A 113,791-nucleotide genomic window follows, 5' to 3' on the forward strand; every position below is an offset into this window, starting at 1 on the left:
CCAGGCCTCCTCCTGGCTGAGGCCGGCCGGCGGGCGGGACACGCTGCCCAGCGGCGAGGTCTCGGTCATGCCCCAGGCGTGGATGATGGTCACGCCCAGCTCGTCGAACGCCTTCATCAGCGACGGCGGGCAGGCCGAGCCGCCGACGACCGCGCGGTTCAGCGGCGCCAGGTCCTGCGGGTGCTCGTGCAGGTGCGCGAGCAGGCCCTGCCAGATCGTCGGCACCGCGCCGGCCATCGTGGGCTTCTCCGCGGCGATCATCGCGGCCAGCGGCTCCGGCTGCAGGAACCGGTCGGGCATGACCAGCGACGAGCCGACCATCCACGCGGCGTACGGCAGGCCCCAGGACATCGCGTGGAACTGCGGCACGATCACCAGCGCCCGGTCGGACTGGGCCAGCGCCATCGAGTCGGTCATGCACACCTGCATCGAGTGCAGCCAGATCGACCGGTGGCTGTAGACGACGCCCTTCGGGTCGCCGGTGGTGCCGGACGTATAGCACATCGCGGCCGCGGAGTTCTCGTCCACGACCGGCCAGTCGAACTCGTCCGGCTGGCCGTCGAGCAGGTCGGCGTAGGAGTGCACGGTCACCCCGTCCGGGGCCTGGAGCGAGGCCGGGTCGCCGTTGACCACCACGACGTGCCGGACGGTCTCGAACGTGGGCAGCACCTTCGCCAGCAGCGGCACCAGCGTGCCGTCGACCAGGACCACGTGGTCCTCGGCGTGGTTGGCGACGTAGGTGAGCTGCTCGGGGAACAGGCGGATGTTGAGCGTGTGCAGCACCGCGCCCATCGCGGGGACCGCGAGGTAGGCCACCAGGTGCTCGGTGTTGTTCCACATGAACGTGGCGACCCGCTGGTCGCCGGTGACGCCGAGGCCGCGCAGCGCGTGCGCGAGGCGGGCGCCCTCGCGGGCGACGTCGGCGTAGGTGTGGCGGCGCGACTCGGCCCCGGTCCAGGTCACGACCTCGGCGGAGGCGTGGATCCGGCTACCGTGCCGTATCAGGTTGGCGATGGACAGCTGCCCGTCCTGCATGGTGCCCAACATCGCTGTTCAGCTCCCTGTGACTCGTGCCCGACTCGTGCGGTGGTGCTACCGAACAGTAGTGCCGAAATGGTGATCCTGGACATGGTCTCGTCGGGGTGAACAACCCCCGGAACGTGGGTCACCTGCGGTTTCGCCGGGAAGAATGCGCGTGTCGCGCGTATGTTCTCAAGGGACGGTGTGTTTACTGGGTCGCGGCACCGCGGGGGAACGCCCAGGTCAGAAAGGCCAGACGGGCGCGGGCCCGGTCGCGGACCAGCCAGATGTCGAGTTAGGAAGGATCACCACGGTGGCTCTGCCCACGTTGACTCCAGAGCAGCGCGCTGAGGCGCTGGCCAAGGCGGCGGAGGCGCGCAAGGCGCGGTCCGAGCTGTTGGCGTCGATCAAGTCCGGCGAGCGGACCATCGCGTCGGTGCTCGGTAAGGCGAAGGAAGACAAGACCATCGGCAAGACGAAGGTCGCCGCCCTGCTCAAGGCCGTGCCCGGACTGGGCGCGGTGAAGGTCGCCGCCCTGCTCGAGCAGGCCGGCATCGACCCGGACCGGCGTGCCGCCGGCCTCGGCGACCGCCAGCGCTCCGCGCTGATCGACGCGCTGAACTGACGCGTTCCAGGGCCCGCCGGGACTAGTTCCGGCGGGCCCTGAACGTGTTCAAAATCCTACCCCCGGGGGAGTTTGTCCGGCCCGATCGATGGGCATGATGGGTGGCGTGACCCTTGGGCTCATCGCGGACTACCGGCCAGGCTCGTTCCTCCTCACCTCGCCGCGGCGCTCGCTGCTGGCCACCGGCACCCAGGCCGTGGTCAGCGAACCCGACCCGGACGAGCTCGCCGCGCGGGTCACCAAGGCCCTCGTCGACTCCGACGCCCCGCTCGCCGTGGGCGCCCTCCCCTTCGACCGCGCCGCCGCCCCGCACATCGTGCTCCCCACCTCGGCCCGCTGGGAACGCACTGAAGGTGACCTTCGGGGCGTCCAGCGTCCCGGAGGTCACCTTCAGGGCATCCCCGAGGCCGTCCCGGTGCCCGCGCCGGAGGAGTACGAGCGGATGGTGGCGCGTGCCGTGCGGCGGCTGCGGGCCGGGGAGCTGGACAAGGTCGTGCTGGCCAGGCAGCTGCGCCTGCGGCTGCCCGAGCCGGTCGAGGTCCGGGCGCTGCTGGCCAACCTGGCCGCCGACAACGCCACCGGCCACACCTACGCCGTCGACCTGCCCGGCGGCCGCACGCTCGTCGGCGCGACGCCGGAGATGCTGCTCACCCGCACCGGGCTGACCGTCGACGCCAACCCGCTGGCCGGCTCGATCGCCCGGCACCCCGACCCGGTGCAGGACCGCCTCGCCGCCGAGGAACTGCTCGCGTCGGCCAAGGACCACGACGAGCACCAGGTGGTGGTGTCCGATGTGGTGGAGGCGCTGCGCCCGTTCTGCCGCTCGCTGACCGTGCCGGAGCGTCCGTCGCTGGTCGGCACGAGCGCGGTCTGGCACCTGTCGACCAGGATCACCGGCGAGCTGGCCGATCCGGAGGTCACGTCGTTGCGCCTGGCCAGCGCCCTGCACCCGACCTCGGCCGTGTGCGGAACCCCGTTCACCGCCGCCCGGGACACGATCGCCGAGCTGGAACCCTTCGACCGCGGCTTCTACGCCGGCGCCATCGGCTGGTGCGACGCCCGCGGCGACGGCCAGTGGGTGGTCGGCATCCGCTGCGCCGAGATCGCCGGCGCCGAGATGACCCTGTACTCGGGCGCCGGCATCATGCCCGCCTCCCGCCCCGATCTGGAACTCGCCGAGACCTCGGCGAAGTTCACCACCCTGCTCCGCGCGATGGGGATGTTGACGCCCGCCTGACGCGGATAGTCACCTGGAGTGAGAATTAGGTCACGTCTCACTCTGGGGTGTCGGGCGCGATGGCGCTCCAGGACGCCCGGATGGCCGGTCTGTCTTCGCAGGGACTGGATACGCGACTGTCCAGCACTGACGCGGCCGAGGAGGCGTACCGGCCGCTGGAGCAGTCGAAGAAGCCGCACACCGCGCAGGCGGACGGGGCGCGGGTCGACCGCGACCTGGACCAGGCCCGGCGCGAGACGGGTGCTAACCGAGGTCGGCGACGAGCTGGTCCGCCGACCGCTCGGTGACCTGGGGTGTCTCGGTGCCGAACACGGCCAGGCTCGCCCGGTAGTCGGGGCCGGGGTCCAGGTCGGCCATCCGCGTGGTCGCCGGGTCGACCTCGGGGGTCTCCGAGGCCAGCACGGCGGGCGGGGCGTCGTGCGCGGACAGGGTGAAGGTGCTCATCGGCACCGACATGCCCTTGCCGGTGGCCTTGACCACGGCCTCCTTGCGGGCCCAGTAGGTGAAGAACGCCGCCCGCAGGCCCGCCTCCGGCACCCGGCCGAACGCCGCCCGCTCCTCGGCGGTGAACGTGATCCTGGCCAGCTCGTCGACCTCGGCGTCCCGGATCTCCTCGACGTCGACGCCCACCGGCACGCCGTCGACCATGGCGAGCGCCACCCGGTCGCCCGAGTGCGAGATCGACACCTCCGGCGCGCGCTCGGCGACCACCCTTGGCTTGCCGTGCGGCTTGCCGCAGTCGTAGCAGCTCGCGTCCAGGATCACGGCCTCCGGCTCGACGCCGAGGTGGCGCGCGGCGACGGCCCGGAGCAGCGTGCGGCCGGTGAGGAAGCGGAGTTGGTCGATCTCCCGGCGGTAGTTGCCGTACCGCTCGCGCTCGGCGTCGTCGAGCAGCGCCAGTAGGCGCGGGGTCGCCGGCGCGGGCCTGGCCCACCACACGTCGCATCGCATGCCCGAATCATGGCGCGGACCGCTCGGCGCAGGAAGCCACCCCCCGTTCGTACTACTCCGATTGGAGCTTGTGTCGAGGTTACCGTCGGGTAATTTGGCCCGAACCAGGACGCGTCCCTCATGGAGGAGGATTCGTGCGCCGCATCCTCAGCTTCGCCCTGCTCGGACTCGGGGTGTTCGCGGTGGCGCTCGGCCTGCTGCTGCGTTTCTACTCCTACCCGCAGCTCGCCAAGGTTCCGCTGGACCAGGAGTCGACCTCGGTGGCGGAGGGCGACAACGTGACCGCGCTGATCGTGCGCACGGTCGACGGCGCCCCGGTGCCGGAGATCCGGCAGGGACTGAGCCTCACCTCGACCACCTACGTCACCGGCGACCTGACCGCGCCCGAGGTCCAGGAGGGCGGCGACACCGCCGTCTACGTCGAGGCCATCCGGACCGTGGACGACGCGAGCGGGATCGTGGTGGACGCCTCGGTGCGGTCGCTGTGCGTCGACCGGTTCACCACCGAGGCCGTCGCGCCCTGCGAGCGCCAGTACATCGAGCAGGAGCAGGGCGAGCGGAACACCGGCGTCCGCGACACGATCCAGCAGCCGGGGCTGAGCTTCAAGTTCCCGTTCGGCGCCGAGCAGCGCGACTACGACTACTACGACCTCAGCGTGGGGGAGTCGGTCGAGGCCCGCTACGACGGCGAGGAGACCATCCAGGGCCTGGACGTCCACAAGTACGTGATGACCGTGCCGCCGACCAGGATCGGCGAGCGGGAGGTGCCCGGTTCGCTGGTCGGCCTGGACGACCGGCCGTCGGTGACCGCGGAGCTGTACTACCAGGTGCGCCGCACGGTGTGGGTGGAGCCGGTGACCGGCATCATCGTGCGCGGCGAGCAGGCCGGCAAGCAGGAGCTGCTGGTGTCGGGCGAGGATCCCGGCGAGGGCACCACGGTCTTCCAGGGCACGCTCGGGTTCAACGACAAGACGGTCAACGACAACGTGACCAAGGCCGAGGACACCAAGTCCCAGCTGAGCCTGCTGACCGCGTGGCCGCTGTACATGTGGATCGGCGGCGGCGTGCTGATCGTCGCCGGTGTGCTCCTGCTGCTGACCGCGAACTCGGCGACCGGCCGGCGCAGCACCGCCGGCACCCCGCTGCGCCGCGAGCCGGCCGGCGTCGACCGCTAACGCTTTCGCAACACCAGGACGAGATTCCAGGAGGCGAATTCCCGCAGGACCGGAACGTGCACGATCCAGGTGGCCCACCACGGGTGATATCGGGGCAGGGCGCGCACGAGGTCGGCCTGCGCACAATTCCGCGCCCAATTCACGGCGGTGCCGACCCGAAATGCGAACAGGGTTTCGCCGAAACGGTTCTTCGGTTCCCGTCCGTGCCGCCTGGTGTAGCGGCGGCGCGCGTAGTGGCCGCCGAGGAGGTGCCACGGCGCGGTCTCGTGCCCGCCCCACGGCGAGAACCACGGCGTGAACGACGCGAACACCGTGCCGCCCGGCCTGGTCACCCGGACCATCTCGGCCAGCATCGCGGCCGGGTCGGCGACGTGTTCGGCCACGTTGGAGGAGTAGCAGACGTCCACGGATCCCGTTCGTACCGGCAGTTCCGTGCCGCTGGCCCGGACCATTCCCGGCGCGGGTGAGCCCCGGGCGGACAGTTCGCCGACGTCCGGGTCGATGCCAAGGTAGGTGGCGCCGGCGGCCAGGAACGCGTCGGCGAAGTAGCCGGGGCCGCCGCCGACGTCGAGCACCGACCGGCCGTCGAGCGGGGTGAACGAGCCGAGTTGGGCGACCGAGTCGGCGGCCAGGATCGCGTAGAAGTGGTCCGGGTCGGACTGTTCCCGCAGAAATGCGCGGAACAATCGAACCGATCGGGTCAGCGTCGCGTCCCGGCGTGCCGGATTTCCTACCATCGGGGGTATCGCCTTCGCCATTTCTTTGGTCGACTGTACCGGTCGGTAATTTACCATCCTGGAGATTTGATGAGCCGGCCGTCGGTATTGTTCGTCAACTGGCGCGACACCGCGCACCCCGAAGGTGGTGGCTCCGAGCGGTACACCGAGCGCATCGCCGAGGGACTGGTGGCGCGCGGGTACCGGGTGACCATCCAGTGCGCGGCCCACAGCCGCGCGCCGGCCGACGAGTGGGTGCGCGGCGTGCGGTTCCGCCGCCGGGGCGGCCGGTTCACGGTGTACCTCCGCGCGGCGGTCGCGGTACTGCGGCTGCGCCCGGACGTGGTGGTCGACGTGCAGGCGGGCCTGCCGTTCTTCTCCCGTCTGGTGGCGCGCCGCCCGGTGCTGGTGCTGGTGCACCACGTCCACCGGGAGCAGTGGCCCGCCGTGGTCGGGCCGGTGCTCGGGCGGATCGGCTGGTGGCTGGAGTCGCGGCTCGCGCCCCGGCTGTACCGGGGCTGCCGCTACGTCACGGTGTCCGAGCAGACCCGCCGCGAACTGGCCGGGCTCGGCGTCCCGACGTCCCGGACCACCGTGGTGCGCAACGGTTTGGACGCCCCGCCGCCGGTGCGCGCCACCCGCGACCCGGACCCGACGCTGGTGGTGGTGGGCCGCGTGGTGCCGCACAAGCGGGTCGAGCACGCGGTGGACGTGGTCGCCCGGCTGGCCCGCCGCTGGCCGAAGCTGCGCCTGGAGGTCGTCGGCGACGGCTGGTGGCTGGACACCCTGGCCGAGCACGTGCGGCGGCTGGACCTGGCCGACCGGGTGACCCTGCACGGGTACGTCGCTGAGCGGGACAAGCACGAGATCCTGGCCAGGTCGTGGGTGCACCTGTGCCCGTCGGTCAAGGAGGGCTGGGGCATCGCGATCACGGAGGCCGCCGCGCACGGCGTGCCCTCGGTGGCCTACCGCGCGGCCGGCGGGGTCGTCGAGTCCATCGTGGACGGCCGGACCGGCCTGCTGGCCGACGACGTCGAGGACCTGACCCGCCAGGTGGACCGCCTGCTGGCGTCCGCGGAGCTGCGCGCGTCGCTGGGGGAGGCCGGCCGGACGCGGGCGGCGACGTTCACCTGGGAGCACGGTGTGGACGCGTTCGAGCGGGTGTTGGCGGTTGAATGGGGCTCGTGAGCTTCGAGGACGTACGCCGCGACTGGGTGCGGCTGGGTGAGCGGGACCCGCTGTGGGCGGTGTACGTCGCCGCCGACAAGCGGGGCGGCCGCTGGGACCCCGAGCAGTTCCTGGCCACCGGACGGGCCGCCGTGGCCGAGTCGGTGCGGTGGCTGACCGCGCTCGGCGCCGGCCCGCCGTGGGGCCGGGTCCTGGACTTCGGCTGCGGCGCGGGACGGCTGTCCCAGGCGCTGTCGGCGCACGCGGACGAGGTGGTCGGCGTGGACATCGCCCCGCCGATGCTGGCCGTGGCCCGCGGCCTGAACCCCCCGGCGAACTGCACGTTCGTACTGAACGAGACGAGCGACCTGGCACGTTTCGCGGACGGAGGTTTCGACCTGGTGTACTCGGAGCTGGTCCTGCAACACCTGCCGCCCGCGGTGATCGAGTCGTACCTGCGTGAGTTCGTCCGCGTGCTGGCACCCGACGGCGTGGCGCTCCTGCAGTGCACGACCCGTCCACTGTGGACTTTCAAGGGCGTGGTCTGGCGGCTGGTGCCGGGGCCGCTGGTCCGCCTGGCCCAGCGCTGGCTGTTGCGCTACCCCGCACCCATGCGCATGACGAGGTTCGCCAGGGTCCCCGAGGTGGTGTCAGCGGCCGGCGGCACCGTGCTCGCCACCCGCGAGGTCGACGACAGCGCCACCCACTGGCGCTCGACGCGCTACGTGATCAGGGGGTCGTCCCGTAGTTGACCGCGTTCGACCCGCGCAGCCCGCCCCCGAAGTTGTTCGGACTGGCGGGATCGTCGAGGTTGACCCCCTTGTCCGGGGCGGACGCCGAGGACACGGCGACCGCGACGCCGGTGGCGAGCGCGAGCCCGACCAGCACGGAAGCGACTGCACCGACCAGCTTTCCCACGTGCCTACTCCCGACGCCGACGTCTGGACGGTGCCAATCTACCCGCAGGTAACCCGAGCCACAACAACCCGAGCACGACCGCCGCGACCGCACTCACATCCGCGACGACGACCGGCCCCACCGGCGCGCGCGGCTGGTCCCCACCCTCGACGTCCCCCGGAACCCGGTACAGCTCAAGCCATTCCCCCCGGTGAACCCGCTCCATCCCGGCCGTGGTGTCGTCCGTGCCCGGCCCGGGAGTCCCCAACTCCACCAACACCCACCCGATCCCCAGCGCGGCCAGCCCGTCCCCCCGCTCCACCGCCGCCCGCACGTCCGCGACCCGCTCGTCCTCGCCCGCGACCGGTTCCCCCGAGACGAACAACGTGTCGTCGATGACGGTCGTCCGAGGCAACACCCGAGGCGCCGGATCCAGCTGCGTCCGCCCGTCGTTCCACGAGAACCGCCGAAACGCCGAGAACGGCAGCGCGACCACGTCCCCCGCCCGCGGATCGTCCCGCAGGATCCCCGCCACCACGCTCCAGTCCCGCGGATAGTCCACGCTCTCCAACCGCCCCCACCCACCCCAGGCGAGATCCGGCATCATCGCGACCGGCACCACCGCAGCGCCGGCGAGCAGCACCGGCCCAGCCCGCCGCAACGCCCGAGCCGCCACGCCCACGCCCAGCGCGAACCCCACCGCGAGCGGAAGCGCCCACCACGCCACCCACTTCTGCGAGTCCCGCAGCAGTCCGCCCCCCGGCACGTTCCCCGCGAGCCAGGCGACCAGGTCCGTTCCCCCCAGTACCCCCAGCCCCACCCCCACCAGCCCCAAAGCGACGAGCCCGATCGCGCCCGCGCTCCGCCGCCACTCCCACCACCCCAGCACCGCGATCCCCGTCATCGCGAGCACCAGCACCGGCACCAGCGGATTCCCCCGACTGGCGGGCACGACGTCGGAGTTCCAGATCCCACCCAGCCCCAACAGGCTGACCAGCGTCCCGCCCCACCCCTCACCCCGAGCCGTGAACGCCTCCGCCCCGGCCGGGTCCGACAGCCCACCCCCCGGGTGCAACACCGCCGGCACCCACCACGGCGCGTTGAGCACCACGGCGACGGGCACCGTCACCCGCAGCCCCCGCACCCCACCACACACCAGGCCGACCGCGGCAGCCAACAAGCCACCCGAGGGCGTCAACACCGCGGGCGCCGAGGACACCACCAACCCCGCCACCGCCCGCGCCGCCGAACCTCCCGCCTCGCGCCCCCCGGAACTGTCGGTACCCCCAGGTACGCTGGAAACCGGGGGCCGGAGGCCAACCCGCAGCGCGAGCCCCGCCCGCGCCACCCACGGCAGGCACGCGTACGCCAGCAGGTACGGCCAGTGCCCGATGAACAACCGCTCGGCGACGTACCCGCTCCACCCGTACGTCACCGCCGCCACCACCCGCACGCCCACGGACCCGGTCGGCACCAGCAGCCCCGCCCCCAGCGGCCCCGCGACCAACGCCGCCAGCAGCACTGCCTTCTGCACCAGATCCCCCGGCACCACCGAGGTCAGCACGGCCACCACCGCGTCCGCCGGCACCGACCGAGGCAACCCCGACCCCAACCCCACCGACTCCGGCAACAACCACTGCCGAGGCGCGAACACCATGTCGTAGACCAACACGAACCCCCGCCCCAACACCGGCGCGAGCACCAGCAGCGCGACCCCCACCGCCACCCCGCCCACCGCGAGCCGCATGCCACCTCCCCGCTCCGACGTCGTGCGATCCACGCCCGTGATGATGTCGTGAAGACCCGCCGCGACCAAGGCGTGCGCTACTTCCGACGGTGTACTCGGGTGTGTCGCCGGGCTACAGTCGCGCCGGGAGGTGCCGGTCGGGTGCGGGTCGCCGCGTTGTTGGTCTCCGTCGGGGTCGCCGGGAACCAGGCGGCCTCCTATCTGCTCAACGTCGCCGCCGCGCGGGTGCTGGTGCCGGCCGACTTCGGGGAGCTCGGTGCGTTGCTCGCGGTCCTCGTCGTGGGGGCGGTGCCGGCCATGGGGCTGCAGACGGTCACCGCGTTGCGGGTCGCGCGTGGGGACGCCGACCGGGGCCGGCTGCTCTCGCTGGGGCTCGCCACCAGCGCCGTGGTCACCTCGGTCACCGGCCTCGCCGCGCCGTTGCTGGTCGGGTTGCTGCACCTCGGCAGCGTCTGGCCCGCGCTCTGCGTCGCCGGCTCGCTCGCCTCGATCACCATGATCGGGCTCTGCTACGGCGTCCTCCAGGGCAGCCGGCGCTTCGCCGCGATGGCCGCGTTGCTCGGGTGCGAGGCCGCCGGCCGGGTCGGTGGGACCGTCGTGGGGCTGCTCCTCTTCCGGGACGCGACCGCCGCGCTGACCGGCACGGCGATCGGCGCGTTCGTGGTCGCTGGGATCGGCTGGGTCGTGATCGGGCGGCCCCGCCCCGCCCGGCACCACCGGGGGCACGTCGGCGAGGTGCTGCACGCCGCCCAGGCCATGCTCGCGCTCGTCCTGCTGGTCAACCTCGACCTGGTGCTCGCCCGGCACCACCTCCCGGCCCACCAGGCCGGCGAGTACGCGGTCGGCGCGATCGTCGCCAAGGCCGCCTACTGGCTCCCCCAGGCGGTCGCGATCCTCGTGCTGCCCCGGCTCGCCGACGCGGCCGGGCGGCGGCGGTTCGTGCCCGTGGCGCTCGCCGTCTGCGCGGTGCTGGACGCGGTGGTCGTGCTCGGGTGCGCGCTGCTCGGCCCGACCGTGGTGGCCGTGGTCGGCGGGGACGACTACGCGGACAGCGCCATCCCGGTGTGGGCGTTCGCGGTCGTCGGGTCGCTGCTCTCGCTGGTGCAGATCCTGCTGTTCTCCCGGATCGCCAGCGCCGACCGGCGTTCGACGCTACTCATCTGGGGCGCGGTCGCGGCGGAGGTCCTGCTGGTCACCTTCTGGCTCAACGACGGGCTGTCCGACGTCGTCGCGGCCGCGGTCGTGGCCACCGGGCTGCTGGTGGCCGCCGGCGCCCTGGTCGAGCTCCGGTCCCGGCGACGGGTCGAACCAGTCCACCAGTACGGACACCACGGCGGCCGACGCGAGTAGCAGCGCGCCCTGCGCCACCCACCCGTACGCCCACGCCTGCCCGTGCTCCAGCAGCCGCCCGGTCACCGCGGTCGCCGTCGCAGCCACCGCGCCGCCGAGCACCAGCCACCTCGGCGCGGGTGGCCACAGCAGCCGCAGCAGCAGGCACGCGATCAGCAGCACCACCGGCAGCATCCCGCCGAGCACCGCCAGCAGGCCGACCAGCGCCACCGGCACCCACCGCCGCCCGCCGGGCCGCACGTCGACCGGACGACGACGCCGCGCCGGCACCAGCACCGACCCGGCCAACAGCACAGCCGTGACCCCGCCGGCCGCCAGGGCACCCCGGTACCGGGCGTCGGGGGTGAACTCCAGCGTCACCGTGCCACCGGCTCCGGCCGGCACCAGCCACGCCTGCTGCCAGCCGTCCACCCTGATCCGCTCCAGCGGACGGCCGTCCATCGAGGCCACCCAGCCGTCGTTGGCGTTCTCCGGCACCGCGAGCACCGCCGCCGGGCCCTCGCCGACGGTGATCTCCCGCTCGGTGACGTCCCAGCCGGTGACCGTGTGCGACCGGTGCTCGGCCGAGGTGTCCGGTGTGGACGGAATCAGGCGCGCGTCCTGCACCACGAAGTGCTCCGATGCCGCAGTGCGCAGCTCGTGCCCACCCGCCGGCAGGTCGACGCCGCCCTCCAGGTCACGGCAGGTCGACAGGGGCAGCGGGCGGTGCGCGAGGTAGTCGGCCAGCGAACCGGACACCGACGTCTGGTACCGGAACCCGTCCAGCTCGACGGTCGGCCCGGACCCGCACGGCACCTCGAACCGCGTCGGCGGCGCCGGCGGATCCACGCCGGGGAAGGTCAGCTCGCTGATCCCGGCCGGCGCGCCCGGCCGGTCCTCGACGCCGACCACGGTCAGCTCGAGCTCCGCCGTGGTCAGCGAGAACCTGGCCACGCCGTCCGGGGTCACCGGCACCGTCTGCTCACCCTGGGGCACCCGCACCACCAGGTCGGTCGGCCGCGCCCCGCCCGAGGTGTCCGATGTGGACATGTGGAGGCCGTCGATGGCGACCGGCCGGTCCCAGGTCAGGCGCAGCGTCGGCCGCAGGTCGGTGCCGTCCGCGATCCAAGTCGTGTCCGGGTCGCCGTCGACCGCCGCGAGCGGGCCCGCCGCAGGATCACCGGCCACCTGGCTCGATCCCGACACCGTCATGCCGTCCAGCGTCACCGGCACGCTGCCGCCGACGGCCGGCAGCACCGTCCCGGCCAGCCGGTAGTTCGCCGCCGACGTGGTCCGGAACAGCCGGTGCACGCCCGACGGCTCCTCGCCGACCCGCGCCCGCTCGGCCGCGCACCGCCCGGCCACGCACGCGTACCTCGGCACCGGGCCTCGGGTGAACGCGAACCCGGTCGCCCGCTCCGGCCCCGGTGTGGCGTCGGCCGGCACCCGCAGGGCCCGCGACGGACGCACCCCGGGCACCGACAGCTCCGCGATCCCCACGTTCCCGTTCTGCCGCCCGGCCGCGACGCCCAGCACGGTGACCCGGATCGTGCTGGTCAGGCCCGGCGTGGTGGTGAACCGCTGCTCCCCGCCGCCGGCCGCCACGTCGTGCTCGACGCTGCCGGTGTCGGTGGTGACCCGGATCCGGGTCACCGGCCAGCCGACCCGCAGGTCGTCCACGATCCGCATGGTCACCTCGGCCACCGGCAGCGGCGTGTCCAGCTCCACCTCGAGCCACTGCCCGTCCGGCCCGGTGAAGCTCGACGAGCGCCACGCCGTCCTCGGGTCGCCGTCGACCGCCGCGAACGGCAGTCCGGACGGGTCGGAGGCGTTCACCGCGTCCGCGTAGGCGACCGACGTGGACGCCCGCACGTCGCGGATTCCGCGCAGGGCGGCCACGGTCTGGTGCTCGCGGCCGCGGAACGGCAGCACGTCGGTCGACGGCCGCTGCTGGCGCGGCTCCGCGCCGGCGGTGAGCGTGTGGCTCAGGTTGTCCCGCACCCGCCCGACGTTGCGTTCCCGGTACCGCAGCCCGTCGGTGACCAGCCACGTCGACGAGTCGGTCCCGCCGTCGCCGGCCAGCACCGTCGGCGTGCCCGCGTCCAGCATCCCGGACTCCAGCAGCGGCAGCAGCGACTCCGGGCCGCCGCTCACCGTCGGCACGTCCGAAGTGGACACCACGGTGGCGCGCGGCACGGCCGCGTCCACTTCGAACACTTCGAGTGACGGCACCGCCCCGACGCCGTCCAGTCGAACGTCCTCGCCGAAGGTCGCCACCCGTTCCAGCCCGGGGGAGCCGGCGAGCCCGGCACGCAGCGCCGCCGGGTCGGGCGCGTCCGCGCCGCGCTGGTCGAGATCGTTGCGCACCAACAGGAACCGGTACCCGCCGCGGGCCAGGAACTCCGCCAGCGCCGGTGAACCGCGCCCGTTGGTGAGTGCCTCCTCGACCGCGTCCATCAGCCGGGTGTTGCCCTCCGAGCCGAGCGGGATCTGGCTGCGCACCGCCCACGCCGACCGGGCGAGCGCCTGCGCCGGCTCGTCGACCGTGCGGCCCCAGGTGTAGTCGCCGAACCCGGACGCGGGCAGCAGCAGCGTGCGCGCGTGCGCGTCCCGCTCGGCGACCCAGCTCATCGCCGAGCGCCAGTGGTCCGGCACCTCAGACCAGCCCGGCCCCGGCCGCAGCGTCAGCAGCCACGCCGGCGCGGCCAGCACCGCCACCAGCAGCACGCCCGCGGTGAGCCGGGCGCGGGTGGCCCGCAGCGCGGACGTGCCCCGCGCCATCCCGGGCAGCCGCCCGGCCAGCGCGTGGGTGAACGCGAGCATCAGCGGCAGCCGCAGCACCGGCTCGAACTTGTGCACGTTGCGCAGCGGCGCCAGCGGCCCGTCCAGCAGCGCGCGCACGGTGCTCGACAGCGGCCCGTCGAGGGTGCCGACGTAGCCGACGGTCAGCAGCACCAGCCCGGTGACCACGCCGATCACCAGGAACCGCCGCTCCGGCAACCGGGCCAGCACCAGCCCGTACAGCCCGACCGCCGCCACCAGCCCGGTGGCCAGCATCAGCACCGGGTTGTCGATCAGCAGGAACCCCGACGGCCACCACGGCGTGCCGGCGACCACGTAGGCGACCCACTGGTTGGTGCCGCGCAGCACCTCCCACAGCGACATCGGCGCGGTCGTGTTCGTGGCCGACTCGATGTAGTCCAGGAACGGCAGGCTGTACTCGCCGAGCAGCAGCAGCGGCAGGATCCACCACAGGCACACCGCCAGCACCGAGGCGCACCACCAGGCGACCAGCCGAACGTGCGCGGCGGTCCACCGGCGGGTCGCCAGCCACAGCACCGGCAGTACCAGTGCCATGACCACCATCGCGCCGTTGACCCCGCCCATGCCGAACACGGCCAGCGCGGACAGCCCGGCAGCGCGGCGGGGCGAGCCGATCCGCCCGGCCAGCACCAGCGGCAGCAGCACCCACGGCAGCGCGACCGCCGGCAGCATCTCCGCCGACAGCGGGCCGATCTCGGTGAGCATCCGGGGCGCGAGGGTGTAGGCGAGCGCGCCGACGAACCGGGTCGGCTCGGTGCCGACGCGCAGCGCGCGGGCCAGCGCGAGCATCCCGGCGAACGCCAGGCACAGCAGCAGCGCGCACCAGAGCCGCTGGGTGACCCACGGCGGCAGCCCGAGCAGCTGACCGACGGCGAAGAACGGGCCCATCGGGAACAGGTAGCCGTAGGCCTGGTTCTGCAGCTCGCCGCCGGTGGCCTCGGGGTTCCACAGGTGCAGCGCGCGGCCGAGGAACGCGACCGGGTCGACGGCCAGGTCGAGCTTGGTGTCGAACGTGGTGCGGCCGGGGAGCTGCAGGAACGACAGCAGGGTGAGCCCGAGCATGACCCAGGCGGCCGGGTTGCGGAGCAACCGACCGACCCTACCGTCGGTGGTTAACATCGCCCGCATCCTAGGGCTACGGTCCCCGGGTGGACTTCGAGCAGGCGTGGGCGTCGGTGGCGGAAATCCCGGGCTGGCTCACCGAGGACCAGGCGCGGATGCTGTGGGACGCCGTGCGCCGGCTGGGTCCCGGGGCGACCGTGGTCGAGATCGGCAGCCACCAGGGGCGGTCCACGATCGTGCTGGGGCACGCGGCGCGCACGGTCGGCGCGCGGGTGGTCGCGGTCGACGCGTTCGTCGACGGCCGGCTGTTCGGCGGAGCCGGGACGCGCGACCGGTTCGAGGCCAACGTGAAGGAGGCCGGACTGGACGACGTGGTGGAGCTGGTCGTCGGCTACTCCACCGAGCTGCGCCGGGGCTGGACGCGCCCGTTCGACCTGCTGTACGTGGACGGCAAGCACGACTACTGGACCTACGTCGACGACCTGCGCTGGTCGGCGCACCTGCCGCCGGGCGGGGAGATCCTGGTGCACGACTGCTTCTCGTCGGTCGGGGTCACCGCCGGTACGCTGGTCGCGGTGCTGCTCGGCGACCGGTACACCTACCTGGACCGCAGCCGCTCCCTGGCCCGGTTCACGCTGCGGCGCCCGGGCCTCGCCGACCGGCTGCGGATCGTCCGGCAGCTGCCGTGGTTCTGCGGCAACGTGTTCCTGAAGGTGTTGCTGCGCCTGCGGTTGCACGCGGTCGCCGGCTGGTTCGGGCACCGGGGACCGTACGACCCGTTCTAGCCGCCTGATTCTGATCGGAGGATCGTCCTGGTCCAGATGGTCCGAGCGTTCGGGAATCCCGTGAGCGCGACGCTCGCGGTCGCACTGCTCGCCTGCTCGCTCGCGGCGGTCGTGCTCGACCTCGGCGGTTCGCCCGGAAGAAGACGTGTTCACCTCGCGCGTGCCGGCCTGGTCCTGTCCCTGCTGTTCATCGCGTACGTGACGCTGGTGGCCCGCCTGGGGAGCACCCGGGAGTCCGGTCTCTCCCTGGTGCCGTTCGTCGACACCCTGCGCGCGCTCGACGGGGAGACGACGTCCGCCGTCGCGCTCGCGGGGATCGCGGGGAACGTGGTCCTGTTCGTTCCCGTCGGAGTGACCCTGGCTGTCGCGTCAGGTGGCCGGGCCCGCTCCGGGAGGATCGTCCTCACGGTTGCCGTGATCGCGTCGTCGACGGTCGAGGTCACCCAGTTCGCGATGGACCGCGGCGGTGTCGCCGCGCTCGACGACGTGGTGCTGAACGTTTCCGGCGCCGTTCTGGGCTGGCTGGCGTACAGCCGGATCAGGCGGCGAACGGGCCGAACTAGCCGGGCACGCCGACGGTCACGTCGGTCACGCAGATCGGTCGGAGGCGCAGCGGCCGGCTGACCTCGACGTGCGTGTAGGTGCCGGTGGCGACGACGTGCAGCACGTGCAGGCCCTCGGCGAAACGGACCGGCACGGCGGTGTCGCCGACCCGGACCGTGCCGTCACCGGAGTCGCCGGTGTAGTACCCGATGCGCACGATCCGCCGGCCGGTGACGGTGTCCTCCAACGGGATCCGCACGGTGTCGGTGCCGATGAGGTAGCCGCAGTCGGGCCGCGGGCCGGGGAGCGCGACCGTGGTGTCGACGAGGTCGATGATCGGCCGCGGGGTGCCGGTGCCGTCGAGCTGGTGGAGGTCCTCGGTCGGCCGGTCGAACCGGGGCCGCTCCGGCACCAACCCGACGACCCGCGAGGTGAACGCGTCGTTCACGAACCAGTCGATGATGACCTGGTTCGGCACCGCCGTGTCGTACAGCACCAGGTCCGGCCGCCCGGCGAGCGCGGAGCGCGCGGTCGCGACGTACTCGCGGGCGTCCTGGAACTGCAGCGCCGGCGCCACCCGCACGAAGCTCGCGACCCCGCCGGCGACCACCAGCACGGTCAGTGCTCCCACCGCGACCCTGGTCCTCGTCCCCGCGGGTTCGCGCCGGGGCGCCAGGAACGCGAACGCCGCGCACAGCACCGCGACCGGCACCACGTCGGCGAGGTAGCGCGGGTCGCTCGCGACCACCGGCCCGACCACCCCGAGCCGCGTCACCGCGACGATCGTCAGGTCGGCCGCGAGGTACCCGGCCAGGAACAACCACGGCAGCAACGCCCGGCGCCCCGACCGCAGGAAGCTCAGCACCACCAGCGCCACCGCCGCGACCCCGGTACCCACCCGCACCGCGGCCGGCGGCGTCACCCAGGTCGCGCCCCCGCCCGGTTCGGTCAGCGGCCCACCCAACAGCCCGGGCAGCAGTGTGTCCACGACGGACCGGTAGACGAAGGTGAGCACGTCCCGGCTGCCGACCGGGTTCTCGTTCGCCGGCGCGTCCGCCAGCGACACGTACAGCACAGCGAACGCGGCGAGCACCGCGAGGTGCCCGAGCCACACCCACCGGTACCGCCGCAACGCCCACAGGATCGGCGTGTCCGACGGCGCGGTCAGGATCGCGACCGCGAGCAGCACCGCGGGGATCAGCGCGGCCTTCTCGTAGAACAGCAGCCCGAACGCCACCCACGGCACCGCGAGCCACGGGTTGCGCGGCTGCGCGAGGAGCGCCCCGAACAGCGCCAGCAGTACCGGCAGCAGCTGCAACGCGTACGCCCACCACAGCGTCGGGAACAGCACCAGCGGCGAGCAGGCGAACACCGCGAACGCCACCACCACGCCCCACCGGTGCCCGAACAGCCGCACGAGGGTCCGCCAGCAGAGCCACAGCACCAGCCCGTGCACCACGAGCAGCGGCCCCATCGCGACCGGGAAGCTCAACGGCGCCACGGCCGTCACGACCCACGCGTAGAGGAAGACCCCCGGTTGTAGGTGCCCGCTGTAGTCCTGGAAGAGGTACTCCAGGTCGAGGGGACCCGCCGCCCGGTACGTGAGGACGAAGTCGTCCTGCCCGAAGTAACCCCCGAGCGCCAGCCACGCGTGCACGACGAACGCCACCAGGCCGACGACCAGGGCGGCCACCCGCTCGACCGACACCGGCACTCCCGCGCCTCGGCCCCGACCAGCCAACACGACGACGCCGCAGACTATCAGCGTTCTCCGCGACAGAACCGGGACGAAACCCGGACGCCAGGACGACACCGAGGCGCGAGGGTGCCGACCATGGATTCCATGACGAGCGGAACCCTGGTCGTCGCCGCGGCCGTGCTGACCGGCGTGCTGGCCGCACCGGCGACCGCCGAGCCCGCGGGCGCCTTCGACGCCGCGACAAGGCGTCCTTCGACCTGACCGCGACCGTGCCGCCCGGCTGGGGTGTGGTGTCGATCGGGCGCGAGGTCCCGGTGCCTGGGGCCTCGACGTTCCGCTGGCGGGAGCGTTCCGTCGACCCCGCGCACGTCGCGGTCTCCGTCGACCGCTTCACGTTCGAGCGGTCCACGCTGCCCGACGGCACCCCGGTGGTCAGCGCGTACGCCGAGGGCCTGCGGGACACCACCGAGCCGCTGGCCGACCGGTTGCCGGAGATCCTGGAGTTCCTCTCCGGGACGTTCGGCGACTACCCGTTCCGCTCCGCCGGCAACGTGTTCGTCCACGTCAACGACGACGGCCCCGCGACAGCGCCCCAGACCCGACCGGTGTACCTCGGTGCCGGCAACGCGCGCTTCATGACCCTCGACGTCGTCGTGCACGAACAGGCACACCAGTGGTACGGCATCTCGGTCGCGCCGCGCACCCCGGCGGACATGTGCGTGTCCGAGTGCTTCGCCGTCTACGCCACCTGGCTGTGGGACGAGGCGAAGTCCGGCACCGACCTCGACGCCCGCTACCGCGAGCAGGTCACCGCGAACAAGGACGCCGAGGCGTTCTGGGGCGCGCTCTACCGCCCGGGGCAGAACCCCGGGATCAACATCTACGACAAGGGCCCGCTGGCCCTGCACGCCCTCCGCCACCAGGTCGGCGACGAGGCGTTCTTCCGCCTGCTCGAACGATGGCCGACCGACAACGCGGGCGACCACGTCGGCTGGCCGGCCTTCGAGGCGTTCGCCGAACGAGTCACCGGCCAGGAGCTGACGGCGTTCTTCCGGTCCTGGATCCACTCCTCGACGATCCCCGCCGACGAACACCTCTGGCCCGGCACGCTGCTCCCGTAGTTTTCTCGGGTGAGCACCCAACGGGACCGCATGCTGCGCGGTGAGTGGTACAAGGACAGCGACCCGGTGCTGGTCGAGGAACGACGGCGGTGCGGTTCGCTCCTCGACCGGTTCAACGGCACGGCGGCCGCCGCCGAGGAGGAGCGGCAGGAGATCCTGCGCGACCTGCTCGGCGAACTCGGCGCCGGCTCCTGGATCATGCCGCGCCTGCGGTGCGACTACGGCTACCTGATCCGGTTGGGCTCGAACAGCTTCCTCAACTACGACGCGATCCTCATGGACTGCGCCCCCATCACGATCGGGAACGACGTGTCGATCGGCCCGCGGGCCCAGTTCCTGACCGCCCTGCACCCGCTCGACGATCACGAACTGCGCCGCCAGCGGTGGGAGCGAGCCGAACCCATCGTGGTCGGCGACAACGTGTGGTTCGGCGGCGGCGTCATCGTGTGCGCCGGGGTGACGGTCGGAGACAACACGGTGGTCGGCGCGGGCAGCGTGGTGACGCGCGGTCTGCCAGCCGGCGTGCTGGCGGCGGGGAACCCGGCTCGGGTGATCCGCGACCTGAACCGCTGACGGTTACCCCAGTTCACCCAGCAGACCCCGGACCCGGCGCTCGATGTCGTCCCGAACCAGGCGGACGGCGTCGAGCCCCTGGCCGGCGGGGTCGTCGAGGGCCCAGTCGAGGTACCGCTTGCCGGGGAAGATCGGGCAGGCGTCGCCGCAGCCCATCGTGATGACCACGTCGCTGGCGACCACGGCGTCCGTGCTGAGCACCTTCGGCACCTCGGCGCCGATGTCGATGCCCACCTCGCGCATGGCGTCCACGACGACGGGGTTGACCGCGTCCGCCGGTGCCGAGCCCGCGGACCGGACCTCCACACGCCCCTGCGACAGGTGGGTGAGGAACGCGGCCGCCATCTGCGAACGGCCCGCGTTGTGCACGCAGACGAACAGCACGGAAGGGCGTTCCCCGGTCATCCGGTCACCTCCGCCGGCCGGGCGAGCAGGGCCGCGAGCATGTCGGTCGTGTCGGGGCGGAGCCAGTAGTACACCCAGGTGCCCCGCCGTTCGCAGTCGATGAGCCCGGCTTGGCGCAACAGCTTGAGGTGGTGGGAGATCGTCGGCTGGGACAGGTCGAATGCCGGCGTCAGCTCGCACACGCAGACCTCGCCCCCGGCTCCCGAGGCGATCATCGACAGCAACCGCAGCCGCACGGGGTCTCCCAGCGCCTTGAACGCCCGCGCCAGCTCCGCCGCCCGCCGCTCGACAAGCGCCTCCTGAATCGACACCCTTCTATATTGACTGATATCGATCCAACTGGCAAGCGCGATGGTCCGTGCCCCGCCGCCACGACCGTGTCGACCGACCGCCGTGCCCGCCGACAGGCCCGCGGTGTTCGCCGAGATGTCCCGCGTGCTGAGCCGCATCGGAATCTCGGATGTCGTCGGCAGGACACCCCGACCCACCAGGTCGCCGACGTTGAACAGTCTCGCAGTCGGATCGAGGACGGGTAGGTACCGGTTGGCCGGACGAGCCCACCGTGTTTCCGTCGAACGCGGGAGTCGACGTGGCGGGGGTGCGGGATGCGGACCGTGGCGACGAGCGCGGGACTGTCGGTCGAGGTGCTGGCCGGCACGTTCGCGCTGCACGGGGTGGCACACGTGGTGCGCGCGGCGACCCCACCACTCACCGTGGCCGGCGGCGGCGTGTTCCTGGCGGCGATGGTGACCCTGCTGGTGCGTGGTTGGCGCGCTCGCCGCGTGGCCCCGGCCACCGCCGTCCTCGGCGTGCTCACCGTGGGGGCGCTGACCACCGTGCATCTGGTACCGATGTGGGGCGCCCTCAGCGAGCCGTGGTTCGGCGCCGGAGTCCACCTGATCTGGTGGATCACCCTGTGGCTCGCCCTGGCCGGCGCGTCCTGGGCCGCCGTCGCCGCCGGCCACGAGTGGATGGTCGCGAAGCCCGGGTCACCGTAACGCCGCCTCCACCGCGGCGAGCCAGAAAGCGCCACCGCGACCGCCGCCACCGGTACTCGACGTAACCCGTCGATGTCCACCAACTGCGACGGCCGCACGCTCGCGACGCTACCCGCACCTCCTGGTCAGCCGCCTTCGGTGGGCTGGCACTCCGGGGGTTGGCAGAGGAGCTTGGACAGCGCCGCGTAGAAGATGTCGCCGATCTTGGTGGGGTCGGGGGTGGTGAAGGCCTGGCCGCCGGTGGCGCCGGCGATGGCTTGGAGTTCGGCCTCGTCGATGTCGGGGCCGATGCCGATGCCGATGATCTGGACGGGGCGGCGAGGGTCCTGGAGCGCTCCCAGTTCGGCCAGCAGGCCTTCCCGGCTGATGCCGTTCGCGTCTTCGTTGCGGCCGTCGGTGAGCACGATGACCAGGTTGATCCGGCCGGGCTCGAAGTTCTGGGTCGCGGAGCGGTACGCGGCCAGGGTGCTGTCGTACAGGCCCGTCGCGCCGTTGGGGAGGGCCTGGACCTCGCGGAGGCGTTCGATCGCGCCGGTTGACTGGAGGTCGGACACCGGGCGTACCGGGACCAGCTCGCGGTGGTCGCGGTTCTCGCCGTCCAGGTTCGTGGAGAACAGCCAGATGCCCAGTTTCGTCGTCGGTTTCATGAGGCCGATGCCCAGTTCGGCCGCTTGCAGGGTCACGGCCATGCGGTTGCGGCCGGTGCCGGGGACGGGCTCGTTCATCGAGCCGGACACGTCGAGCAGTACCTGGATTCTGGCGCTCAGGTTCACGCCGGCCCACTGGTTGAGGACCTGGTCGACCTGCGCGGGCTCGGGGAGTGGGGCGGGGGTCATCTTGCGACCCATCGTCCGGCGGTCGTTGTCGCGATCCCGCAGCATCTCGCCGTCGGGGGTGCGGAAGCCGGCGTCGGCCAGCACTCCGGCTGCCTCCTGGGCGATCAGCTCGGAGAGGAAGCGTTCGGCGGCGTCGCGTTCGGCGGGCTCGGTGTCGGGGAGGACCACGTAGGGGTAGTCGAGGGCGGGGACGGCGGGTTGGGCGTAGACGGCTACCAGGGGCACTCCGGAGCCGCGGACGTTGTGGCGCAACACCGCCAGCTCCGAGGCGGGGAAGCCGTCCAGGGGCTCCTCGCTGCTTGCCACGCCGGGGAGTCTGGTGAACAGGTCCGCGGCCCTCGGCACCGTGTTCGGGGACAACGTGCGCAGTTCGGCGGTGATCGCCTGGGCGTTGTCGCCGTGCAGGTCCCGGACGCCGAACAGGGTGGACACGCCGGCCGGTTCGCGCGCCGGATCGGGCATGCCGATGGTCAGGTCCTGGCGAGCCTCCGGGCCGAGCACCTCCGCCCAGGTCGGCTCGTCGCTGGGCCAGCCGATTCGGCTCGCGGCCTCCTCGGTCAGCGCCAGCACGACCGGGGAACTGGCGATCGACGTGCCCTGTACCGGGACGTTCCACGCGCCCTTCTCCTGCGCGCGCTGCAACCAGATCGTCGACTCGGGGATCCACACGTGCGGGCGTTCGGTGCCGTCCGACAACACCAGCGAGTCCGCCGTCACCGACGACTCGCGGGCGGTCACCGACACCTCGTAGCAGGCGTCGCCCTCCTGCTCGGCCACCCGGTCGGCGAGCTGGTCGACCACAGGGGCGATGTCCTCGGCGGCGGTCACCCGGACGGTGGTCGTCGACTCGCAGTCGGACGCGCCGAGGCGTTGGCTGAGGAAGTCGACGGTGAGCCAGCCGAGCAGGGCCAGCACCAGCAACACACTCAGCAGGATCACCGGCGACCGGGAGCGCGCGCCGCGGGACTTGACCGATGAGTGTCGCCCCATCGTGGTCGCCCTCCAGGGTCTTCGAAACCGGTCAGTTGTACAGCGCGTGCACGTCCGTTGCGAAGTCCTTCATGATCACGTTGCGCTTGAGCTTGAGCGACGGGGTCAGGTAGCCGTTCTCCGGGTTGAACTCCGTGTCCAGCACCCGGAACCTGCGCACCGACTCCGCCTGCGACACCGCCTGGTTCCCGTCGTCGATCGCCTGCTGGATCTCGGCCAGCAAATCGGGATCCTCGGCCAGGTCGGCCACCGTCGCGGAACCCGGTTTGCCGGCCGTCGTCTTCCAGTAGGTGAAGTAGTCGGGGTCGATCGTGATCAGAGCGGCAACATACTTCTGCCCGTCGCCGACCACAAGGGCCTGGCCCACCAACGGATGCGCGGAGATGCGGTCCTCGATCACCGACGGCGCCACGTTCTTGCCGCCGCTGGTCACCAGGATCTCCTTCTTGCGGCCGGTGATCCGGAGGAACCCGTCGGCGTCGAGGTCGCCGAGGTCGCCGGTGGTGAACCAGCCGTCGTCGTCGATGGCCTCGGCGGTCGCGGACTCGTTCTGCCAGTAGCGCGGGAAGATGCCGTCGCCGCGCAGTTGGATCTCGCCGTCGTCGGCGATCCGGACGGCGGTGCCGGGCAAGGGCTTTCCTACCGTCCCCGGCTTGAACGCGCCGGGCGCGTTGACGACCGACGCCGCGGTCGACTCGGTGAGGCCGTAGCCCTCGAACACGATGATCCCGACGCCGCGGAAGAAGTGCGTGAGCCGGGACCCGAGCGCGGCACCGCCGGAGATCGCGTACTTCACCTGACCGCCCATCGCGGCGCGCAGCTTGCTGTAGACGAGCCGGTCGAACAGGGCGTGCTTGAGGCGCAGGCCCAGCCCGGGCCGGCCGGCGGCCTCGCTGTAGGCGATCGCGGTGGCCGCGGCGGCGTCGAAGATCTTGCCCTTGCCGCCGGCGTGCGCCTTCTGCCGCGCGCCGTTGTAGACCTTCTCCAGCACGTACGGCACGGACAGGATGAACGTCGGCCGGAACGAGGCCAGGTTGTCGGTGAGCGTCTTGACGTCGGCCCAGTGCCCGAGCGTCGCCCTGGCCAGCACCGTGCCGACCTCGACCATGCGGCCGAACACGTGCGCCAGCGGCAGGAACAGCAGCGTCGACTGCTGGTTGCCCGGCTCGCCCTTGAACATCGCGGCCAGGTACTCGACGGCGTTGCCGACGGCGGCGAGCAGGTTGCGGTGGGTGAGCACCACGCCCTTGGGGCGGCCGGTGGTGCCGGAGGTGTAGATGATCGTCGCCAGGTCGTCGGCGGTGACCGCCGCCCGGCGCTCCTGGACCGCGTCGGCGGGCGTCTCCGCGCCCGCGGCGACGAGCGTGCCGACGGCGTCGTCGTCGATCCGCCAGACGTGCTTGAGGTCGGGGAGCTTGCCGCGGACCGCGTCGACCTTCTTCGCCAGCGGCTCGGTCTCCACGACCACGGCCGTCGCGCCGGAGTCGGACATGATCCACTCGATCTGCTCCTCGGAGGAGGTCACGTAGATCGGAACCGAGACGGCACCGGCGGCCCAGATGGCGAAGTCGAACAGGGTCCACTCGTAGCAGTTGGCGGACAGGATGCCGACCCGGTCGCCCGGGCCGACCCCGGACGCGATCAGACCCCTGGCGACGTCGACGACTTCGTCGAGGAACCGCGCCGCGGTGACGTCCCGCCACGCCCCGTCGACCTTGCGCCGGAACGAGACGGCGTCGGGGGCCTCGTCGGCGTTGGTGAAGACGATGTCGGCGAGGCCGCCACTGCCCGGCACGGTGGCCAGCGGGGGGACGGCGAGTTCGCGCATGTTCAGCTCCTCGAGCACGAAGCGGAGGCGCTCGCTCGGCTCCTGGCCCGTCGTCGAGCGCGCTACCTCACGGTAACTTGCCGCACATCTTGCCCGTGAAGCCCGCCCGAGGCCAGCCCCCGACTATGCGAGGGCCCCCTCACCGCCCGCGACGCGGTGAAGGGGCCCGTCGTCGCGTCAGGTGAGGTCGGCGGCCGCGGCCGCGATGGCCGGCGCGAAGTAGCTGGTCTGCGCGTAGACGCCAGGGTTCTCCGGGCGGGCGCAGCCGTAGCCCCAGCTCACGATGCCGACCTGGACCCACTCGCCGGCGTTGTCGCGGCGGAACATCGGGCCGCCGGAGTCGCCCTGGCAGGTGTCCACGCCGCCGTCGTCCCAGTTGCCGGCGCAGATCTCCTCGGCCGGGATCAGCTGGCCGTACGCCTCCCGGCACTGGCTGTCGGAGATGAACGGCACCTGGGCCTTGCGCAGGTACCGCTGCTGCCCGCCGCCCTCGACCGCGGCGCCCCAACCGGCGACGGTGAACATGCCGTTGTCGTACGCGGTCGTGTTCGCCACGGCCAGCGTCGGCACGTCGACCGCGCGGGACAGCCGGACCAGCGCCCAGTCGTCACCGTTCGGGTAGCCGGGGGAGCGGTAGACGTAGTCCGAGCGGACCGTGGTCCGGTTCGGGTCCTGCAGGTCCACCACGCCCATCGTGGCCGTGATGCTGGTGTCCCGGCCGGTGCGCCCGACGCAGTGCGCAGCGGTGAGCACGAGCCGCTCGGTGTACATCGCGCCGCCGCAGCCCATGGACAGCCGCACCATCCACGGGAACTCGCCCTGCGCGGCCCGCACCCCGCCGACGACCTGCGGCTGGACGTCGGACGGCGGCGGAGCGGCCAGGGTCTGCCCCGCGGTGGCGCCGAGCACCGCCGCGGCCGTGACCGCGACGAGTGTGATCCGGCGCATGGCGTTCTTCCAGGTCATGTCAGGTGTCCTTTCGAGGAGGTTCAGAAGGTGAGGGCGACGCGGTCGATGAACCCGGTGTCGGCGCGGTACACGTCGCGCACGCGCAGCCGCCAGGTGCCGTTCGCGGTCTCGGCGGAGGCGTCGACGGTGTAGACCGCGTCCACGTCGTTCGCCGAGTCGCGGCCATTGGCGCCCTTGAGCGGGTAGACGGTGCCGTCCGGGGCGACCAGGTCGACCACCAGGTCACCCCGGTAGCTGTGCCTGATCTCGACCGCGACCCGCAGGTCGGAGGGCGCGTCACCGGCGACCCCGGTGACGGCGACCGGGCTGGTCACCGCGGCGCCGGCATCCGGGATGGCCACGTCGGCGTCGTTGAAGAAGGTCGGCCCGGCCGGCGGCTCGGTGCCGTCGCAGGTCTCGCCGATCACCCGGTACACGCAGTCGGCGTACTCGAGCAGCGCCAGCACGGCCTCCCGGTTGCGCGAGGTCTCCCGGTCGATCACCTCGTCGGGCGGGTAGAAGCCGCCGATGCCGCCGGAGGACGGGTACATCTCGAACGTGTAGCCGAAGATCCGCTGGTCGCCCCACAGCCAGTCGTCGATCGAGCCGTCGGTGATGTAGAGGTCCGATGACTGCTGCGGGGTGTAGCCGTTGGTCGCCGCCATCCGCCGGCCGAGGGTGGCGAACGCGTCGGCGTCGCGCGCGGTCAGCCCGGGCGCGGTGTCGGAGTAGGTGTAGCCGTAGGGCCAGAGCACCAGCTCGGAGAAGGTGTGGAAGTCGATGGCCGCGGTGATCTGCTGCTCGCCGCCGACCACCCTCGACCGCACGAAGTCGGCCACGACCTCGACCTCCGGCGCGGACTCCGGGCCGGAGCCGCGGTAGGTGTCGCTGGACGGGGAGCCGGACGAGCCGCCGCAGCAGCCCCACTCGTAGGCCCAGTTGCGGTTGAGGTCGGTGCCGACGTAGGCGCTGCCGGAGTTCGGCTGCCGGTTCTTCCGCCAGCCCGAGTACGAGCCGTTGCGGATGTCGTACTCGCCGCCGTCCGGGTTCATGTCCGGCACGATCCAGATCTCCCGGCTGTTCACCAGGTTCGTGATCCGGCTGTCGGTGCCGTAGTTGTCGGTGAACTCGGCGATCAGGTACAGCGCCATCTCGACGGTCAGGTGCTCGCGGGCGTGCTGGTGGTGGGTGAACAGCACCTCCGGCTCGTCCTCGTCGGTGGCGACGTTGTCGGAGATCTTCACCGCGACGATGTCCCGGCCCTGGTACGAGCCGCCGATGACCCGCTGGCTGATCAGCGTGGGGTGGTCGGCGACGGCGTCGGCGATGACGGCGGTCATCTCGGCGTAGTTGTGGTAGCCGGAGTCCTCCGGTGGAAAGTCCAGCGGCCGGGCGCCGGGGGCGGGTTTCGTGGACTCGCGGGCCTCGACGGTGAGGCCGAGGGCCTCGATCCGGCGGACCTCCTCGGGGGTGGCGGTGACGTCGAGGCCGGCGTGGTCGACGGAGTTGATCGCCGCTCCGGTGCGCGCGATCGCGGTGCGCACGTGGACGTCGATCTCGCCGGTTACGTAGTACTCGGCGGCCGGCCGTTCCGCGGGTTGCGCGGACACGGTGGAGCCGGTGGTGGACAGGACGAGGGACAGGGCGGCCAGCACCCCGGCCGCGACGATGGACGGGCGGGTGTGTCTCACGCGTTCCTCCTGCAGGGGACGCCGGCAGTGGCCGGCGCGGAGGTTGTATTCAGTTGGTCACTCGATGTTTGCCCGCGGGCCGCGCCGCCACAAGCACGGCTTCTTCCCAGTTGACAGTCACCGGATGCCGAGTGCGCGCATGATGCGCAGCGAGCCGGTCATCGCCTTCGCGAACAGGCCGTACGGCAGCCGGCGCGGCGGGTCGAGCAGCGCCACCCGCTGGGTCGCGACGGTCTGCGACTCGGTGTACTTGAGCAGGCCCTCCGCGCCGTGGCGGCGGCCGAGTCCGGACGCGCCGACGCCGCCCATCGGCGCGTCGGTGCTGCCGTAGGCGGACGCGTAGCCGTCGTTGACGTTGACCGTGCCGACCCGCAGCCGCGCCCCGACCGCGGCGGCGCGGCGCCGGTCGCGGCCGAACACGCTCGCGTTCAGGCCGTACTCGGTCCGGTTCGCCAGGGCGACGGCCTCGTCGTCGTCGTCGAACGGGTACAGCGACACCACCGGCCCGAACGTCTCGGCGGCGTGGCAGCGCATGTCCGGGGTGACGTCGGTGAGCACGGTCGGTTCGTAGAAGTACGGGCCGAGGTCCGGGCGCGGGCGGCCGCCGGCGAGCACCGTGGCGCCCTTCGCGCGAGCGTCGTCGACGTGCTCGGCGACGGTGGTGAGGGCGCGTCGGGAGGTCAGCGAGCCCAGGTCGGCGCGGTAGTCGTAGCCGGCGGCCAGGCGCAGCCGCCCGGTCTCGGCGACGAACGCGTCGGCGAACGCGTCGAAGATCGAGTCGTGCACGTAGACCCGTTCCAGCGACAGGCAGAGCTGTCCGGCGTTGGCGAAGCAGCCGCGCACGGCGGCGCGGGCGGTCGCGGGGATGTCGGCGTCGTCGAGGACGAGCAGCGGGTTCTTGCCGCCGAGTTCGAGCGAGCAGCCGATGAGCCGGCGCGCGGCCCGCTCGGCGATCAGGGTGCCGGTGCGGGTGGAGCCGGTGAAGCCGACGTAGTCGCAGGTGTCGACGACCGCGCCGCCGACGGTGGGGCCGTCGCCGAGCACGACCTGGAGCAGACCGGCCGGGAGCCCGGCCCGGTACAGCAGCTCGACGCCGAACAGCGGGGACAGCGGGGTCTGCCGGTCCGGCTTGAGCACCACCGCGTTGCCGGCGACCAGCGCGGGCACCAGGTCACCGATGGACAGCGCGAACGGGTAGTTCCACGGCGCGATGATCCCGACGACGCCCTTGGGGTGGCGGAGCTCGGTGGCGCTGACCGCGCCGGGGAGCGCGCCGGCGCGGCGGCGGGGCCGGAGCAGTCCTGGCGCGGTGCGCAGGTAGTGGCTGGTGACGAGCGCGGGCTCGGCGAACTCCTCGAAGGCGTCCCGGCGGGCCTTGCCGGTCTCGGCCTGGAGCAGGTCGGCGACGGTGTCGCGGTGACGCAGGAGCAGGCGGTGGAACCGCTCGAACACGGCGAGCCGGGTGGCGAGCGGGGTGGCGGCCCAGTCCCGCTGCGCGCGGGCGGCGTGCTCGACGGCGGCGTGCACGTCGTCCGGGGTGGACTCGGGCACGGTGGCCAGGTCGCCGCCGGTGAACACGGCGGTGGTGGTGTGCGTGCCGCCGGACCCGGTGACGCGGGCGCGGAGGGTGTCGAGGAGCTCGTCGGTGAGCGAGGGTGGGCGCATCAGGTGTCGCGGTCGGTGGTGGGGGCGCTGGCGGCGGCGCGGGCCTCGTAGTCGGCGCGGGCCGCGCGCTCGGGGGCGTTGAGGACCTGATCGCCCTTGAACACGCGCAGCACCCACTCGGCGGCGGGACGGGGGAGCAGGCGGGTGAGCTTGTTGACCGGGCCGAGCGAGGCGGGTACGTAGATCTCGAACCGGGGCCTGCGCAGCGCGCCGACGATGGCCGTGGCGACGTCGGCGGCCTCGACCGCCTTGACGAACCGGGCGTCCTGCAGCCCCGCGGCGAGCTCCGTGCGCACCACGGACGGCAGCACGACGGTCACCTCGATGCCGCTACCCCGCAACTCGCCCCGGACGGCCTCGGACAGTCCGACGACGCCGTGCTTGGTGGCGCAGTACGTTGCCCCGCCGGGAAACCCGGCCTTCCCGGCGACGGACGCGATGTTGACGATGTGCCCGGCGCCGCGCGGCCGCATCCGCCTGATCGCCTCGCGGGTGCCGTGGATGACCCCGTGCAGGTTGATCTCCAGCTGCCGCGTGGTCGACCGGTCGGACTCGTCCTCGAACGGCCCGAGCGCCATGATCCCCGCGTTGTTGACCACCACGTCGATCGGCCCCAGCCGCCCCTCCACTTCCTCGAGGAACTTCGTGAACCCGGCCAGGTCGGTGACATCCAACGGAAACGCCGTGGCCCCGATGCGCCGCGCCGTCTCCTCCGCGACGGCCAGGTCGAGATCCCCGATCGCGACCTCCGCCCCGTGCCGCACCAGCGCCTCGGCGGTCGCGGCCCCGATCCCCCGACCCCCTCCGGTGATGACCACGACCTTCCCGGCGAGCGAACGGGGTTGAGCCATCCCGGGCCTCCCAGCGTAGGCAACATACATTCCGGCAGGAATGTAAACCGAGCATCCCAGCCCCGCTATCCGCTGGCAAGCACATCCGCGAGTCGTACGTTCCCGTCGCGCGAGTCGTACGTTCCCGTCGCGCGAGTCGTACCTTCCCGTCGCGCGAGTCGTACGTTCCCATCGCGCAAGTCCCGGGTGCTCAGTTATCCACAACAGGGCGAGTTGTCCACAGCTCGGCTCCGTGCGCCTCCGAAGTGCGTTTTCGGCGGGCAAAGTCGGTGCATGCAGGAATTCCCATCCGGTCTACACGGTGCCCACCGACGCGCTGACCTGGTCCGACACCTCGGCGAGCGAAGCGTGCGGCTGGCACTGCGCGAGGGAGAACTCGTCGCCATCGGTCGTCAGGTACTGGTCGAGCGGGCCCACCAGTTGGACCTCCGCACTCGCGCTGCCGCCGCGTTACTCGTCGCCGGCGACGGCGCTGCCATCACCACCCACACCGCGGCGCTCCTGTTCGGTTGTACGGCGGCCGAAGCCGGCGAGATCCACGTGCTGGTTGGTTACGCGCGGCAGGTCCACCGCACCCCGAGCATGGTCTTTCACCAGGGCCTGCTGGACGAACAGGACGTGGTGGACCTCGATGGGCTCCGGGTCCACGCCTTGGAGCCCGCGATCGCCGACCTGTTGTGCCGCGCCCGTCGACGCACCGCTCTGGCCTGCATGGACCAGGCGCTCGCGCTGACTCCGCGCTTCGAGCGGGCGGAGTTCCGGGCCGAGGTTCTGCACCGGATCCTCACCCGTCGGGACCCTCGTGGGCGACGTCGCGGCGAGATCCTGCTGCTGTTGGCCAGTGGGCTCGCGGAGTCTCCGGCGGAGAGCTGGATGCTGCTCGGGTTCTTCGATTTCGGGTTGCCGATTCCCGCGCAGCAGCTGCCGGTCCTGGATTTGGACGGTCACGAGCGCTACCGGCTGGACTTCGCATGGGAGGAGGCGCGGGTGGCGGTCGAGTACGACGGCTACTCCGCTCACGTCGATCGAGCGGCTGCCGACTCGCTCCGGCAGGCCGACCTCGAGCGGCGCGGATGGACCGTCCTACGAGCCAACGCGGAGGATCTGCGTGATCCCTCACGTCTGCACGCGGCAGTGCATGCCGCGCTGGTGCGCCGGAGATTCGCGGCGTAGCGGTCGGGACGTACGGGAGCGTACGACTCGCGCGACGGGAACGTACGACTCGCGGGACGGGAAGGTACGACTCGCGAGGAGGTCGGTGGTGAGGCGGTCGGCGTCGCGGTCGGGGATGTCGGTGCTGCCGGTGAGGCGGGGGGCGGGGTGGCGGTGGTGGTTGCGTTCGAGGGCGTAGACGAGGAGGGCGATGACCAGGGCGGTGACGAGAAGTTCCATGGCGTTAAGTTTGCGCTCGGTGTGATCCTGCCACTAGTGGCAGAAAGGACCTTGTGCGTCGATATTCTGCCAACGTAGGGTCGGGGTGTGTTGGAGACCGTGGCCGTGGTGCTGATGGACGACGTCACACCGTTCGAGTTCGGCGTGCTGTGCGAGGTGTTCGGGATCGACCGCACCGAGGACGGCGTGCCGCGGGTCGACTTCCTCGTCTGCGGGGAGGAGCCGGGGATGCCGCTGCGGACCAGTGTCGGCGCGCGGCTCACCCCCGAGTACGGGCTCGACGCCGTCGCCCGCGCCGACCTCGTCGCGGTGACCGGCGTGAAACTGCGCGACGAGGACCAGTACCCGGTCGCCGTGCTCGAGGTGCTGCGGGCGGCCGTCGCCCGCGGGGCCACCGTGCTGTCGGTGTGCAGTGGCGCGTTCGTGCTCGGCGCGGCCGGGCTGCTCGACGGCCGGCGGTGCACCACCCACTGGCGATATGTCGACCAACTCGCCGAGCGCCACCCCGACGCGCTGCTCGACCCGGACGTCCTGTTCGTCGACGACGGCAACGTGATCACCAGCGCCGGCACCGCCGCCGGCATCGACGCGTGCCTGCACCTGGTCCGCCGCGAGCAGGGCTCCGCCGCGGCCAACGCGATCGCGCGCCGCATGGTCGTGCCGCCCCAGCGCGACGGCGGCCAGCGCCAGTACATCGAGCTCCCGATCCCCGAGTGCACCGCCGACAGCCTCTCCCCGGTGCTCGCCTGGATGCTCGACAACCTCGCCATCGACCACACCGTCGCCGCGCTCGCCGGCCGGGCGCGGATGTCCGAGCGCACGTTCGCCCGCCGGTTCGTCGCCGAGACCGGGACCACGCCGCACCGCTGGCTGACCATGCAACGCGTCCTGCACGCGCGCCGCCTGCTCGAGGACACCCGGCTGCCGGTCGAGGACATCGCCGCGCGCTGCGGGTTCGGCTCGGCGGCGTTGCTGCGGCACCATTTCAACCGCGTCGTCGGCGTCGCGCCGAAGGACTACCGCCGCACGTTCGGCGCCGTCCACTCCGGACCGGAACTCGAGCGGTCGTCGAGCGGCGCCCAGCAGAATCGGTGACGAGGTTGACGATTGCCTCGCAGCGGGGTCGTGGTGCGCTCGTGTGCGCTCGCCCCGCGCGCGCGTTCCGCGCTATACCTGGTTTCGTGAGACGTGAGCAGCAGATCGACACGTACGTCGACTCGTGGAACGAGCCGGACGTCGATCAGCGGCACGTGCTGATCGAGTCCGCGTGGGCGGCCGAGTGCACCTACCACGCACCGGCCGTCGAAGCCCGTGGGTACGTCGCCATCAGCGACAACATCACACGCATCCAGCGCAAGTACCCGAACCGCGTGTTCTGCCGGACCAGCGACGTGTTCTCCCACCGCGAGCGCGCCCGCTACACCTGGGCGATGCTCGACCCGGCCGGCTCGGCCACCATCGCCGGCGTCGACTACGCCCTGTTCGACGAGGACGGCAAGCTACGCCGCGTCACCTGCGTCTACGACCGCAAACCCCGCCCCGGCGAACTCTGAACCGTCAGGCCGCGAGTGCGGTCACCGGTGCGCCGATGGCCTCGACCGCGCCGGGTAGGACCGTCAGGCGGCGGGGGCCGGGTGCCGGCTGGATGACCTCGCCGTCGTGTTCGAACCACAGTGGACGGTCGTCGGTGCGTTCCAGGACGACGGTGCGGCCACGGGTGTAGCGCACGCCGGGGAGATCCGCGTGGGCGCCGTGCCTGGTCCTGGCCAGCATCTCCGGCAGGCCGTGCTCGCCGCCGATCACGCACACGTCCAACAGGCCGTCGTCGAGGGCGGAGTGGGGGAGCAGCTTGAACTCGCCGCCCCGGTACCGGCTGCCGCCGACGTTCACCACCAGCGTCGATCCACTGTGGACCTCTACGCCGTCGACCACGACCCGCCCCGGGTACGGGCGGTAGTCGGGCGCCAGCGCGGCGATGGCCTCCTGGTACGACGTTCCGGCGGCCTTCGCGGCGTGGATCACCTGGGCGGAGAACCCGGTGCTCGCGCCGGCCAGGACCAGCCGGTCGTCCAGCCGGGCCAGGTCGAGGCGCCGGGGTGGCAGGCCGGAAAGGGCTTGCCGCAACGCCGAGGGCCACGGTGTGCGGCCCCAGAGCGACCGGTACATCGAGTTCGCCGTTCCGCCGGGTACCACCATCATCGGCGCCGGGCGCCACGCGGTCGCCAGGCCGGCGGCGACCTCGCGGGCCGTGCCGTCGCCGCCGACCGAGACCACCAGGTCGGCGGGGCACCCCCGCGCGATGGACGTCGCCTCGCCGGGGGACGTCGTCCAGCGCACCGACACCGGCCGCCGGCACGCGCGGACCACCCGCCACACCAGTTCCCTCGACGCCCCGCCCGCGGCGGGGTTCGCGATCACCAGGACCCGCACGTCAACCACCTCGGTTCGCGGTCAGCACCAGCACGGCGTTCTGCCCGCCGAAGCCGAACGAGTTGCTCGTCGCCGCCGCGACCGGAACCGACCGTGCGGCGCCGTGCACGACGTCGATGTCCAGGTCCGGATCGTGACCGGACACGTTCGCGGTCGGCGGCACCACCGACTCCTCGACGGACAGCACCGCGCACGCGGCGTCGATCGCGCCGGCCGCACCCAGCGCGTGCCCGGTGACGCCCTTGACCGACGTCACCGCCGGCCCGTCCGGGAACAGCCTGCGCAGCACCCCGGCCTCCGCCGCGTCGCCCGCCGGGGTGGACGTGGCGTGCGCGTTCACGTGGTCCACATCGGACGGACGAAGCTCCGCGTCGGCGAGGGCGGCCCGGATCGCGGCCTCCGCGCCCGCCCCGGTGGGATCCGGCGCGGTGGCGTGGTGCGCGTCGGCCGTCGCGCCGTAGCCGCTGACCCGAGCCCGGACCCGGGCGCCGCGTGCCAGCGCGTGCTCGGGCCGTTCCAGGACCAGCACCCCGGCACCCTCGGCGGCGACGAACCCGTCCCGGTGACGCTCGAACGGGCGTGACGCGGCCGCCGGGTCGTCGACGCGGGCCGACAACGCTCCCATCCGGGTGAACCCGGCCACGATCGGCTGGCACAGGCCGGCCTCCGCCCCACCGGCCAGCACGATGTCGCAGCGGTCGGCCCGCAGCAGCTCCCGCGCGGTGCCGATCGCGGTGGTGGCCGACGCGCAGGCGGTCGTGGTCACCAGGTTCGGGCCGTGCGCGCCGGTGTCCATCGCCAGGTAGCCGGCGACCATGTTCACCCCCATCATCGGGATGAGCAGCGACGACATCCGCCCGGCACCCTCGTCGAGCAGGGTGCGGTGCTGGGCGGTGAACGTGCCGACGCCGCCGAGCGCGTTGCCCATCACCACGCCCACCCGCGTGCCGTCCCACGACGCCGGATCCAGGCCGGCGTCGGCGACCGCCTCCCGCGCGGCGACCAGTGCGAGGTGCACGTACCGGTCCAGCCGCCAGGCGGTCCGCCGGCCGAGCAGCGCGTCCGCGTCGAAGCCGGGCACCCGGCAGCTGAGGTCCACCGGCAGCCCGGCGAGCGCCGGGTCCCGCGCCGCGGCCGGCCGGCCGGCACGGATCGCGCGCCAGCTCGCCTCGACCCCGATCCCGCCGGGGGTGACCAGGCCGAGCCCGGTCACCGCCGCGTGGAAGGTGCTAGCCATCCTGGCCGACACCTTTCGCCGACAGCAGGGCGAGCGCGTCCGCCACCCGGGCGCGCGGCGTCACCGCGTCCTCGGCGATGACGACGCCGAACTCCTTCTCCAGCACCAGCGCGAACTCCACGATGGCCAGCGAGTCGAGGTCGAGCGCGGCGAACGTGGCGTCCGGGGTGACCTCGTGCTCCTCGACGCCGAAGTAGCCCACCAGGATCTCCGACAGGCGGTCGAGCACGGTTGTCGACATGTCGTCCTCCTTCATCCGGCCTCGATGTCCGGCCAGCGCAACACGGTCGACCCCCAGGTCAGCCCGCCGCCGAAGGCGCCGAGCAGGACTCGTTGTCCGGCCACCAACTCCCCGTTCCCGGCGGCCGAGGCGAGCGCGAGCGGCACCGACGCGGCCGCCGTGTTGCCGACCTGGTCGATGTTGCGGACGAACTTCGCCACCGGTTGCCCGAGCATGTCCGCGACGCCGTTGATGATCCGCGCGTTGGCCTGGTGGATCACGAACCGGTCGATGTCGGCCAGGCCGAGCCCGGCACGCCGCAGCAGGGCCTGCGCCGACCCGGCCATCTGGAAGATCGCCTTGCGGAACACCGCCTTGCCGGCCATGGTGAAGAACTCCGCACCGGGCGGCGCCGGCTCCCTGGTCGACCGCTGCCGCGAGCCGCCGGCCGGCACCATGATCAGGTCGGCGTCCTGGCCGTCGCTGCCCAGGTCGAACGGCCCGAGCGCGCCCGGCTCGTCCGCGTCACCCGCCCGCAGCACCACCGCGCCCGCGCCGTCACCGAAGATCGCGGCGGTCGCGCGGCAGTCCGGGTCGACGATCGTGGAGAACGTGTCCGCGCCGACCACCAGCACCCGCTCGGCCACCCCGGACGCGATCAGCCCCGTGCCGGAGGCGAGCCCGTACAGGAACCCGGTGCACACGGCGTTGACGTCGAACGCGGCGCACCGGTCGAGCCCGAGCCGGTGCGCGACCCCGGGCGCGGTCGCCGGGCACGGCCGGTCCGGCGTCGTGGTGGCGAGCACGAGCGCGTCGACCGTGTCGGTGTCGGCGGACTTGAGCGCCCGCTGCCCGGCCTCCACGGCCAGGTCCGACGTGGCCATCCCCGCCTCGACGACGTGCCGCTGCCGGATCCCGGTCCGCCCGTGGATCCACTCCTCGGACGTCCCGAGCCGCGCCGCGATCGACGCGTTCGGCACCACGGCCGGCGGCACCCACGTCCCCAGTCCACACAGGACAGCGGAGGTCATAGTGCCTCCTCCAGCCCGATGTGTCTCAGCCGCGACTCCTTCATCTCCGTCGACCAGCGGTCGGCGGTGGCGAGCCGTTCCTCCGGCGTCGTGTCGACCAGCCGGCGGCCGGGCCAGACCTCGTAGTCCCCGACCAGCGACCGGTACCGGTCGAGGCCCTCCTGGAACAGGATCTCCCGGCGCAGCACCATGTCGTGCACCGGCAGCACCGACCACATCCGCATCCCCTCGCGGATCAGCGACACCACGCGCGGCCGGTCGGCCGGGTGCGCCAGCAGGTGCTCGCGGGCGATCGACGCGCCGACGGTCAGGTGCCGGATCTCGTCGATGCCCGCGCCGCGGTCGATCTCCGCCGCCACCGGGTTCAGCGGCCGCCACTTGCGCTCGGACAGCTCCGCGGCCGGCGCAAGCGCGCCCTCGATGATGATCGCCATCATCACCACGCCGCCGACGAAGTCGTCCCGCATCACCGACAGGCCGAACTCCTCCAGCGGATCCAGGATCGCGGCGATGTCGTCGCCGGCGGCCGCGTCGAGGTCGGTGACGCCGAGGACACGCAGGTGGTCGCGGAACACCATCGCGTGCCTGGCCTCGTCGAGCACCTGGGTGGCGTAAAACTCCATCGTGTCGGTGTCCGGTGCGAGGCCGACCAGGAACGACAGCGCCCGCGCCGCCTTGTCCTCGGCCACCGTCCGGAACGCGTACTCCCGCACCAACGCGTCCCGCAGCGGGCCTGGCTCGAACATGTGCGCCGGCACGGTCAGCGCCGGGTCGTACCCGTCCGGGCGGCCGGCCAGTGTCCCTTGTGGAACGTTCGTCAGCCAGTACCGCAGGTTCGCGTCCCGCGCGGTCAGCTCGACGCTCGTCGCGCCGTCCAGCAGCGACGGCGCCGAGTCCCAGTCGGTGATCACGACGCCGCCTCGAACGGCTCGGCGAACGGCTTGAGCGTGCTGCCGAACAGCGCCCGGTCGCCGCACAGGTGGATCGGGATCGCCAGCAGCGCCCACTCCCAGCCGGCCACCAGCACCCACACCGCGACCACCACCGCGTGGGTGACGAAGCTGTGCATCACGTTGTAGAGCACGTAGTACGCCTTCGCGATCCGCTCGCCACCGGCGCGGTGGTGCGCGACCAGGCCGGGCAGGTACCCGACGACGTCGATGACGGCGAACAGCACCACCGCCGGCAGCCACCGCACCTCGCCGAGGTGTAGCACGAACAGCGCGACGCAGACCGCGAGCGCGATCCCGTGCTCCAGGCGCAGCACGGCGCTCGTCGCCCGCGTGTCGACGTGAACCGCGGCGGTCATCAGGCGATCCGTTCCAGGTCGCTGAGTGCTTCGGCACCTTCCTGCACCGTGGTCGGCCCGAACAGGCCGGTGAGCACGTCGCACACCACGCGCTTGATCACCCGCTCCGCGATCGGATCCATGATCCCGGCCATGCTCTCGATGCCGAAGTCCCAGGCCGCGGTGAACCGGACCACGCAGCCGCGGATGCCCGGCACCAGTTGCCAGGCGCCGGAGAACGCCGCGAAGTCACCGGTGACCTGCTCGAACCCGATCCGCAACCGGTCCCGGTCGACGGTGTCCCGCTCGGTCCAGCGCAGCAGCCCGCGCCGGAAGTGCACCACCCAGTCGCTCTCGTCGGCCCGGGACCGGACCTCGCGCACGTCGGCGGCGAGGCTGGGGAAGCGTTCGAAGTCGGCGATCCTGGTCAGCGCGGTGCGCGCGTTCCGCACCGGGATGCGTACGGTCAGTGCCACGTTCCGCATGCTCTGCCCTCCTCAGTTCAGCACCGCGTGCGCGGCGTGCTCGAACGCGTCCAGCAGGAACCGCACCTCGCGGTCGTCCAGCAGCGCGGGCGGGGTCAGCCGCAGCACCCGGTCGGCGTTGAGCGAGTGGTTGGCCACCACCCCGGCCGCCAGCAGCTCCAGCAGCAGCTCACCGGCCAGCCCGTCGACCGCGCACTCGATCCCGATCAGCAGGCCGGCTCCGCGCACCTCGGCCACCCGGTCGCCGAGCACGTCGCCGAGCAGGCGCCGCAGCTCACCGACCAGCCGGTCGCCCAGGGCCGCCGCCCGCGGGACCAGCCCGTCCTCCCGGATCGCCGCGACCGCCCCGCACACCGCGGCCATGCCCAGCGGCGCGGCGGAGAACGTCGAGGTGTGGATGAACGGATCCCGGTCGAACGGCGCGAACGCCGCCTCGGTCGCCACCAGCGCCGACACCGGCAGCACCCCGCCGCCGAGCGCCTTGCCGGCCAGCAGCACGTCCGGCACCACACCCTCGCGGTCCGCGCCCCACCAGTGCCCGAGCCGGCCCAGGCCGGTCTGGATCTCGTCGAGCACCAGGAACGCGTCGTGCTCGCGGCACACCCGCGCCACCGCGCGCAGGTAGCCGGGCGGCGGCACGACCACCCCCGCCTCGCCCTGCACCGGCTCGACCAGCACGCACGCCTCGCCGGGAACGGCGGCGAGCGCGTCGGACAGCGCCGCCACGTCGCCGAACGGCACGTGCGTGACGTCCGGCAGCAGCGGCCGGAACGGTTGCTGGAACACCGGCCGCGCGGTGACCGACAGCGCGCCCATGGTCTTGCCGTGATAACCGTCCACCATGGACACCAGGTGCCGTTTGCCGTGCGCGCGGGCCAGCTTGATCGCCGCCTCGACCGCCTCCGCGCCACCACAGGCGAAGTGCACCCGCGACAGCCCGGCCGGCGTCGTCGACACCAGCGCCTCCGCCGCACGGGCGGCCGTCGGCTCCAGCAGCAGCCGGGTGCCCACCGGGTTCGTGTCCAGCTGCGCCCGCACCTCGGCCAGCACGCGCGGGTGCCGGGCGCCCATCAGGAAGACCCCGTAGCCACCGCAGTTCAGCAGCTCCCGCCCGGACCGGGTGCGCACCCACGCGCCCGCCGAGCCGACCTCGACGTCGCCGCCGAACAGCTCGCCGAGCGCGGCCCGCCCGGACGAGAGGTGCCGCCGATACCCCTCGAGCACCGGGTCCGCGACCGACAACATCAGGCCACGACCATCGGGTAGCCGGCGTAGTAGTCGAGCAGCCCGCCCGCGGCGCTGGTCCGCGACGGCGGGTGGAACGCGATCGCCTGCGCGGCCGACGCCAGGTAGGCGACGTCGCCGGTGGCGATGAACGCCATCCCGCCCAGCAGCTCGACGGCCTGGCCGACCGTGGCGGTCACCGCGTCCTGCACCGCGTACCGGGTGACCAGCGCGGCGGCCAGGGTGTCGTTGTCGGTCTCGCCGTCCATCATCCGCCGAGCCAGGCCCTCGGTGAGCGCGGCCGCCGACTCGATCCGGACCGCCAGCGCAGCCCGCTCCGACACGCCGCCCCGGGCGCCGTGCAGGACCTTCTCCACCAGCAGGCTCGCGATGCCGGTGTAGGCGGCGCACACGGTGAGCTGGAACCAGATCAGCCCGACGGTGGTCAGCCGGTCCATCGCGTCCGCGAGCTCCGGCTCGGGCGCGATGATCTGCTCGGGGGAGACCAGCACGTCGGACAGCCGCACCTCGTTGCTCTCCGCCCCGGCCAGCGCGAACGTCGACCAGAACGGGTGCACCGAGATGCCCGGGGTGTCCGCCGGCAGCAGGAGCAGGCCCATCGCGCTCGACCCGTCCGGCCGGGGAACCGCCACGCTCGCGGTCAGCAGGTCCATCGACGCCGACAGGCTGCACGGCTTCTTCGCGCCGTTCACCAGGTACCCGCCGTCGACCGGGGTGGCCGCCATGGTCGGGGACAGGATGCCCTGCGCGGTGCGACCCTCGGCGAACCCGGAGGCCACCAGCAGCTTCTCGTCGACCACCCGGCGCAGGAGTAGTTCGTCCACATCGGATCCGTCGCGGACCAGCTCGGCGACCGCGAACAGGGTGCCGAGGGAGAAGTGGTGCATCATCGTGGCGACCGTCATCGACGGCGCGGTCGCCGCCAGCGCCCGGACCACCCTGGCGGCGTCCAGCGGCGAGGCGTCCAGTCCGCCGAACGCTCCCGGCACCAGCAGGTTCGTGCCGCCGTGTGCGCGGAAGATCTCGATCGCCGGGCTGTCCTCGGACTCCAGCTCCGGCAGCGGGATCTCGGTGAGCTGTTGGCGCAGACCGGGGAGGAGCTTGTCGCACACCTGGCGGTCGGCCTCCATGAACTGCATCTATCGCCCCAATCGGTAGCTGTCGAAGACGGCCGCGCGCGGCCGGATCCCGGTCGCGCGGGAGATGCCCTGCAGGTGCGAGGTGCGCAGCGCGGGGTAGTTGGCCTCGCCGAACACGCCGCCGGTGAGCCCGGTGCCGCCGTGCGTCGGCAGGAAGGGCAGCCAGCCCAGGTGTGAGTCGTTGACCTTCAGCAGGCCGCCGTTCCCGGTACGCGCGAGGAACCTCTCGACCACGGCGTCGTCGCCGGCCCACAACGAGTTCCGCAGCCCGTACCGGTTGGTGTTCACGTGGGTGAGCACCCGGTCGAGCAGGTCCGGGCCCGGCTCGGGGACGATCACCGGCAGCAGCGGGAAGAACGTCTCCTCGGCCACCGCGGCGATCCGCCGTGCCCCGGCCAGACCGTCCACCCGCACCACCGTCGGCTCCAGGAACGGTCCGGTGTCCGACGGTTCGCCGTCGACCTCCAGCCGCCGCCCGCCGCACACGAGCGCCGCGCCCCGGTCGAGCGCGTCCCGCACCAGCGCGAAGAACCGCTCGGCGCGCAGCACGGGGGAGAGCAGCACGCCCTCCTCGTCGGGGTACCCGGGCCGGACCTCGCGGGCCGCGACCGTGAGCCGCGCCAGCAGGTCGTCGGCGATGTCGGGGTGCGCGACGACCTGGTTGGGCGCCAGGCAGAGCTGGCCGGAGCCGTAGAAGGCCTCGGTGAGCGCCTCGACGGCGAGGCCGAGGTCGGCGTCGCGCCAGACGACCACGCAGTCGTTGCCGGCCAGCTCCAGGATCGGCTTCTTGCCCATGGCCACGCACTCCCGCTCCAGCTCAAGGCCGCGTTCGACGTCGCCGGTGTAGAAGACGTCGTGCACGTCCGGGCTGTCCAGCCAAGCGCGCAGCACCGGGCCGGGGCGGGCGCAGAAGAAGTTCAGCGTGCCGGGCGGCGCGCCAAGCTCGGCCAGCGCGGGCAGCACCAGCTCGCGCAGCGCGAACAGGACGCCGAGCGGGGCGCTGCGCGGGGCGCGCACGACCACGGCGTTGCCGGCCAGCAGCGGGGTGACGCCGAGCAGCGCGCTCGCGGCCGGCGCGTTGCGGGGCGGGTCGACGCAGACGACGCCGTCGGCGACCCGCCGGATCGTCAGCTCCCGGTCGCCGTGCCGGACCGTGCGGTGCAGCTGGCCGGCGAGGTGGTCCAGGGTCTCGCGGCTGAACAGGTCGAGCACGCCGCCGACCTGCCAGCGGGCCAGCGCGACCGGGATGCCCTCGGCGACCAGCAGGTCCACCAGCTCAGGCGCGCGTTCCCGGACCCGTTCGCGGACCAGGTGCCCGAGCCGGATCCGGGTCGCGAGCGGGGTCGCCGCCCACTCGGGTGCCGCCGCGGCGGCCGCCCGGGTGGCCGCGGCGACGGTCTCCGCGTCGGCGATCGCGCACCGGCCGACCACTCCGTCGGTGGCGGCGTTCTCACCCTGGTCGAGCCGGCGCTTGCGGGTCATGCTGGCGAAGACGTCGGTGAGCACCGACCGGGCGGCGACGGTGTGCAGGTGACGCGCGGAGTCGACGTCCCGGCCGGCCACGTGCGAGAGGTACGTGGGGACCGGGGCGTCGGGCGTCCGCGATACGTCGATCGCCACACTCAGCGTCACCGGGTTTCCTTTGCCTGCCGATTTTTCACGTGCTCGAAATCGAGTCTGACAAAGAGGTCTGATGGTGTGCTGACAACGGGCTCGGAGTAGCGTTGTCGCAGGTCAGGGGCGGGGCGATAATCGCGGCTATGGAGACTCTGGCACCGGAAATCCTCGAGTTGGTTTCCCGTTGTTCCGACAACCCGAGCGCATTCCTCGCCCTGAACGACGGCAACCGCCGGTTCGCCGCCGAGGGTGGGGTGGTGGTGTACCGGGAGGCCGGCCGGTACCTGGTGGCCTTCGGCGGCCCGATCGGCCCGGACCCGGCGGCGCTGCTGGCCAGGTTCCGCGCGTTCGCCGCCGGGCGGCGCAGGAAGGTGGTGGCGATCCAGGTCCAGGGGTCCGAAGTGGACACCTTCACCTCGGCCGGGTTCACGGTGAACCAGGTCGGCGCCTCCTACGCGGTGGACCTGCGGGAGTTCACCCTGCGCGGGTCGCGGTTCGTCCGGCTGCGGAACAAGGTGTCCCGGGCCGTGCGCGCCGGCGTCGAGGTGGCCGAGGTGCCGTTCGAGGCCCACGCCGGCGAGCTGGCCGAGTTGGACGCGGCGTGGTCGCGGGGGAAGGGGAAGCCGTTGGAGTTCCTGGTCGGGCAGCTCGGCGGGCCGGCGCAGCGGTACCGGCGGCTGTTCGTGGCCAGGGTCGGCGGGCGGGTGACCGGGTACGTGTCGTACTCGCCGGCGTACGGGAGCAGGCCGGGATGGCTGCACGACCTGTCCCGGCGACGGCCGGACGCGCCGCCCGGGGTGATGGAGGCGGTCAACACCAGCGCCATCGAGACGTTCCTGGCCGAGGGCGCGTCGTGGCTGCACTTCGGGTTCACCCCGTTCACCGGCCTGGACCCGGCGTGCGAGGACCCGTCGGCGAGCCGGTGGTTCCGGTGGCTGGTCGGCCAGCTGGCGGTGCGCGGGGCCGCGGTGTACCCGGCGGCGACCCAGCTCGCGTACAAGCGGAAGTGGGCGCCGCACGCGGTGCTGCCCGAGTACGTCGCGTTCTCCCACGGCGCGAGCCTGTCCGCCTTCGTCCAGGTCTTCCGGGCGGCGAACGCCTTGTAGGCGGATGTGGGGCGGCTCGTGGACGGGTCGCGGGATCAGGCGGGTGTCACCGGGGTGTCAGGCGGGTCGCCGAGCATCGTCGGCGGGGTCAGGGAGAGGAGGAGGGGGCGATGGTGGTGCGACAGGTGACGCCGGTTCCCGGGAACACGGTGATCTTCAAGTTGTTCGGTTCGGTCGGGCTGGTGTCCGGCGGACGGTTGCTGGCGATCCAGGGCGAACGGCAGCGCACGTTGCTCGCGACATTGTTGATCAATTCCGGAAAGGTCGTGACCAAGGAACAGTTCTTCGAGGAACTGTGGGAGGGGCGCGTGATCGCGAAGGCGAACAACGCGCTGCAGGCCCTGGTCACCCGGCTGCGGAAACTGCTGCGGACCACGTTCGGGCCGGAGTTCGCCGCCGAGCGGCTGGTCACGCTGCCCACCGGCTACGTGCTGCACGCCGAACCGGACGAGATCGACGCGAAGCTGTTCGAGCGGCTGGTGGCGCTGGCGCACGCGCAGCTCGGCCCGAATCCGGTGCGGGCCCGCGACCTGCTCACCGAGGCGCTGGAGCTGTGGGACGGGCCGGTGCTGGAGGGGGTCAGCGGCGGGCCGATGTGCCACAGCTCGGTGCTGCACTACGAGGAGAGCCGCCTCGCCGCCATCGAGGACAAGTTCCACGCCTGTGTCGTGGCCGGCATCGAGGGTGGCGTGATCAGCGAGCTGAAGAAGATGGCCATGCTCTACCCGTGGCGGGAACGGCTGGCCGAGATGCTGATGATCGCGCTCTACCGCTCCGGGCGGCAGGCCGACGCGCTGCGCGAGTACAACGTGGTGCGCCGCAGGCTGGTCGACGAGCTGGGCATGGAGCCGTCCGCCATGCTGCAGGACCGGATGCAGGCGATCCTGAACCACGATCCGTCACTGGATCTCGTTCCGGAGGTTGGGCGCCGCGCGGCTACCGGATAGGTCGTTGCCTGCGGAACGTGTGCCACGCACAGTCACCCTTTGGCGCTCCTTGCGCGTCACTAAACGCGCAGCGTGACGGCTGTTGACCTGGGAAAAAGTTACCGATCTTGAAACCGACCAACCGGTCGGTTTCCTATTGACAAACCGCCCGGTCGGTTTTGTATTCTCGAGGAGCGACCGAGCCGATGTCGATCAGAAGCGGTTGGCAGTCGGTCGTCACAGGCCACAGGAGACCGAAGTGGACATTGACGTTTTAGGGCCGTTAGCCGCTCGTCAAAGTGGCACGTCGGTGGTCCCCACCGCCGCGAAGCCCCGCAAGGTGCTGGCGATGCTGACCGTTCACGCCGACCAGGTCGTGCCGATGGCGTCGCTGTTCGAGGAGCTGTGGGGCGAGGACATCCCGCGCAGCGCCAACACCACCGTCCAGACCTACATCCTGCACCTGCGAAACCTCATCGGTGCCGCACTCGACCAGTCGAGCACCGACGGCCCGGTCGACGCCAAGCGGGTGCTCGTCACCTACCCTGGTGGCTACCTGCTGGACACGATGGGAGGCCGGGTCGACGTGCGCGAGTTCGACCGCCTCGCCGCCCTCGGTCACCGGGCCCGCGAGATGGGGGACTACGACGCCGCGTCCCGCCACTTCAACGACGCGCTGGCCGTCTGGCGCGGCCGCGCCCTGGTCGACGTGCAGACCGGCCCGCTGCTGGAGGTCGAGTCGCACCGCCTGGAGGAGGCGCGACTGAACGTCCTGGACCGCCGCATCGACGCCGACCTGCGGCTCGGCCGGCACCACGAACTGCTCGGCGAGCTGGCCGGGCTGGTCGGGCGCTACCGCACGCACGAGGGCCTGCACGCGCATCTCATGCTCGCGCTGTACCGGTCCGGCCGGCGTGGCGAGGCGATCGACGTGTACCGGAGGATGCGCACCGGTCTGGTCAACGAGCTCGGCCTGGAGCCGTCACCGGGCCTGCGTCGCCTGCAGCACGCGATCCTGATGTCCGACCGCAGGCTGGCCGAGGTGGGCACCGAGGCGGCGGCGCTGGACCGGGCGGGTTGACGGTGGTGTCCCCCCGCACGAAAGATCCACTGAGCTGAGTGGACCTGGGCCTGGACGTGACGTGACAAAACAGTCGAGATCCGAGAACACGCGGTTGCACCTCGTGCGTTCCGCGGCGGACCTGTTCGACCGCAACGGGTTCTCGGGCGCGACATTGGAGGACGTCAGCCGGGCGGCGGGGGTCACCAAGGGGGCCTTCTACTTCCACTTCTCCTCCAAGGACGAGTTGGCCGGTGCGATCCAGGCCGAGGCGTGCACCCTGCTGCGCGGCGCGGTGTACCGGGCGTTGCGGGACGGTCGGGCGGTGCTGCAGGCGCTGGTCGACCTCACCCACGAGGTCGCGCACTGGCTGGAACACGAGGCGGTGGTCCGCGCGAGCCTGCGCACCGCGCGCGAGTGCGGGCATCGCGGGGCACCGTTCCTCGACTTCTACGTCGACCTGCAGTCGGCGGTGGAGACGATGCTGATCAGTGCCGAGCAGGCGGGCGAGATCAGGGAGTCGGTCGCCGTCGCGCAGGCGAGCACGCTGGTACTGACCATGTGCGCGGGCGTGGAGATGCTGTGGTGGTCCGGGATCCGCCAGGGCAGTGTCCGGGAGAGCCTGCGCGACATGTGGGCGCTGATCCTGCCCGGTGTCGCGGCCGGCGGGGGCAGCGACGTCGATCCGGGTGGGCGGCTGGAGCCGGGTTAGCTCTTCGGCGTGCCGGCCGTGCTCCAGGGCATCGGCAGCCGTCCGGTGACCGGGACCGGGGCGGGGCCGGACACCTCGTCGAGGCGGGCCAGCGCCTCCGGCGGGAGGTCGAGCGTGAGGCCGGGGAGCGCCTGCCGGTACTGGTCGACCGTACGCGGGCCGAGCACGACCGACGTCACCTCGGTGCGGGCCCGCACCCAGGCGACCGCGACCGCGGCCGGGGTGGTGCCGAGGTCGGCCGCCACCGCGCACACCGCGTCGGCGACGTGCAGGTTGTGCGCGCTGAGCTGCCCGTCGACCCACCGGCGCGTCACGTCGGTGTCCCTGGCGAGGAGCTTCCCCATGCGGGAGGCGGGATCCGGGTCGGTGCCGGACCGGTAGCGCCCGGTCAGCACACCGCCGCCGAGCACCCCGTAGGCGACCGCGCCGAGCCGGTGCGTCGCGCACGCCGGCAGGATCTCCGCCTCCACGTCCCGGCGGAGCAGCGAGTAGTGCGTCTGCAGGCCGACCAGCGGGGTGCCGCCGACCCGCTCGGCCGCCCACTGCGCCTCGACGATCTGCGCGGCGGTGAAGTTGGACGCGCCGAGGTAGCGCACCTTGCCGGCGCGGACGAAGCCGTCGAGGGTGGCCATGGTCTCCTCGATCGGGGTGACCGGGTCCCACTGGTGGCACTGGTAGAGGTCGACGTGGTCGGTGTCGAGCCGGCGCAGGCTCGCCTCCAGCGCGCGGGTCAGGTGCGCGCGGGACAGGCCGCGCTCGTTCGGGCCGGGGCCGTGCGGCTGGTACGCCTTGGTGGCGATGACGACCGCGTCCCGCCGGCCCCGCACGGCGGCGCCGACGATCCGCTCGGACTCGCCCGCGTTGTAGTTGTCGGCGGTGTCGAGGAAGTTGTGGCCGGCGTCGAGGAAGGCGTCGATGACCGGGCGCGCCTCGTCGGCCGGGACGCCGATGCCCCAGGCGGTGCCGAAGTTGGCGGTGCCGAGGCACGCACCGGAGACGCGCAGCCCGGAGCGGCCGAGCGGGCGGAAGTCAGCCATCCTCGAACTCCTTGACGCCGCTGCGTACCGGTCGGGATGGTAGTCCGGATCAGGTTGGGGCGCGGGGGTTTTCGGGAGGATCCGATGGGAAGTTCACGAGATCGTATCCGGTTCCTGCGGGACCTGCGCTCGGTGCGCCGGTACGCCGAGGCGCTTGTTCCGGCGGAGGTCGTCGCGGACCTGCTGGAGGTCGCCCGGTGGACCGGCAGCTCGGCCAACCGGCAACCGTGGGAGCTGGTGGTGGTCCGCGACCCGGCGACCCGGCGCGCCCTGGCCGAGGCGGGCGCAACCCCCGGACACGTGCCACTGGCCGACGCGCCGCTCGTGATCGCCGTGGTGCTCGACTCGCCGTCGTCCGCCTTCGACGGCGGCCGCCTCTGCGAGCGCCTGCTCCTGGCGGCGTCCGCGCACGGCCTCGGCGCGAGCCTCGTCGGCTTCAAGGCCGAGGCGGAGTCCAAGGCCAAGGCCGTCCTCGGGGTACCCCCGGACCGAGCGCTCCCGAGGGTGGTCGTCGCCGGCTACCCCGCGGCCCCGACCGCCCGCCTGGTCAGCGCCGAACGCTCCGCCGACCCCCGCCTCCCCCTGAACCGCCTCCCCCTCGGCCGCAAACCAACCGCCGAACTCGTACACGAGGAGCGGTACACCTCTCGGTAATCGATTGCCTCCGACATCCGGCGCAGCCGAACGTTCGCAAAAGACCGCCTCCCAGTGCCCCGAACAGCCCACACCCCCGATGCGTACGGCCGCCCAACCGGCAAAGCCCGAAACCCACCAAATGTCCGAAATGACACCACACCACGCCCGCACGGGAACGTACGACTCACCGAACGGGAACGTACGACTCGCGAAGCCCGCGAGTCGTACGTTCCGGGCGCGCGAGTCGTACGTTCCCGGTGCGCGAGTCGTACGTTCGCGTCGTGGGGTGCGTGCGTTCGGGGGAGGGGTGGGTCAGGCGGTGGCGGCGGTGTCGGCGGCGCGGTGGGCGGGCCAGTCGATGGTGCCGGCGGGGCGGAAGCGGGCGACGCGGCGGGGTGGGACCAGGCCGGGAAGCGCTATGCGCCACATGGTGGTGAGTCGGTCGTGGATGTCGTGGCGGGCGGCGAGGACGGCGGACTGGGTCTGCACGCCCATGAACGACGCCGAGACCCAGTTGGCGACGTCCTTCGCGTCCCACTCCTGGCGCAGGTCACCACGGGTCCTGGCGTTCTCCAGCAGCTCGGCGACCAGCTTGATCCAGTCCTCGAAGACCTTGGCGTCCGGGGAGGCGAAGTTGGCCTCCATGACCAGGCGGTTCCCGGCCCGCACCCGCACGTTCGTCCAGATGTTGTGGGCGAGCGCGTGGCTCATGTCGATGACCGCCTGCAGCCCGAGGTCGCTGTCGGCGGCCGGCAGGGTGACCGCGCTCCACGGCTCGCTGGCCAGCGCGCGGGCCAGCTCCTCCTTCGAGGAGAAGTGGAAGTACAGCGCGCCCTTGGTCACCCCTGCCCTGGCCAGGATGTCCGACAGGCTCGCCCCGTCGAAGCCGCGCTCGTCGAACACCTCGGCGGCCGCGTCGAGGATGGCGTTTCTAGTGCGTTCCGCCCGGTCTTGCCGCGCCAAAGCCGCACCTCCTTCGCTGGCCCCCACCCGTTTCACCGCTCAGCATGCCACCCCCTGAAGACGGCTCGGTCGTGTCACCAGGCTGCCCCTAGCCATGGTCGACCCTCACTTCAGCGTAGCTCAAGAATCGAGCAATGGCCCCTCGAAAAAAAACCGGGTGGTAGGTATGGTTCCAGGTGTGGCACAGACCACGTTGGAAACCAACCGATCCGCGAGTGGCTCCAAGCAACTGGCCAGGTCCGAGGCGGTACCAGGCCGGTCCGCTCGTGCAGACAAAACCACGGTATGGGCAGTGACGCCAAGAAGACTCTTATGAGAGGTTCGGCATGACCACGATGACCATCGGCCAGGCGGAGTCGTCGCAGGGTTTAGGGAGCGCGGAACCGCTGCTGGTCAAGCAGACCGTTCCGCCCCGGCTGATCCGCCGCATCAACAGCTCGGACGTCTTCGTCACCCAGCTCGGAATCGTCGCCGAGGACGTCTTCGAGGTCGGCGTGCGGTGGCCGGGATCCCACAGCTTCTACGCTCCCGCGACGCCTCGCTGGCACGATCCGCTGCTCTTCCTGGAGAGCGTGCGCGAGGCCGGGGTGCTGATCGCCCACGCCGGCTATCACATCCCGATGGAGTTCAAGTTCCTGACCAACCAGAAGTGGTTCCACGTCGACGACCCGGAGGGCCTGCGCACCAACGGCGGTGACCCGGTCGACGTGACCATGCGCGTCACCGCGAAGGACATCAGGCGCCGGGCGAAGAGCTTCGCCGGCATGCTGTTCGACGTCGAGTGCTACCGCGACGGCTCCCGCATCGGCACCGCCGCCTACCGCTGGAGCTGTGTGTCCTCGGCCGGGTACGCCCGGCTGCGCGGGCAGTACCGGGACGCGTTGCCCGAGGTCCCGGCCGGCGCCGCGCCGGTGGACCACGAGCTGGTCGGCCGCTGCGCGTCGATCGACGTCATGCTGGCCGACGCCCCTGGGGAGAACACCTGGCTGCTCCGGGTCGACCCGGCGCACAACGTCATCTACGACCACCCGATGGACCACGTCCCGGGCAACGCGATCATCGAGGCGGGTCGCCAGGCCGCTCTGCTCGCGTCGGGGATGCCCGAGGCGATTCCGGTGGGTGGCGAGCTCGATTTCCATCACTACATCGAGTTCGACCAGCCGTGCACGGTGACCGCGCACCCGGTCCCGGGCACCAACACCATCCGCCTGGCGTTCGACCAGGGCGACGTCCGGATGGCCGACGGCTCCCTGGACCTCTGCAACGGATGAACGCGATGAAGGTGACCTTCGAGACGCCCAGCGCCTCGAAGGTCACCTTCATCGTCTTTCCGTACCCAGTGACCGCAGCAGCGCCTCCTGCCGCTCGGCCAGCGTCTCCACCCGCCGCTGCAGCTCGGCCAGCTCCCGGCCGATGTCCAGCCCGAGGACCACCGTGTCGTCCAGGGAGCCAGGTGGGGCGGGCGGCGCCGGCGGCTCGGACAGGATCGACCGCATCCGCGCCCGCAGTGCCGGACCCGGCTCCACCCCCAGCTCGTGCAGCAGGCGCCCACGCGCCCGGTCGTAGACGCCCAGCGCGTCGGACTGCCGGCCGCACCGGTACAGCGCCACCATCAGCTGGTCGTAGAACCGCTCCCGCAGCGGATGCGCGGCCGTGGTCTCCTCCAGCTCGCCGACCACCTCCGCGTGCCGGCCCGCGCGCAGGCACGCGTCGTACAGCGTCTCCAGCGTGGTCAGCCGGTGCTCGCCGAGCACCGCGGCCTCGCCGGCACACACGTCGCCGGTCGCGCAGCCCTCCAGTGCCGGCCCGCGCCACAGCCCGAGCGCACCGCGCAGCGGCGGGATCGCCCGCGCCGGGTCCGCGGCCGCGATCGCCCTGGCCGCCCCGGCCCGCTCGACGAACTCCCCGGCGTCGGTCTCCCCGGCGCGCAGGCCGAGCAGGTAGCCGGGCGGCCGGGTGACGATCCGGTCCGGCTCGCCGCACGCCGCCTCGACCACCCGCCGCAGCCGGGCGATGTGCGCCTGCAGCGCGTTGGCGGCGTTGGCCGGCGGCTGCCCGCCCCACAGCTCGGCGATCAGCCGCTCCGCCGAGACCACCTGGCCGGCGCGCACCGCGAGCGTGGCCAGCAGCGTGCGCTGCAGGCGGCCGGCGAGCTCGACCCGGGCGCCGCGGACGTCGAGCAGCTCGAGCGGGCCGAGCAGGAGCAGCCGCATCAGTGCGCCGTCGGACGGTCGGGGGTGACCAGCCCGGAGGAGAAGGCGTAGATCACCGCGTGGATCCGGTTGCGCAGGTTCAGCTTGCCGAGCAGGTTCTGCATGTGCGACTTCACGGTGTGCTCGGACACGGTGAGCTCGGCGGCGATCTCGGCGTTGGACATGCCCCGCGCGACCAGCGCCAGCACGTCGCACTCCCGCTCGCTGAGCCCGCCGCGCCGCGCCGCGCGCCGGCCGGGCACGACGGGGTGCGCCGGGCGGTCGTCGGCCCTGGTCAGCGCGAATCCGGCGGCGGCGACCCGGACCGCGGCGACGACCTCCTCGGGCGTTGCCCACGCGGGCAGCGAGCCGAGCAGCAGCCCGCCGCCGGTCGGGTCGGGCAGCGTCTCGCCGTCGCGCACGCCGATGCCGAGCACCCGCACCACCCGGCCGCTCCGGCGCACCGACTCGTGCACCGCGGCCAGCACCGGGGCCGCGTCCTCGGCGCGCAGCCCGTGCAGCAGCAGGACGTCCGGGTGGCGCCGGGCGAGGGTGACCAGCACGGCCGGCCCGGTGCGGTGCTCGCCGACCACGACCATGCCCGGCTCGCCGTCCAGCGCGGCCAGCACGCCGCGCCGGGCGAGCACGTCGTCGCCGACCACGAGCACCCGGATGCCGTCCTGCGCCAGCGGATCGACCGGCTCGTCGAACACCGGGCCGAGCTCGGGGACGGCGAGGGACGGGTGGACGGGCCGGGGGAGCACGCGGACGGCGTGACCGGAGACGGCACGCAGGGTCGGTCGGCCGGCCCGGCCGCGCCAGGCCTCGTCACTCCACTCGTCACTCCACTGGTCCATCTTCGCCTCGCCTCGCCGATCGGTGCCGGAGCAGGAGTCCGGCACCGTTCACGCTAAGCCGGCATGACACGCCTGGGTTCTTTCGTTGAGCGGTCTTCAACCCGCCGAAGATGCCCAGTCGAGATATCGGCGGGCCGAAGTGCTCGTACCGCTCACCGCAACGACCGCGTCCTGGTTTGACTGCACGACGCCGGACGCTCAGGATCAAGACAATTTCCCCGTATTTCTAGAAACGGAGCCAACCTTGCGTGCCCGCTTTCTCGGCAAGGACCCCTGTTCCCAGGAGGGGCAGTCGCCGACGCTGTTCGTCACCGACCGGACCGATCGCCGCACGTACATCGCCCAGGGGTGGGTGGTGACCGACCCCGAGGCGCTCGCCGACGTCGGTCCGGTGCCGCACGGCGAGACCATCATCGAGATCCCCGAGGACGTCCTGCGCATGTACGGGCGTGCTCTGGTCGGGGACTCTCGCTGAGATATTCCGAGAAATTTCTCCGTTCTGGCCGCGTCCCCGGGTAGTCTGAGCCCGGACCCCACCAGTGGCGCGCGGCCGAGGGCAGCGCGCCGTGCGAGGAGGACGTGCGCCTTGCCACCGAACAGAACGGGTGGCGTGTCGAGCCTCCACGAGGCTCGGCTCGCACTCGGTAGGAGACTCCGCGAGCTGCGGCTGCAGGCCGAGCTGAGCGGACGCCAGCTCGCGGAGTCCCTCGCCTGGCCGCCGTCGAAGGTGTCCAAGCTGGAGAACGGTCGCCAGTCCCCGACCGGCGACGACATCCAGGCCTGGACCACCGCGACCGCCAGCGCCGACGAGGCGGAGAACCTGCTGGCGTCGCTGCACATGCTCACCGTGCAACACATCGAGTGGCAGCGGCAGCTGCGGGCGGGGCTCCGGCCGCACCAGACCGAGATCGCCGCACTCGACGCCAAGACCAGGTTGTTCCGGGCGCTGGAATGCACTTTTGTCCCGGGGCTACTGCAAACGGCGGAATACGCACGCGCCCGTTTCAGTCAGAGCGTGCAGGTGTTGAACATCGGCGGTGATGTCGACGAGGCCGTGCAGGCGCGTATTCGTCGTCAGGAAATTTTGTACCGCACGGACAAAAGATTTCATTTCGTGCTGACGGAGGCCGCGCTGCGGTACCGGCTGTGCTCGCCAGCGGCCATGCTCGGACAGCTCGACCGGCTGATCTCGCTGTCCGCGCTGCCCAACGTGAAGTTCGGGATCGTCGGCTTCGACACCCCGTACGCGGTCGCCCCGACCCACGGTTTCTGGCTCCTGGACGAGGAACGCGTGATGGTCGAGACGTTCTCCGCCGAGCTCAACCTGGCCCAGCCGCAGGAGATCGAGCTGTACCGGCGGATCTTCGAGGCGATGGCCGCCGCGGCCTCCTACGGCCGTTCGGCACGCGACATCATCAAGAACGTGATAGACGAGATTTCCGAGGAACCGGACGCCGGGGTGGAGTGATGGGCCACCGGGGTCAGGTTTTCGTCAATCGGAGAAACCCCGAGAAATTTTCTGTTCCCCCGCCACTCGGGAGCTTTACTGTTCCGCACATGACCCGGGCATTGATCCTGGTTCGACTGAAACCCCGGCAGCCGGACGGGACGATGGTCGGCGAGAGCCGGCGAACGTGCCACCTCGTGCCGTTGCCGGAAGCCGACGCGATGCCGCGGCTCCTGACCGCGTTCTGCGGGCTGCGCATCGCCCCCGGGTCCGGGGAAGTGCTGGCCTCTCCGGTCGGCATGCCGTGCGAGCCGTGTATGGCGCGCTCGCCGGTGCCGGCGTTCGCGATGCTGCAGCACTTCCACGGCCGGCTCGGCGGCGGCGGCACCGACCGCTGAGCCGGCCCGACACGTCCTGGGCGGGCCGTGACGGTGGGACCGCAGGGGAGTCCGCCGAAGACAACCGGCCCGCCCGGTGACCCTGCTCGGTCGTCGGTCAGTCGTCGATGCGGATGAGCGCGAACCCGTCGTAGCCCTTGCTGCCAACGGTCTGCACCATCGTGGCGCTCACCCTCGGCTCCTCGGACAGCATCCGGCCAAGCTCCCGGGTGCCGACCACGGCCGGGTCGGTGTCGGCCGGGTCGACGACCCTGCCGCCCCGCACCACGTTGTCCACCACGATCACCCCGCCCGGGCGGGTGAGCTTGAGCGCCCAGGTCAGGTAGCCGGGGTTGTTCGGCTTGTCCGCGTCGACGAACACCAGGTCGAACGGCCCGGCGCCCTCGTGGTGCAGCACCGCGAGGCTGTCCAGCGCGGGGCCGACCCGCACCTCGACCCGATCGGCGAACCCGGCCCGGTCGATGTTCGCGCGGGCGACCTCGGCGTGCTTCGGCTCGTACTCCAGGGTGACCAGGCGTCCGTCCGGCGGGAGCGCCCTGGCCAACCAGATCGTGCTGTAGCCGCCGAGCGTGCCGATCTCCAGGATCGAGCGGGCGCCGTGGATCTTCGCGATCAGGTGCAGCATCTTGCCCTGGTTCGGCGAGACCTCGATCCTCGGCAGCCCGGCGGCCGCGCTCGCGGCCAGCGCCTCGTCCAGCGCCGGATCCCCGTTGACCAGCAGGCCGGAGATGTAGGCGTCGACGGCGCTCCACTGTTCCGATGTCATGATCTCCTTCCTACTCCTCCCGGTTCAGCTCGCGTTCGAATGTGCCGAGCGTCTCGACGAACAGCCGCCGCTGGTCGGGGGTGAGCGGTTCCAGCGCGACGCGCCACGCGCCCGCGGCCGCGCCGCACCAGTTCTCGACCGCCTTCCGCCGGCCGGGCGTGATGCTCACGATCGTGCGCCGTCGGTCGGCCTCGTCCTCGCGGCGGTCGAGGATCCCCTGCCGGCTGAGCTCGCCGACCATCAGGCTGACCGTCGCCGGCGCCACCTCGAGGCGCTTGGCCAGCTCGTTGACCGGCATCGGCCCGTCGAGCAGCAGGTAGTGGAACAGCGACAGGTGCCGGGGGGCGAGGGCGAACCCGGCCAGCTCCGGCGGTGGCGGGGTGCGCTTGGCCCGGCCGATCACGCGGGGCAGGAGCAGTAGCAGGGCCCGCACGGCGTCGGGCAGCGCGAGACCGTCCGTTGACATACCTTTGTCTTCCTAATAGCTTTGCTTGCAAATCAAATGTATCTCGGGCAAGGGCAGGTTAACGCGTGGAGCGGAACAGGTGGGGGCTGGTCGCGGCCGCCGGGCTGGCGGTGTTCGTCGCACAGCTGGACGCCACGATCGTCAACGTCGCGCTGCCGGCGATCCAGGAGTCGCTCGGCACGTCCACCGCGGTGGTGCAGTGGGTCGTGCTCGGCTACCTGACGCCGGTCATCGGGCTCGGGCTGTGCGCGGGGCGGTGGGTGGACGCGGTCGACCCGCGGCGGGCGCTCCGGCTGGCGTGCGCGGGGTTCGCGGTGTCGAGCGTGGCGGCCGGGCTGGCGCCGGGCATCGGGTGGCTGGTGGCCGCGCGGCTCGCGCAGGGAACGTTCGCGGCGGTGCTGCTGGCGCTGTCGCCGGTGCTGGCCACGGTGTCGGTGCGGCCGGATGCGCGGGCGCGCGCGTTCGGCGTGGTGATGCTGTTCGGCACGGCGGGCGGGATGACCGGGCCGGTGCTCGGCGGCTGGATCGTGGAGTCGTTCGGCTGGCCGTGGATCTTCTACCTGGCGGTGCCCGCCGTGGGCGCGGTGGCGCTGCTCGCCGCTCGGCAGCTGCCGCTCGGCGATCGGTTGGGGTGGCCGGCGCGTCGCTGGCTGGTCGAGGCGGCCACGTTCGGCGGCGGCGCGGTGGCGGTGCTCGTCGGGCTGTCGTTCGCGGTCGCCGAGGGACCGGCGTGGGCGCTGGTCGCGGTGCTGGCGGTGCCGCTGGTGGCGGCGTGGTTCCGGGGGCCGGACGCGGTGCCGGTGCGGGAGCTGCTCGGCACCCGAGGGGTGCTCGGGCCGCACCTGGCGCTGGTCGCGGTGTACGCGGCGCTGTTCGCGACGACGTTCCTGCTGCCGTTCGTCCTGCAACGCGGGCTCGGCACGACGCCGAGCACGGCGGGGCTCGTGCTGCTCGCGTTCCCGGTGGCGGCGCTGGTCACCAGCTACGGTGCGGGACTTGTCGCCGACCGGCTCGGCACCCGGCCGGTCGCGGTGGCCGGGGTCGGGGTGATCGTCGCGGGGCTGGTGCTGCTGCTGGTGGCCGGTGGGGGACCGGCGGACCTCGGCTGGCGGCTCGCGGTCGTCGGCGCGGGCTTCGGGCTGTTCAACGGGCAGCTGCAGGTGTTCCTGATGGGCAACGCGCCGTCGTCCCGGCTCGGGCTGACCGCGGCGACGTCGAACCTGGTGCGCCAGCTCGGGGTCGCGTTCGGATCGGCGGCCGGCGCGGCGCTGTGGGCGGTGTCCGGGGCGGACGCGCTGCGGGTCGGGGTGGCGCTCGGCGTGGGGCTGGCGGTGGCGGCCGGGATCGCGCTGGTGCGCACCCGGCCGTCGGCCGTCGTCCCGGTCTAGCTCGTCCCGGTCTAGCTGGTCTTGGGGTCGAGCACGAACACGGGGATGTCCCGGTCGGTCCTGCGCTGGTAGTCGGCGTAGTCGGGGTAGGCCGCGACCGCGCGCTCCCACCAGAGCGCCTTCTCCTCGCCGGTGACCTCGCGGGCGATCATGTCCTGCTTGACCGGGCCGTCCTGCAGCTCCACGTGCGGGTTGGCGACCAGGTTGTGGTACCAGACCGGGTTGTTCGGCGCCCCGCCGAGCGACGCGACCGCCGCGTAGCTGCCCTCGTGCTCGACCCGCATGACCGGGGTCTTGCGGATCTTCCCGCTACTGGCCCCCACCATGGTCAGGACGACGACGGGCATCCCGCGCAGGGTGGTGCCCCGGGTCCCGCCCGAGCTCTCGTACTCCTCGACCTGCTGGCGCGACCGGTCGGAGGCGCTGGGTTCGTACTCTCCTTGCAACGGCATGGATCCCAGTCAACACCAACTCGGGGCGGCCGGCATGTCAGCCGATGCGGTCGCGGATCCACTCCCCGGCGGGCTTGAGGTTGTCGAACGGGCCGCCCGGGCAGGTGCCGGTGGCGAAGACGGCGCCGGAGCGGTGGTCGTCGGAGAAGTTCCAGTTGGTCCAGCTGATTCCCTTGCTGGCCATCAGGTCGAGGTAGCGCTGCGCCATCGCGAAGTCGTTCGGACCGTCGCCGGTGCTCTGCTGGGTGCCGAACTCGGTGACGAACATCGGCAGCTGCTCGGCCGCCCGGGACAGCGCGTTCAGGTACTTGTCGGAGTGCGTGGCGGCGTAGAAGTGGAAGGTGTACATGATGTTGGCCGCGTTCACCGGGTTTGCGAGCACCTCGGACTCGTCCCCGCCCTCGGAGATGCCCAGCGAGGACCACGCGCGGGTGCCGACGAGGATCGGCGTCTCCGGGTCGACGCCGCGGATGACCGGGATCAGCTCCTCGGCGTAGCTCTTGATGCTGGACCACGACACGCCGTTGGGCTCGTTGGCGATCTCGTAGAGGAGGTTGGTGTTGTCGTTGTGCCGGCGGGCGATCTCGGTGAAGAAGGTCTTGGCGCGGTCGAGGTTGTAGTGGGGGTCGCCGGGGGTGAGCATGTGCCAGTCGACGATGGCGTACATGCCGCGCTCGGTTGCCTCGTCGATGAGGCCGCTGACCCGGTCGGTGAAGCCGGCGGGGTCGGTCTCGTAGCCGCCTTCCTGGATGTACATGGAGATGCGCAGGACGTCCGCGCCCCAGCCGGCGAGCGTGTCGAGCGAGGAGTCGTTGAGGCAGTGGGAGTACCACTGCAGGCCGTGCGTGCTCATGCCGCGCAGCTGGACCTGGGCGCGCTGTTCGTTGCACAGCGTGGTGCCGCAGACGTGCAGCTGGCCGTTGGCGGCGAGCGGTGTCGGAGGTGAGGTCGGCGCGGCGGCGGCCGGCGCGGCGACGAGGAACGGCGCGAGCAGACCGAGAACCACGAGCACGAGCGACGCACGACGGGACATCTGACGATCGCCTCCCCGAAGAGGATCGTGTGGGTTCTATTAGTTAGGCAGCCTGCCTGTTTTATGTCAAGGGTCTAGACCAGTAAGCCGCCGCCGCACGGAGGCGAGGCTGGTGTCCAACGCCCCGAGCACCACGGCGTCCTCCCGCACCCCGGTCGTCGCGATCTCGGTGTGCAGCACGGAAAGCTCCCGCAACGCGCGCTCAACGCGCGTGGCGAGGGTGCCCCCGCCGGCCCGCCCGACCTCACCCGCGAGCACCACCAGCGGGGGATCGAGCACCGCGACCACCACCGCCACCCCGACCGCGACCCGAACGGCGAGCGCGTCCAGGAACTCGTCGGCGGCCGCCCCCGTGCTCGCGGCCGTGTCAACGGTTCTGGCCGCCGCGCCCGCGGTTTTGCCTGCCGCTGTGCCGGTGGCTTCGCTCGTCGCGGTGCTCACCGCCCTGGTCACCGCGGCGTGGCCGGTGCGGGAGCGGATGCCGTGCCGGCGGGCGAGGTCGCGGACCGCCGATCCGCTCACCAGGTCGTGGAAGTCGTGTACGCCGCCCGCGGGTGGCAGGCCGACCGGCATGTAGCCGACCTCGCCGGCACCGCCGCGGGCACCACGCAGGAGGGTGCCGCCGAGGTCGATCGCCAGGCCCAGCCCCTCCTCGCCCAGCCACAGCAGTGCGAAGCCGTCCACCCCGCTCGCGATGCCGTGCCGCCGCTCCGCCACCGCGGCCAGGTTCACGTCGTTGTCCGCCGTCACCCTGGTGCGCAAACGCTTGCGGATTTCCGCCACCACCCCGGGCCGACCCCAGCCGGGCACGTCGACGTGGTGGATCACCTCGGCACCTTCCGGCACCGAGCCCGGCACCCCCAACTGCACGTGACCGATCCGCCGCAACGCCACCCCGGCCCGCCGCGCCGCCACCCGCACCGCGTCGTGCACGGCCGGCGCGGCGTCGGCGTGGGCGAAGTCGACCGGGGTCTCGGTGCGCGCGCGGACCTCGCCCGCCAGATCGCAGACGGCGGTCACCAGCGTGGAGTCCTTGGCCCGTACCGAGACCGCGGCGGCGAACGCGGCGTCCGGGTCGACCGCGTAGACCTCCGCGTTCGGGCCCCGGCCCCGGCTGGTCCGCCCGACCACCCGCACCAGGCCGGCCGCCCGCAGCCGGCGCACCACGTCCGACGCGGTCGGCTTCGCCAGCCCGGTCAGCTCGCGCAGGTCGCCCCGGGTGAGCGGGCCGCGCTCGAGCAGGTGCCCGAGCGCGGCCGCCTCGTTGAGCTCGCCCAGCCGCCTGGAGTCCACGGCGGACAGTATGGGTCAGTCGGTCACCCGCACGTAGTCGATCACCAGGGTGTTCGGGAACGGGGTGCTGGCGTCCGGGTCACCCGGCCAGTAGCCGCCGACGGCCAGGTTCAGGATCAGGTAGAACGGGTGGTCGAACACCCAGCGCTGGCCGCCGAGGTCGGCCGGGGTCCTGGTCTGGTAGACGTTTCCGTCCACCGACCAGGTGATGCTGTCTGGCCGCCAGTCGACCTTGAACGTGTGGAAGCCGTCGGCGAACCGGGGGCCGTCGTACGCGGCGCCGATGCCGCCGGAGCCGGAGTAGCCGGGCCCGTGGATGGTGCCGTGCACGGTGTTGGGCTCCCGGCCGATGTTCTCCATCACGTCGATCTCGCCGCACTCCGGCCAGCCGACGCTGCCGATGTTCTCGCCGAGCAGCCAGAACGCCGGCCACATGCCCTGCCCGTGCGACATCTTGATCCTGGCCTCGAACGTGCCGTAGGTCTGGGTGAACGTGCCGGCGGTGTTGAGCCTGGCCGAGGTGTACTCGCAGGTCCCGTACCAGCACTGGTAGTTCGCCGGGTTCTCCTTGCGGGCGGTGATCACCAGGTTGCCCTGGCCGTCCAGGGCGGCGTTGTCGGGCGAGTCGGTGTAGTACTGCCGTTCGTGGTTGCTCTCGTTGTCGCCGGTCTCCAGGCGCCACTTCGCCGGGTCCGGCGGGGTGCCGGCGGCGCCGTCGAAGTCGTCCTCGAACGTGACGGCCCGGGGAGCGGCGTCGGGGGTCGGCGCGGCGGCCGCGCCGGGGAGCGCGGTCAGCAGGGTGGCCGCCGCGGTGGCGGCGGTGAGCAGCGCGAAGGCGCGGGCTGGCATGGTGTTCCCTCCTGTTCGTTCAGGACGTGAACATTTGTTGCGCGCGCCAACAAAGGATGACTGGTCCAGACCACGCTCCGCTACCGACGATCGGCGGGTCGTCAGCTCCCGGCCCGGATGTCCTCGACCACCGCGCAGGCGTCCTCAACCGGGTCGAGCGCGTTCGTGTGCGCGGCGAGCCGGCGCAGCAGTGCCTTCAGCGTCACCTGGTCCTCGCCGGGCAGGCCGGCGAGGACGCGTGCCTCCGCCTGGGCGAGCCGGTCCTCCAGCCGCCGCAGCAGCGCGCGGCCGTTGTCGGTGGCGACGATCCGCCGCGTGCGGCGGTCGGCCGGGTCGGGGCGGCGGGCCACGAGGTCGGCGCGCTCCAGGTCGTCGAGCAGGTAGGTCAGCACCGTGCGGTCGATGCCCAGTCGCTCGCCGAGCGCGGACTGGCTCGGCGCCTCGTCTCGGGCGGCGGCGGTGAGCACCTGGTAGCCGCGGTGCTCGCCGGGAATGTCGGTCATCGCCGCCGAGCTGGCCTTGAGGTAGGCGCGGAACACCACGCCGAGCGTCCAGCCGAGGTCGCCGTCCAGAGCGGTCATGACGACTATGGTACGCGGCACACCAGAACGTCTGCTCAACAGAATATCTGCGTGGCATACTGATGTCATGCCCGACTACGGCCACCCCCTCGAGTTCGGGGTCTTCCTGCCGCCCGCGGCGGAGTCCGCCGGCGACACGCTCACCCTCGCCCGCCTCGCCGACCGCGTCGGCCTCGACCTGGTCAGCGTGCAGGACCACCCGTACCAGGCCGCGTTCCTGGACGCCTGGACGCTGCTGTCGGTGATCGCGGCCCGCACCGACTCGGTGCGCGTCTTCCCGAACGTGGCCAACCTGCCGCTGCGTCCGCCCGCGGTACTGGCCCGCTCGGCGGCCAGCCTCGACATCCTCTCCGGCGGCCGGGTCGAGCTCGGTCTCGGCGCCGGCGCGTTCTGGGACGCCATCGAGGGAATGGGGGCCCCGCGCCGCACGCCGGCGGAGTCGGTCGCCGCGCTGGCGGAGGCGATCGACGTCATCCGTGCACTGTGGACACCCGGGCGCGGCGTCCGGCTCGACGGCGAGCACTACCGGCTGGCCGGCGCGCACCCCGGCCCGGGTCCCGTGCACGACATCGGCATCTGGCTCGGCGCGTACAAGAAGCGGATGCTCGCCCTCACCGGCCGGGTCGCCGACGGATGGCTGCCGAGCGCGCCGTACGCGCCGCCGGACCAGCTCGCCGGCATGAACGAGGTCATCGACGAGGCCGCCGAGGCCGCCGGACGGTCCCCGTCGGACATCCGCAGGCTCTACAACATCGGCGGCTCCTTCACCGGCAACGGCACCGAGTTCCTGCGCGGCCCGGCGAAGGTGTGGGTGGAGCAGCTCGCCGAGCTGGCACTCGCCGACGGCATCTCCGGCTTCGTGCTGATGGTCGACCCGGACGGCGACGACGACCTGCGCCGCTTCGCCGAGGAGGTCGCCCCCGGCGTGCGCGAGCTGGTCGCCAGGGAACGCGCGCTCGGCACCGAACAGGAGCCGGCCCCCGAGTCGGTGCCGAGGCCCGCGCCGGCACCCGCGCTGCCCGAAGGGCTCGGCGTCACCCCGACGCCCGACGACGGTGTGCGGCTGTCCCCGACCAGACTCTGGGACGAGTCGGAGCGACCCACCGGCCCGGCGCCCGAGGCGGACGCCGTCTACACCGACAGCGGCCGGGCTGGCGGCCGGCACCTGATCCAGATCCACGACCACCTGCGCGACGAGCTCGCCCGGGTTCGCTCGCTGGTCGCGCAGGTCGCCGACGGCACCCTGGACGCTGGCGCCGCCCGCTCCGAGATCAACGAGATGACCATGCGCCAGAACAACTGGACGCTCGGCGCGTACTGCGAGAGCTACTGCCGCGTGGTCACCGTGCACCACAGCATCGAGGACCAGTCGTTCTTCCCGCAGGTCCGCCGGGCCGACCCGCGGCTCGGCCCGGTGCTCGACCGGCTCTCCGCCGAACACCGGGTGATCCACGACGTGCTGAACCGGGTGGACGCCGCGCTGGTCGCCACGGTCACCGACGCCGGCGGGATCGACGCGCTGAGCGACGCCGTCGACCTGCTGACCGACACGCTGCTCTCCCACCTGTCCTATGAGGAGCGTGAGCTGGTCGAGCCGATGGCCCGCCTGCCGCTCGGGCTCGCCTGAATGGACCGGGACGACCGGGGCCGGCCCGAGATCGAGGCCGCGTTCCGCGCCGAGTGGGGTCAGGTCGTGGCCACGCTCATCGGTCTCACCGGTGACTGGGACCTGGCCGAGGAGTGCGCCTCCGACGCGTTCGCGGCGGCCGTGGAGCGCTGGGCACGGGACGGCGTGCCCAGCCGGCCGGGCGCGTGGCTCACCACCACCGCCCGCAACCGCGCGCTCGACCGGCTGCGCCGCGACACCGTCGGCGCCGCCAAGCTGCGCGAGGCCGCCGCGCTCGCCGCGCCCCCGGACGACAACCCGCCGGAGGAGATCCCCGACGACCGGCTGCGGCTGATCTTCACCTGCTGCCACCCCGCGCTGGCGTTCGAGGCACGGATCGCGCTGACCCTGCGCACCCTCACCGGCCTGACCACCGCCGAGCTGGCCCGCGCGTTCCTGGTCCCGGAGGCCACGATGGCGCAACGCCTGGTGCGGGCCAAGCGCAAGATCCGCGACGCGCGCATCCCGTACCGGGTGCCGCCCGCGCACCTGCTGGCGGAACGCACGAGCGCCGTGCTCGGCGTGCTGTACCTGCTGTTCAACGAGGGCTACGCGGCGAGCGCCGGCGCCGACCTGGTGCGCCGCGGCCTGACCGACGAGGCCATCCGCCTGGCGCGCCTGGTGGCGTCGCTGCTGCCGTCGGTCCCGGAGGTGTCCGGCCTGCTGGCCCTGCTCCTGCTGCACGACGCCCGCCGGCCGGCGCGGGTGTCCCCGGCCGGGGAGCTGGTGCCGCTGGCGGAGCAGGACCGTTCGCTGTGGTCGGTCGAGCTGGTCGAGGAGGGAGTGGCGCTGCTGGAGTCCGCGCTGCGCCGCGGCGAGCCTGGCCCGTACCAGGTGCAGGCCGCGATCGCCGCCTGTCACGCGACGGCGCCGACCGAGGCGGACACCGACTGGGCGCAGATCGCCGCGCTGTACACGGAGCTGGTGCGGTATGTGCCGTCGCCGGTGGTGGAGCTGAACCGGGCGGTGGCGGTGGCGATGTCGGCCGGACCGGCGGCCGGCCTGGAACTGGTGGACGCCCTGGTGGCGCGCGGTGAGCTGGCGGGCTACCACCTGCTCCCGGCGACCAGGGCCGACCTGTTGCGCCGCCTGGACCGCCGCGACGAGGCGGCGGAGGCGTACCGTGCGGCGATCGAACTGGTCGGCGGCGACACCGAGCGCCGCTACCTGACCGGACGGCTCGCGGAAGTGACGGGGTAGGTGCCATGCAACTGGTCGACGTGCGCGGTGTCCGCCTGGCGGTGTCCACGTTCGGTGCCCGGACCGACCCGCCGGTCCTGCTGGTCGCGGGCGTCGGCTGCTCGATGGACTGGTGGGAGCCGGACTTCTGCGCCGCCCTCGCCGACGCGGGCCGGTACGTGGTCCGCTACGACCACCGGGACACCGGGGAGTCGGTGAGCTACCCGCCCGGCGCGCCGGGCTACCGCTCCGAGGACCTGGTCGAGGACCCGGTGGCCGTCCTGGCCGCGCTCGGGGTGTCGCCGGCGCACCTCGTCGGCATCTCCATGGGCGGGGGCCTCACCCAGCTGCTGGCCCTGGCCCACCCGGAGGCGGTCCGCACCCTGACCCTGATCTCGACCAGCGGCGGCGCCGGTGACCCCGACCTCCCGCCGATGGGCGCCTTCGAGCCGCCGCCCGAGCCGGACTGGTCCGACCGCGCGGCGGTGCTCGACTACCACGTGGAGAGCCAACGCCCGTACGCGGCGGCGACGAGGCCGTTCGACGCCGAGGCGTTCCGGGCCGTGGCCGCGCTGGCGCACGACCGGACCACGAACCCGGAGTCGGCGGCCAAGAACCACTACCTGGCCGAGGGCGGCGGGCCGTGGCGGTCGCGGCTCCCGGAGGTGACCGCGCCGACGCTGGTGCTGCACGGCACCGAGGACCCCATGTTCCCGCCGGCCCACGGCGAGGCGCTGGCCAGGGAGATCCCGAACGCCCGCCTGGTCCCGATGCCGGGCGTCGGCCACGAGCTCACCCGCCCGGACTGGCCGCTGGTCCTCCGCGAACTGGTCGCCCACACGTCCTGAACGTCGCTTCGAAGGTGGTGGCTACCCGCTCGCGGCCCGCCGCTCGTCGGCGGTGGCGAGCCAGAGGTAGACGGGCGGCAGCGCCAGCTCGAGCACGGTCAGCACCGTCTGGAACCAGTGCGGGGGTCCGTACCGGGCCAGTGACAGCAGGCGGCCGACCCCGCCGAGCAGGAAGATGCCGGCCAGCCAGCGCACGGCGGCGGCCCTGATCGGGGTCTGCCGGGCGACCCAGATCCAGGCGAGGCCGTAGCCGGCGAAGATCGCCCCGTAGTACCGCTCCCGGCTGTCGACCGTGGCGCCGGCCGACCCTTCACCCGGCACCGAGTCGATGCCCAGGAGGAAGTGGAACACGCCGATCGCCACACAGGCGACCCCCATGACCAGCAGCAGCACCCTGAGCAGCGTGGCCACGACCCCTACCCCGTCCTAGTAGACAACCATCTACTTGGCTGACCGTAGGACCGTGGTTGACACATGTCAACTAGGTTGGTGGCGTGACTCCACGCCGCCGGCTCGCCCCCGCGCAGCGACGCGCCCAACTGGTCGACGTCGCGGCGCGGCTGTTCGCGGCCAGGCCGTACGACGAGGTTCGGATGGAGGAGATCGCCGCACAGGCCGGCATCTCCAGGGCCCTGTTGTACCGCCACTTCCCGGCGAAGCGGGACGTGTTCGCGGCCGTCTACCGGCAGGCGGCGGACGGTCTGCTCGCGCGGACCGAACTCGACCCCGCGGTGCCCGTCGTCGACCAGCTGTCCGCCGGCCTGGACGCGCACCTCGACTACTTCGTCGCGAACCGCAACACCGTGCTGGCCGCCAACCGCACACTCGCCGGCGATCCGGTGATCCAGGCGGTGATCAGCGACGAGCTGGCGGTGTTGCGGCAGCGCCTGGTGGACGCCGCGGGTCTGACCGACCACGCGCGCGAGCTGGTGTCCGCCGCCCTGGCCGGTTGGCTGGTGTTCGTCCGCGTGCTGTGCGTGGACTGGCTGGCCAACGAGTCCTTCTCGCGCACCGAGCTGCGCGACCTGTGTCTCGGCGCGCTCCTGGGTGCGGTGGGACGGGTGACCGACTTCGGCCACCCGCCCACCGGGCTCGTCCCGGGTCAGGTCGGTGACGCGCCGACCGGGTGACCCAGCCGGGTGCGCAGCCGGCGCCACCACGACGGGCGGCGCTCGCGTGCGGCGAGCACGTGCGCCGCGGTCGTTCCCCGGTCGCCGACCGCCTGCTCGACGCGGTAGGCCAGCTCGGCTCGCACGGCCTCCTGGGTCCAGTTCATCTCGCTCGCTCCTCGTTCGACGGGATTCCGACGAGGTCGAGACTCGTGCTGAGGTGGCGGGCCGGGCATGGGGTGAACGGGCACGTCCGCGCGCCGAAACCGGGGTAAGGGGCCCTCAGCCGGCGAAGAACTCCCTCAGCATCGGCGCCAGTGCCTTGGGCTTCACCAGGTGGTTCTGGCCGGGCAGGGTCCGGTAGGTGGCGTTCGGCAGCGCGTCGGCCATCGCGCGTACGCCGGTGCGCATCCAGGCCGAGCTCTTGCCGCCGTCGACGACCAGGGTCGGCATCGTGACCGTCGCCCACCGGTCCGCGGGCGGACGAACGCCCTGCTGCAGGCCGCGCAGGAAGGTGAAGTCGTAGCGCAGCGTCGGCGCGACCGCCTTCAGCTTCGACCAGCCGGGCATGAGCCTCATCAACACGATCGCGAAGCCCGGGACCTCGACCGACTTCATGAAGTACGACACCGTTTCGGCGTTGCGGCCGGCCGAGACCATCGCCGTCACCTGCTCCAGCACGTCGGCCGGCAGCGGCTCGCGGTGCTCGGAGTCGACGATCAGCGGTGGCTCGTACAGCGCGAGCTTCGGCACCCCGATCCCGCGCGCGGCCGCGTCCGCGGCCAGCACCGCGCCCGACGAGATGCCGTACAGGAACGGCGTTCCGCCCGCCTCCTCCGCCACCGCCGCCACGTCCTCCAGCTCACGCTCGGCGGAGATCTCCGAGCCGGGGCCGCTCTCGCCGCGGCCCCGGCGGTCGTAGGTGAACACGGTGAAGTCGGCGGCCAGCTCCTTGGCGAGCGGTCTGGCCGGGCCGCTGGCGCGGTAGCACATCGCGCCGTCGACCAGGATCAGCGACGGGCCGGAGCCGGTGCGCTCGTAGGCGATCTTCGTACCGTCGGCGGAGGTCAGGTACTCGGTCATGGTTCTTTCCCTTCAGAACGATGTGGTGGTGAGCCAGGAGCGCCAGGCCGATTCGGCCGCGTCCCGGTCGGTCTCGGTGAAGCCGGGGGTGAGCACGCTGTGGCAGGCGATCAGCGGGCCGCGGAACCCCTTGAGGAACCGGTAGAGCCCGTCGGCGGTACGCACGCCGACGGTCTGGGAGTTGACGAAGTACACCTCGCCGCGCGCCGGCGGCAACCCCTCCAGCGCGAACGACACCCGGTCGCCGACCATCGGCGGGCCGGCCAGGCCGAGCGCGGACGCGAGCGCGCGCCAGGTCGCCGGCCAGTCGGTCACCGGTGGGCCGAACACGGTCAGCGGCCGCCCGGTCCGGCCGGCGAAGTGCGTCAGGTACGTGGCCAGCGTGGCGAAGAACATCGCGTTGCCGGCACGCATCGCGTCGTACTCGTCGGACCAGTCGTCCCCGGGGAGGAAGCCGCTGGTCGCCATGCGGAGCACCGTGGACGAGCGGTCCCGGCCCTCGATGAGGAACTCGTAGGCGACGAACCGACCGTCCGGGGCCTCGTCGGTGCCGTAGGCCAGGCGCCACATCGGCTCCCAGCCGGCGATCCGGTACTCGGGCTGGAAGTCGCCGAACGACTGGCGCACGGCGCCGTGCGCGGCGTCGACCTCGTTGCGGCCCATGAACCAGGAGTCGATGCCCGGGCCGGTGGCGATGGCCCGCCAGATCTCCTCCGGGGACGCGTCCAGCTCGACCTGGTCGGTGCTCTCGAACTCGCGTCCCACGTCAGCGCTCCACTTTCGGGTGGACGGCGACGAGGAGGCGGTGTGCGCGACCGTTGTCGTCGTGGTACTTGCCGACGAGCGCGGTGACCGCCTGACCCAGCTCCTCGGCGAACGCGGCCCGCCGCGCCGGGGAGGCGAACCGGATCTCGCCATCGATCGCGAAGGTGGCGACGCGCTTGTCGGCCTTGCCGGCGCCGGTGAGCAGGGTGCCGACGTCGCGGACCAGGCGGGAGCCGAGCGCGAGCAGCCAGCGGGCGGAGAGCCGGTCGGGGGCGCGGTCCGGGTCGGGCTGGACGGCGGCGAGGGCGACCGGGGAGATGACGTACGAGGACGCGATGGCCCGGAGGAGCCGTTCGGTGACGTTGCCCTTGCGCCGTTCCTCGACCAGCTCGACCAGGCCGTGCTGTTCGAGGGTGCGGAGGTGGTAGTTCACCTTCTGCCGGGGGATCCCGACCCGGTTGGCGAGCGTGCTCGCCGAGCTCGGCTCGGCCAGTTCGGCCAACAGCCTGGCCCGGGTCGGGTCCAGGGAGACCGCGGCCGCGGCCGGGTCCTCGATCACTGCCACGTCGATCATGGCAGTAGCTTCGCGCCGAAAAGAAGATTTGTCAAGACAAAAGTTTTATTCGGTGGTGAGGTGGTGGCGCACGCGGGCCGCCTCCCGGGTGAGGTGGTCTCGCTCCGGCACGCTGGTGGCGGCGCGGGCGGCCTCGGCGTACAGGTCGGCGGCGCGCTCGAGGTCCCCGGCGCGCTCGTGCAGGTACGCCGTCACCGCCGCGTACCGGGGCAGGTCGGCCGGCACGTCGGCCAGCGCGGCCAGGCCGGCTCCCGGCCCGTCGGCCTCCCCGACGGCCACCGCGCGGTTGAGCCGCACCACCGGGCTGTCGGTGCGGAGCAGCAGCTCGTCGTACCACTCGACGATCTGCACCCAGTCCGTCTCGGCGGTGCTCGGCGCGTCCGCGTGCAGGGCGGCGATCGCGGCCTGCGCCTGGTACTCGCCGAGCCGGTCGCGGGCCAGCGCGGCCTGCAGGATCGTCACCCCCTCGGCGATCAGGCGGGTGTCCCAGCGCGACCGGTCCTGCGCGGCGAGCGGCACCAGGCGACCGTCCTCGCCGGTGCGCGACGCGCGGCGGGCGTGGTGCAGCAGCATCAGCGCGAGCAGCCCGGAGACCTCCGGCTCGCCGGTCAACGCGACGAGCTGGCGGGTGAGCCGGATCGCCTCGCCGGCCAGGTCGACGTCGCCGCCGTACCCCTCGTTGAACACGAGGTACAGCACCCGCAGCACCGTGCCGAGATCGCCGGGCCGGTCCAGGGGCAGCCCGGCGATCCGCCGCTTGGCCCGGCTGATCCGCTGCGCCATGGTCGCCTCGGGGACGAGGTACGCCGCCGCGATCTGCCGGGTGGTCAGGCCGCCGACCGCGCGCAGCGTCAGGGCGACGGCCGAGCCGACCGGCAGGGTGGGGTGCGCGCACAGGAAGTAGAGCCGCAGCGTGTCGTCCTCGCCGGGCGCCGGACCGGCCGGCGGCTCCAGCTCGACGGTGAGCTCGCGCCCCCGCCGGGACGTCTCGGCCCGGGTGGCGTCGAGGAACTTGCGCCACCCCACCGCGACCAGCCACGCCTTCGGCTCGCGCGGCGGATCGTCCGGCCAGGTTTCCAGCGCCCGGATCAGGGCCTCCTGCACGGCGTCCTCGGCCGACGCGAAGTCCGCTCCGCGCCGGACGAGGACACCGATCACCGCGGGCACGAGCTCGCGCAGCAGCGCCTCGTTCACTCGTTCACCGTGGGCGACCCGGTGAAGAACGGGCGCACCTCGAGCCACTCGTGGATCGGTTCGCCGCCCGCGCCGGGAGCGGCGGACAGCTCCCCGGCCAGCTCGACCGCGCGCTCCCAGGACTCCACGTCGATGATGTACCAGCCGGCGATGAGGTCCTTGGTCTCGGCGAACGGGCCGTCGGTCACCGGCGGGCGTCCCGGGCCGTCGTACCGGACGAACGCGCCGTCCGGCAACAGCGCCTGGGTGTCGACGAACTCACCCGTCTCCTCCAGGCGGGCGGCGAAGTCGTGCATGTACCGCATGTGCGCGTCGACCTCCGCCGGCGTCCACCGGTCCATCGGCACGTCGTTGGCGGCGGTTGGGGCGCCTCGGTAGTGCTTGAGCAGCAGGTACTTCACGGTGGTTCTCCTTCGTCGTGCGGCCCGGCTCGGCCGCTGTGCCCCTGGGACGGAGCCGGCGTCACGTTCTCGACATCGCCGGTGTACTGATTTCAGTACCATCCGCACCGGAAGGGAGCGATGCCATGGCCGTCGCCGACGATCTCGACCGCGCAACCGACTCGACCTGGGACTGGGTCGCCGAGCACGCCCGCAGGTATCTGGCGTCGGGCGGCACCGACGGACACGAGTCGAACGGCGTGTACAACCTCGTGCTGGCCACCACCGGACGCCGAACCGGCGAGCCGCGGCGCACCTGCCTGATCTACGGCACCTCCGGCGACGACTTCGTGGTGGTGGCGTCCAAGGGCGGCGCCGACGAGGACCCGGCGTGGTTCAAGAACCTCCAGGCGGAGCCCAGCGTCGGGGTGCAGGTCGGCACCCGGCGGTTCACCGCCCGCGCCCGGGTCGCGTCCCCGGCCGAACGCGAGACCCTCTGGCCGAGGATGGTGGACATCTTCCCGCTGTACGACGAGTACGCGCGGAAGACCGAGCGGGTGATCCCGGTCGTCCTGCTGACCCCACAGGACTGACCCGTGCCCGTGAGCGAGAGCGGCGGGTAGCGGAGGAGCGAAGCGAACCATGAAGCACAGCGCGGGGATCCTGCTGTTCCGGTGCGCCGAGGCGGGGGTCGAGGTGTTGTTGGGGCACATGGGTGGGCCGTTCTGGGCGCGCAAGGACGCCGGCGCGTGGTCGATGCCCAAGGGCGAGTACGAGCCGGACGAGGAACCCGTGGCGGCGGCGCGCCGGGAGTTCACCGAGGAGCTGGGGTTGCCGGTGCCGGCCGGGGACCTGGTCGAGCTGGGCACGGTCCGCCAGTCCGGCGGCAAGACGGTGACCGCGTGGGCGTTGGCCGGGGACCTGGACCCGGCGGCCGTGGTGCCCGGGACGTTCGAGCTGGAGTGGCCGCCGCGCTCGGGCCGGGTGCGCGAGTTCCCCGAGGTGGACCGGGTGGCGTGGTTCCCGTTGTCCGAGGCGGCGGAGAAGATCGTCGGCGGGCAGCGGGCGTTCCTCGACCGCCTGGCCGGGCTGGCCTGAGCCCGCGGGAGATGCCGGCTCCGGCACCTCCCGCGTCGGTGGGTCAGGCGAAGAAGTCGGCCAGGGCCTCGGCCAGGACCACCGGGTCCACGTCGTGGGTCTGGCCGGGCAGGACCCGGTGCTCACCGGCGACCGCACGGGACGCCTCGCGCATCCAGGCCGGGCTCGCGCCGCCGGCGAGGGTCAGCGTCGGCACCCGCGGGCTGACCGGGACCGGGCCGCCGGTGATGACCGCGTCGTCGTACGGGAGCGTGTGGGCGATCGCCAGCAGGTCGGGGATCCGGGCGGCACCCGCCGCGGGCTCGGCTGGCAGGCCGACCACCTCGACCATGAACAGGCGCAGTGCCTCGTCGCGGCGTCCCTCGGCCAGGGCGGCGGCCAGGCGTTCCGGGTAGCGCTCGGGTGCCGGCGGCGCCAGCGCGGGCAGCGGCGGCTCGTACCCGGCCAGCCTGGCGATCGGCACGCCGGCGGCCTCCGCGCGCAGGGCCAGGATCGCGCCGGACGACATGCCGTACACCCGCGCCGGACCACCCGCGACGGCCACGATCGCGGCGAGGTCCTCGATCTCCCGGTCCACGGCGTACGGGCCGGTGTCCCCGCTGTCGCCCCGGCCGCGGCGGTCGTAGAGGTACACCGTGAACCGGTCGGCCAGGGCATGTGCCAGCCGTGCCGAGGTGTGGCGCGTGTTGAGCGCGCCGCCGACGCACACGACCGCGGGGCCGTCGCCGACCCGGTCGTAGGCGAGCGGGGTGCCGTCGGCGGAGGTCGTCTTGTCCATGTCGAGTTCCTTTCCGTTGGTGGACACCCCACCGACGAACGGGCACCGCGCGGATCGACAGGTCAGCCGTACAGCTGACGGACCTCGATCGTGCCGAACTCCGCCCACGGGTGGCTCGCGGCGATCCGCAGGGCCTCGTCGCGGTCGGCGCAGTCGATCAGGGTGACGCCGCCCATCTGCTCCTTGGTCTCGGCGAACGGGCCGTCGGTCAGCAGCACCTCGCCGGCCCGCACCCGCACCGTGCCCGCCGACGCGGGCGGGTGCAGCCCGAGCGCGTCGAGCAGGACCCCGCGCCCCCGCATCTCGCGCTGCCACTCGGCGCAGCCGGTCATCACCTCGGCGCTCGCCTCGGCGGTCTCGTCGCCGCACAGCATCAGCATGAACCTCATCGAACCTCCGTCCTCGATTCCGCACCGATGAGTTCCGCCCCCACCGGCCGTCACACAGTGCGACAGGATGCCCGAAGGAGGGAACGAACCCATGGACGCACTGACCGAGGCGGAGTTCGCCGAGCTGACCGACCGGCACCGCCGCGAGCTGCGAGTGCACTGCTACCGCATGCTCGGCAACTTCGAGGACGCCGAGGACCTGGTGCAGGAGACGTTCCTGCGTGCGTGGCGCCGCCGCGAGACCTACGCCGGCCGCGCGTCCTTCCGCGCCTGGCTGTACCGCATCGCCACCAACGCCAGCCTCGACCTGCTGGAACGCCGCCCCCGCCCCACCCTGCCGGTGCCGACCGACACCCCGCCGCCCGCGGTCGCCGTGCCCTGGCTGACCCCGTACCCGGACGCCCTGCTCCCCGACGAGGCCGCCGTCTCCCGCGAGACCGTCGAGCTCGCCTTCCTCGCCGCCGTGCAGTACCTGCCGCCCCGCCAGCGCGCGGTGCTCGTCCTGCGCGACGTGCTCGGCTGGTCGGCCAAGGAGACCGCCGCCCAACTGGACACCACCGTCGCCGGCGCCAACAGCGCGCTGCAACGCGCCCGCGAGACCCTGCGCGCCCACCTGCCCGCGCGCCGCCTCGACTGGTCAGGCGCCAAGCCGACCGAGGAGGAGCTGGCGGTGGTCCACCGGTACATGGACGCCCTCGAACGCGGCGCCGACGCCGAACTGGGCACCCTGCTCCGCGAGGACGCCCGCTGCGCCCAGGCCCCGTGGACCGGCGGCAACATGTCCGACGACCCCGCCTGGTACTCCGGCCGGGACACGCTGATCGAGGCCTGGCAGCCGATCTTCCACGGCCCGGACCGGGCGGAGTTCCGGTGCGTGCCGACCGTCGCGAACGGCGACCCGGCCATCGCCACCTACATCCGCCCGCCTGGCTCCGGGCCGTACCGGGCGTTCGGCCTGGACGTGCTGCGGATCGTCGACGGGCAGGTCGCCGAGATCACCTGCTTCGGCGTCGCGACCTACCGGTACTTCGACCTGCCCGCGGAGATCACGGCGGAGATCACGGGGTAGGCCGGCTCGCGCACCGAACCGTCCGGGACGTGCGCCAGCTCGGGCACGTACCGGCGCACGTACTCGCCGTCCGGGTCGTGGCGTTCCGCCTGGCGCAGCGGGTTCAGCACCCGCACGTCGCCGGACACGTGCACCCGTGCGGCCCCGACCTCCTCCGCGACCCGCGCGTACTCGTGGCCGGCTTGCGTCACGTTCCCCCGAGGCGCGGTTGCGAAGCGCTCGGCCTGACCTCCTGGTGCTCGGCGGTGCCGGTGATGTTGCGGGCCATGCCGCCGAAGACGATGTCGTGGAAGGGCGCGACCGACTTCCAGTACAGGTGCCCGGCCAGTCCGTGCGGCTCGAAGACCGCCCGCTGCCGGTAGATCGCGCCGCCGTCGTCGCCCGGGGCCGCGTACAGCTCCAGCCACGCCCGGCCCGGCACCCGCATCTCCGCGCGCAGCCGCAGCCGCCGGGGCCGGTCCAGCAGCTCGACCCGCCACCAGTCCAGCGCCTCGCCCTCGTGCAGCCGTCGGGGGTCGCGGCGGCCTCGGCGCAGGCCGGCGCCGCCGGCGAGCCGGTCGATCCAGCCGCGTACCGACCACGCCAGCGGGAACGAGTACCAGCCGTGCTCGCCGCCGATGGCCTCGATGACCCGCCACAGCGCGTCCGGGTCGGCGGTGGTGCGCAGCTCGCGGACGTCGACGTAGACGCTGCCACCCGACCAGTCCGGGTCGGTGGGCAGCGGGTCGGACGGCGCGCTGGCGTCGGACCAGCGGGTCGGCACGTCGGCGTTCCGGATCCGGGTGAGCGCCAGCTCGATGGCCCGCTCGACGTGGGTCGCCGGCGGGTCGGGGACGTACTCGGCGATGTCGTGCTCGCGGCACACCACCTCGTGCACGAGCGACTCGATCAGCGGCACCGCGATCCCGCGCGGTACCGGCGTGACCAGGTTGACCCACTGCGCGGACAGCCACGGCGAGAGCACCGGGATCGGCAGCACGAACCGGCGCGGCAGCCCGGCGACGATCGCGTAGGTGCGCATCATCTCCAGGTAGGTGAGCACGTCCGGGCCACCGATGTCGAACGCGCGGCTGACGCCGGCCGGCAGCTCGGCGGCGCGGGTGAGGTAGTGCACGACGTCCCGGATCGCGATCGGCTGGATCCGGTTGTGCACCCAGCGCGGGGTGACCATCGCCGGGAGCCGTTCGGTGAGGTGGCGCAGCATCTCGAAGCTCGCCGACCCGGAGCCGATGACGATCGCCGCGTTGAGCACGGCGGTCGGCACGCCGGAGCCGATCAGGATCTCGCCGACCTCCTTGCGGGAGGCCAGGTGCGCGGACAGCTGTCCGTCCGGCGCGATCCCGCCGAGGTAGACGATCCGCTGGAGCGCGGACGAGGCGGCGGCGTCGGCGACGGTGCGCGCGGCGACCCGGTCCAGGTCGACGAAGTCGCGCTGGTGCAGGGAGTGCACGAGGTAGTAGGCGACGTCCTGCCCGTCGAGCGCGGCGGCCACCGAGGTGGCGTCGATGACGTCGCCCCGGACGACCTCGACCCGCTCGCGCCACGGCGCGTGCTCGAGCTTGCCCGGCGTGCGGGCGACGGCCCGGACCTGGTGGCCGGCGTCGAGCAACGCGGGCACCAGCCGGCCGCCGACGTACCCGGTCGCCCCGAACACCACACAGCGCATGCCGACGATCCTCGCCCAGATCGCCCCGGCGCGCAGTTCAGGTGGCGATCGGCGCGATCGTGGCGTTCGCCAGCCGGGTCAGGTCGGCCGGGGCCAGCTCGATCTCCAGGCCGCGGCGACCAGCGCTGCAGTAGATCGTGTCGTGGTCGGTCGCCGAGGTGTCGAGGACGACCGGGAGGCGTTTGCGGTGTCCGAGCGGGGCGATGCCGCCGGCGACGTACCCGGTCGCACGCTCGGCGGCGGCGACCTCGGCCATCCGCGCCTTCTTCCCGCCGACCGCGGCGGCCAGCGCCTTGAGGTCCAGCTGGCCCGACACCGGCACCACGCCGATCGTCAACGCCCCGTCGACCTCGGCGACGAGCGTCTTGAACACCCGCTCGGCCGGTAGCCCGAGCACCTCGCTCGCCTCGGTCCCGTACGACGCCGCCCTCGGGTCGTGCGCGTACTCGTGCACCCGGTGCGCCACCCGCTGCTTCACCAGCAACGCGGTCGCCTGCGTTCCCTTCCCTGCCACGCCGGCGACCCTAGCGGGAGGGCAGCGCGGGCTCGGTCGGGTACACCGTCGGGTCGCCCTGCCGGATCCAGACCGTGGGGTCGTCGATCGGGCGGAAGGAGCGGTCGCCGCCGGGTTCGCGGGTGGCCGGGACGGTGTCGCCGCCCGGCAGGTGCATGATGAAGTTGACCGGCTTCGTGTCGTCGGCGAGCGGGATCTCGTACACCGCCCAGCCGTCCTCCACGCGTGCCGGCGGCCACGGGCGGTCCCAGGCCACCTGTTCGAGCACCGACGGGTCGACCGCGTCGCCCCACAGGTGCAGGCCCCACTCGCCGTAGTCGCCGGCCGGGCGGTGGTACCGCAGGGTGGCGACCTCCAGCGGGGGACCGGCGTAGCGGACGGTCCGGGTCGCGGACACCACGCCGCCGGACAGCCACGCCCGGTACGCCACCGGCGTGTCCGGCTCGAGGCCCAGCGGCGTCAGGTCGTCGAACACCGTGTACGCGGGTGACGTGGAGTCGCCGCCGATCGCGGTCCACGGGCCGCCGTCGACGCTGCGCTCGAACCGCACCACGTGCGACGCCCGCTCCGGGTCGGCCACCGCGCGCACCTCGACCGCGCCGCGCACGCCGCCGCCCTCCGCCGGGGCCTCGATGGTCACCGACGGCGCGGGCACCCGGCCCCGCACGGTGCCGCTCGCGCGGGTGTGGCCCGCGTTGTCCAGCACCACCGCGCGGTACTCCACCGGCGTCGCCGGGTCCAGCGAGGACACGTCGTGGAACACCCGGTACGGCGCGTTGTCGTCGGTTCCGACCGGGTGCCAGCGGCCGCCGGCGACCCGCGCCTCGAACGTCACCTCGTACAGCGACGAACCCCGCACGTCGGCCACCACCTGCATCCGTCCGCGCGCGTCGGCGGCCGGCTGCGGGCTGTACAGCGAGATCATCGGCGCCCGGTTCGAGCGCGGGACCTTCCCGTCCAGCGCGTAGACCACGGTGGACAGCGCCGGCACGGTCAGGTTCAGCTCGCCGTCCCGGTCGGTGCGCAGCCGCTGGCTGCCGATCCCGTACACCAGGCGGTAGTTCTTCCGCTTCGTGTACGTCGGGATCGCGACCTCCTTCGGGCCCTCGCTGTTGTTCAGGGCCACCACGTACTCGCGCCGCTGCTCGCGGTCGATCCGGGAGAACGCGTACACGCCGGCCTCGGGGGAGGAGAGGCGGTGCTGCTGGGTGCCGTTCCGCAGCGCCGGATGCTCGCGGGTCACCGACGCGAGGTCGCTGATCGCCCGGTACAGCTGGTGGCCGGTGTCGTAGTTGTCCTCCGCGTGCGTCGAGGACGTGCCGAGCAGGTCGTCGTCGAGGTACTCCGGCACCTGGGAGGCGAACAGCGTCTGCCGCGCGTCCTGGTCGCCGCCGGGGCCGGTGAAGCCCTGCTCGTCGCCGTAGTAGATCACCGGGTTGCCCCGGGAGAAGTACATCAGCTCGTGCCCGAGCCGGTCCCGCAGCACCCACTCGTGGTCACCCTGGCCGGGGTTGTCGGCGACCACGAACCCGCCGAAGCGCCCCATGTCGTGGTTCCCGAGGAAGGTCGGCAACTGGTAGGCGTTCGAGTCGGCGTCGGTGTACCAGTCGTCGTCGGCGAAGAACCGGGCGAGCGCGTCGGTCGGCCCGCTCCCGGACGCGAACTCGCGGGCCGCGGCCTGGAACGGGAAGTCCAGCACCGCCTGCATCCGCCCGGTGGTGGTGAAGTGCGAGGTGTAGTCCTTGGTGGTGTCGAACACCTCGCCGAACATGAAGAACTCGCGCTTGCCGTGCTCGCGGGCGAACTTCAGCACCCGGGGCCCGAACGACCGCCAGAACGCGTCGTCGACGTGCTTCATCGTGTCGATCCGGAAGCCGTCGATGCCGAAGTCGGCGATCCAGCGCTCGTAGATGTCGGCCATCCCGTCGACCACGCGGGGGTGCTCGGTGAACAGGTCGTCCAGGCCGAAGAAGTCGCCGTACTGGGAGTCCTCGCCGACGAACGTCGTGTCGCCCCGGTTGTGGTAGAGCGTCACGTCGTTGAGCCAGCCCGGGACCTTGAGGTCGGTCTCGGCCGGGTCGAGCACCGGCGTGTACGGGAACGAGGTGGCCGGATCCATCGCCGGGAAGTCCGCCGACCCCGCGAAGTCCCGGTCGTCGAACACCTCGCCGGAGGCCGTCCGGTACGGCGCGGCGTCCTTGGACACGTACTCCTTGCGCGCGCCCTCCGCGTACCCGATGACGTCCGCGGTGTGGTTGGTGATGATGTCGAAGTAGACCTTCATGCCGCGGTCGTGCGCGTCGTCCACCAGCGCGGCCAGCTCCTCGTTGGTCCCGAGGTGCGGGTCGATCCGGGTGAAGTCGGTGATCCAGTACCCGTGGTAGCCGGCCGACGGGCCGTCCTCCAGCTGCACCGGCTTGTTCTTGAAGCTCGGGGTGAGCCAGATCGACGTGGTACCGAGGCCCTGGATGTAGTCCAGCCGGTCGCGCAGCCCAGCCAGGTCGCCGCCGTTGTAGAAGCCCTTCTTCGTCGGGTCGAACCCGGACACCAGCGGATCGTCGGGCAGCCCGCCCCGGTCGTTGCCCGAGTCCCCGTTGGCGAACCGGTCCGCCATGACGAAGTAGAAGTTCTCGTCGGTCACCGGCCCGCGCAGCGAGTGCAACGCCTCCGGCCCCCGCGCGGCGGCGGCCGGCGAAGCGGTGGCCGTCAGCCCGGCGGCGAGAAGCGGAACCAACAGCGCCACGGCGGCGCGACGGACGGACATGCGACCTCCACAGGTGCGGCTGGCCGGAGACGTTAGCCGCAGCCGAACCCCCACGGCGACGGCCAACCCGCCCAATTCGGCTGCGTCCGGGCGGCTCGGCGGGCGATCATGTGACGGTGCACGCCCAGCTCACCGTCACACCGGCACGTCTGCCCGACGTGCTGCTCAATGTCGCCGTGGTGCGGCCGGTGTTCCTGTGGGGCGCGCCGGGGATCGGGAAGTCCTCGATGGTCCGCCAGTTCGCCGCGTCGTTGGGGCTGGAGTGCGTGTCGCTGCTCGGCACCCAGCTCGCGCCGGAGGATCTGATCGGCGTGCCGACGATCGTCGACGGCCGCAGCCGGTTCTGCCCGCCGGAGCAGATCGCGCGGAACTCCCCGTACGTCTTGTTCCTGGACGAGCTGAACGCGGCGTCGCCGGACGTGCAGAAGGCGTTCTACTCGCTGATCCTCGACCGGCGCATCGGCTCCTACGAGCTGCCGGCGGGCTCGGTGGTGATCGGCGCCGGCAACCGGGCCACCGACCAGGCGCTCGCCCGGCCGATGGCGTCCGCGCTGGTCAATCGGCTGGTGCACGTCCACCTGCGCGCGTCGCCGGACGACTGGCTCACCTGGGCGGCGAACAACGGCATCCACCCGTGGGTCGTGGCGTACCTCACCCAGCGCCCGGACCACCTGTGGAGCGCGCCGCCGAAGACCGAGGAGCCGTTCTCCACGCCCCGGTCCTGGCACATGCTCTCCGACGTCCTGCACTCCTATGGCGATCCGGTCGACGACGAGACCGTCGCGCTGCTCGCCTACGCGACCCTGACCCCGAAGCACGCCGGGGCGTTCCGCGCCTACCTGAAGGTCGCCCGGCACGCCTACGACCTGGACGCGATCGTCAAGGGCGACGCGCGCTGGCCGGCCGAACCGGGCGACCGCGACCTGCTCTACTTCCTGGCCGAGACGTTCCGGGCCCGGCTGGCCAAGGAGCTGCCCGCCGACCGGCGGCACGCCTCGGCCGGCGTGCGGCAGTTCGCGTTCCGCGCCAAGGCGATGCTGGTGGAGCTCGCGGAGATCTCGCTCGAGGTCGCGCAGCTGGTCATCGCCGAGGGGGAGGACGGCGGCACGCTGCCGTCCTGGTTTCTGGTCGAGGCGGCCCGCGACCTGCCGCGGCTGGTGGCCGCCCGGACATGAGCCGCCAGGCCGACGCGAAGCGCCGGGAGCGCCGGAAGGCGGCCGTCCTCGCCGGCTGGGGCGCGGTCCGCGACAGCGTGGTGCTCGGCCGCCTCGCCGACATCGTGCGGATCGACACGCGGACCGGCCTCACCGGCGTGGACAGCTGGGGTGTGGTCGACGGCCAGGGCACGATCACGGTGAACGCCGAGCGGGACGCCGAGCCGGCCGAGTGGGCCTGGGTGTTCGCGCACCTGCTGCTGCACCTCGGGCTCGGCCACACCGACACGGACCGCGTCGCCGAGGCAGGCGCGGTCACCGACACCGGCATCGACCCGGTGTACGTGACCGCCTGCTGTGTCGCGGTCACCCGGTTCGCGGAGATCGTGCGGGTGGGCCGGGCACCGGACCTGCTGCCGGAGCCGCCCGGCGGCGACGAGCTCTCCCTCACCCGCCGCTGGCGCGAGGCCGGCGTGCCCGCGGAGTTCCTGGCGTACGGCACCGGCGGCGACCAGCCCTGCCTGGTGCCCACCCCGACCCCGGCGTACCGGCCGCGCTACCACCAGCCGCGGCGCACGGCGTGGGACGAGTTCTTCGCAGCCGGCCTGACCGACGCGGCGACCGAGGCGATGTCGCGGGCCGCGGAGTCGCGCGGGCAGGCCGGGATCGGCCGGGCGCGGCGTGAGTGGGACCGTGCGCTGTCCTGGTTCGTCTCGTCGTTCCCGCTGCTCGGCGCGGTCGCCGGCGGGTTCACGTTGGTGCCGGACGCCGAGGTGGCGCGGGCCTGGGACATCTCGGTCGCGGCGGTCAGCCCCGAGCACGGCGAGATCTACGTCAACCCGCTCGCCACGCTCTCCGCCGAGGAGTGGCGGTTCGTGCTGGCGCACGAGATGCTGCACGCCGCGCTGCGCCACGACCGCCGGGTCGACGGGCGCGACCCCTACCTGTGGAACGTCGCCTGCGACTACGTGATCAACGGGTGGCTGGTGGCCATGGGCGTCGGGCACGCCCCCGACGGCCTGCTGCACGACCAGCGGCTCACCGACCTGTCCGCGGAGTCGGTGTACGACACGTTGACCACCGACCTGCGCCGCTCCCGCAAGCTCGCCACCCTCGGCCGCGCCACCGGCGACGTGCTCGGCGACTGGCTGTCCGAACCGGAGGCCGAGCGGCGGCGCGCGTCGCGGCGCGAGCGGCGGCCGACGCCGTGGGCCGCGGACCGGGCGCGGCGGGTCGACCTCGACGAGTTCTACCGCCGCGCGCTGACCCAGGGCCTGGAGTACCAGCACGCGAGCGACCGGGGCACCGTCCCCGCCGGGCTCGAGGAGGAGATCCGGGCACTGGACCACCCGCCGCTGCCGTGGGACGCCCAGCTCGCCCGCTGGTTCGACGAGCACGTGCGGTCCGCGGAGCCCCGGCGGACGTACGCGCGGGCGTCCCGGCGGCAGGCCGCGAGCCCGGGCATCCCGCGCCCGGGCCGGGTGCGGCCGGAGGAGCTGACGTCGCGGCCGACATTCGGGGTCGTGCTGGACACGTCCGGGTCGATGGACACCGAGCTGCTCGGCAAGGCGCTCGGCGCGATCGCCTCGTACGCCACGGCCAGGGACGTGCCGGCCGCCCGCGTGGTGTTCTGCGACGCGGTCGCCTACGACGCCGGCTACCTGCCGGTGGAGCTGATCGCGGGCCGGGTGCGGGTCCGCGGCCGGGGCGGGACCGTGCTGCAGCCGGGCGTCACGCTGCTGGAACGGGCGCCCGACTTCCCTGCGGACGGGCCCATCCTGGTGATCACCGACGGCGCCTGCGACGTGGTCCGGGTCCGCCGCGAGCACGCGTTCCTGGTCCCGGCGGGCGCCCGGCTGCCGTTCACGCCGAGGGGCCCGCTGTTCCGGGTGCGCTGACTTCGCGGCTGGGTTCGCACCGGGAAGAAATGCCGGCGGTGGCGGGTTGCCCCTGGATGTGATCGATGTTCCGCTGTCCGTCCTGGATCTTGCCCCGTTGGCCAAGGGGGCCACCGCGACCGAGGCGCTGGCCGCGACCACCGCGCTCGCCCGGCGGGTGGAGGAGCTCGGGTACCGCCGGATCTGGGTGGCCGAGCACCACAACATGCCCTCCATCGCCAGTTCGTCGCCCGCCGTGCTGATCGCGCACCTCGCGGCCGCGACCTCGACGATCCGGGTCGGGTCGGGCGGGGTGATGCTGCCCAACCACGCGCCGCTGGTCGTCGCCGAGCAGTTCGGGACGCTGGAGGCGCTGCACCCGGGCCGGATCGACCTGGGGATCGGCCGCGCGCCGGGTACCGACCAGCGGACCGCGCTGGCCCTGCGGCGGACCATGGCCGGGCTGTCCGCGGAGGGGTTCCCGCAGGAGCTCGGCGACCTGATCGGCTACTTCGAGGGCAGCGGCGACCGGATCGTCGCGGTGCCCGGCAAGGGGAACGAGCCGGCTGTCTGGCTGCTTGGCTCGTCCGGGTTCAGTGCGCAGCTCGCTGGGGTGCTGGGGCTGCCGTTCTCGTTCGCGCACCACTTCAGCTCGGCGAACACGATCCCGGCGCTGGAGCTGTACCGGTCGAACTTCCGCCCCTCGCGCTGGCTTTCGCGGCCGTACGCGAAGGTCGCGGTCAACGCGATCTGCGCGGACACCGACGAGCGGGCCAGGTTCCTGTCCGGGCCGGCGTCGCTGGCGTTCCTCAAGCTGCGGACCGGCAAGCCCGAGGCCCTGGTCACGCCGGAGGAGGCCGCCGCGTACCCGTACACCGACCAGGAGCGCGCGTTCGCCGAGGACCGGTTCGCCGACCAGGCGGTCGGCTCGCCGGAGACCGTGCGGCGGCAGCTGACCGGCCTGCTCGACCGCACCGGCGCCGACGAGCTGATGCTGACCACGATGGTCTACGACCAGGAGGAGCGGATCCGGTCCTTCGAACTGATCAGTGAGAAGGTCGTCCGCTAGACACGCGTCCCGTGCCGCCGGTGATCCCCCTCTTTCACGATCACCGGCGGCAGGTGTGGACGCGGCGGCACGAGCCGCTCGCGAGGGGCAGGTTGACGGTGACACCGGCAACGCGGGCAAGGATGGTTACCCGCGGCTCGGATTTGTCGGCGTCACCGTCGCCCCGGCTCCCCGACCCGCGACTCGTCCGCCGCGGCCAGGTCGATTCGTACACCGGTGCCCTCGGCGCACTGCAAGGTGCGTAGCCGCCAAACCCGGGGGTATGCGACCTCCGACCAGGGCTTCCGGATGCGTGTTCACTCGTTCGGAGTAACGTACTTCACCGTGGCCGGATGACCACGCAGCGAAGTCGATCAGGGGGTGACGGCGTGAACGACGAGAGCCTGCCGTACCGGCACGGCATCCACGAGGCCATGGGCGCGCTCTCCGGCCAGTGGGTGACCGCCGTGCTGGCGTCGCTGACCGCGCGGCCGATGACCTACTCGAAGCTGCTGGAGCACATCAACCGCACCGAGGAGCGCCTGGGCTGGGTCACCCACGAGCGCCCGCTGCGGCAGAAGGTGCTCACCGACACCCTGCACCGGATGCAGCGCGACGGTCTGGTCCTCAAGATCGAGCGGCCGAGCACCTTCGGCTCCACCTGGTACCAGCTCACCCCGATGGGCCGCTCCCTGCTGCGCGCCCTGCTCCCGCTCGCCAAGTGGGCCGAGGACCACCGCGGCGAGCTCAGCCGCGCCCGCGCCGCCTACGCCGCGGCCAGAACGGAAGAACCGGACTAGGCCCTACCAGGACGACCGCGGATCGAACACACCCTTGACCATCACGTCGTCGGTGGTCTGCTCGGCCGGGTGGTCCGGGTGCGGCCCCTCCGGCGTGAGCAGGTCGCGTGCCGCCTCCGCCGCGGCCTTCGCGGCCTCGGTGAACGCCGCCGCGACGCGTTGCTCATCGCCCTCCAACAGGGTGCCCTGGCGGATGGTGGTGTCCCGCACCCGCCCGAGCGCGTCCACCCAGACCGTCACCGAGCCGTCGGCGGACCGGCCGGAGAAGCCGTTGCGCAGGTAGTCGAACGGCGTGGTGCCCGCCCGCTCCGCCGCGCCGCGCAGCCGTTCGGCCGCGTCGAGGAATACCTGCTCGTCGCCTGTCATGATCGTCCTCAGGTGTTCGGGTCGGTGGTCCTGGCGTCCCAGTCGCGCGGTGCGCCCGGCCGGGTCGGCGCGTCGGCGACCGAGGGGATCTTCTCGCTGATCAGCCGCTCCAGCTCCTCGACGCTCGTGTTCACGTTGAGCAGGCGCTTCACGACCGTCGAGTACGCGTCGAGCAGCAGGCCGATCACCGTGATGACCGCGCCGACCACCGCGCCGACGAAGGTCTCCCAGGTGGCGAGCATGACGACGATGCCGGCGAGCGTCAGGATCCAGCCGACGATCTCCTCCCAGCCCATCTCCAGGTCACCGGCCAGATCGGTGAGCAGGTCCCCGATCTGTCCCGCGGGGTCGCCGATCCTGGCGATCAGGTCGAGCGCGAGGTCCATGTCCTGCTTGAACGCCTGCCAGGCCTCGCCCTCCCAGCGCTGGCCGACCTTGGTGACGACCTCGGTCAGGTCCTGGGTGATCGCGTTCGCCATCGACCCGGGCAGCCCGTCCCCGCCGCCGGTGCCCCACGCGGCCGCGGCCGTGCGCACCGCGTCCGGGTCGAACAGCGCGATCTTCCGCAGGGTGTCGCCGAGTTGGGGGACGGGCACGCCGTGTTCGGCGATCAGCCCGTCGATCCGGTTGATGGTCGGCCAGAACTGCGGCGGCACCTTCTCCGCGAGGAGGGTCATCGGATTCCTCCCAGCCGGTGCGTCGCGGCCTCCTCCAGGCCCAGGTACAGGTCGCCGGCCTGCTTCAGCGCGTCCGCGTGGGCGTCGAGCAGGGTGCCCACCCGCACCATGCAGGCCAGCATGCTCGCGCGGGCCGACTGGTACGGCCCGTGGAGCGCGGCGGCGTACTCACCCCACTCGTGCCAGGGCAGTTCCGAGCCGCCCTCGAAGTCGGCGGTCGTCGCGTCGGCCTCGCCGACCTCGACCGCGATGTCCTTGCTCGCCTGGAGCAGGTAGTTCGCGTCGGTCGTGTAACCCATGCGCAAAGCACAGCACGACCGACGACGTGACATATCCGAATTGGATGTAACAGGAGAAGAATTACTCCGTTCGGATCAACCCGGCCGCTGGGTCAGGTCGCCGATCGCGGCGACGATCGCCTGCACCTGGTTGCGGCCCGAGTCCTTGGCCACGAACAGCGCGTCGTCGGCGGCCAGCAGCACGTCCTGCAGGTCCGGCCCGAACTCCGGGTACAGCGCCACCCCGATCGACACGCTCAGCCCGTCGACCACCTCGGCACCGTCCTCGGCCGAGACCGGGACGCGCAGCTCGCGGACCCGCTCGCAGATGCGCTCGCCGGTCGCGTGCAGCTCCTCCCGGGTGATCTCCGGGCACAGCACAACGAACTCCTCGCCGCCCCAGCGCCCGACCACGTCGTACCGGCCGGCGCAGGCGGTCAGGGTGTCCGCGACGGCCTGCAGCACCCGGTCGCCGACCAGGTGCCCGTGCAGGTCGTTGACCGCCTTGAAGTGGTCGAGGTCGACCATCAGCACCCCGACCCGGGTCTCGTCCCGCGCGGCGCGCCGGACCTCGGCCGTCGCCAGGTTCGTCCAGGCCGTGGCGTTCGCCAGGCCGGTCTTCTGGTCGGTGGACGCGGCCTCCTCGAGCTGACGCAGCAGTACGCTGCGGTGCAGCACCAGCAGCGCCGGCACCATCATCAGCGACCAGCTGGGGTGCAGGGCGAGCAGGATCGCGTTGATCGCGCCGAGGCCGATCGTGCCGTACTCCAGCGCCGCCTCCTTGCCCGTGCCGAGCGCGCGCCGCAGGCTGAGCCGCTGTTCGTGCAGGGTGATGGCGGTGGCGACGAGACCCAGGTTCACCGCCGAGTACACCAGCACGGCGAGCACGATCGCCGCGAACACCTCCGGGCGGCCCCAGTCCGTCAGGTCGCCGGGCGCGAGCTGGTACCGGATCGCCGACGCGCTGTGCGCGGCCAGCACGACCGTGGACGCGGTGAACACCAGCCGGTAGGCGCGCACGCTGCGCACCCGGTACCAGCTGCGCCAGAACAGGTGCAGGTACAGCGCGCAGGTCACCACCGGGACCAGCGCCGTCGGCAGCACCAGGATGGCGGAGAACGTCCACACCGAGGTCAGGTTGACGTGCGGGGTGTCGTTGAACCGGCGGCGCACCCGTTCCACGTGCCTGGTCATCTCGCCCATGGCCACGCCGAGCCCGACGATGATCCCGAGCATGGCGAGGTCGGTGCCGTCGACCGAGGCCCGCAGGGCGTGGAACAGGGTCAGGCCGGCGGCCGCGGTCTCCACGACCAGCAGCAGCGCCAGCACCCGGGCCGGCTCACGCCACAGTGCCCAGCGTGCCGGTCCCCTGGACCGGGTATCGGTCGGCGGGGATGCTGGGTGCGGCGGTCGGGGGACCTCACGCTGATCAGCATCCCCCATGCCGTGCTCGGCGGCCGTGCCGATGGAAGGAGGTGCCAGCGATGTCGCGTAGCTGGGACTGGTGAATCCCCGTACCCGTCCGTTGCCGTTCGTGCTGGGAGGAGGTGTGTCCGATGCGGAGCTGGGACTGGTGAGGTCCGGTAGCTGACCGTTCGCGCTGTCGTTCTCGATGGTGTTCTCGCTGGTGGGAGGTGTGCCCGATGTCGCGGAGCTGGGACTGGTGAACCCGGGAGTGTGTCCGTTGCCGTTCGTCCCGGAAGGAGGTGCGTCCGATGCGGAGCTGGGACTGGTGAGCCCGTGACCCCTGTGTCCGTTGCCGTTCACGAGGTCGTTCTCGACGGCGTTTCCGCTGGTGGGAGGTGTGCCCGATGTCGCGGAGCTGGGATTGGTGAACCCGGGAGTGTGCCCGTTGCCGTTCGTCCTGGAAGGAGGTGTGTCTGATGTCGCGAAGCTGGGACTGGTGATCGCCCCATGCTGATCAGCGTCGTCGGTCTCGCGCCCGCCCGGACGGATACGGGCGCGAAGCCACGACGACCCCACGAGGCCAGTGAGCACGATGCCGGCCACGCCGCCGACGGCGACCGCGAGTGCCGAACTGGTCATGTCCGCGAGTATGCCCGCCCCGAGGATCGCGAGTCCCTGGGAGGACAGCACTCCGGCACCAACCAGCCCGGACGCGGCGCCCCGGTGGTGGTCGGGCACGGCGAGTACGAAGGCGGCCTGGGCGAGGAGCAGGTACCCCGTCGCGCAGGCGCCGCACAGCGCCCACAGCGGAACGACCAGCCACAGCGGTGGCCCGAACGCGCACAGGGCGAGCGGCACCCCCGCCGCGACCGCCAGCACGGTGGTCGCCCGCGCCCGCCGGTGGTCCGGAACGCGGGCGACGAGCCACGCCCCGACGATGTTGCCGACCGGCATGGCCGCCATCAGCAGGCCGACCGCGGCGACCGGGACGCCGAGGCCGGCCGCGTACGGGGCGGCGAGGCCCTCCGGCACCACGAACACGCCGATCAACCAGGACAGCGCCGTCAGGCCGCGCAGCCGGCGGTCGCGCCACACCAGGCGGGCGGCGCCGGTGGACCGCTCGGCCCGGTCCCGCCGGGCGGCCGGGCGGTCGCGCACCCCGGCCATCAGCAGCACGGCGCTGAGCAGGAACGTCGCGGCGTTCAGGCCGAGCGCGACGTGCGGCTCGACCAGCGCGACCAGCACGCCGCCGAACAGGAACCCGACGGCCTGCACGGTCTGGTTGGTGACCGTGCGCAGGGCGAGCCCGGTGACGTACCGGTCGCCGGTCAGGATCGCCGGCAGCAGCGCCTGCTGCGCTGCCTTGAACGGCGGCCCGACGAGCGTCAGCGGGAACACCAGGGCCATCAGCACCGGAAGCGGCAGCGCCGGGATCGCCATCAACGCGGCGAGCACCGCGCGGAGCACGTCGACGGCCACCATCAGCTCGCGGCGGCGGTAGCGGTCGGCCAACCCGCCGAGCAGCACGCCGCCGAGGATCGCGGGAAGGAAGGTCAGCGCGTAGGTCAGCGCGGTGAGGGACGCGGACGAGGTCCTGGCGTACACCAGCACGGCGATGCCGACCCTGGCGAACTGGTCACCGAGGACGGACAGCAGCTCGGCGCCCCAGAGCGCGCGGAACTCGCGCACGGACAGCACGTCACGAAAACCCGCGCGACCCATCGTCTGCCCTCGCTCGGTGAACACCTCCGGGCCGTACCCCGCGTGGCCCGTGGACCCGAGACTAGAGCGCTGCCGGAGGCGCACCACCCTCGTGGCCGGTGTCCACCCGAACGGCCCAATGTGCTCACGCAACGTAGTGGGCGGGGAATCCCGCCAGCGGTTGTCAGGTTTGCCCGGCAGGGTGGCCCGCATGACGGACAACAAGGTGGCGCTGGTCGCCGGTGGAACGCGGGCGGCCGGCCGGGCGATCGCCGTCGAGCTGGGCAGGCTCGGCATGACCGTGTACGTGACCGGCCGGACCACGCGCGAGCGGCGGTCGGAGCTGAACCGGCCGGAGACGATCGAGGAGACCGCCGAGCTGGTCGACGCGGCCGGGGGCACCGGCGTCCCGGTGCGCGTCGACCACCTCGAGCCGGACCAGGTGCGGGCGCTCGTCGACCGGATCGACACCGACCGGGGCCGGCTCGACGTGCTGGTCAACGACGTCTGGGGCGGCGACCCCTACATCGAGTTCGGCAAGAAGTTCTGGGAGCTCCCGCTCGACGGCGGCCTGCGGATGCTGCGCCTTGGCGTGGAGACCCACGCGATCACCAGCCACACCGCGCTCCCGCTGCTGATCCGCCGGCCGGGCGGCCTGGTGATCGAGATGACCGACGGCACCGCCGAGTCCAACGCCAGCTACCGGGCCGACGCGGGGTTCTTCTACGACCTGGTGAAGACGTCCGTGCAGCGGATGGCCCTCGCCCAGGCCGAGGAGCTGCGCCCGTACGGCTGCACGGCGGTCGCGCTGACCCCCGGCTGGCTCCGCTCGGAGGCGATGCTCGAGGGGTTCGGCGTCACCGAGGCCAACTGGCGGGACGCCACCGCCGACCACCCGCACTTCGTGATCTCCGAGTCCCCGGCGTTCGTCGGCCGGGCCGCCGCCGCGCTCGCCGCCGACCCGGACGTGTCCCGCTGGTCGGGGCAGTCCCTGTCGTCGGGGCAGCTGGCCCCGGTGTACGGGTTCACCGACACCGACGGCAGCCGCCCCGACGCCTGGCGCTACATCGCGGAGGTCGAGAGCGCCGGCAAGCCGGCCGACGCGACCGGGTACCGCTAGCGCCGCCGGTGCATGAGCGGGTTCTCGAAGAACGAGTCCTCGTCCTCCTCCTCGACCGGGCGCCGGCGCCGGGCCGAGGGCGGCTCGGGCCGCGGCGGCTCCTCCTCGGCCGGCGGTTCGGGCTGCTCCGGCTCGGCGACGCCGATCTCGACCAGCTTCTCCATGCTCGCCGGGGGAACCCTGGACAGCGAGTCGAAGGCGGCGGCCACGCCGTGGTCGAGCCGCCCGGTCGCCAGGCCCTCGACGACCTGCCGCCAGGTCACCTCGCCCCGGTTGATCCGCTCGATGACCCGCTGCCACTCCTCGGTCCGCCCGTGGCCCTCGACGTAGGCCTTGATCCGCTCGACGTCCTCGTCGGTCGGCGGCTCCGGCGGGCCCGCGCGGCGCTCCATGTCCTCGGCCTGCTGCTCGGCCGCGCGCGCCTTGGCGAAGGCGTAGTCGATGCGCGCGTCCAGCTCGCGCTCGGCCTGGTCCATGTCGAATGTCGGAAGTGATCGACCCTGCATTGGTCCTGCCCCCTACTGGTTCTCGGCGCCCGCCGCGATGTCCTCCAACTCGGTCAGCGCGTCGTCCGCCGAGTTGATGCCTTCGGTGACCTGGGTCTTCTGCTCGTCCATGGTCGTGCGCTGTTCGTTGATGGTCTCGGCGGTCTCCACCGCGTCGGTGAGGCTGCCGATCTCCGGGATCGTCTGGACGGTGGTGAGCAGCTCGGACAGGGTGTTGAAGTACTCCTGCATGCTGGTCACCACCTGCTCCATGGAGGTGAACAGGTCGAACACCGCCTGCGCGGTGTTGATGATCGACATGATGTCGTCGTAGAGGTCGTCGATGTCGACGCCGAAGATCTTGCCGATCCACTTGCCGGCGGACTGGATGGCCGTCCACGCCCAGCCGACGACCGGGATGGCCTTGGTGGCGATCTTGCGCGCGACGGTGATGAGCCGGTTGATGCAGTCGACGGCGAGCTGGGCGATCCGCTTGGAGACGTCGGCGATCTTGTCGAAGCCCTTGGCGACGAACTCGCCGAGCTGCTGGCCCGCCCAGACCGCGCCCTTCTTCCAGAACAGGTCGAAGAACTGCTCGAACGCGGCGGCCGCGTCGCCTTCCCAGTACTCGGTGGCCAGTGTGCTGGCGTTGTTGCCGAGGCTGGCGGCGAGGAGGCCGAAGTTGGTGCCGACGCTGCGCCAGGCTTCGCCGTTGGCGGCGATGCTGTTGTAGTTGCCGGCGAGGGGGGAGATCATCGAGTCGGTGAAGCCCTTGCCGCCGTCGACGTCGAACTCCGACCAGATCCAGTCGAGAACGGTCAGCACGCCACCGGTGTCGATGTCCTCGGAGTAGTTGGTGTCCGGCCGGTCGATGGCGGAGATGTCGGTCTCGGTGTACTTGAAGTCCGACGAGCCGTCGTCGAGGTGCCGGTCGTACCCGTCGCCGTTGCCGTAGCCGTGACCGAAGTCGATCTCCTCGTCGGTGCCGCCGCCGAGGCCGTTGCGTTCGAGCAGCGACTTGTTGTTCTCGTCGACGTACCCGTAGCTCTTGGCCGCTCCGAGGACGGAGTCGCCCAGGTCGCAGAGCTTGCGCTGCATCTCGCTGAACGCCGAGCCGACCATGACCGACGCCTCGCCGTTGACGATGTCGCCGAGTGGTTCGAGCAGCCCGACGAACCCGTGGTCGCTCATGCCCTCGTCGCGCGCGAGCCGTTCGATGGTCGGCAGCGTGTAGCCCGCCTCCGCGCTCAGGTAGAAGCCGAAGTCGGCGATGGCGTCCTCGAAAGCGGTGTAACCCATGTGCCCCCCTTGGGCGATGTCTCGATGAAGGAAGTGTCCTACTGAGAGTCCAGACCGTCCGTCCGCCGGGTCGGTTCCTGGTGCGGCCGGGTCGACCGGCACTTTTTGCATTCGCAAGCCCGGTGGTCACCCGGCGCGCGCGTCAGCGAAGTCTGGACTCCACAGCGGGGACCAGCTCGTCGGCGAGTGCCCGGAGCTGTTCCTGCGTGCCCTGCGGGGACGAGGTCGTGATGACCTCCACCAGTTGGCCGTCGTCGAGCTCGAGGATCGCCACGAGGTGGTTCTCGGTGATCATCCGGACCTCGAGCGACGTGTCGGCGTAGCCGGCGGCGTCGCCGAGGCCCTCGATCGGGGTGTAGGCGACGGTCTTGGCGTCCGCGTCCACGAAGTACTTGTCCAGCGCGTCCTTGGGATCGGTCGACCCGCTGCTCGCGGTGCGCACGGTGGTGCTGACGTCGAGCGCCTTGTCGATGTTCTCGACGTCCGAGGCCATCACCGACTCGGTGACGTACGTGCAGCTGACGGACTCGCGCTCCTCCTGCTCGAGCCCGCCCTGCGCGTCCTCGACCGACTCGCCGTACTGCTCCTCGATCGTGGCGGTGTCGATGAACGAGCACAGGTCGTCGGCCAGGTCCGAGATAGACCCCGTGGCCCCGCCCGCCTGCTCGCTGGTGGCCTGATCCCCGCCGGGATCGTCGTTCGTCCCGCCCTCGCTGCCGCACCCGGCCATGAGCAACGCGACGGCGACGACGCCGAGCGCCGTTCGCCTCATGTCAACCCCCTTCGCCTTCCCTCCCACACGGGAGTCTGCCACGCCGGTCAGGAGCCGCGCAGCCGAACCGGACACACCACCGTCCACCCTGGTCACTTCTCGGCGTTCGCCGCGATGTCCTCCAACTCGGTCAGCGCGTCGTCCGCCGAGTTGATGCCTTCGGTGACCTGGGTCTCCTGTTCGTTCATGGCCGTCGTCTGCTCGTTGATGGTCTCCGCGGTCTCCACCGCGTCGGTCAGGTTGCCGATCTCCGGGATCGTCTGCACGGTGGCGAGCAGTTCGGAGAGGGTGTTGAAGTAGCCCTCCATGCTCTGCACCACCTGGTCCATGGACGTGAACAGGTCGAACACCGCCTGTGCCGTGTTGATGATCGACATGATGTCGTCGTAGAGGTCGTCGATGTCGACGCCGAAGATCTTGCCGACCCACTTGGCGGCGGACTGGATGGCCGTCCACGCCCAGCCGACGACCGGAAGGGCCTTGGTGGCGATCTTGCGGGCGACGGTGATCAGCCGGTTGATGCAGTCGACGGCGAGCTGGGCGATCCGCTTGGAGACGTCGGCGATCTTGTCGAAGCCCTTGGCGACGAACTCGCCGAGAGCCTCACCGGCCCAGACGGCGCCCTTCTTCCAGAACAGGTCGAAGAACTGCTCGAACGTGGTGGCGGCCTCGCCCTCCCAGTACTCGGTCGCGAGAGTGCTGGCGTTGTTGCCCAGGCTCGCGGCCAGCAGGCCGAAGTTGGTGCCGACACTGCGCCAGGCCTCGCCGTTGGCGGCGATGCTGTTGTAGTTGCCGGCGAGCGGGGAGATCATCGAGTCGGTGAAGCCCTTGCCGCCGTCGACGTCGAACTCCGACCAGATCCAGTCGAGAACGGTGAGTACCCCGCCGGTGTCGATGTCCTCGGAGTAGTTGGTGTCCGGGCGGTCGATGTCCGAGATGTCGGTCTCGGTGGTCTTGAAGTCGGACCCGCCGTCCGCGCCGTGGTTGTCGTAGCCGCCGTGCGGGCCGCCGTAACCGGTGCCGAAGTCGATGTCCTCGTCGGTGCCGCCGTCGAGCCCGTTGCGTTCGAGCATCGTCATGTTGGCCTCGTCGACGTAGCCGTAGCTCTTGGCGGCGGCGAGGACGGAGTCGCCGAGGTCGCAGAGCTTGCGCTGCATCTCGCTGAACGCCGAGCCGACCATGACCGAGGCCTCGCCGTTGACGATGTCGCCGAGTGGTTCGAGCAGCCCGAGGAACCCGTGGTCGCTCATCCCCTCCTCGCGGGCGAGTTTCTCGATGTTGGGCAGGGTCTGGCCGGCCTCCGCGCTCAGGTAGAAACCGAAGTCGGCGATGGCGTCCTGGAAAGCGGTGTAACCCATGTCTCCCCTTGAAAAATGGCAGGCGGAAAAGTGATGTGTCCGTGCGATCAGAGATTTGTCGAGCCCGTGGCATCGACGGCCTGTTCGCTGATGATCCGAACGCCGCTATCCCGCAGCCAGCCGTGAGCGGCGCGGTCGCGACAGCGACGGCGCCGAGCGCCGTACGCGAGTCCAACCCCCTGATCCGCCCCTCCCCGAACGGGAGTGTGCCACGCCGGAGCGGAGTCGCGCAGCCGAATCGAAAACACCCCGCGGAATCAGGACAGGGGCTCGTTGCGGGCCGCCATCGCCCGTCCGACGTCGGCCAGGGCGGCGCGCAGCGACGGCGGCGACAGCACCTCCACCCCCGCGCCCAGGCCGCAGAGCTGCGTCAACGCCACGTCCTCCGCCTCCACCGCCAGCGAGACCTCGCGCCAGCCCTCGTCGTCCGGCTCGCCCGCGGCGGCCAGTGCCTCGGCGGCCGCCTCCGGGTCGGTGACCTCCCGCAGCACCCGCTGCGCCCACGGGCTCAGCCGCAGCCGCACCCGGTCGCGCAGCAGCGACCGCTCGAACCTCGCCGACGTCTCCGCCCACCAGGTCGCCAGGTCGAAGTCCGGGCGGGTGAACGTCTCGGACGGCTCCACCGCAACGAGCCGGGCCACCCGGTACGTGCGGGGAACCTCACCGGGCACCGGCCGGGCGACCAGGTACCAGACCCCGGCCTTCCCCACGACGCCCAGTGGCTCCAGCAGGCGTTCCACCTCGCTGTCGGCGCGGCGGTAGCGCACCCGCACCCGCCGGGCGTCCGCCACGGCCGACGCGACCGCGGTCAGGTGGCGCGCCTCCTCCGGCCGGTGGAACCAGCCCGGCGCGTCCAGGTGGAACCGGGCGCCGACCTGCTCGGCGTAGTCCCGCAACCCGGCCGGCAGGGTGGCCAGGACCTTCGCCCTCGCGCCGGTCAGCGCGGAGCCGAGGCCCAGCTCGGCCAGCACCTCCGGCACACCGGTGGCGAGCATCGCGGCCGCCTCCTTGCCGGTGAGGCCGTCCAGCCGGGTGCGCCATCCGTCCACCAGCCGGATGCCGCCGGACCGGCCCTGCTCGGTCCACAGCGGAACGCCGGCCGCCTCCAGCGAGGCGATGTCGCGGTACACCGTCCGCTCCGACACGGCCAGTGCCTCGGCCAGCTCGGCGGCCGTGGCGCGGCGGCGGTGCTGGAGCAGGAACAGCAGGGTCACCAGGCGCTCGGCTCGCATCCGTCGATTGTGCGGCCTCCGCGGTGCGGACCGGTCACCACGACTCGACGAGCGGCGCGTCGTGCTCGTGCCGGCGCCATTCCGCGGTGAGCCGGCCGAGCCGGGACGCGGTGGCCATGCCGCGCACGGCCGCGATCCGCTCGCCGCGGACCTCCAGGATCACCACGCCGACGATCCGCTCGCCGATCACGGCGACCATCGCGGGGGAGCCGTTGACCACGGCGGCGTGCAGCGCGGGGGAGCCGCCGGCGATCCGCCGCTTCGCCGACGTCGGCTTGAAGCCGGCCCGGAGCACCGAGGCGATCCGCTCGGGATCGGTGAACCGCTGCAACCTGCCGGAGCCGGCGCCGTCGGTGATCGCGACCGCGTCGTCGGTCAGTAGCGCGACCAGCCGTTCCGTGCGCCCGGAGGACGCGGCGTCGATGAACGCCTCGACGACCCGGCGGGCGGACGCGCGGTCGACCGCCTCGGTGCGGCGCGCGGTCGTGACGTGCCGCCTGGCCCGGTGGGCGTGCTGCTGGCTGGCGGCCTCGGTGATGTCGAGCAGCTCGGCGATCTCCGCGTGCGGATAGGAGAACGCCTCGCGCAGCACGTAGACGGCCCGCTCGATCGGTGAGAGGCGTTCCATGAGCATCAGCACCGCCACACTCACCGACTCGCGCTGCTCGACCGTGTCCGCCGGACCGAGCATCGGGTCGCCGTCGAGGAGCGGTTCCGGAAGCCAGTCGCCCGCCGCGCGCTCGCGCCGCGTCACCGCCGACCGGAGCCGGTCGAGCGACAGGTTGGTCACCACCTTGGTCAGCCACGCCTCCGGCACCTCGATGCGTGCCCGGTCGGCGGCCTGCCAGCGCAGGAACGCGTCCTGCACCGTGTCCTCCGCGTCGGCGGCCGAGCCGAGCAGGCGGTACGCCAACGAGGCCAACCTGTTCCGGTTGGCCTCGAAGCGTTGCACGGTGACGGTGTCCATAGGCGGACTCTAGGCCGTGTTCATGCGCTGACCGGCTCCGCGGCGCGGTCCGCGACGGTGGTCAGCCGGTGCCTGCGGGTGGGCAGTCCGTAGGTCGGGTTGCGCGCGGCCCACCCGGCGCCGACGAGCACGGACGCCTTGATCCGCGCGGCCACCCGCCCCCGCAGCGACCACGACTTCGACGCCGCGTCGCCGTCGACCGCCTGGAAGATCGCGTCCCGGCGGCCGAGGCTGACGCAGTTGGCGAGGTAGCCCAACGTCTTCTCCGGCACCGCGCGGCCGGTCAGGTCGCCGATGATCGTGGCCGTGACCTGCATCCTGGTGAACCCGGCCGAGGCGCAGGACATCGGCAGCGGCCGGCCGTTGTCGCCGATGACGTACGCGCAGTCCCCGGCGGCGTAGACGCCCGGGTGCGAGACCGAACGCATCATGCGGTCGACGGTGATCCGGCCGTCGTCCTGGACCTGGAGGCCGCTGGCCGCGGCGATCGGGTGGGCGGCGAACCCGGCCGCCCACACGGTCGCGTCGGCGGCGAACACGGTGCCGTCGGCGGCGACCGCACCGGTCGGCGTGACCCGGCCGATGGTGGTGTGCTCGTGCACCTCGATGCCGAACCGGTCGAAGGCGCGGAGCAGGTGCCGGCGCGCCTTCCGGCTGAGCCAACCGCCGAGCTCGCCGGTGGTGGCGACGGTGACCCGCAGGTGCGGCCAGGACTCGGCGATCTCCGTGGCGAGCTCGATGGCGGTGAGGTTGCCACCGACGACCAGCACGGTCCCGTTCTCGCCCAGATCGGTCATCCGTTGGTGCAGGCGCAGCGCGGCCGGCCGTTCGGCGACGTGGTGGGCGTGCTCGGCCACACCGGGAACGGCGGCGCCGCCCGAGGTGCTGCCGATGGCGTAGAGGAGCGTGTCGTACTCGAGCCGGTCGGTGCCCTGGTCGTCGGACACGGTGACGGTCCGGTGCTCGGCGTCGACGGCGTCGACCCGGGCCACCCGCAGCCGGACGCCGGTGCCGGCGAAGACCTTCGTGAGGTCGTGGCGGCGGGGCTCGTCGCCGGTGGCGAGCTGGTGCAGGCGCATCCGCTCGACGAAGTCCGGTTCGGGGTTGACCACGGTGACCTCGACGTCGTCGGGGTGCAGGTGGCGGGCGAGATGCCCGGCGGCGGCGACTCCGGCATATCCGGCGCCGAGGACGATGAGGTGGTGCCGCATCTTCGGTGCTCCTGTCTGTTCGCTTGCCCTTCCTGAACGGGGTGGCACGCGGATTCCTGACAGGTTCGGTTGTGGTCTGGGTCACGGGCCGTGCAACCTCCACCGCCCGGTCCTCGTGGGTTCTTGGCATGACCCTGCGCAGACTCGCCGGCCTGCTCGCCGGCGCCGCCCTCGCGTCCACCCTGCTGACCGCGCCGGCGGGCGCTGAGCCAGCGGGATCGCCGACACCGCCTGCTGCCTCGGCGCACACCACCGTCACGCTGGTCACCGGCGACCAGGTGCGGGTCACCGACGGGCGGGTCGCCGGGGTGCGGATGGCGCCGGGTCGCGAGCACCAGCCGGTCTGGCGGTACGAGGCGAACGGGCACGAGCACGTGCTCCCGGCGGACGCCGCGCCGCTGGTCGACAGCGGCCGGGTGGACGAGCGGCTGTTCGACGTCACCGAGCTGCTCCGGCAGGGCCTCGACGACCGCGCCACCGACGTCGTGCCGCTCATCGTGGAGCGGGGTCTGCTGCGCGGCCGGGCGTTCGCCGGCGGGCTCGCCGAGGTGGACACCCCCAAGGACGGGTCGGCGTGGCGGCGGCTGACCTCCGCCCGCTTCGGCGGCAAGGTCTGGCTCAACGGGCGCGTGCGGCCGACGCTGACCGAGAGCGTGCCGAGGGTCGGGGCGCCCGAGGCCTGGGCGGCGGGCTACCGGGGCGACGGCACGACGGTCGCCGTCCTGGACACCGGCTACGACGCCAACCACCCGGACCTGCGCGGAGTCGTCGTCGGAGCGAAGGACTTCACCGGCGAGGGACCGGCCACCGTGGACACCGTCGGCCACGGCACCCACGTGGCGAGCACGATCGCCGGCCGCGACGACCGCCGGACCGGGGTGGCGCCCGGGGCGGAACTGCTGGTCGGCAAGGTCCTCGGGGAGTCGGGCGGCACCGAGGCGGACGTCATCGCCGGCATGGAGTGGGCGGTCGCGCAGGGCGCGGACGTGGTCAACATGAGCCTCGGGTCCGGCCCGACCGACGGCACCGACCTGGTGTCGCAGCGGCTGAACGCGCTGTCGGAGTCGAGCGGCACGCTGTTCGTCGTCGCGGCCGGCAACTACGGCGCCCGCGGCACGATCGGCTCGCCCGGTTCGGCGGACCGCGCGCTCACCGTCGGCAGTGTCACCAAGGACGACGAGCTGTCCGTGTTCACCAGCCGGGGTCCGCGCCTCGGCGACCACGGCCTCAAGCCGGAGATCACCGCGCCCGGCTCGGACATCGTCGCCGCCCGCGCCGAGGGCACCAACCCCGCCGCCTCCGTCGACGAGGACTACGTCCGCATGTCCGGCACCTCGATGGCCGCCCCGCACGTGGCGGGCGCCGCGGCGATCCTGGCCGGCCAGCACCCGGAGTGGACCGGCGAGCAGCTCAAGAACGCCCTGGTCGGCAGCGCGCACCGGCTCGCCGGCATCGACACCTACGCCCAGGGCGCCGGCCGGCTCGACGTCGCGCGGGCGGTCACGCAGCCGGTGCGGGCGCGGGGCGTGCTCGGGTTCGGCGAGGCGTGGGCGGGCGGGGCCGCCGAGCTGACCCGCACGGTGACCTACGTCAACGACGGCGACACCCCGGTCACGCTGGACCTCGCGCTGGACGTGGACAGCGACTTGTTCACCGTGGACAGTCCGAGGGTGACGGTGCCGGCGGGGTCGAGCACCGAGGTGACGGTCACCGCGCGGGTGCCGGCCGAACCCGTCGGCGAGGTCTCCGGCGTGCTGACCGCGACCGGCGACGGGATCACGCTCAGCACGCCGCTCACCGCGAACCTGCCCGGCGAGGCGCACACGCTGTCGGTGCGGGTGCTGCCCCGGGACGGCGGCGCGGTCACCTCCCTGCTGCTCCTGCAGAACGAGGACACCGGGTTCACCATGTCCCACCACCCCACCGGCGGCGTCGCCACGTTCACCGTGCCGACCGGGCGCTACCGGATCGTCGGCCGCACGCTGGACTACGAGCCGATGTCCGACACCCTCTACGTGCACCCCACCGGGCTGGTCGACCGCGACACCGAGGTCGTCGTCGACACCGGCGACGGCGAGGAGGTCACCGTCGACCTGGACGACCCGGAAGCGCGGCCCCAGCACGGCGGCGGGCACGCGGTGTCGTCCGAGGTGGACGGCGTGCTGGCGAGCATGACCAGGACCAACTACGTGTCCCGGCGCGCGAAGCTCTACACGATCGGCGGCCCGCGGCTGCACGGCGTCGCGCTGCACCACTTCAGCTACTGGGCCCCGCCGATGGCCACGGTCACCGTCGAGGGGCCGGGCGGGTTCGAGTTCGAGGACACCTACGTCGCCAGCTACCCGCGCCTCGAGGGCGTTCTCACCGCCGAGGTCGTGCCCGTCGGCAAGGCCGACCGGGCGGCGATCGACGCCGCGGGCGACGTGCGCGGCAAGATCGCGCTGATCTCCCCGCCGGACTGGGCGAACCCGGCCTACCCGCCCGGCGAGCAGCTGCGGGACGGGATCGACCTGCTCGCCGAGCGAGGGGCGAAGCTCGTGCTGTCGTTCTACAACCCGTTGATCGGCCTGGACGAGTACCCTCGGCTCGCGCTGCCGGTGGTGCTGCTGTTCGGGATGGCCGACATGCGGGACCTGGACACGCTGCTGGACGCCGGACCGGTCCAGACCACCGTCACCGGCCGCCGGACGAGCCCGTCGGCGTACTTCCTCGCCGACGCGGTGTACGGCCGGATCCCGGCCGGGCACGCGTTCCGCTTCCACCGCGAGGGACTCGGGCGGATCGACCGCACCCTGGTCGACACCCTTCCCGCCGACGTGTACCGGTACACCCCGGCGACGTTCGGCCGGGACGGGTTCCAGGCGGGTGCGGACGTGGAACTCGACTTCCCGGCGCACCGAACCGACTACGTGACACCCGGGACGAGCCTGTCGATGTTCGCGGTCGGCGCGTTCGGCGACGTCGAGGCCGCCGTCGAGACCACCATCCCGGTGACGCTGCGGCGCGGCGAGCGGCGCACCTCGCGGGTGTTCGCGGCGCCGTTCGGGCCGGAGCTGACGAGGCCGTACACCAGCGCCCAGGACGGCGAGCCGATCCCGTGGGCCTACCGGGAGGGCGACCGGCTGACCCTGTCGGTGCCGATGTTCGCCGACAGCGACCCCGGCAACGTCAGCGGCTTCGACCGCACGCAGCGGGGGAGCACGGTGGTGCGCGAGGGCACCCGGGTGATCGCCGCCCGCGACGACGAGGCCGGGTTGGGCACGTTCGACCTGCCGCCCGGGCCGGGATGGTTCCAGGTCGTCGCGGCGGCGGAGCGGCCGGCGTCGCTGCTGCTGGAGCCGGCGCTGTCCACCCGGACCAGGGCGGTGTGGTCGTTCCGTGCCGGGGCCGGCACCGACGAGCGGGTCGCGCTGCCGTTCCTGGACGTCCGGTTCGACCTCCCGCTCGACGACCACAACCGCGCGCCGGCCGGCGAGCCGGTACGGGGCGAGGTGACCGTCGCCCACCAGCCCGGCTCCCGGGCGTCGCGGATCCGGGACGTGATCGTCGAGGTCTCCTACGACGAGGGCCGCACCTGGCGCCGCGCCACCGTGCACGGCGACCGGGTGGTCGTCCCGGCCGGCGGCGAGCCGGGAGGCTACGCGTCGCTGCGCGCGACCGCCACCGACCGGCACGGCAACGCGGTCACCGAGACCGTGGTCCGGGCCTACGCGCTGCGCTGAGCCAGGATCAGGTGCTGGCCGGGGGACTCGCGGAGGCGGGTGGTCGTCGGCGCGCGGAAGCCCGCGTCCGTCAGCCACCCGCCGATCCGGGCCGCCGGGTAGACCTGGCCGCCCTGGCCGTGGAACAGGTTGAGGCTGAACGTGTGCAGGAACGCCACGCCCGCGCGGCCCTCCTCGGGCGGCACGTCGGTGCTGTTCTCCAGGATCGCGACCGTGCCGCCCGGGCGGAGCGCCTCGGCGACCCGGGCGAGCAGCGCGCGGTTGTTGGCCTCGGTGTGCCCGTGCAGCACGTTGAACAGCAGCACCAGGTCGTGGCCGGTACCGAGCGGTTCGCGGGTGTAGTCCCCGGCGCGCATGGTGACGCGGTCGGTCAGCCCGGCCGCCTCGACGGCCGCCGTGCCGAGCGCGCCGGGGAAGTCCACGACGGTCGCGGTGAGCCCGGGATGACGCTGGCACAGCGCGATCGAGTACCGACCGTGCCCGCCGCCGAGGTCGAGCACCGAGCCGTCGGACACCGGGAGCAGGTCGCCGACCTCCGCCGCCAGGTGCGTGGCGTGAGCGTCCAGCATGGTCTGGAAGTGCCGGGAGGTCTCCGGGCGTTCGGCGAGCCAGGCGTAGAAGTCCACCGCCGGCTTGCCGGTGCGCACCGACTCCTCCAGGCCGTCCCACAGCTCGAACAGCACCCGCTGCCAGAACAGCTCCACCACCGCGTACCCGGCCGAGCCCGCCAGCCACTTCGCGGCCACCGGCGTGCTGGCGTAGCCGTCGCCGGTGTGGTCCAGGTACCCGAACTCGACCAGCGCGTCGGCCAGCAGCCCGACCCCGCGCTGGTCGGCACCGATCGCCGCGGCCAGCGCCGGCGCGGTCAGCGGGCCGTCGGCGAGCGCGCCGAAGACCCCGAGCCGCTGGGCCGCGGCCGCGCACCGGTACGCGGCGGTACCGAGCATGTCCACGAAGGACCCGGGAGCCTCGCCGCTCGCGTAGGCCGCCGCCTCCTCGTCACCCAACCCGATCGGCATCGTGCACCCCCTGCTGTACCGGCATGACGCCGCTGTCGATCAGGAACCTGACGTGGCGGAGCATCATCCGCCCGTCCGCCGGCGGGAACTCGACGCCGCACGCGCGGGCGGCGGCCCAGGTCGCCGAGCAGTCGAACACCGGGTGCGGCCGGCCGCCCGCCGGCAGCCCGAACGCCAGCGGCCCGAACGCGCTGGCCGGCGAGTCCAGCATCGCCGCCCGCCAGTCCTCGTACGGCTCCACCCGGGCCGGGTAGCCGGCCTCGGCCAGCACCCCGCCGAGCCGCGCGTAGGTCAGGCCGTCGGCGCGGTAGAAGTGGAAGTCTCGGCCCACCTCGGTCAGGGAGATGCCGGCGATCGCGGCGGCCACCCGGTCGACCGGGACCATGTCGATCACGCCGTCGCTGTCCGGCACCGTGCCGTGCTGCGCGCAGGTCACCAGCTGCCGGCTCAGGTAGGTGTCGGTCTTCGCGGTGCCGGTGGCCACGTCGCCGACGATCGCGGCGATCCGGTAGATCGAGATCGGCAGGCCCCGGTCGCGGGCGTTGACCGCCATCGTGTCGGCCACCCACTTGGTGATGTTGTAGCCGGTGTCCAGCCCGGCCGGGTCGAGCGCCCGGTCGGCCTCGGTGACCACCCGCCCGTCGTAGGCGTGGCCGAGGAACACGCCGAGCGTCGAGGTCAGGTGCAGCGGCTTGGTGCGGCCGCGGACCGCCAGCCGCAGGATCTCGACCGTGCTGGCCACGTGCGGCGGCATCAGCCACTGGTACGGCAGCACGAAGTTCATCACCGCGCCGTTGTGGTAGACGGCGTCGGTGTGCTCGCACAGGAACGTGTAGTCCTCTTCGGACAGCCCGAGCCGGGGTTCGGCCATGTCGCCCGGCACGGCCACGATCCGCGCCAGGTCGGCGTCCGGCACGGTCAGCTTCGCGCGCCGCAGGTTCGCCAGCAGCCGCGCCAGGCCGACCGGCCCGGACTCCGCGCGCACCAGGCAGTACACGTCCGCCTCGGTGCGGGCGAGCAGTTCGGCCAGCAGGTGCGCGCCGAGGAACCCGGTGCCGCCGGTCAGCAGCACCCGCCGCACCGGCCCGTCCACCACCGGTTCGGTAACCACGATGTCGTCCGGCGGCTCCGCGTCCCGGCGCAGCTGCTCGACCGGCGGGATGCCGGCGTTCCACTCGTCGGTGGCGTCCCCGCGCCGGGTGCGTTCGACGAGGTCGGCCAGCTCGGCGAGGTCGGCGGTGGCGAACAGCGCGCGCAGCGGCAGCGTCACGCCGAGCACCGCTCGCATCCGCGCCAGCACGGTCGCCGCGATCAGCGAGTGCCCGCCGAGCGCGAAGAACCCGCTGCGCCGGCCCACCTCCGGGTTGCCGAGCACGTCGGCCCAGATCTCGGCGATCGTGCGTTCCACCGGGGTACGCGGCGCCTCGTACGGCGCGGCCGACACCGCCGGCTCCGGCAGCGCGGCCGTGTCGACCTTCCCGTTGCGGGTCAACGGCAGCGCGTCCAGGACGACGAACGCGGCCGGCATCATGTAGTCGGGCAGGCGTTCCGCGCAGAACGCCCGCAGCTCCGCCGGACCGGGCAGCGTCGCGCCCGCGCGCGGCACCAGGTAGCCGACCAGCACGTCGTCCCGCACGGCCGCGGCGACCTCGGCGGCCAGCGGGTGCGCGGCCAGCGCGGCACGCACCTCGCCCAGCTCGATCCGGTTGCCGCGCAGCTTCACCTGCTCGTCGGCCCGACCGAGGAACTCCAGCGTGCCGTCCCGCCGCAGCCGCGCCAGGTCACCCGTCCGGTACATCCGCCCACCCCCGAACGGATCCGGCAGGAACGCCGCCGCGGTCGCGCCCGGCCGGCCCAGGTACCCCCGGGCCGGGGCGACGCCGCCGACGTACAGCTCACCGGGAACGCCGACCGGCACCGGCCGCAGCGCGGCGTCCAGCAGGTAGGTGCGCACGTTCGGCAGCGGCGTCCCGATCGGCAGCGTGCCGCCGTCCACCTCCGACCCGTCGGCGGTCTCGTACGCGGTCGCGCACACGGTGGCCTCGGTGGGGCCGTAGTGGTTGTGCAGCGCGACCCGGCCGCCGGTCAGCGCGGCCCACTCCCGGACCGCCGAGGTCGGCACCGCCTCCCCGCCCACCATCACCACACGCAACGGTTCAGGGGTCGCCAACCCGGCCAGTTCGTCGACCCAGCGGCGCCAGAGGGCGGCGGCGGTGTCGACGGCGGTGATGCCGTGCTCGGTGCACAGGCGGAGGAGTTCTGGGCCGGTCAGGGAAGCCGGGTCCGGGTGCGGCACCAGCGTCATGCCGGCGACCAGCGCGGGGAACACGTCGCCGACCGAGGCGTCGAACGACAGCGGTGGCACCATCAGCAGCGTCTGCCCCGGCCCGAACCCGTGCCGCTCGACGAACGCGCCGGTCAGGTTCGCCAGCGTGTCGTGCTGCACGCCGACACCCTTGGGTGTCCCGGTGGAGCCCGAGGTGTAGACGGCGTACGCGAGCCGAGTCGGCGGCCTGGGCACCTCGGGCGGCGCCGCGGCCGGCGAACCGAACTGGTCCGGGGTCAGCGTCACGCCACCGAAGTCGCTCGCCGCCAGCAGCACGCGCGCACCGCAGTCGTCCACGATGGACCGCAGGCGCAGCGTCGGCCAGCCGGGGTCGAGCGGCACGTAGTAGCCGCCGGCCTTCAGTACGCCGAGCAGGCCGACCAGCGCGTCCGGGCCGGCGGTCAGCAGCAGCCCGACCGGCGTCTCCGGCCCGACCCCGTGCCCGCGCAGCACGTGCGCCAGCCCGTTCGCCCGCTCGTCCAGCTCCCGGTAGGTGACCCGCTCGCCGTCGAGCCCGAGCACCGCCACCGCGTCCGGCGCGTTCCGCGCCCGCTCCTCCACCCGCGCCAGCACGTCCGGCGGGAACTCGCCCCGCGCCGAGTTCAACCGCGCCGACGCCTCCCGATCCTCCGAAGTGGACAGGTCCAGCGTCGACACGGCCGCCGCCGGCCGCGCGACCATCGCCGCCAGCAGCGCCAGCAGGTGCTCCCCGAGCCGCGCGACCGTGTCCGCGTCGAACAGGTCCGCGCTGTAGTCGACCGTCACCGGCCACGCGCCCGGCCGCTCCCGCACGTGCAGCGTCAGCTCGAACCGGCTGGTCGACCTCGGTATCCGCACGTTCGACGCGACCAGCCCCGGCCAGCGCGCCGGCTCCCCGGACCGGTTGAGCACCAGCATCACCTGGAACACCGGATGGTGCGACAGATCCCGCCGGGGCGCGACAGCCGCCGCCACCTGGTCGAACGACACGTCCGCGTGCGACAGCGCGGCCACCGACTCGGCCTTCGCCCTGGCCAGCAGCTCCGGCACGGTCGGGTCACCGGAGACGTCGAGCCGCAGCGCCGTCGGCGTCACGTACATCCCCACGGTTCCGTCCAGTTGGGACGGCCGCCGGGTGGTCGGCGTGCCGATCACCAGGTCGTCGGTGCCCGCGTAGCGCCCGAGCAGCACCCCGAACGCACCCAGCAGCCCGGCGAACGTGGTGGCGCCGTGCTCGCGGCACAGCTCGGTGACCCCCGAGGCCAGCTCGGCCGGGATCGTGAACGTGTGCGTCGCCCCCGTCACTCCACGCGCGCCGGTCCTCGGCCGGTCGGTCGGCAACGGCAGCACCGGTGGCGCCCCGGCGAGGTGCTCGCGCCAGTGCGCCAGCTGCCGTTCCCGCTCGCCCTCGTCGAGCCGGGCTTCCCGCCAGCGCACGTAGTCCGGGAAGTGCACCGCGACCTCGCCCAGCGGCTCGCCCGCGTACGCCGCCACCAGGTCCCGGTGCAGCACCGCGATCGACTCGTCGTCACAAACGATGTGGTGCGCGGTCAGCAGCAACACGTGCTCGGTCGCCGACTCCCGCACCACCAGCAGCCGCACCAGCGGCGCCCGCCCCAGGTCGAACGGCCGATCCACCGCCTCGCCGAGCACCCGCTCCACCGGTCCATCAGCCACGACCGTGAAGGACTCGGCATCGTCCACCCCGGCGACCCGCTGCTCCGGCACCCCGTCGACCTCGACGACGTACGTACGCAGCGCCTCGTGCCGGCCGAGCACCACCCGGAACGCCCGGCGCAGCGCGTCCAGGTCCAGTTCCCCGGTCAGCCGCCACGCCATCGGCAGCGCGTACGCCCCCTGGTCGAGCCCGAGCCGGTCGGTCACCCACAACCCGCGCTGCGCCCCCGACAGCGGCACCCGCGCCCCGACCGGCCGCCGCTCCACCCGCGGCTCACCCGCCAGCGCGATGCCCCGCTCGGCGAGCAACCGAGCCAACAGCTTCTCCCGATCGCTCACACCGTCTCCTTCGAGTTCACGGGAGCCACCGCGTCGGGTAGTTCCTCGTCCAGGTTGCGGAGGCGGGGGCGGGAGTACGCGTGGCCGGCGAGCGCCAGCATCAGCACCCCGACCACCAGGAAGATCAACGCGATGCCCCGGCCGTCACCGGTTCCGATCAGCGCTCCGACGCTCCCGGCCAGCGCGCCGTCCTCGGCCATCAGCGGCTCGAACACCCCGTCGGACAGCGGCCCGATCGCCAGGTACGCCAACGGCATCGCCGCCTGGCTGACCATCCGCACCGCGCCGAGCACCCGCCCCAGCACGGCCGGGTCGACCTTCGTCTGGATCAGCGTGATGCACGCCGTGTTCATCAGCGGCAGCGTGAACAGGAACGCCGGCGCCACCACCGCGATCAGCCACGCCGACGGCCGCAGGCTGTGCAGCACCAGGAACACCCCGCCCAGCACCAACCCCAGGTACACCCCGTCGATCCGGCGCTTCGGCCCACCCCACGCGGCCATCACCAGGCTCCCGACGAACAGCCCGCTGCCCCCGGCGGCCATCAGCACCCCGAGCGTCGCCGGCCCGGAGAACGACAGGATCAGCGGCTGCACCAACCCACCCGCGATCGCGAACAGGAAGTTCCACACCGCGAACACCACGACCAGGTTGAACAACCCACGCCGCCCCCGCAGGTACCGCAACCCCGCGGTGAACCCGGCCGGCTCGTCCCCGTCGGCCGGCACCGGGCGGATCACCTCCGCCGGCAGCCGCGCGGCGAGCAGCGAGCACACCGCGAAAACCATGCCGACCAGGTCGATCAGCAGCACCCCGCGCAGCCCGACCAGCCCGAGCAGCGCCCCCGCCACCAGCGGCGCCGCGATCTGCACCCCCTGGGTGATCTGCATCAGCCCGTTCACCCGGCCCAGGTGCTTCTTCGGCACCAGCGCCGGCACCAGCGCGGTGAACGCCACCAGGTGGAACGCGTTGCAGGCCGCCGAGAACGCCGTCGTCAGGTAGATCGGCCACACCGAAAGCGACCCGGTGACGACCAGTGTGAACAGCACCGCGGTCGCCGCGCCGGCACCCAGGTCGGCGGTCACCATGATCCGCCTGCGGTTCCACCGGTCGGTGATCGTGCCGGCGACCGGCGCGGCCAGGATCCCCGGCAGCACCGCGCAGAACTGGATCAGCACGAACTGGGTGACCGACCCGGTCTCCAGGTACACCCACACGCCGATGACGAACGCGGACAGCGCGGAGCCGATGACCGACACCAGCTGCCCGGCCCACACGATCGCGAACTTGCGCATCCGCTCACTCACCCAACAACGCCCGGACCTCGTCGTCGGACAGGCCGGCGACGTCCATCCGCAGCTTCGCGATCGTGGCCACCTGGCCGGGTTCGGCCTGCAGCTCGGCCAGCGTGGCGGCGACGCCCTCGACCGTCGGCGCCGCGAACATCCGGTGGATCGGCACGTCGATCGCGAACGCCTCCCGCGTCCTGGCCAGCACCTTCGCCGCGAGCAGCGAGTGCCCGCCGATCCGGAAGAAGTCGTCCCGCACCCCGATCCTGGGCAGCCCGAGCACCTCCCGCCAGATCCCGGCCAGTACCTCCTCCACCGGATCGCGCGGCGCGACCCACTCCACCTCCGAGGTGAAGTCCGGCGCCGGCAGCGAACGCCGGTCGACCTTCCCGTTCGCGGTCAGCGGCATCGCGTCGAGCCAGGTGAACGCGGTCGGCACCATGTACTCCGGCAGCCGGTGCCGCAGCCAGGCTCGCAGCTCCCCGGCGTCCGGAGTGTCCGGTGTGGACGGTACGAGGTGGGCGACCAGCCGGACGTCCTGGCCGGTGCCGTGCGTGCCGACCACGACCTCCCGGACCCGGGGGTCGGCCAGCAGCGCGGCCTCGATCTCGCCCAGCTCGATCCGGAACCCGCGTACCTTGACCTGCTGGTCGGCGCGCCCGAGGAACTCCAGCAGCCCGTCCGCGCGGTACCGGGCCAGGTCGCCGGTCGCGTAGAGCCGCGCACCGGGCACGCCGGCGAACGGGTCCGGCCGGAACCGGTCCGCGGTCAGCCCGGGCCGGCCGTGGTAGCCGCGGGTGACGCCGAGCCCGCCGACGTGCAGCTCACCGACCACGCCGACCGGCACCGGGTCCCCGCGCCCGTCGAGCACGTACAGCTGGGTGTTCCCGATCGGCGGCCCGATGTGCACCCCACCCGCACCGACCGGCCCGGCCGCCGACCACACCGTCGTCTCCGTCGGCCCGTACGCGTTCCACACCACGGCGCCGTCCGCGCGCAGCTCGTCGGCCAGGTCCGGCGGGAACGCCTCACCGCCGCAGATCCGCACCGCCACCCCGTCCGGCACACCGCCCGCGGTGCCGAGCAGCCGCCAGGTCGCCGGCGTGGCCTGCATGACCGTGGCCCCCGACTCGACCAGCCGCCGGCGCAGCGCCGGCCCGTCCGCGGCCTCCTCGCTGGTCACGACCACCACCCGCGCGCCGGCGACCAGCGGCACCAGCAGCTCCAGCACCGAGATGTCGAACGACAGCGTGGTGACCGCGGCCAACCGGTCCGCCGGCTCGATCGCCAGCAGGTCCGCGAACGAGGTCAGCAGGTTCACCACGGCCCGGTGCGGCACCCCCACACCCTTGGGCCGCCCGGTCGAGCCGGACGTGTAGATCAGATACGCGAGGTTCTCCCCGTGCACGGCGACCTCCGGTGGGGTCACCGGCTGCTCGGCCAGTCGGGGGTCGTCCGGGCGCAGCACCGGAACGGTGGTGAACGTGCCGTCGCCGACCACGAGCGACGTGCCGGAGTCGGCGACCATCAGCGCCAGCCGCTCGGCCGGCCACGCGGGGTCGAGCGGCAGGTACGCCCCGCCCGCCCGCCACACCGCGAGCATCGCCACGACCATCGCGGTGGTGCGGGCCAGGTGCAGGCCGACCGGCACGTCCGGGCCGACCCCGTGCGCGCGCAGCAGGTGCGCCAGCCGGTTCGCCCGCTCGTCCAGCTCCGCGTACGTCAGTGTTCCGTCCACCCCGGACACCGCGGTCCCGGTGCCGGTGAACGGGATCAGGTCCAGCGCGGTGGTGGCCGTGGACGGCTCGGTCGCGGTGTCGTTGAACCCGACCACGACCTGCCAGCGCTCCACCCCGGACACCGCGGTCAGCTCGGACAGCGGCCGGTGCGGGTCGGCGACCGCGGCGCGCAGCAGGTCGAGCAGGCTCGTCGCGAACCGGTCCACGGTCTCGACGTCGAACAGGTCGGTGTTGTACTCCAGCGACATCAGCAGGCCGCCGTCGTGCTGCTCCAGGATCAGCGACAGGTCCAGTTTGGACACACCGGGATCGGGCAGCAGACCGGTGCAGTCGACACCCGGCAGCTCGATCTCCAGCCGGGGCACGTTGTGCAGGATCAGCTGCACCTGCGACACCGGCGGGTGGCCGAGGCTGCGTTCCGGCCGCAGCGTCTCCACCAGCCGCTCGAACGGCACCTCCGCGTTCGACAGGCCGCCGACCGTCACCTCCTTGGCGCGGGCGACCAGCTCGGCGAACGTCGGGTCGCCGCCGGTGCGCAGCCGCAGCGGCAGCGTGTTGACGAAGAACCCGATCAGCGGCTCCAGGCTCGGGTCCGAGCGGCCGGCGACCGGAGTGCTGACCACCACGTCGTCCTGCCCGGCGAGCCGCCCGAGCTGCGCGCCGAACGCGGCCAGCAGCGCCATGAACAGGGTGCCGCCGCACTCCCGGGCCATCGCCTCCAGGTCCGCGGCCAGGCCGGCGCTCAGCGGCACCATGTGCAGCGCGCCCCGGTAGCCCTGCACGGGCGGGCGCGGCCGGTCGGTGGGCAGCGTGAGCAGCTCGGGCGCGCCGTCCAGGTGGTCGGTCCAGTAGTCCAGCTGACGCGCGACCTCGGGGCCGTGCTGCCGTTCCCGCTGCCAGGTCGTGTAGTCCGGGTACTGGACCGGCAGCTCCGGCAGCTCCGCTCCGGTCCCGCCCGCCCGGTACAGCGCGGTCAGCTCGTTCAGCAGCACCGACAGCGACCACGCGTCGGACACGATGTGGTGGATGTTGAACACCAGCACATGGTCGTCCGGCCCGAGCACGCCGAGTGTGGTGCGGAACAGCGGGCCGCGCGCGAGGTCGAACCCGCGCCGCGCCTGCTCCAGCAGGAACCGGTCGGCCGCCTCGTCCGCCGGCCCGGACAGCTCGACGACCTCGAACGCGGCCCGCGCGGCCGGCGTCACGACCTGTACCGGCTCGCCGCCCTGGTCGGGGAACGTGGTCCGCAGCGACGCGTGCCTGCCCACGATCGTGTCCACACTGGACCGCAGCGCGCCGATGTCCAGCGCGCCGGTGAGCCGGAACGCCATCGGGATGCTGTAGACCGGTTCACCGGGCGCGAACTTGTCCAGGAACCACAGCCGCTGCTGCCCGAACGACAGCGGGTAGGCCCGGGGCGCGGCCGGTCGGCGGCGCAGCGCCTCGGCCAACAGCTGCCGCTTCCGGGCGAGTGGCACGTCGTCGAGAGTCACGGAAGGGCCTTTCCGAGCCGGGAGGACGCCTGGCTCACCTGGCCGCGCAGGTGCGGCGGCACCCGGTCGCCGAACAGCTGGAGGTACGCGGCGACGTGGTCGTCGTCGAGGGACAGGAACGGGAAGTCGGTGGCCACCATGTGCCGGATCGCCAGCAGCGGCACCGGGCTGCGCAGCGGCCGGAACTCGGCGTTCCACAGGCCCGCCTTGTCCGGCGGGCCGTCGTGGAACTCGCCGATCATCAGCCCGCGCGCCACGTACGCGGCCTTCAGCAGCCGTTGCGCGGCGTCGATCACCGGCAGGTCGGGGCGGGTCAGCTCGGGGAACAGCACCAGGATCGTCTTGAACTGCGCGCCCGCCCCGGTGCGCGGCGGCAGGTCGAGGAACCAGTCGCGGTAGTGCGTGACGGTCTCCGCGATCTCCTCCGACCCGGCGGGCTTGCCGGCGCACACGGCCATGTAGAAGGTGTCGCGGGACAGCGCGCCGTCGGCGAACGGGCAGACGTTGCCCTTGCGGCCCAGCTCGGGGTGCGGCTCGCAGAGGTACTGGCGCGCCCAGGCGAGGGTGTCATGCAGCGGTTCGGCCCACGGTCGCAGGGCCTCGGGGATCGTGCCGCCGTCGAGGTCGCGCGGCTCGGCGAGCGGGGGTACGTCGAGGGTCGGATGGGTGATCATCGACCGGGCACCTGCCTTCTGGATCGGGCGAGCGCGGCGACCACGGTTCCCGCGACCGTCACGGCCGCCGCGGCGAGCGCGCGGTCCTGCCGGCGGGCCCTCGCCAGCGCGTCGGCGTAGGGCGTCGTGGTGTGCGCGATCATCGTGTAGAGCGGCCGCCAGGTGTTCGGGAACGCCTTGTGCAGCAGCAGGTCCGCCTTCTTGCGGGCGAGGAACAGCGGGGAGCGCATGCCGTCCCGCAGTTCCAGGAAGTTCTCCTTGGACAGCGCGGCGAGCACGTCGGTGTGCCGCCGGCGGCGCCGCTCGAACTCGCGCAGCGCGCCGGGGATGTCGTCGTGCTCGGCGAGGCAGGTGTCGAGCACCGAGCAGTCCTCGAACGCGGCGTTCATGCCCTGGCCGTAGAACGGGTACACCGCGTGCGCGGCGTCGCCGAGGAGCACCACCCGGCCCTCGTGCTGCCAGGGCGCGGTGCGGATGGTGACCAGGTTCCCGGTCGGGTGGGCCAGGAACTGCTCGACCAGGTCGGGCACCAGCGAGGCCAGGTCGGCGAACTGGGTGGCGAACAGCCGGCGGACCGCCGACGGCGTGGTCAGCTCGGCGAACGAGTCGTCCCCGTCGAACGGCAGGAACACCGTCGCGGTCAGCGTGCCGTCGTGGTTCGGGTGCGCGACCACCAGCCCGGCCCGGCCCGGCCACAGGTGCAGCGCCTCCAACCGGGTGTCGGGGTTCGCCGGGACGGTGATCTCCTTGTAGCCCCAGTCCATGAACTCCTGGTGCAGTTCGGCGCGGGTGCCCCGGTGCAGGAGCGTGCGCACGGTCGAGAACGCGCCGTCCGCGCCGAGCACCAGGTCGGCCTTCAGCTCGTGGGTAAACTGTCCGTCGTGGACGGTCAACACCGGCAGCGACCGGTCGAGTGCGACCACCTTGTGCTCGAAGTCGAACCGGACGCCGTCGGCCTCGGCGCGGCCGATCAGCGCGGCGTTCAGGTCGTCCCGCAGGATCGAGTGCAGGATCTCGTCGTCGGCGGTGCCGTACGGGTGGAACGAGGTGCCGGCGTCGGTGTGCACCATCCGGCCGCGCATCGGCGTGGTCCTGCCCCACAGCTCGTCCAGCAGCCCGACCTCGCGCAGCGCCGTGATGCCGCGCTGGGACAGTCCGAGGTTGATCGACCGCCCGTCCGGGGTGGACGTACGCGGGTCGGGCCGGCGCTCGACCACCCGGACCTCGTGCCCCCGCCCGGCGAGGTACACCGCCGCCAGCGACCCGGCGAGGCCGGCGCCGGCGATGACGATGTGGCTCACAGCTCACCGTCCTCGATCAGGGTGGTGAGCAGGCGGTCCACCTCGGCGTCGGACAGCTCGTCGAGCTGGTCGAGCAGGGTGCGGGGGCCGTCGGCGCGGCCCGTGCGGCCGGCGGCGACCGACTCGGCGAGCCCGGCGATCGTCGGCGCGGTGAACAGCGCGGCCAGCGGCAGGTCGACCGCCATCCCGCCGCGGATGCGGGCGATCAGCTGGGTCGCGGTCAGCGAGTGCCCGCCGAGCGCGAAGAAGTCGTCGTGCACGCCGAGCGGGGTGTCCGGGCCAAGGCTGAGCACCTCGCGCCAGATCGTGGCCAGCCGGCGCTCGGTGTCGGTACGCGGCGCCACGGTGTGCGTGCGCTCCCTGGTCCACACCGGTTCCGGCAGCGCCGCCCGGTCGACCTTGCCGGTCGGCGTGGTCGGCAGTGCGTCGAGCATCACGTACCGGCTCGGGTGCATGTAGTCCGGCAGCCGCCGCGCCAGCCACGGCCGCAGCTCCGCGGTGCCGACCCGCCGGCGCGGCACCAGGTAGGCGACCAGCCGCACGTCCGCGTCCCCGGCCGACCACGTGGTCACCACCGCGTCCCGCACCGAGTCGTGCGCCCGCAGCGCCGCCTCGACCTCGCCCAGCTCGATCCGGAACCCGCGTACCTTCACCTGGTGGTCGGCCCGGCCGAGGAACTCCAGCCCGCCACCGCGCCGGCGCACCAGGTCGCCGGTGGCGTAGAGCCGCGCGCCCGGGGTGGCGCTGAACGGGTCGGGCCGGAACTTCTCGGCGGTCAGCGCCGGCAGGTTCCGGTAGCCGCGGGCAACGCCGGCGCCGCCGATGTGCAGCTCGCCGATCACCCCGTCCGGTACCTGCGCCAGGTTCGGGTCGAGCACGTGCAGCGTGCTGCCGCCCACCGCCGGGCCGAGCCGGATCGGGTACGGCGCCGGGGGAACGCGGCCGGCGGCGGAGTACACCGTGGTCTCGGTCGGCCCGTACCCGTCGATCAGCACCGCGTCGTCGGCGAGCAGCGCGTCGGCCAGGTCGCGGGTCAGCGCCTCGCCGCCGGTCACCCGCAGCCGCACCCCGGCCGGCACCCCACCGGCTGCGACGATCATCCGCCACGCGGACGGCGTGCCCTGCACGACGGTCGCGTCGGTGATCCGTTCCCGCAGCCGGTGCCCGTCGGCGACCTCGTCGGCCGCGACGAACGTCACCGACGCCCCGCGCAGCAGCGGCGCGAACATCTCCACCACCGACACGTCGAACGACGGCGTGGTGATCGACGCCAGCCGGTCGGCGGGGGAGAGGTCCAGCAGCTCGTCCATCGCGCCCAGCAGGTTCGCCACCCCGCCCCTGGTCACCGCGACGCCCTTGGGCCGCCCGGTGGAGCCGGAGGTGTAGAGCAGGTACGCCAGCGCCGTCGGCGGCACCTCGACCTCCGGCGGCGTGTCCGGTTGTGCGGACAGGTCCACGGTGTCCAGGTCGATCACGGTCCAGTCACCGGGCAGCTCGACCGCCGCGGCGGCGTGCGTGACCAGCACCGGGGCGCCGGCGTCGCTGGCCATCGTGGTCAGCCGGTCCACCGGCCAGGACGGGTCGAGTGGCAGGTACCCGCCGCCCGCGCGCCAGGTGGCGAGCACGGCCAGCGGCACCCGCGTACCCCTGGCCAGGCACAGCGCGACCGGCACGTCCTGGCCGACCCCGTTGGCGCGCAGCAGGTGCGCGAGCCGGTTCGCCTCCGCGTCGAGCTCGGCGTAGGTGCGGGTGCCGTCCGGGCCGGCCACCGCGGGCGCGTCGCCGAACCGGCGCAGGTCCACCTGGATCGCGCCGCCCGGCCGCACCGCGGTGACCGGCGGGGTCGCGGTGGTCAGCGGCAGCTCGGCGACCGGCCGGTCCCGGCCGGTCCGCGCCGCGCGCAACGCCACCGCGTAGATCTCGGCGAAGCCGGCCACGGTGGCCTCGTCGAACAGGTCGGTGTCGTAGTTCCACCTGGCCCGCCACCGGTCGGCACCCGGCTCGACGGTCAGGAACAGGTCGAACTTCGAGCCGCCGTTGCCCAGCAGCTCCGGTGCGAACGTCACCCCGTCCACCGTGGCGGGAGCGGGTTTCGGCTCGACCGAGAACATCGTCTGCACCAGCGGCGCGTGCGCCATGCTGCGCTGCGGCGCGAGCAGGTCGACCAACTGCTCGAACGGCAGCTCCTGGTGCGCCAGCGCGTCCTCGACCGCACCCTGGGTGGCGTCGGCGAGCTGGGCGAACGTGGTCTCCGGCGTGATCCGGGCTGGCAGCGCGAGCGTGTTGGCCAGGAACCCGACCAGGTGCTCGGTCTCCGGCCGGGTGCGTGCGGACACCGGGGTGGCGACCAGGAACTCGGCCTGCCCGGACAGCCGGTGCAGCACCGCCTGGAACACCGCGAGCAGCTCCCCGAACGACGCGCCGGGCGCCGGTTCCAGGTCGGTCACCAGCTCCGCGCCTCGGCCGCGGGCGGCGGTGTGCGGGCGGTCGGTCGGCAGCGGCAGCACGGTCGGGATGCCGGCCAGCGCCTCGGTCCAGTACCGGGCGGCGCCGGCGAAGCTGTTGGCCTCGGCCTGCTCCCGTTGCCACACCGCGTAGTCCGGGTACTGCAGCGGCGGCTCGGGCAGCGGCGTGCGGCCGTAGCAGCGAGCCAGCTCGTCGAACAGGATCGCGCACGACCAGCCGTCCACGACCGCGTGGTGCACCACCAGGATCAGCTCGTGCGCCTCGGCGGAGTGCCGTACCAGCCCGGCGCGCAGCAGCGGACCGCCGGCCAGGTCGAACGGCTCCCGCACCAGAGCGTCCACTTCGGACGGCTCGATGGCGACCAGCGGCACGTGCGTACGCGGCGTCACCACCTGCGTCGGCACCCCGTCGGTGGCGGCGAACGTGGTGCGCAACGCCTCGTGCCTGCCGACGACCGCGCGCAGTGCCTCGGTGAGCCGCCCGGGGTCCAGCGGCCCGGTCAGCGTCACCCGCCAGCCAAGGTTGTAGGCCGGACTGCCCGGGATGAGCTGGTCCAGCAGCCACAGCCGACGCTGCCCGGACGAGGTGGGGAAGACGAACACTAGACCGCCTCCCCGAATTCTTCCCTGTTGGTCGCCTGGGGGAGCTTGGGTTCGGCCTGGTCACGTACTTGTGGCTGGGTCGCGTCACGTTCCCCTGAGGTGGCGGTTTCGGACGTTGACCGGAGGTGTCTCACGACTGTCCTTCCAAAGGGTTCACGCCACGCCGGTCGACCGCGACCAGGCGGAGCTCCGCGGTGTATCTGGCGCCGGCGGCGTCGGTCAGCCACAGCTCGTCCGGGCCGGGCAGCATCTCGCCGACGGTCAGCACGCCGCCCGGCTCCTCGCGGTCCATCGCGCGGACCGCGCGGCCGAGCAGCTCGACCGACGGCAGGCTCGCCAGGTCGACGAAGAACGGCTTGAGCTCCACCGGGCTCTTGACGAACAGGAACCGGGGCATGCCGTGCGTCTC

The 113,791-nt window shown here is 72.7% G+C and carries 105 protein-coding genes and 1 pseudogene (2 of these 106 cut by a window edge); 37 read left to right on the forward strand and 69 right to left on the reverse strand.

The window, feature by feature from the left end:
• Positions 1-1,047, reverse strand: the 5' portion of a protein-coding gene (locus JT362_RS06505) for a long-chain fatty acid--CoA ligase (RefSeq protein ID WP_260190098.1). It extends 588 nt beyond the left edge of the window; the window shows 1,047 of its 1,635 coding nt (coding positions 1-1,047); its start codon is at positions 1,045-1,047; its stop codon lies beyond the left edge, outside the window.
• Between the two features lie 286 nt (positions 1,048-1,333).
• On the opposite strand from JT362_RS06505, the gene mihF reads away from it, so the two are divergent.
• Both mihF and JT362_RS06515 read left to right on the forward strand, forming a co-directional pair.
• Positions 1,334-1,645 (forward strand): integration host factor, actinobacterial type, encoded by a 312-nt coding sequence (mihF, locus tag JT362_RS06510; RefSeq protein WP_260190099.1) that lies wholly within the window; start codon positions 1,334-1,336, stop codon positions 1,643-1,645.
• A gap of 97 nt (positions 1,646-1,742) precedes the next feature.
• Positions 1,743-2,882, forward strand: coding sequence for an isochorismate synthase (locus tag JT362_RS06515; RefSeq protein ID WP_260190402.1), 1,140 nt, complete (start codon positions 1,743-1,745; stop codon positions 2,880-2,882).
• A 243-nt stretch (positions 2,883-3,125) separates the two neighbouring features.
• Here JT362_RS06515 and JT362_RS06520 read toward each other — a convergent pair whose 3' ends face one another.
• Positions 3,126-3,833 carry a 4'-phosphopantetheinyl transferase family protein gene (locus JT362_RS06520; protein ID WP_260190100.1) on the reverse strand — a complete coding sequence of 236 codons (708 nt, stop codon included), beginning with the start codon at positions 3,831-3,833 and terminating at the stop codon, positions 3,126-3,128.
• A 134-nt stretch (positions 3,834-3,967) separates the two neighbouring features.
• On the opposite strand from JT362_RS06520, the gene pgfA reads away from it, so the two are divergent.
• A complete protein-coding gene (gene pgfA / locus JT362_RS06525) occupies positions 3,968-5,008 on the forward strand; it encodes a cell envelope lipid trafficking protein PgfA (RefSeq protein WP_260190101.1) in 1,041 nt (346 codons plus the stop codon).
• Here pgfA and JT362_RS06530 read toward each other — a convergent pair.
• Positions 5,005-5,745 (reverse strand): class I SAM-dependent methyltransferase, encoded by a 741-nt coding sequence (locus JT362_RS06530; RefSeq protein ID WP_260190102.1) that lies wholly within the window; start codon positions 5,743-5,745, stop codon positions 5,005-5,007. The two genes, pgfA and JT362_RS06530, sit on opposite strands and share 4 nt — an antisense overlap.
• Positions 5,746-5,814: 69 nt before the next feature.
• Between JT362_RS06530 and JT362_RS06535 the strand changes: the two genes are divergently transcribed.
• Together JT362_RS06535 and JT362_RS06540 are read left to right on the forward strand one after the other, a co-directional pair.
• Positions 5,815-6,912 carry a glycosyltransferase family 4 protein gene (locus JT362_RS06535; protein WP_260190103.1) on the forward strand — a complete coding sequence of 366 codons (1,098 nt, stop codon included), beginning with the start codon at positions 5,815-5,817 and terminating at the stop codon, positions 6,910-6,912.
• Positions 6,909-7,643 carry a class I SAM-dependent methyltransferase gene (locus tag JT362_RS06540; RefSeq protein ID WP_260190104.1) on the forward strand — a complete coding sequence of 245 codons (735 nt, stop codon included), beginning with the start codon at positions 6,909-6,911 and terminating at the stop codon, positions 7,641-7,643. Before JT362_RS06535 ends, JT362_RS06540 begins: the two co-directional genes overlap by 4 nt.
• On the opposite strand, the gene JT362_RS06545 is transcribed toward JT362_RS06540, so the two are convergent.
• Together JT362_RS06545 and JT362_RS06550 are read right to left on the reverse strand one after the other, a co-directional pair.
• Positions 7,621-7,809: a hypothetical protein gene (locus JT362_RS06545; RefSeq protein ID WP_260190105.1), complete on the reverse strand. Its 189-nt coding sequence runs from the start codon at positions 7,807-7,809 to the stop codon at positions 7,621-7,623. The two genes, JT362_RS06540 and JT362_RS06545, sit on opposite strands and share 23 nt — an antisense overlap.
• A 4-nt stretch (positions 7,810-7,813) precedes the next feature.
• Positions 7,814-9,535, reverse strand: coding sequence for an MmpA family trehalose lipid delivery protein (locus JT362_RS06550; RefSeq protein WP_260190106.1), 1,722 nt, complete (start codon positions 9,533-9,535; stop codon positions 7,814-7,816).
• A gap of 141 nt (positions 9,536-9,676) precedes the next feature.
• Between JT362_RS06550 and JT362_RS06555 the strand changes: the two genes are divergently transcribed.
• A complete protein-coding gene (locus JT362_RS06555) occupies positions 9,677-10,885 on the forward strand; it encodes a lipopolysaccharide biosynthesis protein (RefSeq protein ID WP_260190107.1) in 1,209 nt (402 codons plus the stop codon).
• Between the two features lie 900 nt (positions 10,886-11,785).
• On the opposite strand, the pseudogene JT362_RS06560 reads toward JT362_RS06555, so the two are convergent.
• Positions 11,786-14,815 (reverse strand): annotated as a pseudogene (locus JT362_RS06560) (alpha-(1->3)-arabinofuranosyltransferase); the annotation flags it as partial.
• Positions 14,816-14,835: 20 nt separating this feature from the next.
• Here JT362_RS06560 and JT362_RS06565 point away from each other — a divergent pair.
• Together JT362_RS06565 and JT362_RS06570 are read left to right on the forward strand one after the other, a co-directional pair.
• Positions 14,836-15,534 carry a class I SAM-dependent methyltransferase gene (locus JT362_RS06565; RefSeq protein WP_260190108.1) on the forward strand — a complete coding sequence of 233 codons (699 nt, stop codon included), beginning with the start codon at positions 14,836-14,838 and terminating at the stop codon, positions 15,532-15,534.
• A gap of 60 nt (positions 15,535-15,594) precedes the next feature.
• The gene (locus JT362_RS06570) at positions 15,595-16,158 is read left to right on the forward strand and encodes a VanZ family protein (protein ID WP_260190109.1); all 564 of its coding nucleotides are present in this window, start codon (positions 15,595-15,597) and stop codon (positions 16,156-16,158) included.
• Here JT362_RS06570 and JT362_RS06575 read toward each other — a convergent pair.
• Positions 16,094-17,785 (reverse strand): hypothetical protein, encoded by a 1,692-nt coding sequence (locus JT362_RS06575; protein WP_260190110.1) that lies wholly within the window; start codon positions 17,783-17,785, stop codon positions 16,094-16,096. The two genes, JT362_RS06570 and JT362_RS06575, sit on opposite strands and share 65 nt — an antisense overlap.
• A gap of 281 nt (positions 17,786-18,066) precedes the next feature.
• On the opposite strand from JT362_RS06575, the gene JT362_RS06580 reads away from it, so the two are divergent.
• Positions 18,067-18,897, forward strand: coding sequence for a gluzincin family metallopeptidase (locus JT362_RS06580; protein WP_260190111.1), 831 nt, complete (start codon positions 18,067-18,069; stop codon positions 18,895-18,897).
• 9 nt (positions 18,898-18,906) lie between these two features.
• Positions 18,907-19,470, forward strand: a complete 564-nt coding sequence (locus tag JT362_RS06585) for a sugar O-acetyltransferase (protein ID WP_260190112.1) — start codon at positions 18,907-18,909, stop codon at positions 19,468-19,470.
• Between the two features lie 3 nt (positions 19,471-19,473).
• Here the strand turns inward: JT362_RS06585 and JT362_RS06590 are convergent, their stop codons facing one another.
• The gene (locus JT362_RS06590; RefSeq protein WP_260190113.1) at positions 19,474-19,875 is read right to left on the reverse strand and encodes an arsenate reductase ArsC; all 402 of its coding nucleotides are present in this window, start codon (positions 19,873-19,875) and stop codon (positions 19,474-19,476) included.
• Positions 19,872-20,186, reverse strand: coding sequence for an ArsR/SmtB family transcription factor (locus JT362_RS06595; protein ID WP_311202666.1), 315 nt, complete (start codon positions 20,184-20,186; stop codon positions 19,872-19,874). Before JT362_RS06595 ends, JT362_RS06590 begins: the two co-directional genes overlap by 4 nt.
• Before the next feature lie 294 nt (positions 20,187-20,480).
• On the opposite strand from JT362_RS06595, the gene JT362_RS06600 reads away from it, so the two are divergent.
• Positions 20,481-20,873 carry a hypothetical protein gene (locus JT362_RS06600; protein WP_260190114.1) on the forward strand — a complete coding sequence of 131 codons (393 nt, stop codon included), beginning with the start codon at positions 20,481-20,483 and terminating at the stop codon, positions 20,871-20,873.
• 125 nt (positions 20,874-20,998) lie between these two features.
• Here JT362_RS06600 and JT362_RS06605 read toward each other — a convergent pair whose 3' ends face one another.
• From JT362_RS06605 to JT362_RS06635, 6 genes are all read right to left on the reverse strand, one after another.
• A complete protein-coding gene (locus JT362_RS06605) occupies positions 20,999-22,699 on the reverse strand; it encodes a substrate-binding and VWA domain-containing protein (protein ID WP_260190115.1) in 1,701 nt (566 codons plus the stop codon).
• A gap of 31 nt (positions 22,700-22,730) precedes the next feature.
• Positions 22,731-24,527 (reverse strand): AMP-dependent synthetase/ligase, encoded by a 1,797-nt coding sequence (locus JT362_RS06610; protein WP_260190116.1) that lies wholly within the window; start codon positions 24,525-24,527, stop codon positions 22,731-22,733.
• A gap of 177 nt (positions 24,528-24,704) precedes the next feature.
• The gene (locus JT362_RS06615) at positions 24,705-25,493 is read right to left on the reverse strand and encodes a S1 family peptidase (RefSeq protein ID WP_260190117.1); all 789 of its coding nucleotides are present in this window, start codon (positions 25,491-25,493) and stop codon (positions 24,705-24,707) included.
• A gap of 23 nt (positions 25,494-25,516) precedes the next feature.
• Positions 25,517-27,166 carry a M14 family metallopeptidase gene (locus JT362_RS06625; RefSeq protein WP_311202667.1) on the reverse strand — a complete coding sequence of 550 codons (1,650 nt, stop codon included), beginning with the start codon at positions 27,164-27,166 and terminating at the stop codon, positions 25,517-25,519.
• Between the two features lie 117 nt (positions 27,167-27,283).
• Positions 27,284-28,831, reverse strand: a complete 1,548-nt coding sequence (locus JT362_RS06630) for a succinic semialdehyde dehydrogenase (RefSeq protein ID WP_260190118.1) — start codon at positions 28,829-28,831, stop codon at positions 27,284-27,286.
• Positions 28,831-29,682 (reverse strand): SDR family oxidoreductase, encoded by an 852-nt coding sequence (locus JT362_RS06635; RefSeq protein ID WP_260190119.1) that lies wholly within the window; start codon positions 29,680-29,682, stop codon positions 28,831-28,833. Before JT362_RS06635 ends, JT362_RS06630 begins: the two co-directional genes overlap by 1 nt.
• 348 nt (positions 29,683-30,030) lie before the next feature.
• On the opposite strand from JT362_RS06635, the gene JT362_RS06640 reads away from it, so the two are divergent.
• Positions 30,031-30,855, forward strand: a complete 825-nt coding sequence (locus tag JT362_RS06640; protein WP_260190120.1) for an endonuclease domain-containing protein — start codon at positions 30,031-30,033, stop codon at positions 30,853-30,855.
• On the opposite strand, the gene JT362_RS06645 is transcribed toward JT362_RS06640, so the two are convergent.
• The gene (locus JT362_RS06645) at positions 30,799-31,074 is read right to left on the reverse strand and encodes a hypothetical protein (RefSeq protein ID WP_260190121.1); all 276 of its coding nucleotides are present in this window, start codon (positions 31,072-31,074) and stop codon (positions 30,799-30,801) included. The two genes, JT362_RS06640 and JT362_RS06645, sit on opposite strands and share 57 nt — an antisense overlap.
• A gap of 87 nt (positions 31,075-31,161) precedes the next feature.
• Between JT362_RS06645 and JT362_RS06650 the strand changes: the two genes are divergently transcribed.
• A complete protein-coding gene (locus JT362_RS06650) occupies positions 31,162-32,169 on the forward strand; it encodes a helix-turn-helix domain-containing protein (RefSeq protein WP_260190122.1) in 1,008 nt (335 codons plus the stop codon).
• Between the two features lie 86 nt (positions 32,170-32,255).
• Complete coding sequence (locus JT362_RS06655; RefSeq protein WP_260190123.1) at positions 32,256-32,627, forward strand: nuclear transport factor 2 family protein; 372 nt, start codon at positions 32,256-32,258, stop codon at positions 32,625-32,627.
• Between the two features lie 4 nt (positions 32,628-32,631).
• Here the strand turns inward: JT362_RS06655 and JT362_RS06660 are convergent, their stop codons facing one another.
• From JT362_RS06660 to JT362_RS06705, 10 genes are read right to left on the reverse strand one after another with little or no spacing between them, the layout of a single operon-like run.
• Positions 32,632-33,504: a diacylglycerol/lipid kinase family protein gene (locus JT362_RS06660; protein WP_260190124.1), complete on the reverse strand. Its 873-nt coding sequence runs from the start codon at positions 33,502-33,504 to the stop codon at positions 32,632-32,634.
• 1 nt (position 33,505) lies between these two features.
• Entirely contained in the window at positions 33,506-34,741 is a 1,236-nt protein-coding gene (locus tag JT362_RS06665) for a beta-ketoacyl-[acyl-carrier-protein] synthase family protein (protein ID WP_260190125.1), read from the reverse strand.
• A complete protein-coding gene (locus tag JT362_RS06670) occupies positions 34,734-34,982 on the reverse strand; it encodes a phosphopantetheine-binding protein (RefSeq protein WP_260190126.1) in 249 nt (82 codons plus the stop codon). The genes JT362_RS06665 and JT362_RS06670 overlap by 8 nt, the downstream gene beginning before the upstream one ends.
• Positions 34,983-34,993: 11 nt before the next feature.
• Positions 34,994-35,992 (reverse strand): beta-ketoacyl-ACP synthase III, encoded by a 999-nt coding sequence (locus JT362_RS06675; protein WP_260190127.1) that lies wholly within the window; start codon positions 35,990-35,992, stop codon positions 34,994-34,996.
• Positions 35,989-36,903 carry a VlmB-like protein gene (locus JT362_RS06680; protein ID WP_260190128.1) on the reverse strand — a complete coding sequence of 305 codons (915 nt, stop codon included), beginning with the start codon at positions 36,901-36,903 and terminating at the stop codon, positions 35,989-35,991. Before JT362_RS06680 ends, JT362_RS06675 begins: the two co-directional genes overlap by 4 nt.
• Positions 36,900-37,301: a hypothetical protein gene (locus tag JT362_RS06685; protein WP_260190129.1), complete on the reverse strand. Its 402-nt coding sequence runs from the start codon at positions 37,299-37,301 to the stop codon at positions 36,900-36,902. Before JT362_RS06685 ends, JT362_RS06680 begins: the two co-directional genes overlap by 4 nt.
• Positions 37,301-37,765: a type II toxin-antitoxin system RatA family toxin gene (locus tag JT362_RS06690; RefSeq protein WP_260190130.1), complete on the reverse strand. Its 465-nt coding sequence runs from the start codon at positions 37,763-37,765 to the stop codon at positions 37,301-37,303. The genes JT362_RS06685 and JT362_RS06690 overlap by 1 nt, the downstream gene beginning before the upstream one ends.
• A 12-nt stretch (positions 37,766-37,777) precedes the next feature.
• Positions 37,778-39,010 carry an aspartate aminotransferase family protein gene (locus tag JT362_RS06695; protein WP_260190131.1) on the reverse strand — a complete coding sequence of 411 codons (1,233 nt, stop codon included), beginning with the start codon at positions 39,008-39,010 and terminating at the stop codon, positions 37,778-37,780.
• The gene (locus tag JT362_RS06700; RefSeq protein ID WP_260190132.1) at positions 39,010-40,149 is read right to left on the reverse strand and encodes an acyl-CoA dehydrogenase family protein; all 1,140 of its coding nucleotides are present in this window, start codon (positions 40,147-40,149) and stop codon (positions 39,010-39,012) included. The genes JT362_RS06695 and JT362_RS06700 overlap by 1 nt, the downstream gene beginning before the upstream one ends.
• Complete coding sequence (locus JT362_RS06705) at positions 40,150-41,781, reverse strand: aldehyde dehydrogenase family protein (RefSeq protein ID WP_260190133.1); 1,632 nt, start codon at positions 41,779-41,781, stop codon at positions 40,150-40,152.
• A gap of 128 nt (positions 41,782-41,909) precedes the next feature.
• Here JT362_RS06705 and JT362_RS06710 point away from each other — a divergent pair, with 128 nt between their 5' ends.
• The 4 genes from JT362_RS06710 (at position 41,910) to JT362_RS06725 (ending at position 45,570) form a co-directional block, all read left to right on the forward strand.
• Positions 41,910-42,872 (forward strand): phosphatidylglycerol lysyltransferase domain-containing protein, encoded by a 963-nt coding sequence (locus tag JT362_RS06710; protein WP_260190134.1) that lies wholly within the window; start codon positions 41,910-41,912, stop codon positions 42,870-42,872.
• Between the two features lie 110 nt (positions 42,873-42,982).
• On the forward strand, positions 42,983-43,819 hold the full coding sequence (locus tag JT362_RS06715; protein ID WP_260190135.1) for an AfsR/SARP family transcriptional regulator: 837 nt from the start codon (positions 42,983-42,985) through the stop codon (positions 43,817-43,819).
• A gap of 289 nt (positions 43,820-44,108) precedes the next feature.
• Positions 44,109-44,879 (forward strand): AfsR/SARP family transcriptional regulator, encoded by a 771-nt coding sequence (locus JT362_RS06720; RefSeq protein ID WP_260190136.1) that lies wholly within the window; start codon positions 44,109-44,111, stop codon positions 44,877-44,879.
• 61 nt (positions 44,880-44,940) lie between these two features.
• Positions 44,941-45,570 carry a ScbR family autoregulator-binding transcription factor gene (locus JT362_RS06725; protein ID WP_311202668.1) on the forward strand — a complete coding sequence of 210 codons (630 nt, stop codon included), beginning with the start codon at positions 44,941-44,943 and terminating at the stop codon, positions 45,568-45,570.
• Here the strand turns inward: JT362_RS06725 and JT362_RS06730 are convergent.
• Positions 45,567-46,607, reverse strand: coding sequence for an aldo/keto reductase (locus JT362_RS06730; RefSeq protein WP_260190138.1), 1,041 nt, complete (start codon positions 46,605-46,607; stop codon positions 45,567-45,569). The two genes, JT362_RS06725 and JT362_RS06730, sit on opposite strands and share 4 nt — an antisense overlap.
• 84 nt (positions 46,608-46,691) lie before the next feature.
• On the opposite strand from JT362_RS06730, the gene JT362_RS06735 reads away from it, so the two are divergent.
• Positions 46,692-47,261, forward strand: a complete 570-nt coding sequence (locus JT362_RS06735) for a nitroreductase family protein (protein WP_260190139.1) — start codon at positions 46,692-46,694, stop codon at positions 47,259-47,261.
• Between the two features lie 294 nt (positions 47,262-47,555).
• On the opposite strand, the gene JT362_RS06740 is transcribed toward JT362_RS06735, so the two are convergent.
• Positions 47,556-48,206: a ScbR family autoregulator-binding transcription factor gene (locus JT362_RS06740; RefSeq protein WP_260190140.1), complete on the reverse strand. Its 651-nt coding sequence runs from the start codon at positions 48,204-48,206 to the stop codon at positions 47,556-47,558.
• Positions 48,207-48,532: 326 nt separating this feature from the next.
• Between JT362_RS06740 and JT362_RS06745 the strand changes: the two genes are divergently transcribed.
• Entirely contained in the window at positions 48,533-49,477 is a 945-nt protein-coding gene (locus JT362_RS06745; protein ID WP_260190141.1) for a ScbA/BarX family gamma-butyrolactone biosynthesis protein, read from the forward strand.
• A 48-nt stretch (positions 49,478-49,525) separates the two neighbouring features.
• Here the strand turns inward: JT362_RS06745 and JT362_RS06750 are convergent, their stop codons facing one another.
• Both JT362_RS06750 and JT362_RS06755 read right to left on the reverse strand, forming a co-directional pair.
• Positions 49,526-50,419: an AfsR/SARP family transcriptional regulator gene (locus tag JT362_RS06750; RefSeq protein ID WP_260190142.1), complete on the reverse strand. Its 894-nt coding sequence runs from the start codon at positions 50,417-50,419 to the stop codon at positions 49,526-49,528.
• On the reverse strand, positions 50,419-51,255 hold the full coding sequence (locus tag JT362_RS06755) for a response regulator transcription factor (protein WP_260190143.1): 837 nt from the start codon (positions 51,253-51,255) through the stop codon (positions 50,419-50,421). Before JT362_RS06755 ends, JT362_RS06750 begins: the two co-directional genes overlap by 1 nt.
• Before the next feature lie 244 nt (positions 51,256-51,499).
• On the opposite strand from JT362_RS06755, the gene JT362_RS06760 reads away from it, so the two are divergent.
• The 3 genes from JT362_RS06760 to JT362_RS06770 all read left to right on the forward strand — a co-directional run bounded on the left by JT362_RS06760 (position 51,500) and on the right by JT362_RS06770 (position 53,100).
• Entirely contained in the window at positions 51,500-51,730 is a 231-nt protein-coding gene (locus JT362_RS06760) for a hypothetical protein (protein WP_260190144.1), read from the forward strand.
• A 135-nt stretch (positions 51,731-51,865) separates the two neighbouring features.
• Complete coding sequence (locus tag JT362_RS06765; RefSeq protein ID WP_260190145.1) at positions 51,866-52,723, forward strand: DUF5753 domain-containing protein; 858 nt, start codon at positions 51,866-51,868, stop codon at positions 52,721-52,723.
• Between the two features lie 89 nt (positions 52,724-52,812).
• Positions 52,813-53,100, forward strand: coding sequence for a hypothetical protein (locus JT362_RS06770; RefSeq protein ID WP_260190146.1), 288 nt, complete (start codon positions 52,813-52,815; stop codon positions 53,098-53,100).
• A 97-nt stretch (positions 53,101-53,197) separates the two neighbouring features.
• Here JT362_RS06770 and JT362_RS06775 read toward each other — a convergent pair whose 3' ends face one another.
• Positions 53,198-53,866 carry an O-methyltransferase gene (locus JT362_RS06775; RefSeq protein WP_260190147.1) on the reverse strand — a complete coding sequence of 223 codons (669 nt, stop codon included), beginning with the start codon at positions 53,864-53,866 and terminating at the stop codon, positions 53,198-53,200.
• 10 nt (positions 53,867-53,876) lie between these two features.
• On the reverse strand, positions 53,877-54,332 hold the full coding sequence (locus JT362_RS06780; protein ID WP_260190148.1) for a MarR family winged helix-turn-helix transcriptional regulator: 456 nt from the start codon (positions 54,330-54,332) through the stop codon (positions 53,877-53,879).
• A 65-nt stretch (positions 54,333-54,397) separates the two neighbouring features.
• On the opposite strand from JT362_RS06780, the gene JT362_RS06785 reads away from it, so the two are divergent.
• A complete protein-coding gene (locus JT362_RS06785) occupies positions 54,398-55,720 on the forward strand; it encodes an MFS transporter (RefSeq protein ID WP_260190149.1) in 1,323 nt (440 codons plus the stop codon).
• 11 nt (positions 55,721-55,731) lie between these two features.
• Here JT362_RS06785 and JT362_RS06790 read toward each other — a convergent pair whose 3' ends face one another.
• The 5 genes from JT362_RS06790 to JT362_RS06810 form a co-directional block, all read right to left on the reverse strand.
• Positions 55,732-56,172, reverse strand: a complete 441-nt coding sequence (locus JT362_RS06790) for a nitroreductase family deazaflavin-dependent oxidoreductase (RefSeq protein ID WP_260190150.1) — start codon at positions 56,170-56,172, stop codon at positions 55,732-55,734.
• A gap of 37 nt (positions 56,173-56,209) precedes the next feature.
• On the reverse strand, positions 56,210-57,205 hold the full coding sequence (locus tag JT362_RS06795) for a glycoside hydrolase family 5 protein (RefSeq protein ID WP_260190151.1): 996 nt from the start codon (positions 57,203-57,205) through the stop codon (positions 56,210-56,212).
• Between the two features lie 66 nt (positions 57,206-57,271).
• The gene (locus tag JT362_RS06800) at positions 57,272-58,498 is read right to left on the reverse strand and encodes an ROK family transcriptional regulator (RefSeq protein WP_260190152.1); all 1,227 of its coding nucleotides are present in this window, start codon (positions 58,496-58,498) and stop codon (positions 57,272-57,274) included.
• 15 nt (positions 58,499-58,513) lie between these two features.
• Positions 58,514-59,347, reverse strand: a complete 834-nt coding sequence (locus tag JT362_RS06805; protein WP_260190153.1) for a glycoside hydrolase family 16 protein — start codon at positions 59,345-59,347, stop codon at positions 58,514-58,516.
• Between the two features lie 101 nt (positions 59,348-59,448).
• Positions 59,449-59,928 (reverse strand): MarR family winged helix-turn-helix transcriptional regulator, encoded by a 480-nt coding sequence (locus JT362_RS06810; protein WP_260190154.1) that lies wholly within the window; start codon positions 59,926-59,928, stop codon positions 59,449-59,451.
• 67 nt (positions 59,929-59,995) lie between these two features.
• Between JT362_RS06810 and JT362_RS06815 the strand changes: the two genes are divergently transcribed.
• From JT362_RS06815 to JT362_RS06825, 3 genes are read left to right on the forward strand one after another with little or no spacing between them, the layout of a single operon-like run.
• On the forward strand, positions 59,996-61,555 hold the full coding sequence (locus JT362_RS06815; protein ID WP_260190155.1) for an LLM class flavin-dependent oxidoreductase: 1,560 nt from the start codon (positions 59,996-59,998) through the stop codon (positions 61,553-61,555).
• Positions 61,556-62,794: an RNA polymerase sigma factor gene (locus JT362_RS06820; protein ID WP_260190156.1), complete on the forward strand. Its 1,239-nt coding sequence runs from the start codon at positions 61,556-61,558 to the stop codon at positions 62,792-62,794.
• Between the two features lie 5 nt (positions 62,795-62,799).
• Positions 62,800-63,621, forward strand: a complete 822-nt coding sequence (locus JT362_RS06825; RefSeq protein ID WP_260190157.1) for an alpha/beta fold hydrolase — start codon at positions 62,800-62,802, stop codon at positions 63,619-63,621.
• 21 nt (positions 63,622-63,642) lie between these two features.
• Here JT362_RS06825 and JT362_RS06830 read toward each other — a convergent pair whose 3' ends face one another.
• Positions 63,643-64,032: a DUF4345 domain-containing protein gene (locus JT362_RS06830; protein ID WP_260190158.1), complete on the reverse strand. Its 390-nt coding sequence runs from the start codon at positions 64,030-64,032 to the stop codon at positions 63,643-63,645.
• 83 nt (positions 64,033-64,115) lie between these two features.
• Here JT362_RS06830 and JT362_RS06835 point away from each other — a divergent pair, with 83 nt between their 5' ends.
• Positions 64,116-64,751: a TetR/AcrR family transcriptional regulator gene (locus JT362_RS06835; protein ID WP_260190159.1), complete on the forward strand. Its 636-nt coding sequence runs from the start codon at positions 64,116-64,118 to the stop codon at positions 64,749-64,751.
• Here the strand turns inward: JT362_RS06835 and JT362_RS06840 are convergent.
• The 6 genes from JT362_RS06840 to JT362_RS06865 form a co-directional block, all read right to left on the reverse strand.
• Positions 64,724-64,897 (reverse strand): hypothetical protein, encoded by a 174-nt coding sequence (locus tag JT362_RS06840; protein ID WP_260190160.1) that lies wholly within the window; start codon positions 64,895-64,897, stop codon positions 64,724-64,726. The genes JT362_RS06835 and JT362_RS06840 overlap by 28 nt on opposite strands.
• Before the next feature lie 115 nt (positions 64,898-65,012).
• The gene (locus tag JT362_RS06845) at positions 65,013-65,813 is read right to left on the reverse strand and encodes an alpha/beta fold hydrolase (RefSeq protein ID WP_260190161.1); all 801 of its coding nucleotides are present in this window, start codon (positions 65,811-65,813) and stop codon (positions 65,013-65,015) included.
• Between the two features lie 12 nt (positions 65,814-65,825).
• On the reverse strand, positions 65,826-66,578 hold the full coding sequence (locus JT362_RS06850) for an SRPBCC family protein (RefSeq protein ID WP_260190162.1): 753 nt from the start codon (positions 66,576-66,578) through the stop codon (positions 65,826-65,828).
• Position 66,579: 1 nt separating this feature from the next.
• A complete protein-coding gene (locus JT362_RS06855; RefSeq protein WP_260190163.1) occupies positions 66,580-67,152 on the reverse strand; it encodes an ArsR/SmtB family transcription factor in 573 nt (190 codons plus the stop codon).
• 45 nt (positions 67,153-67,197) lie between these two features.
• A complete protein-coding gene (locus JT362_RS06860) occupies positions 67,198-68,346 on the reverse strand; it encodes an RNA polymerase sigma factor (protein ID WP_260190164.1) in 1,149 nt (382 codons plus the stop codon).
• A complete protein-coding gene (locus JT362_RS06865) occupies positions 68,343-68,687 on the reverse strand; it encodes a YciI family protein (RefSeq protein ID WP_260190406.1) in 345 nt (114 codons plus the stop codon). Before JT362_RS06865 ends, JT362_RS06860 begins: the two co-directional genes overlap by 4 nt.
• Before the next feature lie 185 nt (positions 68,688-68,872).
• Between JT362_RS06865 and JT362_RS06870 the strand changes: the two genes are divergently transcribed.
• Together JT362_RS06870 and JT362_RS06875 are read left to right on the forward strand one after the other, a co-directional pair.
• A complete protein-coding gene (locus tag JT362_RS06870) occupies positions 68,873-69,319 on the forward strand; it encodes a nitroreductase family deazaflavin-dependent oxidoreductase (RefSeq protein WP_260190165.1) in 447 nt (148 codons plus the stop codon).
• Positions 69,320-69,368: 49 nt separating this feature from the next.
• Positions 69,369-69,824, forward strand: coding sequence for an NUDIX hydrolase (locus JT362_RS06875; RefSeq protein ID WP_260190166.1), 456 nt, complete (start codon positions 69,369-69,371; stop codon positions 69,822-69,824).
• 43 nt (positions 69,825-69,867) lie between these two features.
• On the opposite strand, the gene JT362_RS06880 is transcribed toward JT362_RS06875, so the two are convergent.
• Entirely contained in the window at positions 69,868-70,602 is a 735-nt protein-coding gene (locus tag JT362_RS06880; RefSeq protein ID WP_260190167.1) for an alpha/beta fold hydrolase, read from the reverse strand.
• A gap of 62 nt (positions 70,603-70,664) precedes the next feature.
• Positions 70,665-70,991: a YciI family protein gene (locus JT362_RS06885; protein ID WP_260190168.1), complete on the reverse strand. Its 327-nt coding sequence runs from the start codon at positions 70,989-70,991 to the stop codon at positions 70,665-70,667.
• A 91-nt stretch (positions 70,992-71,082) separates the two neighbouring features.
• Here JT362_RS06885 and JT362_RS06890 point away from each other — a divergent pair, with 91 nt between their 5' ends.
• Positions 71,083-72,060: an RNA polymerase subunit sigma-70 gene (locus JT362_RS06890; protein ID WP_260190169.1), complete on the forward strand. Its 978-nt coding sequence runs from the start codon at positions 71,083-71,085 to the stop codon at positions 72,058-72,060.
• Here the strand turns inward: JT362_RS06890 and JT362_RS35555 are convergent.
• From JT362_RS35555 to JT362_RS06910, 4 genes are read right to left on the reverse strand one after another with little or no spacing between them, the layout of a single operon-like run.
• Positions 72,009-72,251, reverse strand: a complete 243-nt coding sequence (locus JT362_RS35555; RefSeq protein WP_375546451.1) for an FAD-binding domain-containing protein — start codon at positions 72,249-72,251, stop codon at positions 72,009-72,011. The genes JT362_RS06890 and JT362_RS35555 overlap by 52 nt on opposite strands.
• Positions 72,248-73,726, reverse strand: a complete 1,479-nt coding sequence (locus tag JT362_RS06900) for an SDR family oxidoreductase (protein ID WP_260190170.1) — start codon at positions 73,724-73,726, stop codon at positions 72,248-72,250. Before JT362_RS06900 ends, JT362_RS35555 begins: the two co-directional genes overlap by 4 nt.
• Positions 73,727-73,763: 37 nt before the next feature.
• Positions 73,764-74,240, reverse strand: a complete 477-nt coding sequence (ybaK, locus tag JT362_RS06905; protein ID WP_260190171.1) for a Cys-tRNA(Pro) deacylase — start codon at positions 74,238-74,240, stop codon at positions 73,764-73,766.
• 10 nt (positions 74,241-74,250) lie between these two features.
• Complete coding sequence (locus JT362_RS06910; RefSeq protein WP_260190172.1) at positions 74,251-77,004, reverse strand: alpha-amylase family glycosyl hydrolase; 2,754 nt, start codon at positions 77,002-77,004, stop codon at positions 74,251-74,253.
• A 116-nt stretch (positions 77,005-77,120) separates the two neighbouring features.
• On the opposite strand from JT362_RS06910, the gene JT362_RS06915 reads away from it, so the two are divergent.
• The 4 genes from JT362_RS06915 to JT362_RS06930 all read left to right on the forward strand — a co-directional run bounded on the left by JT362_RS06915 (position 77,121) and on the right by JT362_RS06930 (position 81,883).
• Positions 77,121-78,179: an ATP-binding protein gene (locus tag JT362_RS06915; protein ID WP_260190173.1), complete on the forward strand. Its 1,059-nt coding sequence runs from the start codon at positions 77,121-77,123 to the stop codon at positions 78,177-78,179.
• Entirely contained in the window at positions 78,176-80,056 is a 1,881-nt protein-coding gene (locus JT362_RS06920) for a vWA domain-containing protein (protein WP_260190174.1), read from the forward strand. The genes JT362_RS06915 and JT362_RS06920 overlap by 4 nt, the downstream gene beginning before the upstream one ends.
• Before the next feature lie 52 nt (positions 80,057-80,108).
• Positions 80,109-81,104, forward strand: coding sequence for an LLM class flavin-dependent oxidoreductase (locus JT362_RS06925; protein ID WP_260190407.1), 996 nt, complete (start codon positions 80,109-80,111; stop codon positions 81,102-81,104).
• Positions 81,105-81,472: 368 nt separating this feature from the next.
• Entirely contained in the window at positions 81,473-81,883 is a 411-nt protein-coding gene (locus JT362_RS06930) for a winged helix-turn-helix transcriptional regulator (protein ID WP_260190175.1), read from the forward strand.
• A gap of 3 nt (positions 81,884-81,886) precedes the next feature.
• Here the strand turns inward: JT362_RS06930 and JT362_RS06935 are convergent, their stop codons facing one another.
• The 4 genes from JT362_RS06935 to JT362_RS06950 form a co-directional block, all read right to left on the reverse strand.
• Positions 81,887-82,249, reverse strand: a complete 363-nt coding sequence (locus JT362_RS06935) for a YbaB/EbfC family nucleoid-associated protein (RefSeq protein WP_260190176.1) — start codon at positions 82,247-82,249, stop codon at positions 81,887-81,889.
• Between the two features lie 8 nt (positions 82,250-82,257).
• Positions 82,258-82,926, reverse strand: coding sequence for a hypothetical protein (locus JT362_RS06940; RefSeq protein ID WP_260190177.1), 669 nt, complete (start codon positions 82,924-82,926; stop codon positions 82,258-82,260).
• Positions 82,923-83,225, reverse strand: coding sequence for a hypothetical protein (locus tag JT362_RS06945; RefSeq protein ID WP_260190178.1), 303 nt, complete (start codon positions 83,223-83,225; stop codon positions 82,923-82,925). The genes JT362_RS06940 and JT362_RS06945 overlap by 4 nt, the downstream gene beginning before the upstream one ends.
• Before the next feature lie 75 nt (positions 83,226-83,300).
• Entirely contained in the window at positions 83,301-86,357 is a 3,057-nt protein-coding gene (locus JT362_RS06950; RefSeq protein ID WP_260190179.1) for an MFS transporter, read from the reverse strand.
• 166 nt (positions 86,358-86,523) lie between these two features.
• Between JT362_RS06950 and JT362_RS06955 the strand changes: the two genes are divergently transcribed.
• The gene (locus JT362_RS06955) at positions 86,524-87,432 is read left to right on the forward strand and encodes an SDR family oxidoreductase (protein ID WP_260190180.1); all 909 of its coding nucleotides are present in this window, start codon (positions 86,524-86,526) and stop codon (positions 87,430-87,432) included.
• Here the strand turns inward: JT362_RS06955 and JT362_RS06960 are convergent.
• From JT362_RS06960 to JT362_RS06990, 7 genes are all read right to left on the reverse strand, one after another.
• Positions 87,429-87,908 carry a hypothetical protein gene (locus JT362_RS06960; RefSeq protein ID WP_260190181.1) on the reverse strand — a complete coding sequence of 160 codons (480 nt, stop codon included), beginning with the start codon at positions 87,906-87,908 and terminating at the stop codon, positions 87,429-87,431. The genes JT362_RS06955 and JT362_RS06960 overlap by 4 nt on opposite strands.
• Positions 87,909-87,950: 42 nt before the next feature.
• The gene (locus tag JT362_RS06965) at positions 87,951-89,216 is read right to left on the reverse strand and encodes a hypothetical protein (RefSeq protein WP_260190182.1); all 1,266 of its coding nucleotides are present in this window, start codon (positions 89,214-89,216) and stop codon (positions 87,951-87,953) included.
• A 142-nt stretch (positions 89,217-89,358) separates the two neighbouring features.
• Positions 89,359-89,988 carry a hypothetical protein gene (locus tag JT362_RS06970; RefSeq protein ID WP_260190183.1) on the reverse strand — a complete coding sequence of 210 codons (630 nt, stop codon included), beginning with the start codon at positions 89,986-89,988 and terminating at the stop codon, positions 89,359-89,361.
• A gap of 92 nt (positions 89,989-90,080) precedes the next feature.
• Positions 90,081-91,346 carry a hypothetical protein gene (locus tag JT362_RS06975; RefSeq protein ID WP_260190184.1) on the reverse strand — a complete coding sequence of 422 codons (1,266 nt, stop codon included), beginning with the start codon at positions 91,344-91,346 and terminating at the stop codon, positions 90,081-90,083.
• Between the two features lie 257 nt (positions 91,347-91,603).
• On the reverse strand, positions 91,604-92,578 hold the full coding sequence (locus JT362_RS06980; protein ID WP_260190185.1) for a helix-turn-helix transcriptional regulator: 975 nt from the start codon (positions 92,576-92,578) through the stop codon (positions 91,604-91,606).
• Between the two features lie 34 nt (positions 92,579-92,612).
• Complete coding sequence (locus JT362_RS06985) at positions 92,613-93,545, reverse strand: sigma-70 family RNA polymerase sigma factor (RefSeq protein WP_260190186.1); 933 nt, start codon at positions 93,543-93,545, stop codon at positions 92,613-92,615.
• Positions 93,546-93,565: 20 nt separating this feature from the next.
• On the reverse strand, positions 93,566-94,756 hold the full coding sequence (locus tag JT362_RS06990) for an NAD(P)/FAD-dependent oxidoreductase (RefSeq protein ID WP_260190188.1): 1,191 nt from the start codon (positions 94,754-94,756) through the stop codon (positions 93,566-93,568).
• Between the two features lie 128 nt (positions 94,757-94,884).
• Here JT362_RS06990 and JT362_RS06995 point away from each other — a divergent pair, with 128 nt between their 5' ends.
• Entirely contained in the window at positions 94,885-98,478 is a 3,594-nt protein-coding gene (locus JT362_RS06995; RefSeq protein ID WP_260190189.1) for a S8 family serine peptidase, read from the forward strand.
• On the opposite strand, the gene JT362_RS07000 is transcribed toward JT362_RS06995, so the two are convergent.
• From JT362_RS07000 to JT362_RS07035, 8 genes are all read right to left on the reverse strand, one after another.
• Entirely contained in the window at positions 98,463-99,497 is a 1,035-nt protein-coding gene (locus JT362_RS07000; RefSeq protein ID WP_260190190.1) for an SAM-dependent methyltransferase, read from the reverse strand. The genes JT362_RS06995 and JT362_RS07000 overlap by 16 nt on opposite strands.
• Positions 99,478-103,818, reverse strand: a complete 4,341-nt coding sequence (locus JT362_RS07005) for a non-ribosomal peptide synthetase (RefSeq protein ID WP_260190191.1) — start codon at positions 103,816-103,818, stop codon at positions 99,478-99,480. The genes JT362_RS07000 and JT362_RS07005 overlap by 20 nt, the downstream gene beginning before the upstream one ends.
• A complete protein-coding gene (locus JT362_RS07010; RefSeq protein WP_260190192.1) occupies positions 103,815-105,113 on the reverse strand; it encodes an MFS transporter in 1,299 nt (432 codons plus the stop codon). Before JT362_RS07010 ends, JT362_RS07005 begins: the two co-directional genes overlap by 4 nt.
• A 4-nt stretch (positions 105,114-105,117) precedes the next feature.
• A complete protein-coding gene (locus JT362_RS07015; protein ID WP_260190193.1) occupies positions 105,118-108,324 on the reverse strand; it encodes a non-ribosomal peptide synthetase in 3,207 nt (1,068 codons plus the stop codon).
• A gap of 11 nt (positions 108,325-108,335) precedes the next feature.
• Positions 108,336-109,013 (reverse strand): DUF6875 domain-containing protein, encoded by a 678-nt coding sequence (locus tag JT362_RS07020; protein WP_260190195.1) that lies wholly within the window; start codon positions 109,011-109,013, stop codon positions 108,336-108,338.
• The gene (locus JT362_RS07025; protein ID WP_260190196.1) at positions 109,010-110,314 is read right to left on the reverse strand and encodes an FAD-dependent oxidoreductase; all 1,305 of its coding nucleotides are present in this window, start codon (positions 110,312-110,314) and stop codon (positions 109,010-109,012) included. The genes JT362_RS07020 and JT362_RS07025 overlap by 4 nt, the downstream gene beginning before the upstream one ends.
• Positions 110,311-113,382, reverse strand: coding sequence for a non-ribosomal peptide synthetase (locus JT362_RS07030; RefSeq protein WP_260190197.1), 3,072 nt, complete (start codon positions 113,380-113,382; stop codon positions 110,311-110,313). Before JT362_RS07030 ends, JT362_RS07025 begins: the two co-directional genes overlap by 4 nt.
• Before the next feature lie 130 nt (positions 113,383-113,512).
• Positions 113,513-113,791: the 3' portion of a non-ribosomal peptide synthetase gene (locus tag JT362_RS07035; RefSeq protein WP_260190198.1), read on the reverse strand. It continues 5,313 nt past the right edge of the window; the window shows 279 of its 5,592 coding nt (coding positions 5,314-5,592); the start codon falls outside the window, past its right edge; it ends in the stop codon at positions 113,513-113,515.

This window comes from Actinophytocola gossypii, from assembly GCF_025165815.1.
In the GTDB taxonomy this organism is placed as follows: domain Bacteria; phylum Actinomycetota; class Actinomycetes; order Mycobacteriales; family Pseudonocardiaceae; genus Actinophytocola; species Actinophytocola gossypii.

Coding starts and splice junctions, on each gene's coding strand:
- JT362_RS06515 (WP_260190402.1), top strand. CDS start 1,743: ATGGGTGGCGTGACCCTTGGGCTCATCGCGGACTACCGGCCAGGCTCG.
- JT362_RS06520 (WP_260190100.1), bottom strand. CDS start 3,833: ATGCGATGCGACGTGTGGTGGGCCAGGCCCGCGCCGGCGACCCCGCGC.
- JT362_RS06530 (WP_260190102.1), bottom strand. CDS start 5,745: ATGGTAGGAAATCCGGCACGCCGGGACGCGACGCTGACCCGATCGGTT.
- JT362_RS06535 (WP_260190103.1), top strand. CDS start 5,815: ATGAGCCGGCCGTCGGTATTGTTCGTCAACTGGCGCGACACCGCGCAC.
- JT362_RS06550 (WP_260190106.1), bottom strand. CDS start 9,535: ATGCGGCTCGCGGTGGGCGGGGTGGCGGTGGGGGTCGCGCTGCTGGTG.
- JT362_RS06590 (WP_260190113.1), bottom strand. CDS start 19,875: ATGACCGGGGAACGCCCTTCCGTGCTGTTCGTCTGCGTGCACAACGCG.
- JT362_RS06600 (WP_260190114.1), top strand. CDS start 20,481: ATGCGGACCGTGGCGACGAGCGCGGGACTGTCGGTCGAGGTGCTGGCC.
- JT362_RS06605 (WP_260190115.1), bottom strand. CDS start 22,699: ATGGGGCGACACTCATCGGTCAAGTCCCGCGGCGCGCGCTCCCGGTCG.
- JT362_RS06610 (WP_260190116.1), bottom strand. CDS start 24,527: ATGCGCGAACTCGCCGTCCCCCCGCTGGCCACCGTGCCGGGCAGTGGC.
- JT362_RS06615 (WP_260190117.1), bottom strand. CDS start 25,493: ATGACCTGGAAGAACGCCATGCGCCGGATCACACTCGTCGCGGTCACG.
- JT362_RS06630 (WP_260190118.1), bottom strand. CDS start 28,831: ATGCGCCCACCCTCGCTCACCGACGAGCTCCTCGACACCCTCCGCGCC.
- JT362_RS06635 (WP_260190119.1), bottom strand. CDS start 29,682: ATGGCTCAACCCCGTTCGCTCGCCGGGAAGGTCGTGGTCATCACCGGA.
- JT362_RS06645 (WP_260190121.1), bottom strand. CDS start 31,074: ATGGAACTTCTCGTCACCGCCCTGGTCATCGCCCTCCTCGTCTACGCC.
- JT362_RS06665 (WP_260190125.1), bottom strand. CDS start 34,741: ATGGCTAGCACCTTCCACGCGGCGGTGACCGGGCTCGGCCTGGTCACC.
- JT362_RS06670 (WP_260190126.1), bottom strand. CDS start 34,982: ATGTCGACAACCGTGCTCGACCGCCTGTCGGAGATCCTGGTGGGCTAC.
- JT362_RS06675 (WP_260190127.1), bottom strand. CDS start 35,992: ATGACCTCCGCTGTCCTGTGTGGACTGGGGACGTGGGTGCCGCCGGCC.
- JT362_RS06685 (WP_260190129.1), bottom strand. CDS start 37,301: ATGACCGCCGCGGTTCACGTCGACACGCGGGCGACGAGCGCCGTGCTG.
- JT362_RS06690 (WP_260190130.1), bottom strand. CDS start 37,765: ATGCGGAACGTGGCACTGACCGTACGCATCCCGGTGCGGAACGCGCGC.
- JT362_RS06695 (WP_260190131.1), bottom strand. CDS start 39,010: ATGTTGTCGGTCGCGGACCCGGTGCTCGAGGGGTATCGGCGGCACCTC.
- JT362_RS06700 (WP_260190132.1), bottom strand. CDS start 40,149: ATGCAGTTCATGGAGGCCGACCGCCAGGTGTGCGACAAGCTCCTCCCC.
- JT362_RS06710 (WP_260190134.1), top strand. CDS start 41,910: ATGGAGACTCTGGCACCGGAAATCCTCGAGTTGGTTTCCCGTTGTTCC.
- JT362_RS06715 (WP_260190135.1), top strand. CDS start 42,983: ATGGTGGTGCGACAGGTGACGCCGGTTCCCGGGAACACGGTGATCTTC.
- JT362_RS06730 (WP_260190138.1), bottom strand. CDS start 46,607: ATGGCTGACTTCCGCCCGCTCGGCCGCTCCGGGCTGCGCGTCTCCGGT.
- JT362_RS06735 (WP_260190139.1), top strand. CDS start 46,692: ATGGGAAGTTCACGAGATCGTATCCGGTTCCTGCGGGACCTGCGCTCG.
- JT362_RS06745 (WP_260190141.1), top strand. CDS start 48,533: ATGACCACGATGACCATCGGCCAGGCGGAGTCGTCGCAGGGTTTAGGG.
- JT362_RS06750 (WP_260190142.1), bottom strand. CDS start 50,419: ATGCGGCTGCTCCTGCTCGGCCCGCTCGAGCTGCTCGACGTCCGCGGC.
- JT362_RS06755 (WP_260190143.1), bottom strand. CDS start 51,255: ATGGACCAGTGGAGTGACGAGTGGAGTGACGAGGCCTGGCGCGGCCGG.
- JT362_RS06770 (WP_260190146.1), top strand. CDS start 52,813: ATGACCCGGGCATTGATCCTGGTTCGACTGAAACCCCGGCAGCCGGAC.
- JT362_RS06775 (WP_260190147.1), bottom strand. CDS start 53,866: ATGACATCGGAACAGTGGAGCGCCGTCGACGCCTACATCTCCGGCCTG.
- JT362_RS06780 (WP_260190148.1), bottom strand. CDS start 54,332: ATGTCAACGGACGGTCTCGCGCTGCCCGACGCCGTGCGGGCCCTGCTA.
- JT362_RS06790 (WP_260190150.1), bottom strand. CDS start 56,172: ATGCCGTTGCAAGGAGAGTACGAACCCAGCGCCTCCGACCGGTCGCGC.
- JT362_RS06795 (WP_260190151.1), bottom strand. CDS start 57,205: ATGTCCCGTCGTGCGTCGCTCGTGCTCGTGGTTCTCGGTCTGCTCGCG.
- JT362_RS06805 (WP_260190153.1), bottom strand. CDS start 59,347: ATGCCAGCCCGCGCCTTCGCGCTGCTCACCGCCGCCACCGCGGCGGCC.
- JT362_RS06810 (WP_260190154.1), bottom strand. CDS start 59,928: ATGACCGCTCTGGACGGCGACCTCGGCTGGACGCTCGGCGTGGTGTTC.
- JT362_RS06815 (WP_260190155.1), top strand. CDS start 59,996: ATGCCCGACTACGGCCACCCCCTCGAGTTCGGGGTCTTCCTGCCGCCC.
- JT362_RS06820 (WP_260190156.1), top strand. CDS start 61,556: ATGGACCGGGACGACCGGGGCCGGCCCGAGATCGAGGCCGCGTTCCGC.
- JT362_RS06825 (WP_260190157.1), top strand. CDS start 62,800: ATGCAACTGGTCGACGTGCGCGGTGTCCGCCTGGCGGTGTCCACGTTC.
- JT362_RS06840 (WP_260190160.1), bottom strand. CDS start 64,897: ATGAACTGGACCCAGGAGGCCGTGCGAGCCGAGCTGGCCTACCGCGTC.
- JT362_RS06845 (WP_260190161.1), bottom strand. CDS start 65,813: ATGACCGAGTACCTGACCTCCGCCGACGGTACGAAGATCGCCTACGAG.
- JT362_RS06855 (WP_260190163.1), bottom strand. CDS start 67,152: ATGATCGACGTGGCAGTGATCGAGGACCCGGCCGCGGCCGCGGTCTCC.
- JT362_RS06865 (WP_260190406.1), bottom strand. CDS start 68,687: ATGGACCGGTGGACGCCGGCGGAGGTCGACGCGCACATGCGGTACATG.
- JT362_RS06870 (WP_260190165.1), top strand. CDS start 68,873: ATGGCCGTCGCCGACGATCTCGACCGCGCAACCGACTCGACCTGGGAC.
- JT362_RS06875 (WP_260190166.1), top strand. CDS start 69,369: ATGAAGCACAGCGCGGGGATCCTGCTGTTCCGGTGCGCCGAGGCGGGG.
- JT362_RS06880 (WP_260190167.1), bottom strand. CDS start 70,602: ATGGACAAGACGACCTCCGCCGACGGCACCCCGCTCGCCTACGACCGG.
- JT362_RS06885 (WP_260190168.1), bottom strand. CDS start 70,991: ATGAGGTTCATGCTGATGCTGTGCGGCGACGAGACCGCCGAGGCGAGC.
- JT362_RS06890 (WP_260190169.1), top strand. CDS start 71,083: ATGGACGCACTGACCGAGGCGGAGTTCGCCGAGCTGACCGACCGGCAC.
- JT362_RS06900 (WP_260190170.1), bottom strand. CDS start 73,726: ATGCGCTGTGTGGTGTTCGGGGCGACCGGGTACGTCGGCGGCCGGCTG.
- JT362_RS06910 (WP_260190172.1), bottom strand. CDS start 77,004: ATGTCCGTCCGTCGCGCCGCCGTGGCGCTGTTGGTTCCGCTTCTCGCC.
- JT362_RS06920 (WP_260190174.1), top strand. CDS start 78,176: ATGAGCCGCCAGGCCGACGCGAAGCGCCGGGAGCGCCGGAAGGCGGCC.
- JT362_RS06935 (WP_260190176.1), bottom strand. CDS start 82,249: ATGACAGGCGACGAGCAGGTATTCCTCGACGCGGCCGAACGGCTGCGC.
- JT362_RS06940 (WP_260190177.1), bottom strand. CDS start 82,926: ATGACCCTCCTCGCGGAGAAGGTGCCGCCGCAGTTCTGGCCGACCATC.
- JT362_RS06945 (WP_260190178.1), bottom strand. CDS start 83,225: ATGGGTTACACGACCGACGCGAACTACCTGCTCCAGGCGAGCAAGGAC.
- JT362_RS06955 (WP_260190180.1), top strand. CDS start 86,524: ATGACGGACAACAAGGTGGCGCTGGTCGCCGGTGGAACGCGGGCGGCC.
- JT362_RS06960 (WP_260190181.1), bottom strand. CDS start 87,908: ATGGACCAGGCCGAGCGCGAGCTGGACGCGCGCATCGACTACGCCTTC.
- JT362_RS06965 (WP_260190182.1), bottom strand. CDS start 89,216: ATGGGTTACACCGCTTTCGAGGACGCCATCGCCGACTTCGGCTTCTAC.
- JT362_RS06970 (WP_260190183.1), bottom strand. CDS start 89,988: ATGAGGCGAACGGCGCTCGGCGTCGTCGCCGTCGCGTTGCTCATGGCC.
- JT362_RS06975 (WP_260190184.1), bottom strand. CDS start 91,346: ATGGGTTACACCGCTTTCCAGGACGCCATCGCCGACTTCGGTTTCTAC.
- JT362_RS06980 (WP_260190185.1), bottom strand. CDS start 92,578: ATGCGAGCCGAGCGCCTGGTGACCCTGCTGTTCCTGCTCCAGCACCGC.
- JT362_RS06985 (WP_260190186.1), bottom strand. CDS start 93,545: ATGGACACCGTCACCGTGCAACGCTTCGAGGCCAACCGGAACAGGTTG.
- JT362_RS06990 (WP_260190188.1), bottom strand. CDS start 94,756: ATGCGGCACCACCTCATCGTCCTCGGCGCCGGATATGCCGGAGTCGCC.
- JT362_RS06995 (WP_260190189.1), top strand. CDS start 94,885: ATGACCCTGCGCAGACTCGCCGGCCTGCTCGCCGGCGCCGCCCTCGCG.
- JT362_RS07000 (WP_260190190.1), bottom strand. CDS start 99,497: ATGCCGATCGGGTTGGGTGACGAGGAGGCGGCGGCCTACGCGAGCGGC.
- JT362_RS07010 (WP_260190192.1), bottom strand. CDS start 105,113: ATGCGCAAGTTCGCGATCGTGTGGGCCGGGCAGCTGGTGTCGGTCATC.
- JT362_RS07020 (WP_260190195.1), bottom strand. CDS start 109,013: ATGATCACCCATCCGACCCTCGACGTACCCCCGCTCGCCGAGCCGCGC.